The sequence below is a fragment of the Xanthobacter sediminis genome (assembly GCF_043195015.1).
Lineage (GTDB): Bacteria > Pseudomonadota > Alphaproteobacteria > Rhizobiales > Xanthobacteraceae > Xanthobacter.
On the sequence record NZ_JBAFWH010000004.1, the window covers coordinates 113,390 to 224,548 of the forward strand.

At 69.7% G+C, this 111,159-nt stretch carries 105 protein-coding genes and 1 tRNA gene (2 of these 106 only partly in view); 63 read left to right on the forward strand and 43 right to left on the reverse strand.

Going from position 1 to position 111,159, the window contains the following annotated elements:
- Positions 1 to 1,175, forward strand: the end of a protein-coding gene (gene ppc, locus V5F61_RS06515; RefSeq protein ID WP_393987846.1) for a phosphoenolpyruvate carboxylase. 1,618 nt of this gene lie to the left of the window's left edge; the window shows 1,175 of its 2,793 coding nt (coding positions 1,619-2,793); its start codon lies beyond the left edge, outside the window; it ends in the stop codon at positions 1,173 to 1,175.
- A 326-nt stretch (positions 1,176 to 1,501) separates the two neighbouring features.
- Complete coding sequence (locus V5F61_RS06520) at positions 1,502 to 2,521, forward strand: cytochrome-c peroxidase (RefSeq protein ID WP_393987960.1); 1,020 nt, start codon at positions 1,502 to 1,504, stop codon at positions 2,519 to 2,521.
- Between the two features lie 216 nt (positions 2,522 to 2,737).
- Here the strand turns inward: V5F61_RS06520 and hpt are convergent, their stop codons facing one another.
- On the reverse strand, positions 2,738 to 3,274 hold the full coding sequence (gene hpt, locus V5F61_RS06525) for a hypoxanthine phosphoribosyltransferase (protein WP_393987845.1): 537 nt from the start codon (positions 3,272 to 3,274) through the stop codon (positions 2,738 to 2,740).
- A 143-nt stretch (positions 3,275 to 3,417) separates the two neighbouring features.
- Here hpt and ftsE point away from each other — a divergent pair, with 143 nt between their 5' ends.
- The 5 genes from ftsE (at position 3,418) to V5F61_RS06550 (ending at position 7,202) form a co-directional block, all read left to right on the forward strand.
- Positions 3,418 to 4,077: a cell division ATP-binding protein FtsE gene (gene ftsE, locus V5F61_RS06530; protein ID WP_393987959.1), complete on the forward strand. Its 660-nt coding sequence runs from the start codon at positions 3,418 to 3,420 to the stop codon at positions 4,075 to 4,077.
- Entirely contained in the window at positions 4,064 to 5,044 is a 981-nt protein-coding gene (locus tag V5F61_RS06535; RefSeq protein WP_393987844.1) for a cell division protein FtsX, read from the forward strand. Before ftsE ends, V5F61_RS06535 begins: the two co-directional genes overlap by 14 nt.
- 70 nt (positions 5,045 to 5,114) lie before the next feature.
- Complete coding sequence (locus V5F61_RS06540) at positions 5,115 to 5,921, forward strand: YdcF family protein (RefSeq protein ID WP_393987843.1); 807 nt, start codon at positions 5,115 to 5,117, stop codon at positions 5,919 to 5,921.
- A 31-nt stretch (positions 5,922 to 5,952) separates the two neighbouring features.
- Positions 5,953 to 6,750: a lysophospholipid acyltransferase family protein gene (locus V5F61_RS06545; protein WP_393987842.1), complete on the forward strand. Its 798-nt coding sequence runs from the start codon at positions 5,953 to 5,955 to the stop codon at positions 6,748 to 6,750.
- Entirely contained in the window at positions 6,747 to 7,202 is a 456-nt protein-coding gene (locus tag V5F61_RS06550) for a hypothetical protein (RefSeq protein WP_393987841.1), read from the forward strand. Before V5F61_RS06545 ends, V5F61_RS06550 begins: the two co-directional genes overlap by 4 nt.
- Before the next feature lie 29 nt (positions 7,203 to 7,231).
- On the opposite strand, the gene V5F61_RS06555 is transcribed toward V5F61_RS06550, so the two are convergent.
- Positions 7,232 to 7,825, reverse strand: coding sequence for a gamma-glutamylcyclotransferase (locus V5F61_RS06555; protein ID WP_393987840.1), 594 nt, complete (start codon positions 7,823 to 7,825; stop codon positions 7,232 to 7,234).
- A 142-nt stretch (positions 7,826 to 7,967) separates the two neighbouring features.
- Between V5F61_RS06555 and V5F61_RS06560 the strand changes: the two genes are divergently transcribed.
- Entirely contained in the window at positions 7,968 to 9,023 is a 1,056-nt protein-coding gene (locus V5F61_RS06560) for a DUF2125 domain-containing protein (protein ID WP_393987839.1), read from the forward strand.
- Positions 9,024 to 9,258: 235 nt separating this feature from the next.
- On the opposite strand, the gene V5F61_RS06565 is transcribed toward V5F61_RS06560, so the two are convergent.
- Together V5F61_RS06565 and V5F61_RS06570 are read right to left on the reverse strand one after the other, a co-directional pair.
- Positions 9,259 to 10,392 (reverse strand): alpha-D-ribose 1-methylphosphonate 5-triphosphate diphosphatase, encoded by a 1,134-nt coding sequence (locus V5F61_RS06565; RefSeq protein ID WP_393987838.1) that lies wholly within the window; start codon positions 10,390 to 10,392, stop codon positions 9,259 to 9,261.
- 86 nt (positions 10,393 to 10,478) lie between these two features.
- Positions 10,479 to 12,101, reverse strand: a complete 1,623-nt coding sequence (locus V5F61_RS06570; protein ID WP_393987837.1) for a hypothetical protein — start codon at positions 12,099 to 12,101, stop codon at positions 10,479 to 10,481.
- A gap of 411 nt (positions 12,102 to 12,512) precedes the next feature.
- On the opposite strand from V5F61_RS06570, the gene argB reads away from it, so the two are divergent.
- A complete protein-coding gene (gene argB, locus V5F61_RS06575) occupies positions 12,513 to 13,418 on the forward strand; it encodes an acetylglutamate kinase (RefSeq protein WP_393987836.1) in 906 nt (301 codons plus the stop codon).
- 75 nt (positions 13,419 to 13,493) lie between these two features.
- Here argB and V5F61_RS06580 read toward each other — a convergent pair whose 3' ends face one another.
- Positions 13,494 to 14,024, reverse strand: a complete 531-nt coding sequence (locus tag V5F61_RS06580) for a GNAT family N-acetyltransferase (protein WP_393987835.1) — start codon at positions 14,022 to 14,024, stop codon at positions 13,494 to 13,496.
- 244 nt (positions 14,025 to 14,268) lie between these two features.
- The gene (locus V5F61_RS06585; protein WP_393987834.1) at positions 14,269 to 15,057 is read right to left on the reverse strand and encodes a Bax inhibitor-1/YccA family protein; all 789 of its coding nucleotides are present in this window, start codon (positions 15,055 to 15,057) and stop codon (positions 14,269 to 14,271) included.
- 368 nt (positions 15,058 to 15,425) lie between these two features.
- Between V5F61_RS06585 and V5F61_RS06590 the strand changes: the two genes are divergently transcribed.
- The gene (locus V5F61_RS06590) at positions 15,426 to 16,181 is read left to right on the forward strand and encodes a hypothetical protein (RefSeq protein ID WP_393987833.1); all 756 of its coding nucleotides are present in this window, start codon (positions 15,426 to 15,428) and stop codon (positions 16,179 to 16,181) included.
- Here the strand turns inward: V5F61_RS06590 and V5F61_RS06595 are convergent.
- Positions 16,169 to 17,131 carry a DMT family transporter gene (locus V5F61_RS06595; protein WP_393987832.1) on the reverse strand — a complete coding sequence of 321 codons (963 nt, stop codon included), beginning with the start codon at positions 17,129 to 17,131 and terminating at the stop codon, positions 16,169 to 16,171. The genes V5F61_RS06590 and V5F61_RS06595 overlap by 13 nt on opposite strands.
- Before the next feature lie 86 nt (positions 17,132 to 17,217).
- Here V5F61_RS06595 and V5F61_RS06600 point away from each other — a divergent pair, with 86 nt between their 5' ends.
- Entirely contained in the window at positions 17,218 to 18,108 is an 891-nt protein-coding gene (locus V5F61_RS06600; protein WP_393987831.1) for a LysR substrate-binding domain-containing protein, read from the forward strand.
- A 6-nt stretch (positions 18,109 to 18,114) separates the two neighbouring features.
- On the opposite strand, the gene V5F61_RS06605 is transcribed toward V5F61_RS06600, so the two are convergent.
- Positions 18,115 to 19,056 carry a glucokinase gene (locus V5F61_RS06605; protein ID WP_393987830.1) on the reverse strand — a complete coding sequence of 314 codons (942 nt, stop codon included), beginning with the start codon at positions 19,054 to 19,056 and terminating at the stop codon, positions 18,115 to 18,117.
- Positions 19,057 to 19,403: 347 nt separating this feature from the next.
- Between V5F61_RS06605 and V5F61_RS06610 the strand changes: the two genes are divergently transcribed.
- The 3 genes from V5F61_RS06610 to V5F61_RS06620 all read left to right on the forward strand — a co-directional run bounded on the left by V5F61_RS06610 (position 19,404) and on the right by V5F61_RS06620 (position 22,070).
- Positions 19,404 to 20,117 carry a Tim44/TimA family putative adaptor protein gene (locus V5F61_RS06610; RefSeq protein ID WP_393987958.1) on the forward strand — a complete coding sequence of 238 codons (714 nt, stop codon included), beginning with the start codon at positions 19,404 to 19,406 and terminating at the stop codon, positions 20,115 to 20,117.
- Positions 20,118 to 20,226: 109 nt separating this feature from the next.
- A complete protein-coding gene (gene mltA, locus V5F61_RS06615) occupies positions 20,227 to 21,468 on the forward strand; it encodes a murein transglycosylase A (protein ID WP_393987829.1) in 1,242 nt (413 codons plus the stop codon).
- Positions 21,465 to 22,070, forward strand: a complete 606-nt coding sequence (locus V5F61_RS06620; protein ID WP_393987828.1) for a Smr/MutS family protein — start codon at positions 21,465 to 21,467, stop codon at positions 22,068 to 22,070. Before mltA ends, V5F61_RS06620 begins: the two co-directional genes overlap by 4 nt.
- Before the next feature lie 293 nt (positions 22,071 to 22,363).
- Here V5F61_RS06620 and V5F61_RS06625 read toward each other — a convergent pair whose 3' ends face one another.
- The 7 genes from V5F61_RS06625 to proB form a co-directional block, all read right to left on the reverse strand.
- Positions 22,364 to 22,807 (reverse strand): tetratricopeptide repeat protein, encoded by a 444-nt coding sequence (locus tag V5F61_RS06625; protein WP_393987827.1) that lies wholly within the window; start codon positions 22,805 to 22,807, stop codon positions 22,364 to 22,366.
- 379 nt (positions 22,808 to 23,186) lie between these two features.
- Positions 23,187 to 23,312: a type B 50S ribosomal protein L36 gene (gene ykgO, locus V5F61_RS06630; protein WP_012114086.1), complete on the reverse strand. Its 126-nt coding sequence runs from the start codon at positions 23,310 to 23,312 to the stop codon at positions 23,187 to 23,189.
- A 135-nt stretch (positions 23,313 to 23,447) separates the two neighbouring features.
- Positions 23,448 to 23,930: a 23S rRNA (pseudouridine(1915)-N(3))-methyltransferase RlmH gene (rlmH, locus tag V5F61_RS06635; protein ID WP_393987826.1), complete on the reverse strand. Its 483-nt coding sequence runs from the start codon at positions 23,928 to 23,930 to the stop codon at positions 23,448 to 23,450.
- A 35-nt stretch (positions 23,931 to 23,965) separates the two neighbouring features.
- Positions 23,966 to 24,400, reverse strand: a complete 435-nt coding sequence (gene rsfS / locus V5F61_RS06640) for a ribosome silencing factor (protein WP_393987825.1) — start codon at positions 24,398 to 24,400, stop codon at positions 23,966 to 23,968.
- A 108-nt stretch (positions 24,401 to 24,508) separates the two neighbouring features.
- On the reverse strand, positions 24,509 to 25,117 hold the full coding sequence (locus tag V5F61_RS06645) for a nicotinate-nucleotide adenylyltransferase (protein ID WP_393987957.1): 609 nt from the start codon (positions 25,115 to 25,117) through the stop codon (positions 24,509 to 24,511).
- Between the two features lie 138 nt (positions 25,118 to 25,255).
- Complete coding sequence (locus V5F61_RS06650) at positions 25,256 to 26,554, reverse strand: glutamate-5-semialdehyde dehydrogenase (RefSeq protein ID WP_393987956.1); 1,299 nt, start codon at positions 26,552 to 26,554, stop codon at positions 25,256 to 25,258.
- A 210-nt stretch (positions 26,555 to 26,764) separates the two neighbouring features.
- Positions 26,765 to 27,907, reverse strand: coding sequence for a glutamate 5-kinase (gene proB, locus V5F61_RS06655; RefSeq protein ID WP_393987824.1), 1,143 nt, complete (start codon positions 27,905 to 27,907; stop codon positions 26,765 to 26,767).
- Positions 27,908 to 28,127: 220 nt separating this feature from the next.
- Here proB and pdeM point away from each other — a divergent pair, with 220 nt between their 5' ends.
- Positions 28,128 to 28,826 carry a ligase-associated DNA damage response endonuclease PdeM gene (gene pdeM / locus V5F61_RS06660; RefSeq protein WP_393987823.1) on the forward strand — a complete coding sequence of 233 codons (699 nt, stop codon included), beginning with the start codon at positions 28,128 to 28,130 and terminating at the stop codon, positions 28,824 to 28,826.
- 47 nt (positions 28,827 to 28,873) lie between these two features.
- On the opposite strand, the gene V5F61_RS06665 is transcribed toward pdeM, so the two are convergent.
- Entirely contained in the window at positions 28,874 to 29,416 is a 543-nt protein-coding gene (locus V5F61_RS06665; RefSeq protein WP_393987822.1) for a DUF1036 domain-containing protein, read from the reverse strand.
- 231 nt (positions 29,417 to 29,647) lie between these two features.
- Between V5F61_RS06665 and V5F61_RS06670 the strand changes: the two genes are divergently transcribed.
- On the forward strand, positions 29,648 to 29,914 hold the full coding sequence (locus V5F61_RS06670) for a DUF2312 domain-containing protein (protein WP_393987821.1): 267 nt from the start codon (positions 29,648 to 29,650) through the stop codon (positions 29,912 to 29,914).
- Between the two features lie 276 nt (positions 29,915 to 30,190).
- On the opposite strand, the gene V5F61_RS06675 is transcribed toward V5F61_RS06670, so the two are convergent.
- The 3 genes from V5F61_RS06675 to V5F61_RS06685 all read right to left on the reverse strand — a co-directional run bounded on the left by V5F61_RS06675 (position 30,191) and on the right by V5F61_RS06685 (position 35,206).
- Positions 30,191 to 31,657, reverse strand: coding sequence for a DUF882 domain-containing protein (locus V5F61_RS06675; protein ID WP_393987820.1), 1,467 nt, complete (start codon positions 31,655 to 31,657; stop codon positions 30,191 to 30,193).
- A gap of 440 nt (positions 31,658 to 32,097) precedes the next feature.
- Positions 32,098 to 34,329, reverse strand: coding sequence for a L,D-transpeptidase scaffold domain-containing protein (locus tag V5F61_RS06680; protein ID WP_393987819.1), 2,232 nt, complete (start codon positions 34,327 to 34,329; stop codon positions 32,098 to 32,100).
- 97 nt (positions 34,330 to 34,426) lie between these two features.
- Positions 34,427 to 35,206 (reverse strand): response regulator, encoded by a 780-nt coding sequence (locus tag V5F61_RS06685; RefSeq protein WP_393987818.1) that lies wholly within the window; start codon positions 35,204 to 35,206, stop codon positions 34,427 to 34,429.
- 200 nt (positions 35,207 to 35,406) lie between these two features.
- On the opposite strand from V5F61_RS06685, the gene V5F61_RS06690 reads away from it, so the two are divergent.
- From V5F61_RS06690 to V5F61_RS06725, 8 genes are all read left to right on the forward strand, one after another.
- Positions 35,407 to 37,308, forward strand: a complete 1,902-nt coding sequence (locus V5F61_RS06690; protein ID WP_393987817.1) for a M3 family oligoendopeptidase — start codon at positions 35,407 to 35,409, stop codon at positions 37,306 to 37,308.
- 123 nt (positions 37,309 to 37,431) lie between these two features.
- Entirely contained in the window at positions 37,432 to 38,802 is a 1,371-nt protein-coding gene (locus tag V5F61_RS06695) for a murein hydrolase activator EnvC family protein (protein WP_393987816.1), read from the forward strand.
- Positions 38,799 to 40,145: a S41 family peptidase gene (locus V5F61_RS06700; protein ID WP_393987955.1), complete on the forward strand. Its 1,347-nt coding sequence runs from the start codon at positions 38,799 to 38,801 to the stop codon at positions 40,143 to 40,145. The genes V5F61_RS06695 and V5F61_RS06700 overlap by 4 nt, the downstream gene beginning before the upstream one ends.
- 467 nt (positions 40,146 to 40,612) lie before the next feature.
- Positions 40,613 to 41,173, forward strand: a complete 561-nt coding sequence (locus tag V5F61_RS06705) for a F0F1 ATP synthase subunit delta (protein WP_393987815.1) — start codon at positions 40,613 to 40,615, stop codon at positions 41,171 to 41,173.
- Positions 41,173 to 42,702: a F0F1 ATP synthase subunit alpha gene (atpA, locus tag V5F61_RS06710; RefSeq protein ID WP_393987814.1), complete on the forward strand. Its 1,530-nt coding sequence runs from the start codon at positions 41,173 to 41,175 to the stop codon at positions 42,700 to 42,702. Before V5F61_RS06705 ends, atpA begins: the two co-directional genes overlap by 1 nt.
- 39 nt (positions 42,703 to 42,741) lie before the next feature.
- The gene (locus tag V5F61_RS06715) at positions 42,742 to 43,617 is read left to right on the forward strand and encodes a F0F1 ATP synthase subunit gamma (RefSeq protein ID WP_393987813.1); all 876 of its coding nucleotides are present in this window, start codon (positions 42,742 to 42,744) and stop codon (positions 43,615 to 43,617) included.
- A gap of 34 nt (positions 43,618 to 43,651) precedes the next feature.
- A complete protein-coding gene (gene atpD, locus V5F61_RS06720; RefSeq protein WP_393987812.1) occupies positions 43,652 to 45,088 on the forward strand; it encodes a F0F1 ATP synthase subunit beta in 1,437 nt (478 codons plus the stop codon).
- Positions 45,089 to 45,258: 170 nt separating this feature from the next.
- Positions 45,259 to 45,678, forward strand: coding sequence for a F0F1 ATP synthase subunit epsilon (locus V5F61_RS06725; protein ID WP_393987811.1), 420 nt, complete (start codon positions 45,259 to 45,261; stop codon positions 45,676 to 45,678).
- A 464-nt stretch (positions 45,679 to 46,142) separates the two neighbouring features.
- On the opposite strand, the gene V5F61_RS06730 is transcribed toward V5F61_RS06725, so the two are convergent.
- The 3 genes from V5F61_RS06730 to V5F61_RS06740 all read right to left on the reverse strand — a co-directional run bounded on the left by V5F61_RS06730 (position 46,143) and on the right by V5F61_RS06740 (position 49,495).
- Positions 46,143 to 47,624: a CoA transferase gene (locus tag V5F61_RS06730; RefSeq protein ID WP_393987810.1), complete on the reverse strand. Its 1,482-nt coding sequence runs from the start codon at positions 47,622 to 47,624 to the stop codon at positions 46,143 to 46,145.
- Between the two features lie 81 nt (positions 47,625 to 47,705).
- A complete protein-coding gene (locus V5F61_RS06735) occupies positions 47,706 to 49,202 on the reverse strand; it encodes a sodium:solute symporter family transporter (RefSeq protein WP_393987809.1) in 1,497 nt (498 codons plus the stop codon).
- Positions 49,199 to 49,495 (reverse strand): DUF485 domain-containing protein, encoded by a 297-nt coding sequence (locus tag V5F61_RS06740; RefSeq protein ID WP_393987808.1) that lies wholly within the window; start codon positions 49,493 to 49,495, stop codon positions 49,199 to 49,201. The genes V5F61_RS06735 and V5F61_RS06740 overlap by 4 nt, the downstream gene beginning before the upstream one ends.
- A gap of 257 nt (positions 49,496 to 49,752) precedes the next feature.
- Between V5F61_RS06740 and V5F61_RS06745 the strand changes: the two genes are divergently transcribed.
- Both V5F61_RS06745 and V5F61_RS06750 read left to right on the forward strand, forming a co-directional pair.
- Positions 49,753 to 50,646, forward strand: a complete 894-nt coding sequence (locus V5F61_RS06745; protein ID WP_393987807.1) for a LysR family transcriptional regulator — start codon at positions 49,753 to 49,755, stop codon at positions 50,644 to 50,646.
- A gap of 215 nt (positions 50,647 to 50,861) precedes the next feature.
- On the forward strand, positions 50,862 to 51,329 hold the full coding sequence (locus tag V5F61_RS06750) for a hypothetical protein (protein ID WP_393987806.1): 468 nt from the start codon (positions 50,862 to 50,864) through the stop codon (positions 51,327 to 51,329).
- Between the two features lie 150 nt (positions 51,330 to 51,479).
- Here V5F61_RS06750 and V5F61_RS06755 read toward each other — a convergent pair whose 3' ends face one another.
- Positions 51,480 to 52,484, reverse strand: a complete 1,005-nt coding sequence (locus V5F61_RS06755; RefSeq protein WP_393987805.1) for a quinone oxidoreductase family protein — start codon at positions 52,482 to 52,484, stop codon at positions 51,480 to 51,482.
- Positions 52,485 to 52,583: 99 nt separating this feature from the next.
- On the opposite strand from V5F61_RS06755, the gene V5F61_RS06760 reads away from it, so the two are divergent.
- Positions 52,584 to 53,441: a LysR family transcriptional regulator gene (locus V5F61_RS06760; protein WP_393987804.1), complete on the forward strand. Its 858-nt coding sequence runs from the start codon at positions 52,584 to 52,586 to the stop codon at positions 53,439 to 53,441.
- Between the two features lie 191 nt (positions 53,442 to 53,632).
- Here V5F61_RS06760 and V5F61_RS06765 read toward each other — a convergent pair.
- Positions 53,633 to 53,707 (reverse strand) — tRNA-Thr (locus tag V5F61_RS06765).
- Between the two features lie 291 nt (positions 53,708 to 53,998).
- Between V5F61_RS06765 and V5F61_RS06770 the strand changes: the two genes are divergently transcribed.
- The 4 genes from V5F61_RS06770 to V5F61_RS06785 all read left to right on the forward strand — a co-directional run bounded on the left by V5F61_RS06770 (position 53,999) and on the right by V5F61_RS06785 (position 59,039).
- Complete coding sequence (locus tag V5F61_RS06770; protein ID WP_393987803.1) at positions 53,999 to 55,165, forward strand: ABC transporter ATP-binding protein; 1,167 nt, start codon at positions 53,999 to 54,001, stop codon at positions 55,163 to 55,165.
- Between the two features lie 11 nt (positions 55,166 to 55,176).
- Positions 55,177 to 56,094: an ABC transporter permease subunit gene (locus V5F61_RS06775; protein ID WP_393987802.1), complete on the forward strand. Its 918-nt coding sequence runs from the start codon at positions 55,177 to 55,179 to the stop codon at positions 56,092 to 56,094.
- A complete protein-coding gene (locus tag V5F61_RS06780; protein ID WP_393987801.1) occupies positions 56,091 to 56,909 on the forward strand; it encodes an ABC transporter permease in 819 nt (272 codons plus the stop codon). The genes V5F61_RS06775 and V5F61_RS06780 overlap by 4 nt, the downstream gene beginning before the upstream one ends.
- 183 nt (positions 56,910 to 57,092) lie before the next feature.
- Entirely contained in the window at positions 57,093 to 59,039 is a 1,947-nt protein-coding gene (locus tag V5F61_RS06785; RefSeq protein ID WP_393987954.1) for an acyltransferase family protein, read from the forward strand.
- Here V5F61_RS06785 and V5F61_RS06790 read toward each other — a convergent pair.
- Positions 59,017 to 59,385, reverse strand: a complete 369-nt coding sequence (locus V5F61_RS06790) for an ArsR/SmtB family transcription factor (RefSeq protein WP_393987800.1) — start codon at positions 59,383 to 59,385, stop codon at positions 59,017 to 59,019. The two genes, V5F61_RS06785 and V5F61_RS06790, sit on opposite strands and share 23 nt — an antisense overlap.
- A 167-nt stretch (positions 59,386 to 59,552) precedes the next feature.
- On the opposite strand from V5F61_RS06790, the gene V5F61_RS06795 reads away from it, so the two are divergent.
- The 4 genes from V5F61_RS06795 (at position 59,553) to V5F61_RS06810 (ending at position 61,257) form a co-directional block, all read left to right on the forward strand.
- Positions 59,553 to 59,897, forward strand: coding sequence for a carboxymuconolactone decarboxylase family protein (locus tag V5F61_RS06795; RefSeq protein ID WP_393987799.1), 345 nt, complete (start codon positions 59,553 to 59,555; stop codon positions 59,895 to 59,897).
- A 134-nt stretch (positions 59,898 to 60,031) separates the two neighbouring features.
- The gene (locus tag V5F61_RS06800) at positions 60,032 to 60,679 is read left to right on the forward strand and encodes a pyridoxamine 5'-phosphate oxidase family protein (RefSeq protein ID WP_393987798.1); all 648 of its coding nucleotides are present in this window, start codon (positions 60,032 to 60,034) and stop codon (positions 60,677 to 60,679) included.
- Positions 60,680 to 60,747: 68 nt separating this feature from the next.
- On the forward strand, positions 60,748 to 60,933 hold the full coding sequence (locus V5F61_RS06805; RefSeq protein WP_393987797.1) for a hypothetical protein: 186 nt from the start codon (positions 60,748 to 60,750) through the stop codon (positions 60,931 to 60,933).
- A 27-nt stretch (positions 60,934 to 60,960) separates the two neighbouring features.
- Positions 60,961 to 61,257: a PadR family transcriptional regulator gene (locus tag V5F61_RS06810; protein ID WP_393987796.1), complete on the forward strand. Its 297-nt coding sequence runs from the start codon at positions 60,961 to 60,963 to the stop codon at positions 61,255 to 61,257.
- A 94-nt stretch (positions 61,258 to 61,351) separates the two neighbouring features.
- Here V5F61_RS06810 and V5F61_RS06815 read toward each other — a convergent pair whose 3' ends face one another.
- On the reverse strand, positions 61,352 to 62,164 hold the full coding sequence (locus V5F61_RS06815; protein WP_393987795.1) for a ferredoxin--NADP reductase: 813 nt from the start codon (positions 62,162 to 62,164) through the stop codon (positions 61,352 to 61,354).
- A 24-nt stretch (positions 62,165 to 62,188) separates the two neighbouring features.
- Entirely contained in the window at positions 62,189 to 62,524 is a 336-nt protein-coding gene (gene fdxA / locus V5F61_RS06820) for a ferredoxin FdxA (RefSeq protein WP_393987794.1), read from the reverse strand.
- Between the two features lie 129 nt (positions 62,525 to 62,653).
- Between fdxA and V5F61_RS06825 the strand changes: the two genes are divergently transcribed.
- The 9 genes from V5F61_RS06825 (at position 62,654) to V5F61_RS06865 (ending at position 71,796) form a co-directional block, all read left to right on the forward strand.
- Entirely contained in the window at positions 62,654 to 62,965 is a 312-nt protein-coding gene (locus V5F61_RS06825) for a gamma-butyrobetaine hydroxylase-like domain-containing protein (RefSeq protein ID WP_393987793.1), read from the forward strand.
- 100 nt (positions 62,966 to 63,065) lie between these two features.
- A complete protein-coding gene (locus V5F61_RS06830; RefSeq protein WP_393987792.1) occupies positions 63,066 to 64,805 on the forward strand; it encodes a fumarate reductase/succinate dehydrogenase flavoprotein subunit in 1,740 nt (579 codons plus the stop codon).
- A 39-nt stretch (positions 64,806 to 64,844) separates the two neighbouring features.
- A complete protein-coding gene (locus V5F61_RS06835) occupies positions 64,845 to 65,078 on the forward strand; it encodes a 4Fe-4S dicluster domain-containing protein (RefSeq protein ID WP_393987791.1) in 234 nt (77 codons plus the stop codon).
- An 8-nt stretch (positions 65,079 to 65,086) separates the two neighbouring features.
- The gene (locus V5F61_RS06840; protein ID WP_393987790.1) at positions 65,087 to 66,040 is read left to right on the forward strand and encodes a HEAT repeat domain-containing protein; all 954 of its coding nucleotides are present in this window, start codon (positions 65,087 to 65,089) and stop codon (positions 66,038 to 66,040) included.
- Positions 66,041 to 66,421: 381 nt separating this feature from the next.
- On the forward strand, positions 66,422 to 67,204 hold the full coding sequence (locus V5F61_RS06845; RefSeq protein ID WP_393987789.1) for a GntR family transcriptional regulator: 783 nt from the start codon (positions 66,422 to 66,424) through the stop codon (positions 67,202 to 67,204).
- Positions 67,205 to 67,682: 478 nt separating this feature from the next.
- A complete protein-coding gene (locus tag V5F61_RS06850) occupies positions 67,683 to 69,035 on the forward strand; it encodes an ABC transporter substrate-binding protein (protein WP_393987788.1) in 1,353 nt (450 codons plus the stop codon).
- A gap of 94 nt (positions 69,036 to 69,129) precedes the next feature.
- Positions 69,130 to 70,083 carry an ABC transporter permease gene (locus tag V5F61_RS06855; protein WP_393987787.1) on the forward strand — a complete coding sequence of 318 codons (954 nt, stop codon included), beginning with the start codon at positions 69,130 to 69,132 and terminating at the stop codon, positions 70,081 to 70,083.
- Positions 70,084 to 70,181: 98 nt separating this feature from the next.
- On the forward strand, positions 70,182 to 71,033 hold the full coding sequence (locus V5F61_RS06860) for an ABC transporter ATP-binding protein (protein WP_393987786.1): 852 nt from the start codon (positions 70,182 to 70,184) through the stop codon (positions 71,031 to 71,033).
- A gap of 16 nt (positions 71,034 to 71,049) precedes the next feature.
- The gene (locus V5F61_RS06865) at positions 71,050 to 71,796 is read left to right on the forward strand and encodes a Crp/Fnr family transcriptional regulator (protein WP_393987953.1); all 747 of its coding nucleotides are present in this window, start codon (positions 71,050 to 71,052) and stop codon (positions 71,794 to 71,796) included.
- A gap of 124 nt (positions 71,797 to 71,920) precedes the next feature.
- On the opposite strand, the gene V5F61_RS06870 is transcribed toward V5F61_RS06865, so the two are convergent.
- Together V5F61_RS06870 and V5F61_RS06875 are read right to left on the reverse strand one after the other, a co-directional pair.
- Positions 71,921 to 73,492, reverse strand: coding sequence for a DHA2 family efflux MFS transporter permease subunit (locus tag V5F61_RS06870; RefSeq protein ID WP_393987785.1), 1,572 nt, complete (start codon positions 73,490 to 73,492; stop codon positions 71,921 to 71,923).
- A 23-nt stretch (positions 73,493 to 73,515) separates the two neighbouring features.
- Positions 73,516 to 74,700 carry an HlyD family secretion protein gene (locus tag V5F61_RS06875; protein ID WP_393987784.1) on the reverse strand — a complete coding sequence of 395 codons (1,185 nt, stop codon included), beginning with the start codon at positions 74,698 to 74,700 and terminating at the stop codon, positions 73,516 to 73,518.
- Between the two features lie 142 nt (positions 74,701 to 74,842).
- Here V5F61_RS06875 and V5F61_RS06880 point away from each other — a divergent pair, with 142 nt between their 5' ends.
- On the forward strand, positions 74,843 to 75,505 hold the full coding sequence (locus V5F61_RS06880) for a TetR/AcrR family transcriptional regulator (RefSeq protein WP_393987783.1): 663 nt from the start codon (positions 74,843 to 74,845) through the stop codon (positions 75,503 to 75,505).
- Between the two features lie 25 nt (positions 75,506 to 75,530).
- Here the strand turns inward: V5F61_RS06880 and msrA are convergent, their stop codons facing one another.
- Both msrA and V5F61_RS06890 read right to left on the reverse strand, forming a co-directional pair.
- The gene (msrA, locus tag V5F61_RS06885; protein ID WP_393987782.1) at positions 75,531 to 76,187 is read right to left on the reverse strand and encodes a peptide-methionine (S)-S-oxide reductase MsrA; all 657 of its coding nucleotides are present in this window, start codon (positions 76,185 to 76,187) and stop codon (positions 75,531 to 75,533) included.
- A gap of 157 nt (positions 76,188 to 76,344) precedes the next feature.
- A complete protein-coding gene (locus V5F61_RS06890; RefSeq protein WP_393987781.1) occupies positions 76,345 to 76,659 on the reverse strand; it encodes a hypothetical protein in 315 nt (104 codons plus the stop codon).
- Between the two features lie 249 nt (positions 76,660 to 76,908).
- Here V5F61_RS06890 and V5F61_RS06895 point away from each other — a divergent pair, with 249 nt between their 5' ends.
- The 4 genes from V5F61_RS06895 to V5F61_RS06910 all read left to right on the forward strand — a co-directional run bounded on the left by V5F61_RS06895 (position 76,909) and on the right by V5F61_RS06910 (position 79,764).
- Positions 76,909 to 77,418, forward strand: a complete 510-nt coding sequence (locus V5F61_RS06895) for a GNAT family N-acetyltransferase (protein WP_393987780.1) — start codon at positions 76,909 to 76,911, stop codon at positions 77,416 to 77,418.
- 52 nt (positions 77,419 to 77,470) lie between these two features.
- On the forward strand, positions 77,471 to 77,998 hold the full coding sequence (ppa, locus tag V5F61_RS06900) for an inorganic diphosphatase (protein ID WP_393987779.1): 528 nt from the start codon (positions 77,471 to 77,473) through the stop codon (positions 77,996 to 77,998).
- Between the two features lie 139 nt (positions 77,999 to 78,137).
- Positions 78,138 to 78,941, forward strand: a complete 804-nt coding sequence (locus V5F61_RS06905; protein WP_393987778.1) for an SDR family NAD(P)-dependent oxidoreductase — start codon at positions 78,138 to 78,140, stop codon at positions 78,939 to 78,941.
- Between the two features lie 235 nt (positions 78,942 to 79,176).
- Positions 79,177 to 79,764 (forward strand): MarR family winged helix-turn-helix transcriptional regulator, encoded by a 588-nt coding sequence (locus V5F61_RS06910; RefSeq protein WP_393987777.1) that lies wholly within the window; start codon positions 79,177 to 79,179, stop codon positions 79,762 to 79,764.
- 6 nt (positions 79,765 to 79,770) lie between these two features.
- On the opposite strand, the gene fae is transcribed toward V5F61_RS06910, so the two are convergent.
- Both fae and V5F61_RS06920 read right to left on the reverse strand, forming a co-directional pair.
- A complete protein-coding gene (fae, locus tag V5F61_RS06915; RefSeq protein ID WP_393987776.1) occupies positions 79,771 to 80,280 on the reverse strand; it encodes a formaldehyde-activating enzyme in 510 nt (169 codons plus the stop codon).
- 81 nt (positions 80,281 to 80,361) lie between these two features.
- On the reverse strand, positions 80,362 to 81,627 hold the full coding sequence (locus V5F61_RS06920; protein WP_393987775.1) for a glycoside hydrolase family 2 TIM barrel-domain containing protein: 1,266 nt from the start codon (positions 81,625 to 81,627) through the stop codon (positions 80,362 to 80,364).
- A 342-nt stretch (positions 81,628 to 81,969) separates the two neighbouring features.
- Between V5F61_RS06920 and V5F61_RS06925 the strand changes: the two genes are divergently transcribed.
- From V5F61_RS06925 to V5F61_RS06940, 4 genes are all read left to right on the forward strand, one after another.
- Entirely contained in the window at positions 81,970 to 82,890 is a 921-nt protein-coding gene (locus V5F61_RS06925) for a metallophosphoesterase family protein (protein WP_393987774.1), read from the forward strand.
- A 114-nt stretch (positions 82,891 to 83,004) separates the two neighbouring features.
- Complete coding sequence (locus tag V5F61_RS06930) at positions 83,005 to 83,577, forward strand: Spy/CpxP family protein refolding chaperone (protein WP_393987773.1); 573 nt, start codon at positions 83,005 to 83,007, stop codon at positions 83,575 to 83,577.
- A gap of 239 nt (positions 83,578 to 83,816) precedes the next feature.
- Entirely contained in the window at positions 83,817 to 85,070 is a 1,254-nt protein-coding gene (locus tag V5F61_RS06935; protein ID WP_393987772.1) for an MFS transporter, read from the forward strand.
- A gap of 158 nt (positions 85,071 to 85,228) precedes the next feature.
- Positions 85,229 to 85,696: a hypothetical protein gene (locus tag V5F61_RS06940; protein WP_393987771.1), complete on the forward strand. Its 468-nt coding sequence runs from the start codon at positions 85,229 to 85,231 to the stop codon at positions 85,694 to 85,696.
- Positions 85,697 to 85,870: 174 nt separating this feature from the next.
- Here V5F61_RS06940 and V5F61_RS06945 read toward each other — a convergent pair whose 3' ends face one another.
- The 3 genes from V5F61_RS06945 to V5F61_RS06955 all read right to left on the reverse strand — a co-directional run bounded on the left by V5F61_RS06945 (position 85,871) and on the right by V5F61_RS06955 (position 92,002).
- Positions 85,871 to 86,821: a LysR family transcriptional regulator gene (locus V5F61_RS06945; protein WP_393987770.1), complete on the reverse strand. Its 951-nt coding sequence runs from the start codon at positions 86,819 to 86,821 to the stop codon at positions 85,871 to 85,873.
- Between the two features lie 76 nt (positions 86,822 to 86,897).
- Positions 86,898 to 89,507, reverse strand: a complete 2,610-nt coding sequence (locus V5F61_RS06950; protein WP_393987769.1) for a DUF2339 domain-containing protein — start codon at positions 89,505 to 89,507, stop codon at positions 86,898 to 86,900.
- Between the two features lie 740 nt (positions 89,508 to 90,247).
- On the reverse strand, positions 90,248 to 92,002 hold the full coding sequence (locus V5F61_RS06955; RefSeq protein WP_393987768.1) for a tetratricopeptide repeat protein: 1,755 nt from the start codon (positions 92,000 to 92,002) through the stop codon (positions 90,248 to 90,250).
- Positions 92,003 to 92,227: 225 nt separating this feature from the next.
- Here V5F61_RS06955 and V5F61_RS06960 point away from each other — a divergent pair, with 225 nt between their 5' ends.
- Together V5F61_RS06960 and V5F61_RS06965 are read left to right on the forward strand one after the other, a co-directional pair.
- Positions 92,228 to 93,097, forward strand: coding sequence for a 4-(cytidine 5'-diphospho)-2-C-methyl-D-erythritol kinase (locus V5F61_RS06960; protein WP_393987767.1), 870 nt, complete (start codon positions 92,228 to 92,230; stop codon positions 93,095 to 93,097).
- A gap of 183 nt (positions 93,098 to 93,280) precedes the next feature.
- Positions 93,281 to 93,604, forward strand: coding sequence for a YnfA family protein (locus V5F61_RS06965; RefSeq protein ID WP_393987766.1), 324 nt, complete (start codon positions 93,281 to 93,283; stop codon positions 93,602 to 93,604).
- 112 nt (positions 93,605 to 93,716) lie between these two features.
- On the opposite strand, the gene V5F61_RS06970 is transcribed toward V5F61_RS06965, so the two are convergent.
- Positions 93,717 to 94,724, reverse strand: a complete 1,008-nt coding sequence (locus V5F61_RS06970; protein ID WP_393987765.1) for a polyprenyl synthetase family protein — start codon at positions 94,722 to 94,724, stop codon at positions 93,717 to 93,719.
- 118 nt (positions 94,725 to 94,842) lie between these two features.
- Here V5F61_RS06970 and V5F61_RS06975 point away from each other — a divergent pair, with 118 nt between their 5' ends.
- The 4 genes from V5F61_RS06975 to V5F61_RS06990 all read left to right on the forward strand — a co-directional run bounded on the left by V5F61_RS06975 (position 94,843) and on the right by V5F61_RS06990 (position 98,684).
- Entirely contained in the window at positions 94,843 to 95,070 is a 228-nt protein-coding gene (locus tag V5F61_RS06975; RefSeq protein WP_393987764.1) for a putative signal transducing protein, read from the forward strand.
- 7 nt (positions 95,071 to 95,077) lie between these two features.
- The gene (locus V5F61_RS06980) at positions 95,078 to 95,833 is read left to right on the forward strand and encodes a tRNA1(Val) (adenine(37)-N6)-methyltransferase (RefSeq protein WP_393987763.1); all 756 of its coding nucleotides are present in this window, start codon (positions 95,078 to 95,080) and stop codon (positions 95,831 to 95,833) included.
- A gap of 158 nt (positions 95,834 to 95,991) precedes the next feature.
- Entirely contained in the window at positions 95,992 to 96,861 is an 870-nt protein-coding gene (locus V5F61_RS06985) for a S49 family peptidase (RefSeq protein ID WP_393987762.1), read from the forward strand.
- 155 nt (positions 96,862 to 97,016) lie between these two features.
- On the forward strand, positions 97,017 to 98,684 hold the full coding sequence (locus V5F61_RS06990) for an NAD+ synthase (protein ID WP_393987761.1): 1,668 nt from the start codon (positions 97,017 to 97,019) through the stop codon (positions 98,682 to 98,684).
- A 422-nt stretch (positions 98,685 to 99,106) separates the two neighbouring features.
- On the opposite strand, the gene V5F61_RS06995 is transcribed toward V5F61_RS06990, so the two are convergent.
- Positions 99,107 to 99,412, reverse strand: a complete 306-nt coding sequence (locus V5F61_RS06995) for a YARHG domain-containing protein (protein ID WP_393987760.1) — start codon at positions 99,410 to 99,412, stop codon at positions 99,107 to 99,109.
- Positions 99,413 to 99,521: 109 nt separating this feature from the next.
- Here V5F61_RS06995 and hyi point away from each other — a divergent pair, with 109 nt between their 5' ends.
- From hyi to V5F61_RS07010, 3 genes are all read left to right on the forward strand, one after another.
- Positions 99,522 to 100,301 carry a hydroxypyruvate isomerase gene (gene hyi, locus V5F61_RS07000; RefSeq protein ID WP_393987759.1) on the forward strand — a complete coding sequence of 260 codons (780 nt, stop codon included), beginning with the start codon at positions 99,522 to 99,524 and terminating at the stop codon, positions 100,299 to 100,301.
- Between the two features lie 147 nt (positions 100,302 to 100,448).
- The gene (gene pyk / locus V5F61_RS07005; RefSeq protein ID WP_393987758.1) at positions 100,449 to 101,969 is read left to right on the forward strand and encodes a pyruvate kinase; all 1,521 of its coding nucleotides are present in this window, start codon (positions 100,449 to 100,451) and stop codon (positions 101,967 to 101,969) included.
- 214 nt (positions 101,970 to 102,183) lie between these two features.
- Positions 102,184 to 102,708, forward strand: coding sequence for a CYTH domain-containing protein (locus V5F61_RS07010; protein ID WP_394104019.1), 525 nt, complete (start codon positions 102,184 to 102,186; stop codon positions 102,706 to 102,708).
- A 4-nt stretch (positions 102,709 to 102,712) separates the two neighbouring features.
- On the opposite strand, the gene V5F61_RS07015 is transcribed toward V5F61_RS07010, so the two are convergent.
- Positions 102,713 to 103,588 (reverse strand): uracil-DNA glycosylase, encoded by an 876-nt coding sequence (locus tag V5F61_RS07015; RefSeq protein ID WP_393987756.1) that lies wholly within the window; start codon positions 103,586 to 103,588, stop codon positions 102,713 to 102,715.
- 234 nt (positions 103,589 to 103,822) lie between these two features.
- Between V5F61_RS07015 and V5F61_RS07020 the strand changes: the two genes are divergently transcribed.
- Complete coding sequence (locus V5F61_RS07020) at positions 103,823 to 105,496, forward strand: electron transfer flavoprotein-ubiquinone oxidoreductase (protein WP_393987755.1); 1,674 nt, start codon at positions 103,823 to 103,825, stop codon at positions 105,494 to 105,496.
- A 209-nt stretch (positions 105,497 to 105,705) separates the two neighbouring features.
- Here V5F61_RS07020 and V5F61_RS07025 read toward each other — a convergent pair whose 3' ends face one another.
- From V5F61_RS07025 to V5F61_RS07040, 4 genes are all read right to left on the reverse strand, one after another.
- Positions 105,706 to 106,563 carry an FkbM family methyltransferase gene (locus V5F61_RS07025; RefSeq protein ID WP_393987754.1) on the reverse strand — a complete coding sequence of 286 codons (858 nt, stop codon included), beginning with the start codon at positions 106,561 to 106,563 and terminating at the stop codon, positions 105,706 to 105,708.
- 399 nt (positions 106,564 to 106,962) lie between these two features.
- The gene (locus V5F61_RS07030; RefSeq protein ID WP_393987753.1) at positions 106,963 to 108,672 is read right to left on the reverse strand and encodes a carbamoyltransferase C-terminal domain-containing protein; all 1,710 of its coding nucleotides are present in this window, start codon (positions 108,670 to 108,672) and stop codon (positions 106,963 to 106,965) included.
- A 301-nt stretch (positions 108,673 to 108,973) separates the two neighbouring features.
- The gene (locus V5F61_RS07035; protein ID WP_393987752.1) at positions 108,974 to 110,344 is read right to left on the reverse strand and encodes a hypothetical protein; all 1,371 of its coding nucleotides are present in this window, start codon (positions 110,342 to 110,344) and stop codon (positions 108,974 to 108,976) included.
- Positions 110,341 to 111,159, reverse strand: the 3' portion of a protein-coding gene (locus V5F61_RS07040; protein ID WP_393987751.1) for a WecB/TagA/CpsF family glycosyltransferase. 27 nt of this gene lie beyond the right edge of the window; only the last 819 of its 846 coding nucleotides appear in the window; the start codon falls outside the window, past its right edge — the gene reads right to left on this strand; it ends in the stop codon at positions 110,341 to 110,343. The genes V5F61_RS07035 and V5F61_RS07040 overlap by 4 nt, the downstream gene beginning before the upstream one ends.

The following is a 111,159-nucleotide window of genomic DNA, read 5'->3' on the forward strand; positions in this document are numbered from 1 at the left end:
CCCTGTTCGAGACCATCGACGACCTGAAGGCCTGCGCCGGCGTGATGGACCGGGCCCTCGCGCTCCCCGCCTATGCGCGGCTGGTGGCAAGCCGGGGCGGCGAGCAGGAGGTGATGCTCGGCTATTCGGACAGCAACAAGGACGGCGGCTTCGTCACCTCCGGCTGGGAGCTGTACAAGGCGGAGATCGGGCTCGTCGGCGTGTTCCGGGCCCGTGGCGTGCGGCTGCGGCTGTTCCACGGGCGCGGCGGCTCGGTGGGGCGCGGCGGCGGGCCGAGCTACGACGCCATCCTCGCCCAGCCGGGCGGGGCGGTGGACGGACGCATTCGCATCACCGAGCAGGGCGAGATCATCTCCTCCAAATATTCCCACCCGGAGGTGGGCCGGCGCAACCTGGAGATCCTGGTGGCGGCGACCCTGGAGGCCTCCCTGCTCCAGCCTCAGGAGAGCGCGCCGCGGGCGGAGTTCCTGGATGCCATGGCCGAGATCTCGGATGCCGCGTTCCGCGCCTATCGCGGCCTCGTCTACGAGACCGAGGGGTTCGAGGATTATTTCTGGTCGTCCACCGTCATTTCCGAGATCGCCACCCTGAACATCGGCTCGCGCCCGGCCTCGCGGGCGGGAACGCGGGCCATCACCGCGCTTCGGGCCATTCCCTGGGTGTTCTCGTGGGCGCAATGCCGGCTGATGCTGCCGGGCTGGTATGGCTTCGGCACGGCGGTGGAAGCCTTCCTCGCCCGCCGCGGCGATGCGGGGTTCCCGCTTCTTGAGGCCATGTACAAGGAGTGGCCGTTCTTCCGCACCCAGCTCTCCAACATGGACATGGTGCTCTCCAAGAGCTCCCTGGCGGTGGCCTCGCGCTATGCGGAGCTGGTGGCGGACGCGCGCCTCAGGGCGGAGATCTTCGGCCGCATCGGCGCCGAGCACGCACGCACGGTGGGGCATCTCAACGCCATCATGGGCCAGGGCCGGCTGCTGGAGGGCAACCCCGCCCTCGACCGCTCCATCCGCGCCCGTTTTCCCTATCTCGATCCGCTCAACCATTTGCAGATCGAGTTCCTGAAGCTCCACCGGCGGCAGGCGACGGTGGGGGACGAGGCCGCGCGCGAGGAAGTGCTGCACGGCATCCAGCTCTCCATCAACGGCATCTCCGCCGGCCTGCGTAATTCCGGCTGAGGGCGGGCGACCACGCATCCGGGACATGACTTCAGAGCAAACTATCGCTTCTCACGTAGCGATAGATGAGATCTTTCAGAATATGATTCTGAATCCGGTCCATCTTATTGCACGGGAAGGGGATCATATGCTTTGCATGCACGATCGATCTGCCGGAAAAAACGCCTCTCCGACTTCCATTTCAAGTGAGGTGCTAGCATTCGTCGCAGTCTGGAATTGATATAAGTCAACCGAGTTGCGAACGCTTCTCTCTAGCCTCCGCGGTATCATCATGCGGGGAGGTGACGATGAGACGAATGCTCCTGGCCGGCCTGGCGGCGGGCCTCATGGCAGGTGCGCCGGCGATGCCGGCCGCTGCGGCCGACAACCTGCGCACCCAGGCGCTCGAGGTGTTCAAGCCCTTGCCCTCCACCGTTCCGGCGGTGAAGGGCAACAAGATCACGCCCCAGAAGATCGAGCTGGGCAAGGAGCTGTTCTTCGATCCGCGGCTGTCGGCTTCGGGCGTGTTCAGCTGCAATTCGTGCCACAACCTCGCCACCGGCGGCGACGACAACCTGGAAACCTCCATCGGCCACGGCTGGCAGCGCGGCCCGCGCAACTCGCCCACCGTGTTCAACTCTGTGCTGAACGAGGCCCAGTTCTGGGACGGCCGCGCGGAAGACCTGAAGGCCCAGGCCAAAGGCCCCATCCAGGCCAGCGTCGAGATGGCCAACACGCCCGACAACGTGGTGAAGACGCTGAAGAGCATGCCGCCCTACGTGGAGGCCTTCAAGACCGCCTTCCCCGGTGAGCAGGACCCGGTGACCTTCGACAACATGGCCAAGGCCATCGAGGCCTACGAGGCCACCCTCATCACCCCCGCGCCCTTCGACGCCTGGCTGAACGGCGACGACGACGCGCTGACCGCCGACCAGAAGAAGGGCCTCGCCCTGTTCATGGACAAGGGTTGCTCGGCCTGCCACTCGGGCGTCAACGTGGGCGGCCACGGCTACTACCCGTTCGGCGTGGTGGAGAAGCCCGGTGCCGACATCCTGCCGCCCAACGACAAGGGCCGCTTCGCCGTGACCAAGACGGCGGACGATGAATATGTCTACCGCGCCGCCCCGCTGCGCAACGTGGCGGTCACCCGGCCCTATTTCCACTCCGGCAAGGTGTGGGACCTCGGCCAGGCGGTGGCCATCATGGGCAGCTCGCAGCTCGGCGAGGAACTGAACGACGGCGACGTGAAGCTGATCGTGTCCTTCCTCGGCTCTCTCACCGGCAAGGTGCCGCAGGTGGTGCTGCCGGTGCTCCCGCCCGAGACCGACGCCACGCCGCACCCCACCGCCGAGGTGGTGAAGCCCTGAGGCCACGGGGGCCCGTGAGACAGGCTCACGGGCCTTCGGCGAAGCCCGCGCGGCCCTTGAGCAAAGCCCATTCGGTGCCGCTCAAGGGGCCGGGCCGGTGACATGGGCCGATGCGGCAGGGATCGTCGGCCGGCGTGGAGCGGAGGGCTCGCGCCGGCCATGACGAGGGGACGTCCGCGAGGCAGTCGCGGGCGTCCCTGGCGTTTCGGGGGGCGCTCAGGCGAGGCCGACGATGTGGCCGATGAAGGGCAGTTGGCGGAAGGCGTGCGCCACGTCCATGCCGTAGCCCACCACGAACAGGTCCGGGCAGGTGAAGCCCACGAAATCGGGGTGCACCTGCACCGCCCGCTTGCCGGGCTTCTCCAGCAGCACGCACACCAGCACCCGCCGGGCACCGCGCGCCATCAGCAGGTCCTTCGCGAAGGCCAGCGTGCGGCCGGATTCCAGGATGTCGTCGATCAGCAGCACGTCGCGGCCGCGCACGTCGGAGCGCACGTCGGAGAGGATGTCTACCTGCCCGCAGGAGACCGTGGCCTCGCGGTAGGAGGAGAGCTGCATGAATTCCACCTCCGGTGTGATCCCCGAGGCGTGCAGCGCCCGCAGCAGGTCGGCGGAGAACATGAAGGCGCCGTTCATCACCACTACGGCGAGCAGGTTGTTCGGCTCCTCCCCCGCGATCTCGCCCGCCAGGGCGCTCACGCGGGCCAGGATGCGGCTTTCATCGAACAGCACGGAGATATTCGGCAGGGGCATGGGTCCTCGCTCAACTCGCCGGAGCATGGACCGGATGCCCGCGCCCGTCCAGAGCTGGGCCGGCGCGAGGTGGGCGGGGCGGCCCGCATCGTTTATGGTTACGGATCAACGCAAGCGGACGATTCGGAGGAAGGGTGGAACATCTGGTCCGATTCGAGAATGTCGGTCTGCGATACGGGATGGGGGCGGAAGTGCTGAAGGATGTCTCCTTCGGCATCGCGCCCAGTTCATTCCAGTTCCTCACCGGCCCCTCGGGCGCGGGCAAGACCACCCTGATGCGCCTGCTGTTCCTCTCGCTGAAGCCGACGCGCGGGCTCATCACCCTGTTCGGCCGCGACGTCTCCTCCCTCGATCCGGACGAGGTGGCGGTGCTGCGCCGGCGCATCGGCATCGTGTTCCAGGATTTCCGCCTGCTCGACCACCTCACCACCTACGAGAACGTGGCGCTGCCGCTGCGCGTGCTGGGGCGGGAGGAGGCGAGCTACCGTGCGGAGGTCACCGAGCTGCTCGGCTGGGTGGGCCTCGGCGACCGCATGGACGTGCTGCCGCCGGTGCTTTCGGGCGGCGAGAAGCAGCGGGCCGCCATTGCCCGTGCCCTCATCGGCCGGCCCGAGTTCCTGCTTGCCGACGAGCCCACCGGCAATGTGGACCCCACCCTGGCGCGCCGCCTGCTGCGCCTCTTCATCGAGCTCAACCGCACCGGAACGTCTGTGCTGCTGGCCACCCATGACATCGCGCTCATGGACCAGTACGACGCCCGGCGCCTCGTGATCGCGGACGGTCGCCTCTATGTCTACGACTGAAGCCGCCCCTGTCGCGCCCAACGGCTCCAAGGGCTCCGGCGCCGCGCCCGAGGAGGCGGCCCGGCCCGCGCGGCCCCGGTCGCAGTCCTCCATCGTGCCGGGCGCCACCATCGCCGGCCACACCCTGGTGGCGGTGGTGGCCATCATGACGTTCCTCGCCTCGCTCACCATCGGCGCGGTGCTTGCCGTGCGCACCACCGCCGGTCAGTGGCGCGCCGACGTGACCCGCGAGGTGACCATCCAGATCCGCGCCGGCGAGCCCAAGGCCACCGACGCCCAGGTGCAGCTCGCGGCCGAGATCGCCCGCGCCACCCCCGGCATCGCCGAGACCCACATTCTTTCCGCCGAGGAGACGGGCCGGCTGCTGGAGCCCTGGCTCGGCTCCGGGCTCGACCTCGGCGACCTGCCGGTGCCGCGCGTGGTGGTGTTGAAGCTCGACGGCGCGACGCCCGTGGATTTCGCCAAGCTCCGCCGCACCTTGAGCGACCGCATCCCCACCGCCACGCTCGACGACCACCGCCTGTGGTCGCGCCGCCTCGGCGCCATGGCCGAGGGGGTGATGCTCACCGGCCTCGTGCTGCTGGCGCTGGTGGGGCTCGCCACCGTGCTCTCGGTGGTGTTCGCCACGCGCGCGGCGGTGGCCACCAACCGCGCGGTGGTGGAGGTGCTGCATTTCGTGGGCGCGCGCGACGGCTTCATCGCCGCCCAGTTCCAGCGCCACTTCCTGAAGATCGGGGCGCAGGGCGGGCTGCTCGGCGGCGGGGCGGCGGCGGCCGTGTTCGGCGCCATCGTGGCGGCGCCGCGCTTTTCCCTGGCGGGTGATCCGGAGGACCCGAGCTTCCTTGCCTGGCTCGACCCCGGCTTGTGGGGCTTCGCGGGCATCGGCTGCGCGGTGGCGGTGGTGGCATTCGCCACCGCTTTCACCTCGCGCGTCACCGTTTACCGAACCTTGAGGACGATCCAGTGAAATTCACGGCCTTTCCGGGTCGTGATGGAGCCTCCTCGGGGCCGCCGCATTCGGCCCGCATGGTTTGACGATGAGCACGACGAGCGAATTCACGCTGCCGGCCGGTCCCCCCGCCCGCGCGCTGCGCCGGGAGCGGGGGGAAACCGCCGCGGGCCAGCCGGAGGAGCGGCGGCCGGATGCGGCGCCGGCCACCCGTCCGCCGGTTCGCGGCCGGCGCGCCCTGTGGCGCAGGCTCGCCAAGGGCGTGCTGCTGCTGGCGGGGCTGTGCGTGCTGGCAGTGCTTTCGGGCTTCCTCGCCTTCCTCACCCAGATCGCCGCGCGCGAGCCGGTGCAGGTGCGCCCGGCCGATGCCATCGTGGTGCTCACCGGCGGCGCCTCCCGCATCGCCGACGCGGTGAACCTGCTGGCGGAAGGGCGGGGCCGGCGGCTGCTCATCACCGGCGTCAATCCCATCACCTCGCCCGGCGAACTCAGCCGCACCCTGCCGGACGGCGAGGCTCTCATTTCCTGCTGCATCGACCTCGGCCACCGGGCGCTGAACACCCGCGGCAATGCCATCGAGGCGGCCGAATGGGCGCGCAGCCAGCACTTCCGTTCGCTGGTGGTGGTCACCTCGGCATGGCACATGCCGCGCGCCCTGGTGGAGCTGAACCATTCCCTGCCCGATGTGGACCTCGTGGCCTATCCGGTGGTGACCTCCCGCATGGAGACCGAGCGCTGGTGGCGCGATCCCGCCACCTTGAAGCTGCTCTTCAAGGAATATCTGAAGTACATGATGGCGCGGGCGCAGATCCGCCCGGTGCAGCCGGTGGCCGAGACGATCGGCCCTGACGCGCCGCGCCCGCGTGTCTCCGCCGAGGCGCGCGTCGCGCATTGAACCGATCGGCGGGGAGGGAGCTTCCGAGGTGGTGACGGCGCTGCGTTCGCTCGTGTTCCAGGTCGCGTTCTATGCGGTGACGGCGGTCTATTCGCTCGCCTTCCTGCCGCTGCTTCTGCTGCCGCGCCGCACCCACTGGAAATGGGCCGTGCTCGGCTGGGCCAGGACCATCATCTTCCTGCTGCGCGTCATCTGCGGCACGCGGATGGAGGTCTCGGGCCGTGAGAACATCCCCGAGGGGCCGCTCCTGATCGCCTCCAAGCACCAGTCGGCCTGGGAGACGCTGGCATTGCTGCCGCAGTTCTCAGATGCCGCCTTCGTGCTGAAGAAGGAGCTCATGCGCATTCCGGTCCTGGGCTGGCACCTTTCCAAGGCGCGGATGATCCCGGTGGATCGCAGCGGCGGCATGGGTGCGCTGAAGGCCATGACCCGCTTCGCCCGCGGCGAGGTGGAGGCCGGCCGGCAGATCCTCATTTTTCCCGAAGGCACCCGCCGCCCGCCCGGCGCGCCGCCGGACTACAAGTTCGGCGTGGCGCACCTTTACGGGGCGCTGGGGGTGCCGTGCCTGCCGGTGGCGCTCAATTCGGGCCTCTACTGGCCGCGCCGCGCCCTCACCAAGCGGGCCGGCACCATCCGCGTGGACATCCTGGCGGCGATCCCGCCGGGCCTGGGGCGCGCGGCATTCATGAGCCGGCTGGAAGCGGATATCGAGGGCGCCAGCAACCTCCTGCTTGCACAGGGCCTGGAGGAGCTGGGCGCGCGGGCGCCCAAGGGAGTGCTTCCCCCGTCCGCGCCGTCCCCGTTGTCCACCTCTGTGGAAAACTCTTGATCGCGATTCTGGGCTGTTCTAGTTTCGTTCCCATGAACGCGACTGATTCGCTCCTCATTCCCTTGACCGACGCCGGTTGCCTCACCGGTCTGAAGCACGGCGTGCTCGGTGCGCGCTACCGCTTCTGGCGCGATGGAGACGGCGTGCGGCACGTGTTTTCGGTGTATCCGGCCGACGCCGCGCCCGACTATCCGGATGCCGTCGCCATCGTCGCCCGCCGCACGCCCGCCGGCTCGCTCGCCATGTGGGCGGGGCCGAGCGGGGCGGAGGCACAGCGCATGGCCGAGCGGCTCGATGCCGACGAAATCCACATCCATGTGTTGGGCGAAGAGCCCGCGCCGGGCCTGCGGCGTCTGCTGGCTCCGGCGCCTGCGTTGCCCGTGGTGCAGCGCCCCGCGCGGCTGCCGGTGGTGGTGCGCCCCTGCGCGCTTCAGAGCCGACACGCGGCCTGACGCTGCCGCGTGAGGCTCCGTGCGGGCGCTCAGCCGGGGCCGGTATCCTTTGCCGCCTGCTCCTTGAGCCCGCCGTGCTCGCGCCGCAGATGGCCGGCGATCCAGGTAAGGCCGGGATCGGCGAGGCCCAGGTCGTCGAGCGCGCCGACGGTCGCGAGCACGTAGTCCGCGTTGGGGCCGGACTTACCGTGGGAGCGCTGGACCAGAGCAAGTTGCTGCTGAAGGTCCAGCCCGCCCGCATATTGCGCATGGGCGCGATTGACGAGGTAGGCCACCGCTGGCGCATTCCGCCGGCTCCCGTCCAGAAGCTGAACCCGCCGCACGCATTCCCGGTAGACGCCGGAAATCTGCTCCCGTTCCGTGAGATAAGCGTAGGTCTGCGCCCAGTCCTGCGCCGCCACCCGATAGGCGATGCCCCGGCACGAGCCGCCGAGCTCCAGCCCCAGCACCAGGCCCGGCGCCTCCGGCGTGCCGCGGTGATGGAAGGAATAGACGCACAGCGCGCGATGAGCGCCGATAAGGCGCGCCTCGCACCGCTCCGCGAAGGAGAAGCCCGGGTTCCACATCAGGGAGCCGTAGGCAAAGACCCAATGGTCGTGGCCGGCGCCAATTTCCTCGCTCATGATCGAAGCGCGCGCCCTCGGCGTTGACAGATGCACTCGGCCGTCGCCTAACAGCGGCGAAGCGCCGCCGCAAGCGTGCCGGCGTCGATTCGTCCCGCACCCGATCCGCCCCCGCTAGGGAAACCCAGGGAAAAGGCCGCGCATGACCAGCTCCGAAAAGCCTTCCAGGCGCTCCCGCCCGTGGTTCGTGATCGTGCTCGTGGCGCTTGTCGTGCTGCTGGCGGTGGCCTGGAGCGGGGCATGGGTCTATGCCGCCAACCGCGCCGAACGGGAGATCGACGCCTGGGTGGACCGGGAGGCGCGGCTCGGTCGCGTATGGTCCTGCGGCGAGCGGCGGCTCGGCGGCTTCCCGTTCCGCTTCGAGCTGACGTGCCAAGCGCCGAACCTTGAGGTCAAGGGCAGTGAACCCGTCCGCGTGACCGCGACGGCCGCCCACGCCGTGGCGCAGGTCTGGGCGCCGAACCACATCGTGGCCGAGTTCGTTCCGCCGGCGCGGGTGGAGGAGGGGACGACGCAACGGGCCTACACCGCCACCTGGAGCCTGCTGCAGATGAGCGGCGTGGGTGATCTCGGGGGGCAGCCGCAGCGCTTCTCGCTGCTGGCCCGCGACCCGCGGGTGGAGGAGCCGGCCGACGGTTCCGGGCGCGCGCTGCTCTCGGCGCGGCTCGCGGAATTCCATGTGCGCCGGGTGCCGGGCGCAGCGGGGCCGGACGGGCTGGACTATGCCGCTGGCATCACCGGCGGGGAGAGCGCCGTGCTTGCGGCGGCCGGCAGCGCCGGGCCGGTGGACGTGGCCCTGCAGGGACTGGTCACCGCGGCCGCGGACCTGCGGCCCATGCCCTTCGCGCAGCGCCTCAAGGCCTGGGCGGCGGCCGGTGGGGCGGCACGGCTCGACCGCCTCACCATCACCACGCCGCAGATGGCGGCGTCTGCGCGCGGAGATCTCGCCCTTGATCCCCAGGGGCGCCTCAACGGCACGCTGGATCTCGGTTTCGCCGGCCTCAACGACCTCGTGAAGCAGCTCGACCGCGCCGGCGTGGTCCCTCGTGAGCTCTCTCCCGTGGTGGGCGCGCTGGCGATGGTGGGCAAGCCGGCCATCGTGGAGGGGCGCCAGGGCGTGAATTTCGCGCTGGGCTTCAAGTCCGGCACCCTGCGGCTCGGCGGCTTCCCGGTCGGCATGGTGCCGCCGGCCTTTTGATGCCAATGGCTCCGGCCATCGATCGGCGCCCAGTGGGTTCCGCTCAGAAGTCATTCCGCATAAGCGCTGCGCGGGCTTCATCCGAGATCCGTGAGGCCGGCTCACGGGCCCCGGGGATCAAAGCGTCTTCAAGCGAAACGGAGACCGCTTCGCTTGAAGAATTGCGCCAATGTGAATACCGAGAGCGGCCTCCGCAGGTCGGTGCGAGGGGAAATGTCTTGTGCCGGAGCGGCTGTCAGAACACCCGTTCGCCGGCCGCGAGCACGCGACGCACCACGGGCGTATCCTCCACCATGCGGAACAGGAGGAGATCCGCCCGCAGGCCCGGCGCAAGGCGTCCGCGATCATCGAGCCCGGCCATGCGGGCGGGGGCGTGCGTCACGAGGCCGAGGGCCTGTGGCAGGGAGAGGCCCTGGCGCAGGTGCAGCACCACGGCGGCCTGCAGCAGGCTCGCGGGCACATAATCGGAAGCGAGGGCGTCGAGCAGCCCCTCGGCGGCGAGGTCCTTCATGGCGACGCCGTTGGAGTGGGAGCCGCCGCGCACCACGTTGGGCGCGCCGCCAATGGTGGAAAGGCCGGCCGCATGGGCCGCGCGGGCCGCGGCCACGGTGGTTGGAAACTCGCTGATGGTGCAGCCCGCTGCCCGCGCCAGCTCTACGTGCTCGGGCGTGGTGTCGTCGTGGCTCGCGCGCACCATGTGCTTCTCGCGCAGCATGGCGACGAGCGGGTCGTGGTTTTCCGCCACTGCCGCCCGGCCGCGGGCGGAGCGGGTCTCGATCTCCTCCTCCGCTTCGGAGGCGGTCTTGCCGATGCCGAGGAGGAAGGTGCGCAGGCTTTCCACGTTGCGCCACTGCCGGGCGCCGGGCGTGTGGTCCATGATGGACGCGAGGTTCACCCGTGTCCGCTCCAGCGCCGGCGCCACCAGCTCCAGCAGGCCGGGGTCCGTCATCTCGCAGCGCAGGTGGATGCGGTGGTCGGCGCGGAACAGGCCGGCGTTCTCCTCCACCGCGTCGAGCATGAGGGTGAAGAGGTCGCGCCGTTCCGCCTTCGCCTGGTCGAAGCCGCCGGCGCAGATGGCGTCGAATACCGTGGTGATACCGCTCGCCACCACCTGTCCGTCGTGGGCGAGGGCGGCGGCCCGCCGGTCCGGCCAGAACACCTTGGGGCGCGGCACGAAGTGGCCTTCCAGCGCGTCGGTGTGCAGGTCGATGAGGCCGGGGCAGAGGATGTCGCCCTCGCAGTCCACCGCCAGCGGCAGGTGCGAGCGGCCTTCCTCCACGGCGGCGATGGCGCCGCCGCGCACCACCAGCGTGCCCTCGATGACGGTGTCGTCGAGAACGATGCGGGCGTTGGTGAGGACGGATTCCATGTCGGCTCCGATGGATGCGGCGGGAAAGTGCCCGCCCTTGCATATGCGCATGACCGGGGCATGACGCCGGCGGCGTTGCCTCGGCTTCAGTTGCTGGCGGCGGCGGGCGGGGTCGCCGGCTTCGGCGGGATGACCTGGTAGAGCTGGAAGCGCTCACCCTCGAAGATCAGCTTCAGCCGGTCGGGATCGGGATCGGGCGCGCCGCGCTCGGTGAACAGCACGTAGACATAGTCGAAGTGCTGGGGCCACAGGTCCCAGTAGCGGGGGCCGTCGGCGGTGGGCTCCTCCTCGGTGAGCACGAGCTGCTCGATCTGGGGCGGCGTGCCGTCCTCGGTGTCCACGTGATCGCGGTACGGCAGGTTTGCGCGGAGGATCTGCTTGCCCTTCACGGTGAAGGCGGTGGTGACGAGGCTGGACCGCTCGATGATGGCGAGGCACGCCGCGTGCACGAGGCCGAGGTCGCGCGGGTCATTGCCGCCCTGGATGTCGGCGTAGGCCACCAGCACCCGCGAGCCGGGGTGGATGAGGCTGATGGACTTCTGGAAATTGGTGGTCCACTGGCTCAGCCGGTCCCACACCAGCTGCACCTCCGCCACGCGCACCGCCAGCAGCACGATGAGCACCACCACGAAGCCGCGCTGGGCGAGGCGATGGCGCAGATCCACCTGGATGGTGGCCAGCACCAGGAAGGCGATGGCGATGGGGAAGCGCTGGTCCGCCATGTAGGTGGCGAACACCACGCGCGGCATGGCGAGATAGACCGCGCCCGCCACCACCAGCAGGGGCACCAGCAGGGGGTGCGTGCGCAGCAGCCGGTGCTGGATGGCCCAGGCCGCCGCCAGTACCACCACCGCCGAGAGCACGAACGCCACGATGTCGTAATAGACGTTGATGACGAATTCGACGCCCTGCAGCTTGCCCTGCGGCTCCCAGATGTTCTGGCTCGACAGGCCCCAGGTGGGGCTGGCGATGAGCATGGGGATGATGATGGCGAACGGCAGCCCCGAGGCGACGAAATCCACCAGCCGGGGCACCAGCGGCGTGCCGCGGCGCCCGAACAGCCGCGCCAGCTCGAACGAGAGGATGCCCACGGCATAAACGCCGGCCGCGAACAGGTGGCAGAAGAACAGCGCCACCACGAAGGCGGCGGACACCATGAAGCGTAGCGGCCAGGGCCGCTCGCGCAGGAGGCTCCAGAACGCCAGGGCGAACAAAGCGAGCCCGATGCCGAAATAATAGTTCATCACGCCGATGAGGAAGATGCTGTTGTACAGCAGCGGGAAGGCCAGCAGCGGCAGCGCTGACCAGCTTCCGAACAGGGCGCGGTGAAGCGTCAGCGTGCCGCCCGTGATGAGGGCGAAGCACATGAGCGTGTAGATTTCGCCGGCCACGTAGATGTTGGTGACGCGGTCGATGACCGGTACCACCATATCCATCATCAGGTTGGGCAGGATCGACCAGTCCAGCGAATAGAAGCGCGCGAGATCCTTGTCATGGGACAGGGACGCGATGATGTGCATCCGCGCCAGGTGGTTCACATAGTCCGACAAGGGCGGGATGGGGTGGGTGAGGATCGGGATCGCGGCGAGGGCCAGGCACACCACGAAGAGCACCGCGATAAGCGGGCGCGACAGGTCGTGCGCGCGGCGGGGCGGCAGGCGGAGCGCGGGCTGGGGCGCCTTCGGAGGCAGGTGCGGCTGGGCGGACATGGGTGAACTCTGCCTGGGGATGCCCGCTCGGGAGCGCGCATGCTTGGGTTTGGGAGACGCGGTGGCGGCCGTTGCGAATGCGGTCTTCGGGCCCCTCCGTCGTCGGCACGTCTTGCGCGCGTGCCTGCTTCGGACGGGTGGGGCCCCGGCGCCCGCCGGGCGGTCGAGGCTCGTGGCGGTGAAACACTTTGCCAGCGTGCTCTTCGCACCCCGATTGTGGTGCGCAGGAGGCCCTTTATCATCACGTTTTCGCGATCGGTGAAATGCCTTTTTGGTCGGATGTCAACACCCGCCCGCGCCCTTCCCCGGTGGCGGCGAACGGGCTATGACGGCGCCGTTCGAGGGAGGCGGCGCGCCTGCGTGGTGCTTCCCCCCAAGCCCCTCGGGCCGACCCGCTTGAGCGAGATCTCCATGACCGAGACCGTCCTGTCCCCCATCGCGGAAGCACAGCTCCAGGCCGAAGTGCTGGCGAAGGCGCTGCCGCACATGCAGCGTTATGATGATACCGTCATCGTGGTGAAGTACGGCGGCCACGCCATGGGCGACGAGGACGTGGCGCGCCACTTCGCGCGCGACATCGTGCTGCTGGAGCAGGCGGGCGTGAACCCCGTGGTGGTCCATGGCGGCGGCCCGCAGATCGGCGCCATGCTGCAGAAGCTCGGCATCAAGTCCGAATTCGCCGCCGGCCTGCGCATCACCGACAAGGCCACGGTGGAAATCGTCGAGATGGTGCTCGCCGGCGCCATCAACAAGCAGATCGTGGGCTTCATCAACGAGGCCGGCGGCAAGGCGATCGGCCTGTGCGGCAAGGACGGCAACATGGTGCGCGCCCGCAAGGCGAGCCGTGTGGTGGTCGATCCCGACAGCAAGATCGAGCAGGTGGTGGACCTCGGCTTCGTCGGCGAGCCCGACACTGTCGACACCATGGTGCTGGACCAGATCCTGGGACGCGACCTGGTGCCGGTGCTGGCGCCGGTGGCGGCCGCGGTGGATGGCGGCACCTACAATGTCAACGCCGACACCTTCGCCGGTGCCATCGCCGGTGCGCTCGGCGCCAAACGCCTGCTGATGCTCACCGACGTGCCCGGCGTGCTCGACCGGAACAAGCAGCTCATCCCGCGGCTCACCATCGCCGAGGCGCATGCCCTCATCGCGGACGGCACCATCTCCGGCGGCATGATCCCCAAGGTGGAAACCTGCATCTACGCCCTGGAGAAGGGCGTCGAGGGTGTCGTCATCCTCGACGGCAAGGTGCCTCACGCGGTGCTGGTGGAACTGCTCACCGACCACGGCGCGGGCACCCTCATCACCCGCTGACGGCGTTCCCCGCGGCGAGGGGCATCCCTCGCCGCGGGTTTGCTTATCCGCCGTGGCGTATGTGGCCCGCGCGGCTCAGCGGCTCGGCAGCGTGTCGGCTCCGGGGCCGAGGGCGCGCTGCATCAGCACAGTGTCGATCCAGCGGCCGAGCTTGAAGCCGGTGTTCGGCAGGGTTCCGATGGGCGCGAAGCCGCAGGCGCGGTGCAGCGCGATGGACCCCGTATTGCCGCTGTCGCCGATCACCGCCACCATCTGCCGGAAGTCGCGCGCCTCGCATTCGACGATCAGCGCCTGCAGCAGGGACTTGCCGATGCCCCGGCCGTGCATGCGATCGTCCACGTACAGCGAATTTTCCACCGTGTTCCAGTAAGCGACGCGCGGCCGGAAGGCGCTGGCATAGGCATAGCCCACCACGTGGCCCTCCTCCTCCCGCACCAGGAAGGGGTATCCCGCATCGACGATGGCCTGCTGGCGGCGGGCCATCTCCGCGGGGCCGGGTGGGTCGATCTCGAAGGAGGCGGTGCCGGCGATGACGGCGGCATCGTAGATGGCGGCGATGGCGGGGCTGTCTTCGGGGGTCGCGGGGCGGATCGGCATGGTCTTCATTCCACTGGCTGCGCATGACGCCGGGGGCCTGGACGCGCCGGAGGCTCCGGCGCGGTTCCCACCCCCTGCCGCCCGCGTCGTTGGAGCTTTCCTCCGCCGCGGGCACGCTGCTCTTATACCACCAGCTCGGCTTTTCCACCGCCTCCGCGCCGGGGCCTCCGCCTCTCTCGCTTCTGCCGCGCAGGCAAAAGAAAACCCCGGCCGAAGCCGGGGTTTCCATGAGATCCGTCGGTAAAATACCGCGTCAGTTGCTGTTGCGGTTGCCGAAGAGCTGGAGCAGCATCATGAACAGGTTGATGAAGTCCAAGTAGAGGGTGAGCGCGCCCATGATGGCCTTCTTGCCCATCACCGCCACGTCATCGCCCTCGAAATACATCTCCTTGATGCGCTGGGTGTCGTAGGCGGTGAGGCCCGCGAACACCAGAACGCCGACCACGGACACGATGAACTGCAGCATCGAGGAGCCGAGGAAGATATTCACCAGCGAGGCGATGATGATGCCGAACAGGCCCATCATCAGGAAGGTGCCCATCCCGGAGAGGTCCTTCTGCGTGGTGTAGCCGTAGAGGCTCAGCGCGCCGAAGGAAGCCGCGGTGATGAAGAACACCCGCACGATGCTCTCGTGGGTGTAGACGAGGAAGATGGTGGAGAGCGAGACGCCCACCAGGGCCGCATAGACCCAGAAGGTGATCTGCGCCGCAGAGACGCTCATGCGCTCCACGCGGAAGCTGAGGAAGAACACCGCCGCCAGCGGGGCCAGCATCACCACCCACTTCAGCGGGCTCACGAACAGCGTGTAGCCGAGCTGGGTCAGCATGATGCCGCCGGCAACCCGCCCGGCCGCGAGGCTCGGGTCCGTGGTGACGGACAGCATGTAGATGCCGAGCGCGGCCGCGCCCGTGATGGCGAGGCCGAGCGCCATGTAATTGTACACGCTGAGCATGTACGAACGCAGCCCCTGGTCGATCGCGGCCTGCGAGCGTGCCACCGACGGGTTCCAACGCCCGGCGACGTTGCGATCATAATCGGACATCGTCGTTCCCCTTCAAGAAACTCTTAAACCCCTTTGCCGGCGCGCAAACACACCGCTGGGTTCGTGCGTCAATATGGTGGGTTCCGTATAGGGCGGCAAGACGAATGAAGATGAAATTTACGCAAGGTCACTCTAGGTCAGCTTGGTGATCGAGACCTAATGCCGCTGCCGTCCGGATGCGACTTCCGCTATGGTCGCGCAGGGTCAGGGCAACCGGCATGAGGCATCGGCGGGGCAGGGCGGGCGGCGCGGGGACGCGGACGCAGGAGTGTGCGCGGGGTGGAGGTGGGTTCCCTGGTCCACAACCTCTGCGAGCTTTTTATCTCGGAGCAATCCCAGGCCTCGCGCTGCTTCCGGTCATCGTCTCAATGGCTGGCGAGGCGCGGGCCGGCGCGTGGACGCTCGAAGGCGGACGCGGGCAGGCGATCGTGCAGAGCGCGGCGGTCCATTCCTCCTCCGAGTTCGGTCCCTCCTCCCACCTCTACGATAGCCGCCCCTACGACAAGGTGGAGGTGGCGCTGGTGCTCGAATACGGCCTCACTGACTGGCTGACCCTGATCGCGGCGCCGCAGTTCCTGTCCGTCTCCCTGGGCGACCCCGATCCCTCCTCCTATGACGGTCTCGGCTATACGGATGCCGGCGCGCGCGTACGGCTCTGGCGACAGGACAATCTGGTGGTCTCGGCGCAGGTGACGGGGCGCTTCTCCGGCACCGGAAATGCGCAGAGCGCGGCGGCGGTGGGCTATGAGGACCCGGAGCTGGACCTGCGCCTGCTTGCGGGGCTCTCCTTCACCTTGTGGGACCGGCCAGCCTATCTCGACGCTCAGCTCGCCCAGCGCATGCGCTTCGGCGATCCGCCGGACGAGGTGCACCTGGACCTGACCCTGGGCGTGCACCTCGCGGAGCGCTGGCAGGCGCTGGTACAGTCCTTCAACGTGGTTTCGGAAGGGGCGGGCGAGGGGCCCTACTTCGATGCCTCCTACGAATATTACAAGGTCCAGCTCGGCGCGGCCTATGACTGGAGCGCGGCGATGACGCTGCAGGCAGCTTTGGTGACCACCTGGTTCGCCCGCAACGCGCCGCAGGAAAATGGCCTGGTGCTCAGCGCCCTCTATCGCTTCTGAGGCGGCCGCTCGCCGGCGGTGACGAGGCGGATGCCGAGCGCGATGGGCACGATGCCCAGGAGATCGAGCGGCGGCACGCTCTCGCCCAGCAGCAGCCAGCCGAACAGCAGCCCCAGCGGCGGCATCAGGAAGTGCAGGGCGCTGGCGCGGGTGGCGCTGGAGCGGTTCAGGATGAACAGCCACAGGCTGAAGGCCCCCACCGAGGCGCCGAGGGTGAGGTAGAGGAAAGAGACCGCCAGCGACGGCGTGAGGTGGATGCGCGCGGGGTCTTCCAGCGCCAGCGCGAACGGCACCAGCACCAGCCCGCCGGCCAGCGCCTGCACGCCGCTGCCCAGCACCAGGGTGCCTGCCGGCAGCCGCGCGCGCTTGTAGGCGAGGGTGCCGGCGGTGAGCGCCACCAGCGCCGCGAGCACGAACAGCGCCCCCACCGGGTCCTCGTGTCCGCCGCCGAGGCGCGAGCGCAGCACCAGCGCCACCCCGGCGAAGCCCAGGAGCAGGCCGGCGAGCTTGCGCCCCGTCATCCCCTCGCCCAGCAGCGGGGCGGCGGCGAGGGCGGTGAGCAGAGGCGTCGCGCTCACCACCACTGCGGTGAAGCCGGACGAGACGGTGGTCATGCCCCAGTAGGAGAAGCCGAGATAGGCCGCGTTGTTGAGTACGCCGATGCCGGCGAACAGCGCGAGCGCGCGCCAGCCCACCCGCCTGAGGGCGCCCATGGCCGCGCAGGCGGCCAGCAGAACGCCTCCCGCCAGCAGGAAGCGGGCAGAAAGAAGCAGCAGCGGCGGGCAATCGGCCAGCGCGGTCTTGGCGGCGGCGAAAGCCGAGCTCCAGATAAGGCAGAACAGCACGATCAGCACCAGCGTGCCGTCGATGGTGAAGCCGGGGGCGAGGGAGAAGGAGAGGGGCCGGTTCATGGCGGGCTCGCGGATGGTGCTGGCCTTCAGCAATCGCATGGCGGGCATCCATTGAGAAATTCGATGTTTTGATGTTGAGTATCGGAAACCTGAATGCTTTGCGTCTCTAGGCGCGGGAGCGCGGCATGTTCGATCTCGACCTTCTCAAGGCCTTCGTGAGCGTGGTGGATGCCGGCGGCTTCACCCGCGCCGGCGAGCGGGTGCACCGCACCCAGTCCACCGTGAGCCAGCAGATCCGCCGGCTGGAGGAGCAGGCGGGCCGCGAGCTGCTGGTGCGCGGGCCGCGGGCGGTGAGCCTCACCGCCGAGGGGGAGCGGCTGCTGGCCTATGCCCGGCGCATCCTGGCCCTGAGCGCGGAGGCGCGGGCCGCCCTCGCGGATGGCGGGGCGGGGGTGGTGCGACTCGGAATCCCCGAGGACTTCGCCCTCGCGGCGCTGACCGGCCTCGTCGCCGATTTCGCCCGCCGCCACCCGGCGGTGCGCCTCGCCGTGCGCTGCGCGCTGAGCTGCGAGCTGGCGGCCGACCTGGAACGAGGAGACCTCGATATCGCCCTCATGAAGCGCGACGGCGCGGGGGCCGGGGGAGCGGCCGGCCGGGCAGCCGCGCGCGCGAGCTGGCCGGAGCGGCTGGTGTGGGTGGGCGGGCCGGCTGGCCCGGCCGACCCTGCGGGGCTCGATCCGCTGCCGCTGGTGGCCTTTCCCCAGGGCTGCCTCTACCGCAACCGGGCGGTCCACGCGCTGGAACAGGCCGGGCGCGACTGGCGCATCGCCTATGAGAGCCCGAACCTCATCGGCGTCTCCGCGGCGCTGGCCGGGGGACTCGGCATCGCGGTGCTGGAACAGCGGGCGGTGGCGCCCGGCCAGCGGGTGCTCGACGCATCCGCCGGCCTGCCGGCCATCGCGCCCACGCAGCTTGCCCTGTGCGTTGCCCCGCGTGCGCCGGACCCTGTGGAGGCGCTGGCGGATGCCGTGGCCGTCTTCTGTGATCGCGAGGCGGGGATGCGCGACGCGGCCTGAGCGCCCTCAGCCCTCCAGAAGCAGCCGGCGGCCGAGCCGGGCCGCGCCCAGCAGACCCGGCGCCGCATGGGTCACCACCTGCACCGGCACCTGGGCAAGGCGCTCGCCATAGGGCGGATGATCCTCGAAGGCGGCGCGGAACGGGCTGTCGGCGAACAGGGGGGCGAGGCCGCGTCCGAGCCCCCCGCCCACATAGACGCCGCCCAGCGCCTCGAACGCGAGCGCGAGGTCGCCGAGCACCCGCCCCAGCACGCGCAGGAACAGGGCGCAGGTTTCCTTCTCGCTCGGCTGGCCGCCCAGGGCTGCTTTCACGATGGCGTGGGCGGAGAGGCGCTCGCCGGTGAGGATGCGGTGCATGCGCACGAGCCCACCGCCGGAAAGCACGTGCTCCACCGCCACCGGCCCCATGTCGCGCACCATGTGGGCGATGAGCCGGGCCTCGTCGGTGGTCACGGCGCCGAAGCGCATGTGCCCGGCCTCGCTCGGCAGCACGTCGTGGCCGCCCTCGCGGGTGAGGATCAGCGCGGTTCCAAAGCCCGTGCCCGGCCCGCACACCAGCCGCGGCCGCCCCGCCGCGGCCCGCCCTACGCCCACCGCCAGCAGATCGTCCCGCCCGAGCTGTGGCACCGCATGGGCGAAGGCCACGAAATCGTTGAGCACCTCCACACGTTCGAGGCCGAGCGCCGTGCCCAGCCCGGCACGGGAGAAGCGCCACTCCCGGTTGGTGAGGCGGACCTCGTCGCCGTCCACGGGCCCGGCCACCGCCAGCACCGCTCCCACCGGCGCTTCCCCGGATACGGCGGACAGATAGGTGCCTACGAGATCCTGCACCGAGGTGTAGGAATCATTCGTTTCCAGGCGCACGTCGAAGGGCACGCCGTCGGCGCCGCTGCGCGCGATGCGGGTGGTGGAGCCGCCGATGTCTGCGATGAGGACGGTGGGGGCCATGGGCGGGGTCCGCTTCGTGAAGGGGCGCGCAATCTAGAGCATTTTCTCGCGCCCGGTATGGTCTTGCGCGGGGTGCGGCGATGGAGCCCCCCGCGGTCTCTTTTCAGCCTTCAATCTCGCGGAGAAGGACGCGGGCGACAAGGTGGCGCCGTGGCCCCGCCTGCCGTAAGGTGCAGCAAATATGTGCGCCATCGGCCCCAAGGGGCTGGCGGGAAGGGCGGTGCTGCGTACATAAAGCGGCGAGGCTCCTTCCGCGATGCGGCGACATCGGGCGGGTGGAACTCGCGATCGAGGCAACCAGGCGTGGCGGCAGTGCCGCTGCGCCGCAGGCATGGCGAAACGCAGTGATCGATATCTACACGATCATCTTCCTGGCCCTGGCCGTGTTCATCTTCGTGCGGCTGCGCAGCGTGCTGGGCCAGCGCACCGGGCGTGAACGGCCGCCTTACGATCCCTATTCCCGCGACACCGCGCGCCCGCCACAGCCGGCGCCCGACAACGTTGTGCCCCTGCCTGAGCGCAACACCGTCAACCCCGGCGTGCCGCAGCCCGTGGGCGAGGACGAGGCACCCAAGTATCGGTGGGAGGGCGTGGCGCCCGAGGGCAGCCCGGCGGCGGCCGCCCTGGATGCGATCGCGCGCATCGAGCCCGACTTCGACGCGAAGCACTTCCTCTCCGGCGCCAAGGCCGCCTACGAGATGATCGTGACCGCGTTCGCCAACGGTGACCGGCGGACCTTGAAGGACCTGCTCTCCAAGGAGGTCTACGACAATTTCGCCGCCGCCATCACCGAGCGCGAGGGCCGGGGCGAGACCATGGAATCGCGCTTCGTCGCCATTTCCCGTGCTGATCTGGAGCAGGCGGTGGCGCAGGGCGCGACGGCGCAGCTCACGGTGCGCTTCGTCTCCCAGCTCATCTCCGTCACCCGCGGGCGGGACGGTGGCGTGGTGGACGGCAGCCCGGACACGGTGGCGGACGTGACGGACGTGTGGACCTTCGCCCGCGAGCTGGGCACCCGCAATCCCAACTGGAAGCTCGTGGCCACCGAAGCGGCGCAGTGAGGCGGCGATCGTGGCGGCATCGAAGGAACGGCAGCGGACATCGGACGGGGCCGGGCGGCCGGCCCGACGCATGCGGGCTCGCTTATGTCGGGCGATTGCCGTCGCGGCGGTGGCCAGCCTCGGTCTCTCCGCCAGTGCTAGCGCCGCGCCGACGCTGATCGTGGCCGCCCCGGTGGAGCCCGCGGCGACGCCGGCCATTCCCGGCGCCCGGCTGATGCCGGTTCGCTTTTCCGATCTCAAGGGCTGGAAGGACGACGACCTCGCCGCGGCCTTCCGCGCCTTCCGCGCGAGCTGCGGCGCCCTGCGCGCGCCGCCTGCGCCCGGCGCGCTGCCTTCGGCCGACACTCTGGCCCGCGGCCTGCTCGCCGCCTGCGGCGCGGCAGATGCCCTCGGCCTGGATAACCCCTCGCGCGAGGTGGCGCGGCTGTTCTTCGAGCTCAATTTCCGCCCCTACCGCCTGGTGCCGGATACACATCCGGATGCCTTCCTCACCGGCTATTACGAGCCGGAGGTGGACGGCGCGCTGGAGCCGGGCGGCGGGTTCGATGTGCCGGTCTATGGCCGGCCGCCGGATCTCGTGATGACCGCGGGGGTTGTGGCCAATGGCGGCGGCGCGATGCGCGTTGAGAACGGCCGAGAGGTGCCCTATTACGACCGCGCCGAGATCGAGGACGGCGCCCTGAAGGGGCGCGGGCTGGAGATCGCCTACCTCAAGGACCCGGTGGATCTCTTCTTCATGCAGATCCAGGGGTCGGGCCGGGTGCGGCTGCCGGACGGACGGGTGCTGCGCCTCAATTACGACGGCTACAACGGGCGGCCCTATACGCCCGTGGGCAAGCTGCTGATCCAGCGCGGGCTGGTGTCGCGGGACGAGATGTCCATGGAGCGCATCCGCGCCTTCATGGAGCAGTACCCCGACGCCGGGCGGGAACTGCGCCGCGAGAATCGATCCTTCGTCTTCTTCAAGGCTCTTGAACTCTCGGCCGACGAGGGTGCCATGGGCGCTCAGGGCGTGTCGCTCACGGCGGGGCGATCGCTGGCTGTGGACCGGCGGCTGCACACGTTCGGCTCCCCCTTCTTCGTGGAGGCGGTGCTGCCCCTGTCCGCGCCCCGCGCGGCCGACGCCTTCCGGCGGCTGATGATCGCCCAGGACACCGGCTCCGCCATCGTCGGGCCGGGGCGGGCCGACCTGTTCTTCGGCGCGGGTGCGGAGGCGGGCGCGGTGGCCGGGCGGATCCGCCATCGGGCGCAGCTCGCCTTGCTGGTGCCGCGCTTCGCCGAGCCGGACCCGCCGACCGGGAGCGTGCCGGAGGAAAAGGCAGCAGGGGCGGCCGAAGCCGGCCGGCCATGAGCCGGAGGGGGCGCCGCCGGCTGCTGAGCGCGGAAGAGCGGGCGCTCTGGGCGCTCGTGGTGCGCGAGGTGAAGCCCCTGAAGCCGGAGCCCCATCCGCATTCCTCGGAGGAGGGGGCTGCCCCGCCTCCGGCCACGGTGGGGGCGGAGAACGCTTCGGCGGCGGCATCCGCCGCCCGCTCCAGATCCGCATCTCCGCCGGCGGCTCCGGCCAAGGTGCCGCCGCCGAAGCCGCCGCTCCCCCTTGCGCCATTGGAGCCGAAGGCACGCCGCCGGCTCGGGCGCGGCGCGGAGGTGGACGCACGCATCGACCTGCACGGCCTTACCCAGGTGCTGGCGCACCGGCGGCTGCGGTTGTTCCTCATGGAGGCGCAGGCGCTGGGCCATGGGGTGGTGCTGGTCATCACCGGCAAGGGCGACCCGGAATCCATCGGCGGCGGGCATTTCGGGGAGGGCAGGGGCGTGCTGCGGCGGGCTGTGCCACACTGGCTGGCGGAGCCGGATCTGCGCAACGTGGTCCTGGGCTTCGAGGCCGCATCCCGGCGCCATGGCGGCGAGGGAGCCCTTTACGTGCGCATCCGCAGGCGGCGCGGCGTGGACTGATGCCGGCCCGCCTCAGGCGCGACTGTCGCTCCCTGATCGCGGGCTTTCGCTGGTCACGGGCGCCGCTCCCGCGGCCGCAAAACAGGCCGGCTTTGCGAAATGTCCCGGGCGAGCAGAGACCGATTGCCGGAATTCAAGGTGGAGCAATGCGTTAGAGCCGCCCGGGTGGGGCTCGACCTGCCGGGGGTATCCCCGGCGCCTCATGCTCGCGCCGGCTCGTGGCAATCACTTCAGATGATTGGGCTTAAGCACTTCCTTCACGCGAACCCGTATCCACTTCGCGTGAAAATGCTCTAGATCTCCCGCCCCTCGACGGTAAGGACGAGCTGGCCCTCAAGCTCCTTTGCGCCCTCGAAGCGGGGGTTGACCTCCAGCGCCTTGCGCGTGGCCTCCAGCGCCCTCTTGTCGTCGCCGATGTCGCGCAGGATCAGGGCGAGGCCGTAGAGCATGGGAAAGTGCCGGGGCTCGCGGGCGAGCACTTCGCGGATGTCGGCCAGGGCCGGCCCGTAGTCGTCGCGCATGTAGTAGATGGTCGCGCGCTTGGAGAGCGCGCCGATGTCGTCCGGGTCGATGTCGATCGCCTGGCCGAGGATCTTCAGCGCGAGGTCATACTGCTTGGCTTCCAGCGCCACGCTGGCGCGCGCCATCAGCAGATCGACGCTGGTGCTGTCGGTGGTGTTGAAGAGGCGGTCGAGCCGGTCCGCGATGACCTTGGCGCTGCGCTCGTCCGGTGCCACTTTCAGGGCCGCGAAAAGCCCTTCGAGCTGGGTGCGCTTGTCCTTCGGCGCCTTGCGCGGGGAATGGGGCGCCGCGCCATCGGGTCCGGCCGGTGCGGCTTCACGGGAGGCAGGCGGAGGCCCGGAATCTTCTGCGGGGCTCAGGGCCGATGCGGGCCCGTGGCCACATGCCAGCATCGCCAACGCCGCGGCCCATGCGATAGGCCGCCGGAAGCGGGGGGATGCAGAAGAAAGACTTCGTGCGGGCGGCGTAAGGACGGCACTCATGGAGAAAGTGTCCGACGTGACGCCCGTTTCGTCAACGGCGCCGCGGCGCGCGGGCCACGGCCACCTTTCACGTTCCGGCGAAGGCTCGCCGGAACGCATCGGCGCGAGCGCCTCAGCCCTGGCGGGCCTTGTAGCGCTTCTGGGTCTTGTTGATGATGTAGACGCGGCCCTTGCGGCGCACGAGACGGTTGTCCCGGTGGCGACCGAGCAGCGACTTGAGGGAATTGCGGATCTTCATGACACTCGCCTTCGGGCCGACCGCGGCGCGCATGCCGCGCGGCTCGTCGACACTCTGCTGATGGATTGAGCCGGCGTGATAAGCGGCGGCGCGGCCGATGTCAATGCGTCCGGCCGCTTTGCCGGGTCATCGCCCTCACGCACGATGATAGGGGTGGCCGGCGAGAATGGTCACCGCGCGGTAGATCTGCTCGGCCAGCATCACCCGCACCAATTGGTGGGGAAAGGTGGCGGCGCCATAGGCCACAAGCCGCCCGGCGCGGGCGCGCACGCTTTCCGAAAGGCCATCGGCACCGCCGATGATGCAGGCGAGCGCCGGCGTCCCGCCGTCGCGCAGGGCGCCGAGGTGGGCGGCGAAATCCTCGCTGGAAAGGTTTCGGCCACGCGGATCGAGGACCACCAGCCCGGCTCCGGCCGGCAGGGCGGCGAGAATCGCCGCGCCCTCTTCGGCCATGCGGTCTTCCGCGCGGCGGGCGGACGATTCGGCGATCTCCACCATGTCCACGGCGGTGAAGCCCAGCGCGCGCCCGGCGGCGCGGGCGCGTTCCAGGTAGCGGGCGACGAGATCGCGCTCGGCCCCGGCCTTCAGCCGGCCGACGCACAGGAGAACGAGGCGCACGTGCGTTCAGCCCGGAAACGGTCGCCGCCGCGCCTTCAGGAGCGCGGCGTGCCCGACCACATCTTCTCGATGTTGTAGAAGGCGCGGACCTCCGGCTGGAAGACGTGGACGATCACGTCGTTCGCGTCGATCAGCACCCAGTCGCAGGCCGGCTGGCCTTCCACGCGCACATGCTTGATTCCGGCTTCCTTCAGCGCCTCCAGAAGGTGCTCGGCGATGGCGCCCACATGCCGCTGCGAGCGGCCGGAGGCGATCACCATGAAGTCGGCGATGGAGGTTTTCCCGCGCAGGTCGATGGAGACGATGTCCTCGGACTTGTCGTCATCCAGCTTGGCCTGGACGAGGGCGAGAATCTCCTCGGGCTGGAGAAGACCGTCGGAGATCGTGTCGGGCGGCGTCATCTGGTCGTTCGCCTCGGGGCTGGTCGCCAGAACGGCCGCCTGGACCGTGGCCTCTTGGGCCGAAGCCATTGTGGACAGGGGTCCATATCCTCTCATGTCGAAGGCGCCGGGCTCCTTGCCACAGGCGCGAGCATCAGAATGTCGGAAAATCAACGAATTTTCAAGGGCGGCGCGGCATCAGCTCGCGCCGGGCGCGCCGCTGAGGCGCCGTGCGGCGCGGATTCCCGTTGAAGACACGGGGGATTTCAGCCCGTGAAGGAACACCCAGGCGGGCGGGGCGAGGTCTGCCAGCACCGCGGCGTCGCTCTCCTCGATGCGCCAGCGCTCCAGCGCGCGGGCGGCCGGGGCGGCGGTGGCGGCGAGCGACTGGCCCATGCGGTCCACCACCGCCACCGGCACCCGGTCGGCGATGGCGCGCCAGCGCTGCCAGCGGTGGAACTGCGCGAGGTTGTCCGCCCCCATGATCCACACGAACCGCACCTTCGGCATCCGGTGCGTCAGCGCCGCGATGGTGTCATAGGTGTAGCGCACGCCGAGCGCGGCCTCGCAGCCGGTGACATCGATGCGCGGATGGTGCGCGACACGCCGCGCCAGCGCCACACGTTCCTCAAGGGACGGCAGCTCGCGGTTGTCCTTCAGCGGGTTGCCGGGCGTCACCAGCCACCACACGCGGTCGAGCTGCAGGCGCCTGAGCGCCAGCAGGCTCGCCGCCCGGTGCGCGCCGTGGGCGGGATTGAAGCTGCCGCCGAGCAGGCCGACGCGCAGCCCCGGCGCCGCGAGCGGGATTCGCCGCGCGTCGCGGGCGCATGGCGTCTCGCCCGCTGCCCCGCCGGCGCGGCACGGCGGCACGGCGGCGCTGGCCTCCAGGAAGGGAGCACTCGCCGAGGCGCGGCTCACGGGCGGCTCCCGTTGCTCAGGCTGCGCTCACGGGCGGGTCTGGCCGGAGCCGTGGATGCGGTACTTGAAGGAGGTGAGCTGCTCGGCCCCCACCGGCCCGCGCGCGTGCATGCGGCCGGTGGCGATACCGATCTCGGCGCCGAAGCCGAACTCGCCGCCGTCGGCGAACTGGGTGGAGGCGTTGTGCAGCACGATGGCCGAATCGACCTCCGCCAGGAAGCGTTCCGCCGCCGCCGGGTCCTGGGTCACGATGCAGTCGGTGTGGTGGGAACCGTGCCGCTCGATGTGGGCGATGGCGGCGTCGAGCCCGTCCACCACCTTCACCGCCAGGATGGCATCGAGATATTCGGTGTCCCAGTCGCTCTCGGCGGCGGCGTCCACGCGGGGGTCCACCGCCTGCACCGCCGCGTCGCCGCGCACGGCGCAGCCGGCGTCGAGCAGCATCTCCACCAGGGGCTTGAGGTGGGTGCCGGCCACCGCGCGGTCCACCAGCAGCGTCTCGGCGGCGCCGCAGATGCCGGTGCGGCGCATCTTGGCGTTCAGCACCACGGTCTTGGCCATGTCGAGGTCGGCCGCCTTGTCCACGAACACGTGCACGATGCCGTCGAGGTGGGAGAAGACGGGCACGCGGGCGTCGGACTGCACCCGCGCCACCAGGCTCTTGCCGCCGCGCGGCACGATCACGTCCACCGTGCCGCCGAGCCCGGCCAGCATGTGGCCGACGGCGGCCCGGTCGGAGGTGTTCACGAACTGCACCGTGTCCTCCGGCAGGCCGGCGGAGGCGAGCCCGGCCACGAACGCCGCGTGGATGGCGCCAGAGGAGGCGAGGCTGTCGGAGCCGCCGCGCAGGATGACGGCATTGCCGGCCCGCACGCAGAGCGCGGCAGCGTCGGCCGTCACGTTGGGCCGGCTCTCGTAGATGACGCCGATGACGCCGAGCGGCGTGCGCACGCGCTCGATCAGCATGCCGTTGGGCCGGGTCCAGCTCTCGGTCACCTTGCCCACGGGGTCGGGCAGGGCGGCCACGGCCTCAATGCCCTCGGCCATGGCGGCGATGCGCTCGGGTGTCAGGGTCAGGCGGTCAAGGAAGGAGCCGGTCATGCCCTCGGCCTTGGCGCGGGCGACATCGCCGGCATTGGCGGCGAGGATGTCGGCGCTCGCGGCGCGCACGGCGGCGGCGGCGGCGTTGAGGGCGCGGGTCTTGGTCTCGGCGTCCGCGAGGGCGAGGGCGCGGGCGGCGGCGCGGGCGCGCTTGCCCATCTCCAGCATGGCCGCCTCCAGCTCCGCCGGCGGCAGCGCCCGCTCCGCGGAAGCGGCGGCGTTCATGCGTGCGGCGGAGGCGGTGGCCATGGCATCACTCTCTAAGGATCAAAGGGGTTTCGAGCGCGCCAGCGGGCGCGCCGGTCACGATCTGTAGCACGCCGGCCGCGAAAATCGACACCCGCAGCGCGGCGAACTCAATGTGCCTGCATTCCAGATGGGCCTTGCCCGGCGCCTGCGCCAGCGGGCGGCCCGCTCCGGCCGCTCACGAGGCCGTCACTCTACGCCGAGGGCCATGTCGTCCCGGTGCACCATCTCCGAGCGGCCGGAAACGCCCAGCAGCTCCTCGATCTCGGCCGTGGAGCAGCCCATGATGCGGTTCGCGGTCTGCGAATCATAGGCGACGAGGCCGCGCCCCACCTCCGCGCCGTCCGGCCCGCGCAGCACCACCGCGTCGCCCCGGTCGAAGGCGCCCTCGATGCGCTTCACCCCGGCGGGCAGCAGGCTCGCCCCGCGCCGCAGGGCGGCGACCGCCCCGTCGTCCAGGTGGAGCGTGCCGTGGGGTTCGAGCGCGCCGGCGATCCAGCTCTTGCGCGCGCGCACGGGATTGGCCGAGGTGAGGAACCAGGTGCAGCGCCCGCCCTCGCGGATGCGCTTGAGCGGGTTCTTCACGTGGCCGGTGGCGATCACCATGTGGGTGCCGGCGGAGGTGGCGATCTTGCCGGCCTCGATCTTGGTGCGCATGCCTCCGCGCGAAAGCTCGGAGCCCGCCGCCCCGGCCATGGCCTCGATCTCGGCGGTGATGCGCGGCACCACCGGGATGTGTTGGGCGGCCGGGTCCTTGGCCGGCGGGGCGGTGTAGAGCCCGTCGATGTCGGACAGCAGCACCAGCAAATCGGCGCTCGCCATGGTGGCGACGCGCGCGGCGAGCCGGTCATTGTCGCCGTAGCGGATCTCGGAAGTGGCGACGGTGTCGTTCTCGTTGATGATGGGCACGGCGCGCAGGTCCATCAAGCGCGCCAGGGTCGAGCGGGCGTTGAGGTAGCGCCGGCGCTCCTCGGTATCGCCAAGGGTCAGCAGCACCTGGCCGGCGTTGATGTCCTCGTGGGCGAGGGCCTCGGCCCAAGTGCGGGCGAGGGCGATCTGGCCCACGGCGGCGGCGGCCTGGCTGTCCTCCAGCTTCAGCGGCCCGGCCGGCAGGCGCAGCACCGTGCGGCCGAGGGCGATGGCGCCGGAGGAGACCACCATCACGTCGCAGCCGCGCCGGTGCAGGGTGCCGATGTCCTCCACCAGCGAGACCAGCCATGGCAGGCGCACCCGGCCCCGGTCGCGGTCCACCAGCAAGGCGGAGCCCACCTTGATGACGATGCGGCGGAAATCGGTGAGGGCGGGCGGCGTGGCGTGGTCCAGGGAGGCCATGGTGCGGAAACCGGAAAGGCGCCGGGGCGGGCGGGGCCGCATCCGCCGGCGCGGGGGACAGCGCCGCGCAGGGCGGACCCTGGGGCGGGGCACCTCATGTGCCTGCGGCAGGGCATAGGCCATCGGGTCGGAGGAATTCAAGTCCGCCCGGTGGTTCGTTCCCCGCTGGCCTTGCCCCGCCGGCCTTGCCTGCGCGCTCGCCTCCTGCACAATCGCGTCCATGCTCGCGCGCGCCGAATCGGCCCTTCCTTCCCTCACCGCCATCGGCCTCTCCGGGGCCGAGCTGCTGCTCGATCCCTCCGGCGCCGCCTTGTGGGTGGAGGAGCGGCTGCTGATGGTGGCGGACATGCACCTGGAGAAGGGGTCCGCCTTTGCCCGGCGCGGCCAGATGCTGCCGCCCTTCGACACCGCGGACACCGTCGCCCGCCTGGAACACCTTGTGGCCCGCCACCGCCCGCGCACCCTCGTGGCGCTCGGCGACAGCCTGCACGACCGGTGGGCGGACGCGCGGCTCGACGCCGGCATCCGCGCGCGGTTGCGGGCGCTCGCGGCGGCGGTGGATGTGGTTTGGATCGCCGGCAACCATGATCCCGCGCCGCACGGGCTCGGGGGTGCCTGCCTGGAGATGCTGGCCCTTGGCCCGCTGCGCCTGCGCCATGAGCCGAAGGAGGGTGCCGCCGCCGGCGAGGTGTGCGGCCACCTGCACCCGGCGGCGCGGGTGGCGGCGCGCGGGCGCTCCATGCGGCGGCGCTGCTTCGTGACGGATGGCGCCCGGCTGCTCATGCCCGCCTTCGGCGCCTATGCCGGGGGGCTGGATGTGCGGGAGCCGGCCATTTCCAGCCTGTTCGCCCGGCCGTTCGAGGCGCATCTGCTGGGTGCGGAGCGCACCTTCCGCATTCCGCTGGAGCGGGCGGGATAGGGCATCTGCGGCTGGCAGAGGCTCTTCAGGTGGCCGGCGGGCAGGGCCTATTGGGGCTTCGGGCGGAAGTTCGGCGGCGCGGGCGGCGGAAGCGGAGGGTGCGCCTGGGCCTGGGCCGGGCGCGACTGCCCGCCCTCGGTGAGCTGCACGGTCCAGGATTTCTGCTCCTGGGTGTCCACCTCGAAGAAGCCGGTGCGCTCGAAGCCGCGGGCGAGGCAATCCTCCGCGCCGCGGATGGTGAATTCCTTTTCCCGCGTGCACATGGGCGACTTGCCCGACCATTCGCCGCCCTGGTCGTAGTCCACCGCATAGAGATAGTAGAAGCGGGCGACCAGATCGCCGCGCAGCAGCGTCTCGCAGCTGTTGGCGGCAACGTTCCACCAGCCCTCGGTGGCCCAGGTGTCGCCGTCCTTGTAGCCCACGGCGACGCCGACGCGGCTCTGGGTGCGGTTGCACAGGCGGAAATCGGCGTGGGCAAGGGCGGGGGCGAGCGCGAGGCCAAGCACCAGCGCGAGGCCGAAAAGGGACGCCGATCGCGCCGTGCGGGCGCGGCCGGTCCGGCTCGGCCCGGTGCGGTCAGGATCCGTCATGCGGTCGGGACAGCGAAACATGGAGCAGGCTGTGTGCCTTTCATCGCGCGATCCGTCAATGGCCGGCGGGGGCGGAGCGGTCTTGTCGCCGCCGATCACGGCAGCATGGCGGCGTTTTTGCGGCGGGGCGCAGGGGCCCGGCGCGCGGCGTGGAAAGCGGGGATCGATCCTTGACGCGGGCCGCTTGGGGGCCTCTATCATCCGCCCGATCAGATTGAGGAGACCTGCCAGGTGGCGGAAGAAGACGTGTCGGATGCCCCCGCGGGCTTTGCCAAGGAACAGCTCAAGTCCTTCGTCGAGCGCATCGAGCGCTTGGAGGAGGAGAAGAAGGCGATTTCCGACGACATCAAGGACGTGTTCGCCGAGGCCAAGGCCAACGGCTTCGACGTGAAGGCCCTGCGCGCCATCCTGAAGCTGCGCAAGGAAGACGCGGACGAACGCAAGGAACTCGACGCCATCGTCGAGCTCTACTGCCAGGCGCTCGGCATCTTCCTCTGAAGGTGCGCGCTTCAGGTGCGGGCGTGCCCTGCCCCCGGCGTCTCAGGACGGCCGGGGCGCACGCGCATGGGAATGCCGCTGGCGCGCGTCTCGCCGCCTGAGCCCTCATGCCGTGAGGGCGCGCCGTTCCGGATAGCCTGCGCCGGGCCGGTTCGCGAAAGCCGGGCGCCCGCCGGGCGACCCCGTCTCATGCAGAAGGCTCGCGAGCTGTCCCCGAACGCCGGTTGACCGAATCCCGCCCGGCTCCGGTCGAGGGCCGGGGCCGAGGGGGCATTCTCACATGCGCTGGTTGAGGGCGTAGGCCGGGGCGCGGAAGACGAAGGTGGGCACGTCCGCCACCGCGGTGCCGCTGAAGCTCGACTTCAGGCCGAAGCTCGCGTCCCGCGAGAAGGCCATGGCCACGGCCTGGGTGGGCGGCGCCATGAAGGCGGTGAAGACCCGCAGCTCCGGCGGCCGCAGGTAAAGCTCGCTCGACAGGCTCGGCGACAGGAACAGGCGCCCGAAGGCGACGGCCTGCACCGCGCGGGCGCGCTCGCGCGGACGCCGGGCGGTCGAGATCTCAGCCGCGGCGGGCGCGCGGGCGGCAATGGGCGCCGGGCCGAAGACGTCGCCGGCGGCGGCATAGCCCAGGGCCTCGGGGCCGGGGCGATCGGTGCCGCGGGTGATGACGGCGGGCAGGGGGGCTGCGGCCATCTGCTGGCCGCGGGCCTGGGCTTCCGCCGGGCGGCGCTGGGGTAGGGGCGCGAGCAGCGCGGCGCTGGCCACCTGCTGGGTGGCGATGGCGCCGGCCATGGCCTCCGCCGGCCGCGCCTGCGGCAGCGGGGCGGCCTGGGCGACGCGGGGAGCGGGCGCGGCGGCGCGCTCGGCCGGGGCGGGGGCCTCGCTGGCCTCCTCGGCGGAGGCCTGGGCCACGCTGGTTTCGGCCGGCCCCTCCTCGTCCTCCGCGTCCTTCTTGCCGAAGAAGCCCGAGAAGAAGTTCTTCATGCCCCGCCCGGAATCGGCGGAGGCGACGGCGACCCCGGCATTGGAGCCGCGGGCGCGGATCTCGGCCAGCGCTTCGGCATAATGGGCGAGTGGCCTGCCATCGGTGGGCACGTGCACGGTCTTGCCGTCGGGGAACACGCGGGCGAGCTGGTCGTGGGTCATGCGCGGCCAGTGGCGCACGTTGCCGGTGTCCATGTGCACGAAGGGCGAGCCGGAGGTGGGGTAGAAGCCCACGCCGCCGCGCTGCAGCCGCAGGCCCGCCACCCGGAGGTCCACCAGCTTCACGCCGGGAATGTAGAAGTCCATGGCCTTGCCCAGCATGTGCTGGGAGAACTTGGCGACGCCCCGGCTGCGCGAACGCAGCATGGCATTCGTTTCCGGCGAGCGGTAAGCGCTCACGATCTGGATGGTCGAGGTGGCGTCGGTCTCGCGGTAGACCTCCCAGACGATGTCGAAGAGGTGGGGGTCCATCTTGGTGGGCTTGTCGTTGCGCCAGTCGCGCAGGAACCAGTTCAGCTTCTCGAGGGTTTCCGCGTCATAGCGCCCGTCCTTCTTGAAGGTGAAGGTGCCCGTCTCGCCGCGATGGCTGTGGTGCAGCGTGAGGGTGCGCGTGTCGCCGTTGGCGATGGCGTTCTGGAGCGAGGTGGAGCCGAAGACCAGGAGCGCGATGCCGATGGCGGAGGCGCGGAGCGCCCGCGCGCCGCGGCGCAGGGGTCGGGTGAGGACCGAGGGGACGGTCGAAGCGGAAGTCCTGGCCAATGTCGCGAACCCGGGGCTCTGGTTTCGAAGACGCCGCGGCGAACCGCGACGCTAACGGAGTCTTGCCGGGTTAGGTTAAGGGTGAATTGACACCCGCTCCTTCCCACGCTCGGCACGCGCTTCGGTCACGCCGTCGTGACCACGTCTGTCCCGCTTTGGCTAGAGGCGGAACATGGCGAAAACGTGCTGGAAGCTGGCGCGTGGCTGTGGCGGGAGTACCATAGGCAAGCAAGGCTGGCTGTTGGAGGCCTTCTTGCAGTGCGGCATGTTGGCGCAATTCCGCGGCGTCGCTAGGCTGGCAGGCCTAGCGCCACTTTCTGTTACACATTGCTTTTTCTGGATAAAATCAATTTCCGCCGGTGATCTTGCGAAATAGCCTGCGCGGCAAAATCCGCGCCGCCGCATTTTGCTGCGGCGCGGGAGGGTCCCCTGCGACCGAATCACCGCCGCGGCGTGACCCCGCTCTCGGCGATGCGCCGCTTTGCGGCGTCGAGGCCGAGCCGCGATTTCACCTCGGCATTGATGCCGTAGATGTCCTCGTGGGTCTCCAGCCGGCCCGTATCGTTCACGAAGGTGGTGAAATAGACCACGTGCACCGGAATGCGCTGCTTCAGGGTCACGTAGCGTTCCTTGCCGCCGAACATCTTGCCGATGCGCTCTGCGGTCCAGCTCTCGCCGGGCAGGCCGATGTTGAACAGCACCTCGCCGAACTCCAGCGGGTCCTGCACGCGCATGCAGCCGTGGCTGAAGGCCCGCTGCTCACGCGCGAACAGCGCCTTGGAGGGCGTGTCGTGCAGGTAGACCGAGTGGTCGTTGGGGAACATGAACTTGATGCGGCCGAGCGCGTTCCGCTCGCCGGGGGACTGGCGGAAGGTGTAGCCGCCCGAGCCGTTGCGCACCACCTCGATGCCGCGCCGCGACAGGGCCTCGGGGTCGGAGCGCAGGAGGGGCATCATCTCGTTGCGGGCGATGGAGGGCGGGATGTTCCAGGCCGGGTTCACCACCGCATAGCGCATGTCCTGGCTGAGCAGGGGGGTAGGCGTGTCCTTCTTGCCCACCACGATGCGGGTCTCGTGGACGACCTTCTCGCCCTCGTGGATGCGGGCAAGGTATTCGGGGATGTTCACCCACACGTAATAGGCGCCGAGGTCGCGCGGCAGCCAGCGCCAGCGCTCCATGTTGGCAATGATGTCGGCCTTCGCCTCCAGGCTCGGCGCGGCGGCGACGCCCCGGTTGAGCGCCGCCACCGTGGTGGCACCCAACACGCCCGTGGGCTTCAGTCGCACGGTGTCCTGGAAGGCCTTCACGGCGCTGACGAGGGCGTCGTCATAGGTGAGGTCGCCCGGCATGCCGGAAAGGCCGAGGCGGGCGCGCAGCGCGGGCACGCGCGGATCGCTGTCGCCGGGCTTCAGCAGGCCACCGGCGGGAATGGCGACCTGGGTCGTGGTGCGCGGCCGCTCAGTTTCCGCCAGCTTCGCCTTCAGCGCCTTGTAGCCGGCGTGGGGCGGGTTGAAGGCGGCGAGGGTGGCGTTGACGTCCCTCGCCTCGGAGAGGGACGCGAGCACCGCGGCGGGGTCGGGGATCTCGCGGGTGGGGGTCACCAGCGCGGAGATGCGGCTCGGCTCGAAGCGGCCCGCCTGGGCATGGCGGGCATAGGTGAGCGCGGCTACCGCGAGGCGCAGCTCGGTGGCGGCGAGGGCGGTGGCATCGGCGCCGCGCGGCGGGGGCGCGACCGCATAGTCGGCGGGGTCGAGCCCGTCCTCGCCGGCCGCGGCGAAGCGGGCGAGCGCGGCTGCGCCGCGCGCGTTCACGCCCCGCTCGTCCACGAACACCGGCAGGCCCAGGCGGGCGCCATAGAAGGCGGCGAGGGCCTCGGTTTCCTTCTTGGTGGCGCCGAGGCCGGAGGGCTCCGCGAGCTGCATGGCCACCGCCTCCGCCACCGGTGCCAGCGGGCCCGAGGGTGCGGCGGCGACCGCCGGCGTGCCGGCGGGGACCTGCGCGGAGCCGGCAGTCGCCGGGCCGGACGAGCCGGGGGCCGGGGCGCCCTGCGCTGTGGCCGGTGCTGCGGGAGCGGGGGAGGACGGGGCTGATTCGGCGGCGCGCGGCGCGACAGGCGGAGTCGCAGGCTGAAGATGCGCGGGCGTGCTCGCCTGGCTTGCCGTCGGGGCGAGGGGGGCGGCGTCACGCGCCTGGGTCGGAGCCGCCGGCGCGTTGGCGGTTTCCGGGCGCGCGGGGGAAGGCGAAGAGGAAAGGGGCGCCACCGGCGTCGCCACCGCGCGGGCCGGCGGCGTGCTTTCGCCGTTGCCGGCGGCGTCGATGCCGCCAGCGACCGGACGGGCCGGGGCATGCTCGCCGCTGCCGGCCGCATCCACGCCACCGGTGCTGGCGGCCGCGGTGCGCCGGGGTGGGTCGGCGGTGCCCATGCCGGCGTTGGTCGTCACCGGCGCGGCCGGGCGCGGGCCGTTCAGCAGAGCACGGGCGGAGGCGGCCGCGGGGGACATGGCCTGCGGCACATCGGCGGGTCCCGCCTGCGCCGCCGGAAGCCAGGAGAGGGCGAGCGCAAGGCCGGCGAGGCTCACGCCCAGAGTATGGGCGAGCCGGCGTTCCCGTGCCCGGCCCCGCATCGCACGCTGGCGTGCCGTTCGCGTCTCCACGTGCTCCTCGACCGCCATGGTCATCTCCTCGCCGCTGGCCCTCGTCATCTGGTGCCGTGCTGTAGATATCCGTTCAACTCACAACCGCGCGCCGCGCGGCGTTTTCGTGAGCTTGTCACTCAGCGGCAACAAACAGGGCTGCAATAGGTTCCATATTGGGGGGTGGCCGGGTGCCGTCATGGGCGGCGAGCCCGAGCCGTGAAAGCTTGCGATAAAGGGTCGAGCGGCCGATGCCGAGCCGGCGCGCCACCTCCGTGAGCCGGCCGCCGTAATGGGCGCAGGCGAAGCGGATCGCCTTCTCCTCGATCTCCTCCAGCGGCCGCACATGGCCGCCGCGATCCACCCACGGCGCGGGCGGCATTGCCGGCATCACCGCGAGGGGCGGCGCCTCAGGCTGCTCTCCCACCAGATGGAGGACGGGACGGCGGCCGTGGCCGGTCTCGGCCGGGGTGATTCGGGCCGCGTCGGCGGAAGCTTCCGCCTTGTCGGGCATCGGCTTCTCCGGCATCGGCTCCCCGGCTGCCGGCGTGTTGGCGAGGGCCATTGCATTGGCGAGCGCAACCTGCAGGCGCAGCGCGCCGGCCGGCTTCACCACGAAATCCCGCGCGCCGGCGCGGATGGCGGAGGCGGCTGTGTCGATGCCCTCGGCGGTCACCGCCGCCACCACCGGCAGGCGGATGCCGCGCGCCTTCATGGCGCCGAGCACGCCCATGCCGTCGAGCTCCGGCAGCACCAGATCGAGCAGCACCACGTCGAACGCCATGCGTTCCATGAGGGCCAGCGCCTCGTCGCCGTCGCGGGCGAGGGCGGTGTCGTAGCCCAGGAGGTGCACGGCCGATTCGATGCGGCGCGCTTCCACAGGGTCGTCTTCGACCAGCAGCAGCAAGGGTTTCATGGGATTCCGGCGTGGTGCGAACATACCCAGCTTGGGCGCGTTTGGTTAAGCAAGTCTGAGTCTCACGCTTTCGTGCACCCTTCCGCGGCCGGTGCGCCGGCTTGCGGCGGCGGCGCATTGAGGTGATCGTGTGCGCCACGCTATGAGGGCGTCGCGGGGGTGCCCCGTCATTCCGCCCGCCCGATCCCGCCGGAGGTTCCATGTCGCTTCATCGCCGCCCCGCAGACCTGCCGTTCCCCGCCGCTGCGCCCTTCGGCGCCGCTTCCGGCGCGGCGCATCCGGCCGTGGTCCGCGCGGCGTCCGCCGGCGCCGCCGCCGTGTCCGAGCCACTGCCCGAGTGGAACCTCTCAGATCTCTATTCCGGCATGGACGCGCCGGAGCTGGAGGCCGACCTCATCAAGGCGGACATCGAATGCAAGGCATTCGAGGATGCCTTCAAGGGCAAGCTCGCCGGCATCCTCGCCGACCCTGACGCGGGCGCGACGCTGGGCGCCGCGGTGCGGCGCTACGAGGAGATCGACGACCTGCTCGGCCGCATCGCCTCCTATGGCAGCCTCGTCTATGCGGGCGACACCTCCGATGCCGCGCGCGCCAAGTTCTACGGCGACATCCAGGAGCGGCTCACCGACGCCTCCACCCACCTCCTGTTCTTCACGCTGGAGCTGAACCGGCTCGACGACGCGGCCCTGGAGGGCGCCATGGCGGCCCCCGCGCTCGGCCACTACCGGCCGTGGATCGAGGACCTGCGCAAGGACAAGCCCTACCAGCTCGACGACAAGGTGGAGCAGCTCTTCCACGAGAAGGCGACCACCTCCCGCTCCGCCTGGAGCCGGCTGTTCGACGAGACCATCTCCTCGCTGCGCTTCTCGGTGAACGGGCAGGATCTCGCCATCGAGCCCACCCTGAACCAGATGCAGGACCCCAAGGAGGAGGTGCGCCGCGCCGCCGGCCTCGCGCTCGCGGACACCTTCTCCAGGAACGTGCGGCTGTTCTCGCTCATCACCAACACGCTGGCGAAGGACAAGGAGATCTCCGACCGCTGGCGCAGCTTCCCCGATGTCGCCTCTTCCCGCCATCTGGCCAACCGGGTGGAGCAGGAGGTGGTGGATGCCATGGTGGCGGCGATCCGCGCCGCCTATCCGCGCCTCTCCCACCGCTACTACGCGCTGAAGGCCCGCTGGTTCGGCAAGGACAAGCTGGAGTTCTGGGACCGCAACGCGCCCCTCCCCAAGGTCGTCACCCGCGACATCGGCTGGGGCGAGGCGAAGGATACGGTGCTCTCTGCCTACGGTGCCTTCTCGCCCCGCATGGCCGAGATCGCCGGGGTCTTCTTCGACAAGGACTGGATCGACGCGCCGACCCGGCCGGGCAAGTCGCCGGGGGCGTTCGCGCACCCCACCGTGCCTTCGGCCCATCCGTTCGTGCTGCTCAACTACCAGGGCAAGCCGCGGGACGTGATGACCCTTGCCCATGAGCTCGGCCACGGGGTGCACCAGGTGCTCGCCGCCCGCCAGGGCGCGCTCATGGCGCCGACCCCGCTGACCCTGGCCGAGACCGCCTCGGTGTTCGGCGAGATGCTCACATTCCGCCGCCTGCTGGACAAGGCCGAGACCGCCCAGGCCCGCAAGATCATGCTAGCCCAGAAGGTGGAGGACATGATCAACACGGTGGTGCGCCAGACCGCCTTCTACACCTTCGAGCGCCACGTCCACACCGAGCGCCGCAAGGGCGAGCTGACCTCCGAGGCGCTGGGCGAGATCTGGATGAAGGTGCAGGGCGAGAGCCTCGGCCCGGCCATCAACCTGGGCGCGGGCTACGAGACCTTCTGGACCTACATCCCGCACTTCATCCATTCGCCCTTCTACGTCTATGCCTATGCCTTCGGCGACTGCCTCGTGAACTCGCTCTACGCGGTCTACGAGAAGGCGGCGGACGGCTTCGCCGACCGCTACCTGCAGATGCTGGCGGCCGGTGGAACCAAGCACCATTCCGAGCTGCTCGCCCCGTTCGGCCTCGACGCGCGGGACCCCGCCTTCTGGCAGACCGGCCTCTCGCTCATCGACCGGATGATCACCGAGCTGGAAGGCATGGAAGCCGCCTGACAGGGGTTTCCCCCCGAGGGCATCCGCTGGCTTTCGCCGCGGGCGCCCTCGGGGCTGGATTTCGGGCGCCGCGGACCGGCGCCCTTTACGTCTCCTCAACCCCGTCGCCTTAAGCATTGATTCATGATGCTGCGACCCGGCCCGCTCCTGTGCGCCCTCGCCATCGGCCTTGCGGGGCTGGTGGTGCCGGCGCGCGGGCAGGATCCGGCCGGGACGCCGTCGCCCCAGCTTCCCGCGCGCCCGCCGCCCGGCGCGCCGCTGCCCCCCATTCCGCCCGCCCGCGCGGCCAGGGGCATCGACACCGATGCCCTCAAGGCGGATGTGAAAAGCGGGGAGGATTTCCAGAAGCGCATCGCCGCCGAGCTGGAGGCCGCCAAGGGTGACCGCGCCAAGCTCAATGCCCTTCTCATCGAGACCGCCGGCCGCTCGCGAACGGTGGAGCAGCAGCTCATCGACGTGGAAGGCCGCATCGCGGCGCTCGATACGTCGGCCTCGGCGCTCTCGGCCTCGCTTGCCAAGCGGCGGGACGTGCTGGCGGAGGTGCTGGCCGCGCTGCTGCGCATGGGCCGCAATCCGCCGCCGGCGCTGCTGATGCGCCCCGACGACGCCCTCGACGCGGTGCGCTCGGCCATCCTGCTGGGCGCGCTGCTGCCGGAAATGCGGGTGGAGGCGGAAACGCTGGCGGCCGACCTCTCCGAGCTGGTGCGCGTGCGCGGCGAGCTCACGGCGGCGCGCGAGAGCCTCGGCCAGCTGCGTGCTGCCCTGGAGCAGGACAGGAAGCGCCTCGCCGCCTTGGTGGGCGAGCGCCAGCGCCGCCAGGCGGAGGAGCACCCCCTGCCGCAAGGTGAGAAGGCGCAGGCCGATTCGCTGGCGCGAACGGCCCCCGACGTGCACGATCTCGTGAGCCGCCTGGAGACGGAGGTGCCGCCCGCCGCCCGCGCCGCCGATGCCGCGCGCGCGACGCCGGAGCCGCCCGCCGGCGCGAAGCCCGATCTCGCCGCCCTCCAGAACCCCGCGCGCATCGCCCCCGCGGTGCCCTTCATCGAGGCCAAGGGCTTGCTGCCATTGCCGGTGGCGGGGGTGCGCCTGCGCGATTTCGGGGCGGCGGACGACGTGGGCGCGGCTGCCAAGGGCCTCACCATCGCCACCCGCGCCGGGGCTCCCGTGACCGCTCCGGCAGACGGCTGGGTGGTCTATGCGGGCCCGTTCCGCAGTTACGGCCAACTCTTGATCATCAACGCGGGCGGCGGATACCATATCTTGATGGCGGGCATGGAGAAGATCACCGTGGAACTCGGCCAGTTCGTCCTCGCGGGTGAGCCGGTGGCGGTCATGGGTGGTCTGGCGCGTCCGGGCGCGGGAGCGCCCGGGGGCGCCCCCCTTGGCACGGCCTCGGGACAGCCCCAATTGTATGTTGAATTCCGCAAGGACGGAGTCTCGATCGATCCCGCCCCCTGGTGGGCGGTAACGGAAAGTCGGAAGGTGCGCGGATAATGCGTCGGACATCCCTTTTTCTTTTCGGCGTCGCGGCCGGCGCCCTGGTGGCCGTCGCCGCGGTGCAGCCGCGCGCCATCCTCGGCACGGCGGCCGAGGCGGCGTCTTCGGACACCTACCGTCAGCTCAACCTCTTCGGTGACGTGTTCGAGCGCGTGCGCTCGGACTACGTGGAGAAGCCGGAGGACGCGAAGCTGATCGAGTCGGCCATCAACGGCATGCTGCAGTCGCTCGATCCCCACTCCTCCTACATGGACGCGAAGAACCATCGCGACATGCAGGTGCAGACCAAGGGCGAATTCGGCGGCCTCGGCATCGAGGTGACCATGGAGGACGGCCTGGTGAAGGTGGTCGCCCCCATGGAGGACACCCCCGCGGCCAAGGCCGGCGTGCTGGCGGGCGACCTCATCACCAAGCTCAACGGCGATGCGGTGCAGGGCCTGAGCCTGAACGAGGCCGTGGACAAGATGCGCGGCGCGGTGGGCACGCCCATCACCCTGACCATCGTGCGCAAGGGCGTCGATAAGCCGCTCGACCTGAAGGTCACGCGCGACACCATCAAGATCAAGGTGGTGCGCTCGCGGGTGGAGAATGGCGATATCGCCTACATTCGCGTCAACTCCTTCAACGAGCAGACCTATGACGGCCTGAAGAAGGCCATTGACGACCTGACCGCCGAGATCGGCCCGGACAAGATCAAGGGCTACATCATCGACCTGCGGAACAATCCGGGTGGCCTCCTGGACCAGGCGATCGCGGTGTCCGACGCCTTCCTCGACCGCGGCGAGATCGTTTCCACGCGCGGCCGCAACCCGGAGGAGACGCAGCGCTTCAACGCGCGCGGCGGCGACCTCACCAAGGGCAAGCCGGTGATCGTGCTGGTGAACGGCGGCTCGGCCTCGGCCTCCGAGATCGTGGCCGGCGCGCTGCAGGACCAGAAGCGGGCGACCGTGCTCGGCTCGCGCACCTTCGGCAAGGGCTCGGTGCAGACCATCATCCCGCTCGGCCAGAACGGGGCGCTGCGCCTGACCACCGCGCGCTACTACACGCCTTCGGGCCGCTCCATCCAGGCCAAGGGCATCGAGCCCGACATCGTCCTGGTGCAGGACATGCCCGAGGACGTGAAGGCCAAGCTCGGTGCCTCCGGTGATCCCACCCGCGGCGAGGCCTCGCTCAAGGGGCATCTCAAGAACGGCGAGGACGAGCAGGCGGGTTCGCCTTCCTACGTGCCGCCGGATCCGAAGGATGACACCCAGCTCAAGCTGGCCGTGGAACTGATGGAAGGCACCGTGAAGAACGCCGCCTTCCCCGCGAGTTCCAATAAGACCACCCAGGCGAACTGAGCCTTCGGCCCCATCGGGACTGCCGAAAATTCATGCAGAACAGCGCCTCCGCTCAATCTTTGCGCGGGGGCGTTTTCTTAAATCCCCGGCCGCTGCATTCATGCAACGGTTGTGACGCGTGCGACCTTGCGGGTTCTGAGCCGCCTTTGGGCTTTTCCTGCAATCATGCGGCTTCCGGCGGTGCCGGGCGCTGCTTTTACGCAAGGGCATGGCGCCTGCGAGCGCCCGTTGCCACAGCCCGCGGTACCCCCGCGACGGCAATGAGATGCTCCCGGTGCGGCAATGCGGCCTAGGTGCCATCCTTCGGTCATGTTGCCGCCCAGATCGGCCTGTGTTAGGCAACCCGGGATTTCGAGGGTGGGGTTTCGCCCGCTGGCGGGGTCACATCATAATATTCCCAACAGATCAAGGGTTTGGGTCATAGCCGGGGCGAGCGTGCCCGGGGGGCGGCTGCAAATCCGAGAGAGGTGCGGGTGGCGGATACGATCGTGTCAGGCATGGCGGGGCGCTACGCGACCGCGCTGTTCGAACTGGCGGATGAAGCCGGCGCCATTGATTCCGTGAAAGCGGATCTCGATCGCCTGTCGGCCCTCATTGCCGAAAGTGCGGATCTGGCGCGGCTGGTGAAGAGTCCTGTCTTCACGGCCGATGTGCAGCTTTCCGCTATCACCGCGATTCTGGAAAGGGCCGAGATCAGCGGTCTCGCGGGTAACTTCGTGAAGCTGGTGGCGCAGAATCGCCGCCTGTTCGCGCTCCCGCAGATGATCGCCGACTTCGGCGCCCTGGTGGCCGCCAAGCGCGGCGAGACCACGGCCCAGGTGACGGTGGCGCAGCCCCTGAGCGACGCGCATCTCGCGGAGCTGAAGGAAGCGCTGGCCAGCAAGACCGGCAAGGACGTGCAGCTCGACGTCACCGTCGACCCGTCCATCCTCGGTGGTCTCATCGTGAAGCTCGGCTCCCGCATGGTCGATGCTTCGCTGAAGACCAAACTCAATTCTATCCGGCATGCGATGAAAGAGGTCCGCTGATGGACATTCGAGCCGCTGAAATTTCTGCCATCCTCAAGGAGCAGATCCAGAACTTCGGCCAGGAAGCCGAGGTGTCCGAGGTCGGGCAGGTTCTCTCCGTCGGCGACGGCATCGCCCGCGTCTACGGCCTCGACAACGTCCAGGCGGGCGAGATGGTCGAGTTCGAGAACGGCACGCGCGGCATGGCGCTGAACCTCGAGCTCGACAACGTCGGCATCGTGATCTTCGGTTCCGACCGCGAGATCAAGGAAGGCCAGACCGTCAAGCGCACCGGCGCCATCGTGGACGCTCCCGTCGGCAAGGGCCTGCTCGGGCGCGTCGTGGACGCCCTCGGCAACCCGATCGACGGCAAGGGCCCCATCGAGTACACCGAGCGTCGCCGCGTCGACGTGAAGGCTCCGGGCATCATTCCGCGCAAGTCCGTGCATGAGCCCATGCAGACCGGTCTCAAGGCCATCGACGCCCTGATCCCGATCGGCCGCGGCCAGCGCGAGCTCATCATCGGCGACCGCCAGACCGGCAAGACCGCCGTCGCGCTCGATTCGATCCTGAACCAGAAGCCCATCAACCAGGGCAACGACGAGAAGGCCAAGCTCTACTGCGTCTATGTCGCGGTGGGTCAGAAGCGCTCCACCGTCGCTCAGTTCGTGAAGGTGCTGGAGGAGCAGGGCGCGCTCGAGTATTCGATCGTCGTCGCCGCCACCGCCTCCGACGCGGCTCCCATGCAGTTCCTGGCGCCGTTCACCGGCACCGCCATGGGCGAGTTCTTCCGTGACAACGGCATGCACGCGCTCATCATCCACGACGATCTGTCCAAGCAGGCCGTGGCCTACCGCCAGATGTCGCTGCTGCTGCGCCGTCCGCCCGGCCGTGAGGCTTATCCCGGCGACGTGTTCTACCTGCACTCCCGCCTGCTGGAGCGCGCGGCCAAGCTGAACGACGCCAACGGCGCCGGTTCGCTCACCGCCCTCCCGGTCATCGAGACTCAGGCCAACGACGTGTCGGCCTACATCCCGACCAACGTGATTTCCATCACCGACGGTCAGATCTTCCTCGAGTCCGACCTGTTCTACCAGGGCATCCGCCCGGCGGTGAACGTTGGCCTGTCGGTGTCGCGCGTGGGCTCCTCGGCCCAGATCAAGGCGATGAAGCAGGTGGCGGGCAAGATCAAGGGTGAGTTGGCCCAGTACCGCGAGCTCGCGGCCTTCGCGCAGTTCGGCTCGGACCTTGACGCCTCCACCCAGAAGCTGCTGAACCGCGGCGCCCGCCTCACCGAGCTGCTCAAGCAGAGCCAGTTCTCGCCCCTCAAGGTCGAGGAGCAGGTGGCGGTGATCTTCGCCGGCACCAACGGCTACCTGGATCCGCTGCCGGTCTCGAAGGTGCGTGAGTTCGAGCAGGGGCTGCTGCTGGCGCTGCGCTCGCAGAATCCCGAGATCCTCGAGGCCATCCGCACCTCCAAGGAGCTGTCCAAGGATACCGCCGAGAAGCTGACGAAGGCCCTCGACGCCTTCGCCAAGAGCTTCGCCTGAGCGGCGCTCCCTGTTCCTCGAACCTGACGGACGGGCGCGATGGCGAGTCTGAAGGACCTTAGAAACCGCATCGCCTCTGTGAAGGCGACGCAGAAGATCACCAAGGCGATGCAGATGGTCGCCGCGGCGAAGCTGCGTCGCGCCCAGCAGGCGGCGGAAGCGGCCCGGCCCTATGCCGAGCGCATGGAAACGGTGCTGGGCAATCTTGCCGTCGGCATCGTCGGCAATTCCCAGGCGCCGGTGCTGCTCGCCGGCACCGGCCGGAACGAGACGCATCTGCTCCTGGTCTGCACCGGGGAGCGCGGCCTGTGCGGCGCCTTCAACAGCTCCATCGTGCGCCTGGCGCGCGAAAGGGCACAGGCGCTGATCGCGGAAGGCAAAGAGGTCAAGATCCTCTGTGTCGGCCGCAAGGGCGCCGAGCAGCTGCGCCGCGTCTATCCCGATCGCATCCTCGAGGTGGTGGACCTGCGCGCCGTGCGCACCATCGGCTTCAAGGAGGCGCACGGGATCGCGGCCAAGGTGCTTGGCCTGCTCGATGACGGTGCGTTCGACGTCTGCACGCTCTTTTATTCGAATTTCAAGAGCGTGATCCAGCAGGTGCCGACCGCCCAGCAGCTCATCCCCGCGACCTTCCCCGAGCGCGACACCAGCGATGCGGGGCCGGTCTATGAATACGAGCCGACGGAAGAGGAGATCCTCGCGGACCTCCTGCCGCGCAATATCGCCGTGCAGATCTTCCGCGCGCTGCTGGAGAATCAGGCGTCCTTCTACGGCGCGCAGATGAGCGCCATGGACAACGCCACCCGCAATGCGGGCGACATGATCAAGAAGCAGACGCTCACCTACAACCGCACCCGCCAGGCCATGATCACGAAGGAACTCATCGAGATCATCTCTGGCGCCGAGGCCGTCTGACGCCTCGCGACCGAAGATACGAAGGACGACGAAAATGGCGAAAAAGGTCGGACGCATCACCCAGGTCATCGGCGCCGTCGTGGACGTGCAGTTCGACGACCACCTGCCGGCGATCCTCAACGCGCTGGAGACCACCAACCAGGGCAACCGCCTGGTTCTCGAGGTGGCGCAGCATCTCGGCGAGAACACCGTGCGTGCCATCGCCATGGACGCTACCGAGGGTCTCGTGCGCGGCGCCGTCGTGGAAGACAGCGGCGAGCCGATCCAGGTGCCCGTCGGTGACGGCACCCTGGGCCGCATCATGAACGTCATCGGCGAGCCGGTGGACGAGGTCGGTCCCATCTCCTTCGAGCAGAAGCGCGGCATTCACCAGCCGGCGCCGTCCTACGCCGAGCAGGCGACCGAGGCGGAGATCCTGGTCACCGGCATCAAGGTGGTGGATCTGCTCGCGCCCTACGCCAAGGGCGGCAAGATCGGCCTGTTTGGCGGCGCCGGCGTGGGCAAGACCGTGCTCATCATGGAGCTCATCAACAACGTGGCGAAGGCGCACGGCGGCTATTCCGTGTTCGCCGGCGTGGGTGAGCGGACCCGCGAGGGCAACGACCTTTACCACGAGATGATCGAGTCCAACGTGAACAAGGACCCCAAGGAGCATGGCGGCTCCGCGGCCGGCTCCAAGTGCGCGCTGGTGTATGGCCAGATGAACGAGCCTCCGGGCGCCCGCGCCCGCGTCGCGCTCACCGGCCTCACCGTCGCCGAGCACTTCCGCGACCAGGGGCAGGACGTGCTGTTCTTCGTGGACAACATCTTCCGCTTCACTCAGGCGGGTTCCGAGGTGTCGGCCCTTCTCGGCCGTATTCCGTCGGCGGTGGGCTACCAGCCGACGCTGGCCACCGACATGGGCGCCCTGCAGGAGCGCATCACGACCACCACCAAGGGCTCGATCACCTCGGTGCAGGCCATCTACGTGCCCGCCGACGATCTGACCGACCCGGCGCCGGCCGCCTCCTTCACCCATCTGGACGCGACCACCGTGCTCTCGCGTTCCATCGCGGAGAAGGGCATCTATCCGGCGGTGGACCCGCTGGACTCCACCTCGCGCATGCTGTCCCCCGCCATCCTCGGCGAGGAGCACTACAACACCGCCCGCCAGGTGCAGCAGACCCTGCAGCGCTACAAGGCGCTCCAGGACATCATCGCCATCCTTGGCATGGACGAGCTGTCTGAAGAGGACAAGCTGACGGTGGCGCGCGCCCGCAAGATCGAGCGCTTCCTGTCCCAGCCCTTCCACGTTGCGGAAGTGTTCACCGGTTCGCCCGGCAAGCTGGTGGACCTGAAGGACACCATCGCCGGCTTCAAGGGCCTGGTGGAAGGCAAGTACGACTACCTGCCCGAGCAGGCCTTCTACATGGTGGGTTCCATGGAAGAGGCGATCGAGAAGGGCAAGAAGCTGGCCGCCGAGGCGGCGTGATCGGTATTCGCTGACGATGGTCATCCGCGCAAAACGCGGGTGACCGCGACTTGTATGACGAGAAGCCGGGCGCGGCTTCAGGGCGCATCCCGCGCCTTTTCTACGGAAGGCGCGGGCTCATGAGCCCCTCCGGCGCGGATGCGGCGGAGACAAGGGAACCGGAGACGAAGATGGCGAGCTTATCGTTTGAACTGGTTTCGCCCGAGCGGCTGGTGTTCTCCGGCGCCGTGAGCGAGGTGATCGTGCCGGGCGCCGAAGGCGAGTTCGGCGTGCTTGCGGGCCATGCGCCCTATATCGGCACGCTGAAGCCGGGCATCCTCACCATCAAAGGAGAGGGTGCGCCGAAGCGCTTTTTCGTGCGCGGAGGCTTTGCCGAGGTGAATCTGGCCGGCCTCACCGTTCTCGCGGAAGAGGCGAAGCCGGTGGAGGAGATCGACCCCGCCACCCTGCGCCAGCAGATCCAGGACGCGAAGGAAGACGTTTCCGACGCCAAGAGTGACGACGCGCGCCAGCGTGCCGAGCGTCATCTGGCGGACCTGGAGCAGGTGGCCGATGCTCTTGAGCGCGGCTTTGGAGCCGCGGCGCACTGATTTCAGTCCGTGAGGCTATGAAAAAGGCCGGGCTTTGTGCCCGGCCTTTTTGCGTGAAGGAAAAAGGAGCCGTCCCGAGGCGGTCGGCGCCTCGCGGTGACGTCCGCGGGGGGCGCGGACCGCGATGCAATGGCGCCCCGGGGTTCGCAGGTGAACGCGTCTGTTCGCGCGGCGTGAACGGGCGATCGTTCTGCAAGTCGCGGCCGCAGGGAACCGCAGCGCGGGGCATTGCCCGGGCGCGTTCAGAGGAGCGGCCCCCCAGCAGGGACCTGCTCGCGCCGGCTTGGGGCGAGGCGCAGGGGCAAGGGGCGGAGCGCATGTCCGATGGTCGGGGGAAAGACGCGTCGGTAGCAGGCAGCACAGTGCGTTCTTCCGGCGAAACCGACTGCGCTTTGCGTAAACAAGCGCGACCTAGCCGCAGCTAACGGCCAGGTCGGCGTGGTGTGGCCGCGGATGTGCCTTTGTCAGCCGGCGGCGCGCAAGCCGGTTGTGGAGGCGCCCCCGCGCGGCAGCCACTCCGGCCGGTCGCTGCCCAGGCGCGGGGTGGCGCGAAGCCAGCGGCACGGCGTCTGCGACATGCGCAGGACGGGGGCAAGCGTTTTCAGGTCGCCATAGCAGGTGCCGTCGACACGGACGGAAAGTGCCTCGAACTCCTCCGCCGTCAGGCGGCCGGGGGCGGCCTCGAAGTCCCGGACCAGACCCTCGCGCTGAAGCAGCATGGCGGACTGGCAGAGGGAGACCTGCACCCGGTAGCTGCCGCCTTCCCGCGCGCGGCGGGCGAGGGCGAGCATGGCACCGAACGCGCCGAGAAAGCCGGTGAGGAAATCGCACATGAACACCGGGGTCAGCTCCGGCGCGCCGGAGCCGATAGCCTCTCCCTGGGTGTGGCAGATGCCGGTGACGGCCTGGGCCACCTGGTCCCACCCCGCCCGTGCGCCGAAGGGCCCGCCCGAGCCGAAGCAGTTGACGGAAACGTGGACCAGGCCGGGCCGGAGCGCCATCAGCTGCTCAGCGCCGAACCCGTGGGCGGCGAGCCGCTGCGGGCGATAGCCGTCGATGAACACGTCGGCGGCGCGGACGAGCTCGCGCAGGCGGGCCGCCTCCTCCGGGCGATTGAAGTTGAGGAAGGAGCTGCGCTTGCCGTGGCTGGTGTCGCGCACGAAGGCGGGCACCTGGGGCAGCTCGGGCGCCGTCACCATCAGCACGTCGGCGCCGTGCTCGGCAAGGCTGAGGCCGGCGGTGGGGCCGGCGAGAATGCGCGTGAGATCGAGTACGCGCAGCCCGGCCATGGGCGCGTCGCCCTCCGGCAGCGGCTCCGGCTCGCCCTCCGCCACCTTTGTGATCTCCACCACCGGCCGGGCGGCGAGATAGGCGCCGTGGGGATGGGCGAGCCATTCCTGCGGCGTGCGCACCTTGCCGCCGCAGGCCCGGGCGCGGGCGAGGGCGTCCTCCAGCGCATCGGCCTTCCAGCGGCCCACGGCGTCCTTCACGCCTTCGACCGAGCTTTCGCTGGCGAGCACGTCGAGCACCCGCCGCTCAAGGTGGGGCAGGTTGGTGTGGGGCAGCACATGGCCGCCGTCGGCGGTGGGCCACGGCTGGGTGAGCGCCACCATGTGCTTCATGGCGGGGGAGGCGGGAATGGGGTGGTAGCCACCGTCATCCCCCTTGAGCAGCGTTTCCTCGCCCCCCGAGAGGGAGGTGGCGGCAGCGGCGCGGGCGTCGACGGCGATCTTCTGGCGCCGGCCGGTGCGCAGCTCCCACAGGTCGTTGGCGGCGACGCCGCGGGCAGCCAGAACCGCGGCCGAGACCTCGCCGATACGGAACGGCGTGCGGAAGAAGGGATCGGCACCGGTCAGCGTCACCTCGTCGTCGGGGAGGGGCGCGCCGGCACGGATGGCCATGAGTTCGTGAAAGGCGTTGGAGGCGGTGCGGCGGTCTTCGGTCATGATTCTCTTGCCTTCGGTGGGGTACGGCGCGGGCGGCGGCCGTCCGCGCGCGAGTGTGGGAAGCTGGCCTGGCGAGCGCGGTCAGGCGGCTGCCGGCAGGGCCGCGGGGCGCCCGGCGCGGGAGACGAGCCAGCAGGTGAGGAAGGCCAGCGGCATGGAGATCAGGGTGGGCGGATCGAGCGCGACCACCGGCGTGGCGAAGCCGAACACCTTCACCCACATGGAAGGGCCGAGCACGGTGAGCGCCAGCGCCGCCACCAGCCCCACGCTGCCGCCGGCGATGGCGCCGCGGGTGGTGAGCCCCCGCCAGTAGATGGACAGCAGCAGCACCGGGAAGGTGGACGAGCAGGCGATGGCGAAGGCCAGGGAGATCATGTAGGCGACATTCTGCCCCTCGAACGCGATGCCGAGGGCAATGGCCACCAGCCCCAGCACCACGGTGGCGATGCGGGAGATGCGCAGCTCCTGCCGGTCGTCCACGTGCCCCTTCAGCACCACCCGCGCATAAAGGTCGTGGCTGACGGAGGAGGCGCCGGCCAGCGTGAGCCCCGCCACCACGGCGAGGATGGTGGCGAAGGCCACTGCCGAGACCAGGCCCAGCATCACGTTGCCGCCCAGGATGCGGGAAAGGTGGATGGCCACCATGTTGACGCCGCCGATAACCTTGCCGTCGGCGCCCAGCGCGGTGGCCTCGCCGGAGAGGATGAGGATGGCGCCGAAGCCGAACACGGCGGTGGCGGCATAGAAGGTGGATATGAAGGCGGTGCCCCACACCACGGAATTCCGCGCCGCGCGGGCATCGGGCACCGTGAAGAAGCGCATGAGGATGTGCGGCAGGCCGGCGGTGCCGAACATGAGCGCCAGCGCCAGGGAGAGCGCCGAGAACGGCGCGCGTGCCGCGGATGCGGGGGCGAGGATGGCTTCGCCCTTCGGGTGCGCGGCGGCGGCGCCCTTCAGGATGGCGGAGAGATCGAAGCCGAAGCGCTGCAGCACCAGGAAGGCGATGAGCGCGCCGCCCGCCAGCATCAGGCAGGCCTTCACGATCTGCACCCAGGTGGTGGCCATCATGCCGCCGAACATGACGTAGCAGATCATCAGCGCCCCCACGAGCGCCACCGCCGCCTTGAAGCCGATGCCGAACAGCAGCTCGATGAGCGCGCCGGCGCCGACGATCTGGGCAATGAGGTAGAAGGCGATCACCACCAGGGACGCGACCGCCCCGAAGATGCGCATGGGCGTCTCGTCGAGATTCAGGCTTACCACGTCCGAGAAGGTGAACTTGCCGAGCCGCCGCAGCCGTTCCGCCAGCAGGAACACCACGATGGGCATGCCGGTGGAGTAGCCGATGGCATAGATGTAACCGTCGAAGCCGCCGGTGAAGATGAGGCCCGTGAGCCCCAGGAAGGCGCCGGCGGAGAGCGCGTCGCCGGCGAGCGCGAGGCCGTTCTGCAGGCTCGTGACATTGCCGCCGGCGGCGTAGAAGTCGTTGGTGCCCTTGGTGTTGCGGGCCGCCCACCAGGTGATGGCGAGGGACAGCAGCACGATGGCGAGGAAGCAGGCGATGGCGACGGTGTTCATCGCGCCACCCCTTCCGCCGGGCGGGCGTCCCGCGCTTCGAACAGGGCGCGCTCGCGGCGGTTCGCCGCCACCGCATAGCCGACGGTGAGCGCGAAGCCGAGGGCGATGACGCCAAGCCCGGCGACGAAGGCCCAGGTGATGGCCCCGCCGGGCGTGACGGGCGCCGCCAGCAGCGCCGGGGCGAAGGCTGCGAGCGCGGTGAAGGCGAGGTAGGCGAGGGCGAGGATGGCGGTGGCGCCGAGGCCGAGCCCCGCGCCATCGTCGCGGCGCTGCCGTCTGGTCGATGAGGTCATGTGGTTTTTCCCTTCTGGATGGCGGATTTCCGCCGGCTGGGCGCCGGGGTTGGGAGTGGTCTCCGGCCCTGGTCGCCTCAATTTTGAGCAGGAATGAACCTGATGACTTTCGAGGCTAATGGCGTGTTTGACATTCTTGAAATGGTTTGATCTGATCTCAACCATCTGAAAATGAGATGGCCGTGCCCGTGCTCCGGCGCGTGGCGGGTCCGGCAGTGTGCGCCGCTGGCGCGCCTCTCCTGCAACGGTGCGGAACCATGAACAGCGCGGATCTGGATTTCTTCCTCGCGGTGAGCCGCGAGGCCTCCATCGGCGGGGCGGCGGCCCGGCTCAACACTGCCCAGTCCAACGTGACGAACCGCATCAAGAAGCTGGAGGCGGATCTCGGGGTCATCCTGTTCGAGCGGCACTCGCGCGGGGTGAAGCTCACCGGTGCCGGGGAGCGGCTGCTGCCGTTCGCCTCTGAGGTGGGCCGCCTGCTGGGGGAGGCGCGGCGCGCGGTGGCCGCATCCGATGTTCCCGGCGGCCCGCTGCTGATCGGCGCCATGGAGACCACCATGGCGCTGCGTCTCAGCGACCGGCTCGTGACCTTCTCGCGCCGCTGCCCGGAGGTGGATCTCACCCTGCGCACCGGCACCACCGCCGAGCTGGTGGAGCAGGTGCTGCGCCAGGAACTGGAGGGCGCCTATGTGTGCGGGCCGCTGGCGCACCCGCGCCTCGTCGCGCGCAGCGCCTTCCTGGAGGAGCTGGCCGTAGTGGCGGGGCCGGATGTGGCTTCCCTCGACCTCATCGCCGAGCGGGGGCACGCCAACATCTATGTGTTCCGCCGGGGTTGCTCCTACCGCCAGCGGCTGGAGCAGCTGCTGGCGCGGCGCGGCATCGCGGTGGCGCGCACGCTGGAATATGGCAGCCTCGATGCCATCCTCGCCTGCGTCTCCGCCGGCATGGGGGTGACCCTGCTGCCCCTCGACCTGCTGAAGGCCCACGGCGGTGCGCACCCCTTCCGGGTGCTGCGCCTGCCCCGTGAGGAGGCGCGGGTGGAGACCCTCTTCATCCGCCGCGCGCAGGTCTATGTCTCGCCGGCGCTCTCTGCATTCCTCGAGGCCATGGAGGCGCCGGCCCTGGCTGGGATGGCGGAGGCTGGCGAATAGCGCCATGCCGCGCCCACGGCGCGCAGTCGCGCAGGGACGGCCCCGGATGGCGCGTCGCGATTGCCGGTCGCGGTCAGAAATAGACGGCCCGGAATGACCTCGCCGGGGGAAGGCGGCTTGGCGGAGCGGTCTTCGCACCCCTATCTTCCGCGCGGGCGGCGAGGGATGGCCAATTCAGGCGCCGCCGACCAGGGGCCGGGGGTATGATCCGGACATTGACGATCGCGGTTGCGTTCACCCTCGGGCTGGCTTCGGCGGCGGCCGCGCAGGGTGCGAAGGTCTTCGGCCAGGGCTTCGACAACTGGGTTTTCACCCAGACGCCCGAGGCGGACGGCCTCATCAACTGCCGTGCCACGCGCAAGGCCGGCGGCCGGGAGGACATCGTGGCGATGCGCACCAGCGGACAGCCTTATGTGAGCGTCTCGGCCGCCGGGCGAAAGGGCAAGTACCGGGAATCGATCATCGAATCCGCCGGCAGCAGCTGGACCGTCACGGCTGAGGCCAATGGCGTGCGCCTGTGGTTCACCCCTCTTTCCGCGAATGCGGTCGAGGAAATCATGCTGCGCGGCAGCTACGCATTCTTCCTGGGCGGAACCGAGGATCGGGAGAAGGTCAACCTCGGCGCGAAATCGGCCGCCGCGTGGGCGCGCGTGAAGGAATGCGTGGCCGCGAGCCGCCGCTGAGGCGTGCGCCGGCGGGGGAGCGTTCCGGCGGTCGGCGGGACCGCTCTCACGCCTCGCCCGGAGGCCGGGCGCCGCGGGAATGTGAGGTGGCGGGTTTCCCTTCCCCTCACATTCCGGCCCGGGGCGAGCAGCCTTTGCGGCATCGCGCCCTCAGGGAATCAACAGCAGCGACCCCACCGTCTCGCCGCGCTCCAGCAGGGCATGCGCCTCTGCGGCATGGGCGAGGGGCAATTCAGCGCCGATGGTGACGGGAAGCCCGCGCGCGATTTCAGCGAACAGCTCCGATGCCGCCTGGCGGTAGGCCGCGACGTCATTGGCGTAGGCGAACACGCTCGGCCGGCTGAGCGCCAGCGAACGGCGCGGCCCGAGCGCCGCAAGGGGAATCTCGGGCAGTGTGCCGCACGCCTGGCCGATGCTGGCGACCGTCCCGAAGGGCCGCACCGCGTCGAGCGTGCGCAGCAGGGTTTGCCCGCCGATGCCGTCGAAGGCCGCGTCCACCCCGCGGCCGCCGGTCAGGCGCAGGACCTCTTCGGCGAAATCCTGCTCCTTGTAGAGAATGACGTGGTCGGCGCCGCGGGCGCGCGCGAGGTCGGCCTTGGCGGGGGAGCCGGCCGTGCCGATCACCCGCGCGCCCAGCCGCCTGGCCCAGGCGGTCAGGATGAGGCCGAGCCCGCCGGCCGCCGCGTGCACCAGGAGCGTCGTTTCGGCGCCCACGGGGAAAACGTGGCGCAGCAGCATGTGCGCGGTCACGCCCCGCAGCATGGCCGCGGCGGCGGTGCGATCGTCGATGCCGTCGGGAATGGCGACGAGGCGGGTGGCGGGAATGTTGCGCTCCAGGGCGTATCCGCCCGCGGGGAGGCCCGCATAGGCCACCCGCGCGCCTGCCGTGAAGGTGGTGACGCCGGGGCCAATCGCCTCCACCACGCCGGCCCCCTCCACCCCCAGCACCGCCGGCAGGGCGCCGACAGGGTAGAGGCCGGTGCGATGGTAGATGTCCACGAAATTGACGCCGATTGCCGTATGGCGGATGCGCACTTCCCCGGCGCCGGGGGCGACGAGGGCGGGGGTGGCCGCGCGCAAGCCGTCGATGCCGCCGGCGGCGGTGAGTGTGATGGCGAAGGTGGTTTCGGGCCGTGTGGCGGCGTGGAACGTCATGGGGTGCCTCCTGTGAGTACGGCGACCCTAGGCATGCTCCCCATGTGCGGGAATTCGGAATATAAGCACAGTATCTGGGGATTTTTGCGCGGACGAGGCATGCTGGACTGGGACGACCTGCGCTTCTTCGTTGCGCTTGCCCGCTGCGGGAGCCTTTCCGAGGTGGCGCGCCGCCTCGGCGCCGACCACTCGACCGTCGCACGCCGCATCACGGGGCTGGAGACGGCCCTTTCGCTGAAACTGTTCGACCGGCTGCCGCGCGGCTATGCCCTCACCCCCGAGGGAGAGCGGCTTCTGGAGCGCGCCAGCGCCGTCGAGCAGGCGGTGCACGGGGTGGAACGTCTCGCCAGTGGCGTGGGGGCGGCGATCGCGGGGCGGGTGCGCATCAGCGCCCCGCCCGCGCTGGCCAGCCATTGGCTGGTGCCGCGGCTCGCGCCGCTCCTGGCGCGGCATCCCGGATTGGAATTGGACGTCTCGGGGACGGCGGCGCCCGCGCACCTCTCCCGTCATGAGGCGGATCTTGCCCTGCGCCTGTCGCGCCCGCAAGAGAAGGGGCTGGTGGCGCGCCGCCTCGGCCGCCTCGCCTATGGCCTTTATGGCGCGCGCGCCTATGTGGAGGCGACCCCCGAGGCGGAGCGCGCCTTCCTGGGCTATGACGAGGAGCTGGCCGGCTCGCCCCAGCAGGCCTGGCTGGAGGCCCTCGCACGGGGGCGGCCCATCGTCTTCATGAGCAACGACCTTTCCAGCCTCATTTCGGCGGCGCGCTCGGGGATGGGGCTTGCGGCGATGCCCCATGTTCTGGCGCGCGCGGCGGGGGATCTCGTCTGCGTCGTCGACGATGGCGGAGTGGAACGCGAGCTGTGGCTGCTGGTGCACCCCGACCTGCGGCGCGCGGCGCGGGTGCGGGCGGTGATGGACCACATCATTGCCATGTGTCGCGAACTGAAGCCGGACTGAAAGGGGCGGGGCCGAACCGCTTGTCGGTCGCGGGCTTTCCATCGCGGTGGGCGGGATCGGGCCGCGCCCCACGCCGGCGGCCACAGCTCCCAGCGTCCCGGAATCGACGATTAGTCGGGCAACCGCAGCCCGCGGTGTTTTCGCGCTGCACCGCGCTGTTTCCGTTCGATTTCAGGAAGCGTTGAATTTGCTGGTGCTGCGAGAGAGGATTGAACTCTCGACCTCTCCCTTACCAAGGGAGTGCTCTACCACTGAGCTACCGCAGCGTCCGGTTCGAAGGGAGATGAGGAAATGTCAGCCCCGCCTCGAACAGCGACGAAACATTGTTCGTCGTCAGGCGGCTTCATCTGCCACATGGGGTCGGGGTGTGCAAGGGCATTTCGGCATCTTTTCCCGCGCCATGCAGGAAAGGGGGAGTTATAAACAGGCTCGTCCGCGCACGGGCGCCATGCCTGCCGGTTGCGCGGTGCAAGCTGCTTTTTTGCGCGTGCTCACCGCTTGAGCGTTTCCGCGTCCCTCTGTAGCCTTCGGTGGGAGAGGCCATTGCGGGGGACAGTATGGCTGCGGAAAAGCCGCGCAATCAAACCATCGGTGCCGTCCGGCGGACTTTCCAGCCCTGGGCCGACCCCGAAAGAAAGCCGCTGATCCGCTTCGAGAACATCGTGAAGCGATTCGGCGATTTCACAGCCGTCGACAATGTCAGCCTCGACATCTACGAGCGCGAGTTCTTCGCCCTCCTCGGTCCTTCCGGCTGCGGCAAGACCACCTTGATGCGCATGCTGGCGGGCTTCGAGGAGCCGACCGAAGGGCGCCTCACGCTTGCGGGAGAGGACATCTCCGGCATTCCGCCCTACCGGCGGCCCGTGAACATGATGTTCCAGTCCTACGCGCTGTTCCCGCACATGAACGTGATGGACAACATCGCCTTCGGCCTGAAGCAGGACAAGATGCCGAAGGCCGACATCGCGGCCCGCGTCGAGGAGATGCTCAAGCTCACCAAGCTCGAGAAGTTCGCCAAGCGGAAGCCGCACCAGCTCTCCGGCGGCCAGCGCCAGCGGGTTGCGCTCGCCCGCTCGCTGGCCAAGCGCCCCAAGGTGCTGCTGCTCGACGAGCCGCTCGGCGCGCTCGACAAGAAGCTGCGCGAGGAAACCCAGTTCGAGCTCATGGACCTGCAGATGGACCTGGGCATGACCTTCCTGATCGTCACCCACGACCAGGAAGAGGCCATGACCGTGGCCGACCGCATCGCCGTGATGAACCACGGCGTGCTGATGCAGGTGGCCCCGCCGGCGGAGATCTATGAGCAGCCCGCCACCCGCTATGTGGCGGATTTCATCGGCGAGGTGAACCTGGTGGAGGGCAAGGTCCTCTCCGCCTCCGCCGAGGAGCTGCGCCTGTCCTCGCCCATCACGCCCCATCCGCTGCACGTGACGCAGGGGGCGGATGTGAAGCCGGGCGACGAGGCTTGCATCGCCATCCGCCCGGAGAAGCTGCGCATCTCCCTGGAGCCGCCCGCCGACACCTCGGAGAACTGCTTCGAGGGCGAGATCTGGGACATCGGCTACCTCGGCGATCTCTCCATCTACCATGTGGAGCTCGCCTGCGGGCAGCGCATCAAGGTCTCGCAGCCGAACCTCTCGCGCATGGTGCAGCGGCCCATCACCTGGGACGACAAGGTGTGGGTGACGTTCGCGCCCCATGCCGGCGTCGTGCTCACCCGCTAAAGGAGGCGTCCATGGCGATGGCGGGCGAGAAGGGGCGCGGGCGGTATCTGGTGCTCGCGGTGCCCTATCTGTGGCTCCTGGCGCTGTTCCTGGCGCCGTTCCTCATCGTGTTCAAGATCTCGCTGTCGCAGGATGCGGTGGCGCAGCCGCCCTACACGCCGCTGCTGGATCTCTCGCAGGGCTGGGCCGGCTTCACCGCGTTCCTGTCCCAGCTCTCCCTCGACAACTACCTGTATGTGCTCGATTTTTCGAACGAGTTCATCCAGGCCTACGGCTCCTCGCTGGTCATCGCCTCCATCTCCACGGTGCTGCTGCTGCTGGTGGGCTACCCCATCGCCTACGGCATGGCGCGCGCGCCGCGCTCCATGCAGCCCACGCTGCTGATGCTGGTGATCCTGCCGTTCTGGACCTCGTTCCTGATCCGCGTCTACGCCTGGATCGGCATCCTCTCGCCCGAGGGGCTGCTGAACCAGGGCCTGATGGCGCTGGGGCTCATCGACACGCCGCTGGAGATCCTCAACACCGACACCGCGGTCTATATCGGCATCGTCTATTCCTACCTGCCGTTCATGGTGCTGCCGCTCTACTCGGCGTTGGAAAAGCTCGACCTGACGCTGCTGGAGGCCGCCGCCGACCTCGGCTGCCCGCCCACCAAGGCGTTCTGGACCATCACCTTCCCGCTCTCGCTTCCGGGCGTGGCGGCGGGCGCGCTGCTCTGCTTCATTCCGGCGGTGGGCGAGTTCGTGATCCCCGACCTGCTCGGCGGCTCCGACACGATGATGATCGGCAAGTCGCTGTGGACCGAGTTCACCGTGAACCGCTCGTGGACCGTCTCCTCGGCGGTGGCGGTGCTGCTGCTGCTGGTGCTGGTGGTGCCCATCGTCATCTACCAGAACATCCAGCAGCGCGAGCTGGAGGCCGGAAAATGAAGAAGGGCCTCACCTGGTTCAACGTGACGTCCATCGCCCTGGGCTTCGCGTTCCTCTACATCCCCATCCTGCTCTTGGTCATCTACTCCTTCAACGCCTCGCGCCTCGTCACCGTGTGGGCGGGCTTCTCCACCCAGTGGTACTGGGCGCTGCTGGAGAACGAGCAGCTCATCGATGCCGCGTGGGTCACGCTGCGCATCGCCTTCTTCTCCTCGCTGGTCTCCACCGTGCTCGGCACCATGGCGGCGCTGGCGCTCACCCGCTACGGGCGCTTTGCCGGGCGCACCCTGTTCTCGGGCATGATCTACGCGCCCCTGGTCATGCCCGAGGTCATCACAGGCCTCTCGCTGCTGCTGTTGTTCGTGGCGGTGGACTTCGATCGCGGCTTCTGGACGGTGCTGCTGGCGCACATCACCTTCACCATGTGCTTCGTGGCGGTGGTGGTGCAATCGCGCCTCGTCACCTTCGACCGGACCCTGGAGGAGGCGGCGCTCGATCTCGGCTGCCCGCCGATGAAGACCTTCTTCGCCATCACCCTGCCGCTGATCCTGCCGGCGGTGGTCTCCGGCTTCATGCTGGCCTTCACCCTCTCCCTCGACGACCTCGTGATCGCGAGCTTCACGACCGGGCCCGGCGCCACCACCCTGCCCATGCGCATCTATTCCCAGGTGCGCCTTGGCGTGACGCCGGAGATCAACGCCGTCTGCACCATCCTCATCGCCATTGTCACGGTGGTGGTTATCATCGCCTCGCTCGTCACCAAGCGGGCGGAGAACCTGCGCCAGGCCGAGGAGCGGGCGGCCATGCAGGGCTGATCCGCTTCGCCAGCCGCCTTCCCGCCCGGCTTGATCGGGCGGGGTGCTCTTTGCCATAAGCTCGCCTTTCTCCGGCGCGGCGCGCCCGCGCCTGTTTCCGTGGCAGGTGGCGGGCCGCACCGGAGCGGCGTCCGGGCCCCAGGCCGGGGCGGATGGCCCTGGGGACGGATCTGGACCTCCTTGATGAGATATCGTGCGGACATCAGCGGCCTTCGCGCGCTGGCGGTGATTCCCGTCGTGTTGTTCCACGCGAATCCGGTCCTCGCCCCCGGCGGCTATGTGGGCGTGGACGTCTTCTTCGTCATTTCCGGCTATCTCATCACCTCGGTGATCGCGGCGGAGCTCGACAAGGGCGGCTTCAGCCTCGCCCGCTTCTATGACCGGCGCGTGCGGCGCATCCTGCCCGCCTATGTGGCCATGGCGCTCGCGACCACGCTGGTGGCGCTGGTGTTGCTGCCGCCGGCCCTGCTCATCGGCTACGGGGAGCAGCTGAAGGCGGCCTCCACCTTCCTCGCCAACCGTTATTTTCTCTCGGTGGCCTCCTATTTCGGCCCGGTGGCCGAGGAGCAGCCGCTGCTGCACACCTGGTCGCTCTCCATTGAGGAGCAGTTCTACCTGTTCTGGCCGCTGCTGCTGGCGGGGCTCGCCCATCCGCGGCTGAAGCGGCTGCGGCCGGTGGTGGTGTATGCCCTCATCGCCGCCTCCCTGTTCCTCGCCACCCGCAATGCGGTGCTGCGGCCGGGCCCGGCCTTCTACAATTTCGCCGGGCGGGCCTGGGAACTGCTTCTGGGCGCGACGCTGGCCCTCGGCCTGCTGCCGCGCCTCAGGCGGCCCCTGGTGGCGGAGATCCTCGCCGCAGCCGGCGTCGTCATGATCCTCGCCGCGGTGGCGCTGTTCGACCGCCACACGGTGTTTCCCGGCGCGAGCGCGCTGGTGCCCACGCTGGGCGCGCTGTTCGTGCTGTGGGCGGGGGCGGAAGGCCGCGTCACCGCCGCCGGGCGGGTGCTAGCGCTGGCGCCGCTGGCCTTCGTGGGGCTCATCTCCTATTCGCTCTACCTGTGGCACTGGCCCATCCTGGTGTTCCTGCGCCTCCAGAACGGGCCCCATCTCTCGCCGGTGCAGGTGGCGGGCGCGGTGGCGGCGGCGGTGGCGCTGGCCACGCTCTCGTGGCGCTTCGTGGAGAATCCGTTCCGCCGCGCCGGCTTCACCACCCTGCGCACAGAGCTGAGGAGCATCGCGCTCGGGCTGGGCGTGCTGGCGGTGCTGGTGGCGACGGGCTTCGTGCTGGTGCTGGCCCAGGGCCTGCCCGCCCGCGCCCCGGCGCGGGCGCTGGAGGCGGAGAGGGCGGTGGCCGACGTGTGGCGCGGCACCAAGGCATGCCTGCTCGGCCCCAACCAGACCGTGCCGCCGGCCGGCTGCCGCTTCGGTGATCCGGCGGCGGGCGCGCCGCAGATCGCGCTATGGGGCGATTCCCTTGCCAACCACCACGGCCCGGCCCTGGACGAGCTGGCGCGCCAGATGGGCTTCGGCCTCGTGCAGGTGACCAAGGCCGGCTGCGCGCCGCGCCGGCCCGAGGACGCGGCGAACGCGCCGCGCACCAAGGAGGGCGGCGTCTGCAACGCCTTCCGCGGCGCCTCGCTGAAGTCGATCCTGGATGATCCCGCCATCCGCATCGTGGTGATCGGCGGCAATTGGGGCGCCGAGGGGCGGCTCGACGACGACCTCGCCTCCCTCGCCGCGGTGGTGGGGGAGATCACGGCCACGGGCCGGGGCGTGGTGCTGGTGGCGCCGGCGGTGGCCTTCGCGAGTGGCGGCGGGCATTGCGTCGCCCGGCGGCGGTTCATGGGGCAGGATGACGAGGGCTGCGGCCTGCCGGCGGCGGAGGCCGAGGCGGGCCCCCGCCGGGTGGAGGGCGCCTTCGCGGCCATGGCCGCAAACCCGCTGGTGCGCGTCGTGCTGCCGCGCCTGCGCTTCTGCGATGCCGTCGCCTGCCGCCCGCTGGTGGACGGCAAGGTGGCCATGACCGACGGCGGCCACCTGAACGTGACCGGTTCCCTCGCCCTGCGGAACGATATCGGCGCCGCACTGGAGGGGCTCCTGCCCGCCGTCAGCGCGGATCGTCCCCGTTGAGGGCGCAGAAGTTGGCGTAGATGGCGGCCATCACCTGGGTCACCACCGGGTTGCAGATGGAATAATAGAGCCGCCGGTGCTCGCGCCGGAAGGTGACGATGCCTTCGCTCTTCAGCTTCGCCAGGTGCTGGGACATGGAGGTCTGGGAGATGCCGGTGGCGTCCGAAAGCTCCGAGACGCTCTTCTCCCCCGCGGTGAGCTGGCACAGGATGCGCAGGCGGCGCGGATTGGCGAGGCCGCTGAGAAACTGCGCGGCCGCCTCCGAGCGGTCGTCCGCGAAGGTGCGGGGGCCGTCGTCTCCGGCGGTGTCCCTCCGGCCGTCGCCGGTTTCCGCGCCCCTGGTCATGCCGCCTCCGTCATCTGCCGCCCCGGCTGTGCTCATCGCCGGGGCACCGTGCTTCCCCGCCCTTGTCTCCCCCCTCTTGCCCGCCGTCCTCGGTCCGCGCGAAGAGGTAGGCATTGACGCATCATAATATGATGATATTAGAAAATCATAATATGAAGGGGTCGCCGATGAGCAAGGACTACAAGGCGCTGATTGCCGATATCTCGCGTTACACCGCCGAGCTGCGGAAGGAAACGCCGGATGCGATGGCGGGCTTCTACAGCCTCGCCAAGGCCGCCAGCGCCGAGGGCGCGCTCGACAAGAAGACCAAGGAGCTCATCGCCCTCGCCATCGGCGTCACCCAGCGCTGCGACGGCTGCATCGGCTTCCACACCAAGGCCCTGAAGGATCTGGGCGCGACCCGCACCGAGGTGGCCGAGATGCTCTCCATGTGCGTGTACATGGGCGGCGGCCCGGCGCTGATGTACGCCGCCGACGCCCTGCGCGCCTTCGACCAGTTCAGCGCCGACTGAGCGGCGTTTTCCAGCGCCGGCGCGCGCCAGTTCCGCAAGTGACGAAAGGCCCATGAGCCAAGCTCATGGGCCTTTGCTATGAGGTATCCGAGGCCGCTTCATGCGCCGTCTTTGCCGAGGAGGCGAGTTACCCCATGTCCGACGCCCCGAGCGAACGCACCCGCGTCAAGCGCTACCACCACCTGGCCGATTATGCGCCGCAGACCATCCACGCCATCCTCGACGCCATGCCGGTGTGCAGCGTGGCCTATGTGCACGAGGGCCGGCCGGTGGTGACGCCCACCCTGCAGTGGCGCGACGGCGACCGCATCTATTGGCACGGCTCGGCGGCGAGCCGCATGATCCGCGCCACGGCGGGGCAGGAGGTATGCGTCACCGTCTCGCTGATCGACGGCCTCGTGCTCGCCCGCTCGGCCTACAATTACAACATCAACCACCGTTCGGTGATGATCTTCGGACAGGCCGAGATGGTCACCGATCCGGAGGAGAAGAGAGCCCAGCTCCAGCGCTTCGTGGACGGCCTCATCCCCGGCCAGTGGGACCGCCTGCGCCCGGTGAAGGACAAGGAGCTGAAGGCCACCACCGTGCTCTCTTTGCCCATCACCGAGGCCTCCGCCAAGGTGCGCACCGGCCAGCCGGAGGACGAGGCGGAGGATTATGACTTTCCTGTCTGGGCCGGGGTGGTGCCGGTGCGCACGGTGGTGGACCCGCCGGTGCCCGACCCCAGGAACCTGCCGGGCGTGGAGATGCCGCCCGAGGTGCGCGCGTTCAAGATCGGCTGAGGGACGGGCGGCGCTTGCATGTCGGCAGGCGCTGGTCGTCTATATGACCGGATATTACGGGGCACGGCATGGCCGGGGCGTTCGAACAGGTGCAGGTCCAGTTCCAGAGCCGGACCGGCAATTGGAGCACGGTGATGACGGTGGAGAATCTGCCGGAGAACATCACCAATGCCATGCGCACGGTTGCGCGGGTCAATCCCGGCTGCCGGGTGCGGGCGGTCGATGGCCGTGGCCGGGTGCTGGACCTTCTGTAGCGGGGCGGCGGCGCCCCTGGCGCGCGGGTGGAGCATCAGGAGCTTCTGTCCGGTCTCGTCCGGCTGCACATTCTGCACCATGCGGTGGAGGGCGAGGTCTACCGGCGGTGGATGATCGCGGAGCTGGCGCGCCACGGCTACCACCTCAGCCCTGGCACGCTCTATCCCATGCTGCATACTATGGAGCGCAGGGGCGACCTCACCGCCCGCACGGAGCGCCCCGTCCGCCGGCTCTGCAGCGCCACCCCCATGGGGCGCGAGGCGCTGGACCTCGCGCGGCGCAAGGTGCGCGGGCTGTTCCGCGAGATGCTGCCGGAGGATTGAGAGGCCCGAGGCGAAAAAGGGCCGCGCCCCGGCGGGACGCGACCCTCGCGGCACGCTTCGCCGTGTTCACGTGGCGTCGTCCATTTGGCCCCGTTCACTCGGCGAAGGCGCGTTCCGTGACGAAGGCGCCGGGCGCGGCGTTCGCGCCCTCGGTGAAGCCGGCGGCGAGCAGCAGGTCGCGGGTGTCGCGCAGCATGGCCATGGAGCCGCAGATCATGCCCCGGTCCACCGCGGGGTCTAGGGGCGGCACGCCGAGATCGGCGAAGAGCTTACCGCTGCCCATGAGGTCGGTGATGCGGCCGGTGCGGGCATAGTCCTCGCGCGTCACGCTGGCGTAATGGCGCAGCTTGCCGGCGGCGTATTCGCCCACCAGCGGATCGGACAGCGCCTCCTCGACGATGTCGAAGCCGTATTTCAGCTCCGCCACCTCGCGGCAGGTGTGGGTGAGGATGACCTCGTCGAACTTCTCGTAGGTTTCGGGCTCGCGGATGAGGCTCGCGAACGGGGCGATGCCGGTGCCGGTGGAGAACATGTACAGCCGCCGGCCGGGGGTGAGGGCGTCCAGCACCAGCGTGCCGGTGGCCTTCTTGCGCATCAGGATGCCGTCTCCGGGGCGGACCATCTGCAGGCGGGAGGTCAGCGGCCCGTCCGGCACCTTGATGGAGAAGAATTCCAGTTCTTCGGCCCAGGCGGGGCTGGCGATGGAATAGGCGCGGTAGAGCGGCTTGCCCTGCGCCAGCAGGCCGATCATGGCGAACTCGCCGGAGCGGAAGCGGAAGCTCGAAGGCCGCGTGGTGCGGAAGCGGAACAGGCGGTCCGTGTAATGGGTCACGCTGGTGACGGTCTCGATGAAGATGCCGTCCGGGGCTTTCTTGGTGAGGTCTTCGGCGGAGAGGGGCAGGGTCATGGCTGTGTCCGTTGGCGGGAGGGGTCAGCGGGCCTCGGCGGCCTTGTCGCTCAGGAGGGGCAGCTTGTCCGGGCGGCCGTTCCAGTCCTCGGCGTCGTCGAGGGGCTCGATGCGCTCGGCGATGGCGGGCCAGAGCGCCGCATATCTGCGGTTGATCTCCAGCCAGGGCTCCGCGCCGTCCGCGCTGTCGGCGATGATGGCGTCGGCCGGGCATTCCGGCTCGCACACGCCGCAGTCAATGCACTCTTCCGGATTGATGACGAGCATGTTCTCGCCCTCGTGGAAGCAGTCCACCGGGCAGACCTCCACGCAGTCGGTGTATTTGCAGCGGATGCAGTTCTCGGTGACGACGAAGGCCATGATCGCGTCCTGAAAAGATGAGGATGGCCTTCGCTTAGGCCCAAGCGGGGGCGGGGTCTGTCAAGTTGTTGCTATCGGGCGGCCGCGCGGGGGTGGTGATCTTCATCGACCCTGTGAGGAGTCCCTTCCATGACCACGCCCAATCCCAACCCCCCGGTGGAGATCCGCCTTTCCGCGGACAAGCGCCGCCTCACCCTCGTGTGGGAGGACGGCGCGGTGGAGGCGCTCGGCGCCCCCGAGCTGCGGGCCCGCTCCCAGTCCGCCGGGGCGAAGCGCCTGCGCGTCATCGGGCTCGATGCGCCGGTGCGCTCCGACATCACCGTGACCGGCGTGAGCCTGCTCGGCGGCTACGGCCTCAACCTCTCCTTCTCTGACGGGCACGACCGCGGCATCTACCCCTGGGCGCTGCTGAGGGAGATGGCGCAAGAACATTGGCAGTGAAGGGGAAGCTCCTCTTCCGCGGGCCAATGCAATTCCTTGACCGACACGTGAGCCTGGAACGGTTCAATTTCCCCCCGACACGGACTTGAAGGAGGCTCGCGTGGACGAGATCACGGCCGGACTTTCGGAAATCGACTGCGATGTGCTGGTCATCGGCGGCGGCACCGCCGGCCCCATGGCGGCCTACAAGGCCAAGATGAAGAACCCCGATGCCAAGGTGGTGCTGCTGGAAAAGGCCAATGTGAAGCGTTCCGGCGCCATCTCCATGGGCATGGACGGGCTCAACAACGCGGTTATTCCCGGTCACTCGACGCCTGAGCAGTATACGAAGGAAATCACCATCGCCAACGACGGTATCGTCGACCAGGCGGCGGTGCTGAAATATGCCGAGAACTGCTTCGAGATGATCCAGGAGCTGGACCGCTTCGGCATCCGCTTCCAGAAGGACGAGAACGGCGACTACGACGTCAAGAAGGTGCACCACATGGGCACCTACGTGCTGCCCATGCCCAATGGCGAGACGGTGAAGAAGGCGCTCTACCGCCAGCTCCGCCGCGCCCGCATCCTCATTTCCAACCGCTACATGGCCACCCGCCTCCTCACCGGGAAGTCGGGCCGCATCGCCGGCGCGGTCGCGGTGAATACCCGTACCGCCGAGTTCCTGGTGGTGCGCGCCAAGACCGTCATCATGAGCATGGGCGCCGCCGGCCGGCTGGGCCTGCCCACCTCCGGCTATCTGTTCGGAACTTATGAGAACGCCGCCAATTCCGGCGAGGGCTATGCCATGGCGTATCACGCCGGGGCCAAGCTCGCGAATCTCGAATGCTTCCAGATCAATCCACTCATCAAGGATTACAACGGCCCCGCCTGCGCCTATGTGGCCGGCCCGTTCGGCGGATACACCGCCAATGCCAACGGTGAGCGCTTCATCGAGTGCGATTACTGGTCCGGCCAGATGATGCAGGAGTTCTACAAGGAGCTGCAGTCGGGCAACGGGCCGGTGTTCCTGCGCCTCAACCACCTCAAAAAGGAGACCGCCGACCACATCGAGCAGATCCTGCACACGGTGGAGCGTCCCTCGCGCGGGCGGTTCCATGAGCAGCGCGGCACCCGCTATTCGGAAACCATGATCGAGATGCACATCTCGGAGATCGGCTTCTGCTCGGGCCACTCGGCTTCCGGCGTATTCGTGGACGAGTTCGCCCGCACCACGGTGCCCGGCCTCTACGCCGCCGGCGACATGGCGAGCGTGCCGCACAATTACATGCTGGGCGCCTTCACCAACGGCGCCATCGCCGGCGAAGACGCCATCGACTTCTGCAAGGACGTGGATCTCGACGCCTACGACCGCGCCGACGTGCTGGCCGAGCAGGAGCGCGTGCTGGCGCCCACCCGGCGCGAGGATGGCATTCCGCCCAACCAGATCGAGTACAAGGTGCGGCGCCTCGTGAACGATTACCTGCAGCCGCCGAAGGTGACCAAGAAATACGAGCTGGCGCAGCAGCGCTTCGCCGAGGTGCGCGCGGACATGGAGGGGGCCATGATGGCCCGCGACGCCCACGAGCTGATGCGTGCCATGGAGGTCTCCTCCATCCTCGACTGCGCGGACATGGCCGCCTGCGCCTCGCTCTACCGCACCGAGAGCCGCTGGGGCCTTTACCACTGGCGCACCGATTACCCCGAGCACAACGACGCGGACTGGAAGTGCCATGTCCTGCTGGGCAAGCAGGAAGACGGCTCCATGGGCTGCGAGAAGCGCGCGATCCAGCCCTACATCGTCCCCATCTCCGACGACGAGAAGGACGCCTACTACAAGCAGCGCATCACCGCCAAAGCATGAACGACCGTGTGATCTGAAGTCGAGAAAAGGAACTGCCCCATGCCTTTGGCCAATACTTCCACCACGGTGCCGGTCGTCGTCGATGAGGACAAGTGCATCGCCGACAAGGGCTGCACCGTGTGCGTCGACGTATGCCCGCTCGACGTGCTGCGCATCTCCGAGCTGACCGGCAAGGCCTATATGAAGTTCGACGAGTGCTGGTACTGCATGCCCTGCGAGGCCGATTGCCCTACCGGCGCCGTCACCGTCAACATTCCCTACCTGCTCAAGTGAGGCGCGCCATGACGTTCGAGCCCTTCGAGGCGTTCAGCGACCTCGACGACCTTGCCGAGAAGCTGCGCGACGCTGACCCGGGCGTGCGCCGGGTGGCGGTGATGGAGCTGGCCGATACGGCCGAGCCGGAGGCGGTGGCGCTGATCGGCTCCGCTCTGCGCGACGTGGTGCCGGAGGTGCGCCTCCAGGCCGCCATCGCCCTCGGCGAGTTTGACGGCCGCGAGACGGCGGAGATGCTCGTGATCGGCCTCGTGGACAAGGACCACCGCGTCGCCCGCGCCGCCGCCGACAGCCTCGCCGAGCTGAAGGACCCGGCGGCGGCCGATCCCATCTTCCCCCTCATCGCCCACGGGGACGCGTTCGTGCGCGCGGGCGCCCTGCGCGGCATCAAGGAGCTGCGCCGGCCGGATGCGCTGCCGCTGGCCCTGCGGGCGCTCGACGATGCCGACCCGCGCGTGCGGGTGGAGGCGCTCGGCGTGGTCGGCTACCTGAAGGTGGAGGAGACGTTGCCGGCGCTCATCGCCTGCTCGCGCGATGCCCATGCCGAGGTGCGCCGCACGGCGGTGGGGGCGCTCGGCTTCTCGCGCTCGGCCCATGCGGCGGAAGCGCTGATCCGCGCGCTCGGCGATGCCGACTGGTCGGTGCGCGAGGTGGCGGCGGAGATCCTGGGCAAGGGCCGCTTCGCCCGCGCCGTGGCGCCGCTGATCGCCGCCTTCGACGACCCGGAATGGCAGGTGCGGGTGAAGATCGTGCGCGCCCTCGGCCTGCTCAAGGCGGCGGAGGCTGTGCCGCTGATCGCCGGCTGCCTGGAAGACGGCATCAGCAACCTGCGCAAGGAGGCGGCCGCCGCCCTGGGCGAGATCGCGGCGCCCGCCGCCCGGCCCTTCCTGGAGCGCTTTGTCGATGACCCCGACCCCGATGTCCGAAAGAACGTGCGCTGGGCGCTCGGTCGGATAGAATAGTTCTCGATGGAGGCCGGCGCGGCGGCGGCCCGCGCGCCGGCCTGCCGCCCGGCAGGATGCGATGCCGAAGGCCCGTGAGCTTTTTTCATTGGCTTTTGGTGAGGCCCGCGCGGCGTATGAGCGAACCTGCTTGGCGCCGGCGCCACCTGGCACCCGTCAAGGAGCGGGCGGATGGTATGACGCCCCCGCGGGGCAAGGATCGGGAGGCTCGCCATTCCGCCCACCGGACCGAAGATACCATTGAGCGCCGGGCCTTCGTCGCGCATAGCCGTCTCCCCCTCCGCCACGCCTTGCGCGGAGGCTGACCCCGCCAGGATCGGCACGCCCAGAATCGCGGCGTCCAAGGTCGCTGGCTCCAAGATTGCGGCGTCCAAGGCGCCAATGTCTGGGCCGTCCGGTGCCGAGAGCGCCGGTTCCGAGCCCTCCGCCCCCAAGCCCTCCGCTCCCAAGCCACGCGTACCGAAATACCTTGAACTCAAGGAATGGCTGCTGCGGGGCGTGCTGGAGGGTCGCTTCCGGCCCGGCGACGCCTTGCCCAGCGAGAAGGAGTTGGCGCAGCGGTTCGCCGTCAGCCGCATCACCGTGCGCCAGGCGCTGGACCTGCTGCGCGAGGGCGGGCTCGTCACCGCGCACCAGGGCAAAGGCTATTTCGTCCGCGCCATCAGCGCCATGCAGGATCTCGGCCGCCTCCAGGGCTTCGGCGAGATGATGGAGCCGCTCGGCATCGCCACCCGCTCGGAGGTGCTGGGCGCGGCGGTGGTGGAGGCCCCGGCGGCGGTGGCGCGCGCCTTCGGCACCCGGCGCGGCGAGGAGGTGGTGCGCATCGAGCGCCTGCGGATCGCCGCCAGCGTCACCATGTCGGTGGACCTCAGCTATTTCCCGCTCGACGTGGGTCACCCGCTGCTCGGCCTCGACCTCCAGCGCGTGGACATCTTCAAGCTCATCGAGACGGATCTCGGCATCGAGATCGGCTTCGCCGACATCACCATGAGCGTGGTGGAGGCCGATGCCGAGCTGTGCACCCACCTGCCGCTGAAGCCGGGCGCGCCGGTGATCCACATCGAGCGGCTGACCCATGCCATGGACGGGCGCCCCATCGATTTCGAGAACCTCTACGCGCCCGCCGGCAACCATCGCTTCAAGGCCCGCATTCCGCGCTGGTGAGCCACCGCCGGGGCGGCTCTAATAAAACAATTAAATTTATCGAATCAATTGACAATATGATGACGCCCACCCATGCTTTCCGGGTCGGGCGTGCCGGTGGCGCGTCGGGGCCGTGGCCCCCGCTGAGGCGCTCCACTTCCCGATTCTCTTGCATGTGCCTGCGCTTGTCCGCTCCGCCCCGGGGCGGGCCGCGCAGTCCCGCGACTGCGGACGGGAGGGGGCGGACCGATCCGGCGAACTTGTATTATCGGAGGCGGGCATGGCCTGCTCAAGCGGACACCAACTGCGCCATGCTTGAGCAGCGGGCAGCGATGAAACGATGGGCATTCACCCAGCGTCATTGCCGGGCGTATCCTCCTTTGGCCTTGTTTTCTGGATCTTTTCCAACCCAAGCGCCGGCATGCACGACGCCGATGGCACGCCTGTTGCGCCTCTTGGGAGGCGTTTTAGGACAAGTGCAGCTTTCGAGGGATCAGACATGCGACATCATTCGATGCTCTTTGGCGTAGCCCTCGCGGCGCTCATGAGCGCCCCCGCGCTCGCCGAGACGATCGAGATCGGCATCGGCCACCAGAGCACCGTGACCAACACCGTTCCCGGCGGCATCATCCTCGAGAAGCTGGGTCTTCTCGAAAAGCACCTGCCCCATGACGGCAAGTACAAGGATGCCGACTACAAGATCGTGTTCCAGGACTACACGTCCGGTCCGCCCATCACCAACCAGATGCTGGCCGGCAAGCTCGCCTTCGGCGTGATGGGCGACTATCCGCTGATCGTGAATGGCGCCAAGTTTCAGGCCGCCGGCAATGCGGAAACCCGCTTCATCGCCGTCACCGGCTATAACCTGAAGGGCACCGGCAACGGCATCGTGGTGCCCGTGAAGTCGGACGTCTACGAGCTCAGCCAGCTCAAGGGCAAGACCATCTCCACCCCGGTCGGCAGCGCCTCCTGGGGCATGACGCTGAAGGCCCTGCGCGACGCCAAGATCTTCGAGGACGTGAAGATCCAGAACCAGGCCCCGCCGGTGGGCGTCGCCGCCATCGCTCAGGACAAGATCGACGCCCACGCCGACTTCTGCCCCTGGTCGGAGGTGATGGAGTTCCGCGGCACCGGCCGCAAGATCTTTGACGGCAGCGAGGCGGACGTTCCCACCTTCCACGGCACGGTGGTGCTGAAGGACTTCGCCGAGAAGTATCCGGAACTGGTCCAGGCCTATATCGAGGCCGCCATGGAGGCCCAGGACTGGATCGCCAAGGACCCGGTGCAGGCCGCCATCAAGGTTTCCGAATGGACCGGCATCGAGAAGGAGGTGCTCTACCTCTATTTCAGCCAGGGCGGCATCTCCACCTTCGAGGCCTCGATCAAGCCGCAGTGGGTGGACGCGCTGAAGTATGACCACGCGCTGCTGGCCAAGGAAACCGGCCTCACCCCCCTCGATTTCGACCGCTGGGTGGACCCCACCTATGTGAAGGCCGCCTACAAGGCCCGCGGCAGGGACTATGACGCAGCGGTGAAGGAGGTGGTCTCCTCCCAGCCCGGCGCTCCCGGCCTCAAGCCCGCGGAGATCTGGATCGACGGCGCCGGCGTCACCAGGCTCGACAGCGTGAAGGCCCTGACCGAGGCCGCCAGAAAGGCCAAGGCCGACGGCAAGAGTGTGCTCGCCACCTATGTCTACGATCATGCGAGCGGCCTCAAGCTGTTCGGCAAGGTGGCCTTCTTCGTGGAGGGCAAGGACGGCGGCCTCACCGCCTTCATGAAGAAGGGCGACGCCGAGGCCTTCGCCAAGGGCTCCGGCGGCAAGGTGGTGGGCTGGGAAGCCATCGCCTCGTGAGCTGCGGCGCGGCGCGGCCTGCCCGCGCCGCGTTCCGGGCTCCCGTTTTTTCAGAACTTTCGCCCCGCAATTTCGCTTCAGGACTTGTCGTTCCATGCAAAACGCTTTGAAACACGAGGTGGCTTACGCCGTGCCGGTGTCCGTTTCCCTCGAAAACGCCCCGGCGGCGCCCCGCGCGGGGGCGGCGGGGCAGGGCGCGCGCGAGGCCGCGGGCGGCGGCCGGCCGCGGCGCGTGGGGCCGGTCCGGGCCGGGGTGAACGCCATCCTGGCCTGGTTCCAGGCCAAGGCCTACGGCCTCGTGGTGGGCACCATCGGCCTCGCCATCGGCATCGGCCTGTGGCACGTGCTCAGCGTCAACAAGGTCAATTTCTTTATTAATTTCTCGAATGTGCCGCGGCCCGGCCTGGTGTTCGCGGCCTTCATGAAGCACCTGTTCGATCCGGTCTTCTACGTGCACATCGAGGTCTCCGTGCTGCGCATCGCCGCCGGCTTCGTCACCGCGGCGGTCATCGGCATCGCGCTGGGCACGCTGATGGGGCGCTCGAAGTTCGGGGCGGCGCTGTTCGCGCCCTATATCGAGATCATGCGGCCGATCCCGGCGGTGGCCTGGATTCCGCTCGCCATCCTGATGTGGCCCACCGACGAGGCCTCCATCGCCTTCATCACCTTCCTGGGCGCGTTGTTCCCCATCGTCATCAACACCATGCAGGGGGTGGAGCAGACCCCGGCGGTGCTGGTGCGGGCGGCCAAGTCGCTCGGCGCCTCGCAGCTCCAGATCTTCTGGAACGTCATCCTGCCGGCGGCGCTGCCCAGCATCGTCACGGGCCTCGCGGTGGGCATGGGGGTGAGCTGGTTCTCGCTGCTGGCGGGCGAGATCATCTCCGGCCAGTACGGCATCGGCTACTTCACCTGGAACGCTTATTCGCTGGTGGACTACCCGGACATCATCGTCGGCATGCTGGTGACGGGCGCGCTCGGCACCATTTCCACTGCCCTGGTGCGGGTGGCAGCGCGGCCGTTCCTGAAGTGGCAGCGCCGCGCGCGCTGATCGCGCCCCGTTTCCGCATCGACGCGCTTTCGAGCGAGCCGGCACCGGCCTTGCTCGAAAGCGCCCCAGCCACCGCAACAGCATCCGGAGCCAGGACCATGGAAGAAGTCGTCTCCTTCAGCGATCGTCTCGCCGGCATTGGCGGGCGGCGCTCCAGCGTGGGGCGTGGCCGCATCCGCGTGGACGGTGTCGCCATCACCTTCGGCCAGGGCCGCAAGATGCACCAGGCGGTGATGGAAACCAGCCTCGACATCAAGCCCGGCGAGTTCGTGTGCATCCTCGGCCCCTCGGGCTGCGGCAAGTCCACGCTGCTCTCCTCCATCGCCGGCTACGTGCGCCCCTCCACCGGCGAGGTGATCGTGGACGACGAGCCGGTGCGCGGGCCGGGGCCCGAGCGCGGCATGGTGTTCCAGCAGTATTCGCTGTTTCCCTGGAAGACCATCCGCGAGAACATCGTGTTCGGCCCCAAGGTGGCCGGGCGCCCGGCACAGGAACTGAAGACCATCGGCGACACCTTCCTGGAGATGGTGGGCCTCGCCCGGTTCGCGAACGCATATCCGGCCGAGCTTTCCGGCGGCATGCAGCAGCGCGTGGGCATCGCGCGGGCGCTGGCCAATTCGCCGAGCGTGCTGCTGATGGACGAGCCCTTCGGCGCCCTCGACGCCCAGACCCGGCTGATGATGCAGGAGAGCCTGCTGGAGATCTGGAGCGCCTTCGGCATCACCGTGGTGTTCGTGACCCACGACGTGGACGAGGCCATCTTCCTCGCCGACCGCATCGTCATCATGAGCGCCAGCCCCGGCTCGGTGATCGCCGACCTCAAGGTGACCCTGCCGCGCCCCCGCAACCAGGACATGGCCACCACCGATGCCTTCATGGAGCTGAAGCGCACCTGCCATGAGCGCATCCGGGCCGAAAGCCTCAGGGCGTTCGCCCAGCAGAGCCAGTGAGAGCACGGTGAGCGACATGGAGCGCCGCATCGGCGCACTCCGGCAGAGCGAGGCCTCCCTTTCTGCTGTCTTTCTCAGCGAGGAGCCGACCGATCTCAACGCCGGCGCGGACTTCCTCCAGCGCCTGACGCCCGGCGAGATCGCCGAGCTGCGCGCGGCCGGCGCGCCGCGCACGGTGTCCGCCGGCGAGAGCCTGTTCCGCCAGGGCGACACCCATGCCGGTATCTGGCTCATCGAGCGCGGCACGGTACGCACCTTCTACGTGAGCCCCACCGGCCGCGAGATCACCCTCGCTTTGTGGACCCCCGGCCATTTCGTGGGCGGGCCGGAGGTGTTCGGCGGCGGCAGCCACGTGTGGTCCGCCGACGTGCACGATGATGCCGAGGTGCTCTACCTCACCGGCGCCAAGATCCGCATGCTGGCGGAGACCATGCCCCGCTTCGCCATCTGCCTCATCGAGGGGCTGGTGGCGAAGGGCAAGTGCTATTCCGCTCTGGTGCAGATGCTCGGCACCCGCTCGGTGACGGAGCGCCTGGCGCAATTGCTGGTGATCTTCGCGGACACTTCCAGCCGGCGGGAGGGCAATCGCCTCGTCATCGAGCGCAAGCTCACCCACGACCAGCTCGCCGCCATCGTCGGCGCCACCCGCCAGTGGGTGACCATGACCCTCGACAAGTTCCAGAAGCGCGGCCTCATCTCGGTGAGCCGCCAGTGCATCGTGGTGGAGAATTACGACCTGTTGTGCGCGGAGGTGCGGGCCTGAGGCACTGATACCATCGGCTCCGGTCTTCGACCGGCACCGCGTGGGTTCGCTCAAGCGCCGCGCGGGCTCGGCAAAGCTCCATGAGCCAAGCTCAAGGATCCCTGCTAGGTCCGCTCTGCCAGCCTCAGTGCCCGCCACTCCCGCCCGTGCCGGGCTTGGGCCGGCGCATCAGGGGCGCGGCCGCCACCAGGCACAGGAACAGCACGGTGAGCAAAGCGAACACGTCCGCGAAGGCCATCACCAAAGCCTGCTGGCGCACCAGCAAAGCGAGCTGCTTCAACGCCGCGTCCGTGGCGTTGGAGCCGAGGGCGGAGAAGGTGGCGGTGAGTCCGTCGAGTCGCTCGACGGCGGCGGCGCTGCCCCATTGCACGCTCTCGTGCAGGCGCGCGAGGTGCAGGTCCCAGCGGTGGTTCAGCACGGTGTTGATGAGCGCGAGGCCCACCGCGCCGCCGAGGTTGCGCGTGAGGTTGAACAGGCCCGAGGCGTTCTTCAGCTGGTCCGGCGGCAGGGTGCCCAGGGAGATGTTGTTGATGGGGATCATCGCCAGCATCAGGGAGGTGCCGCGCAGGACCTGCGGGATGACCAGCTCCCAGAAGTCCCAGTCCTTGGTGATGAAGGTGATCCACCAGGTGCCGAGCGCGAACCCGGCGAAGGCGATGCCCATCATGACGCGCGGGTCGAGCCTGGTCATCAGCCGCCCGGCGATGGGGGCGGTGAGGAACATGGCGACGCCGGTGACGAACATGGTCTCGCCGATCTGCAACGCCGAATAGCCCCGCACCCGGCCGAGGAAGATGGGGTAGAGATAGGTGAGCCCGTAGAGCCCGATGCCCAGCACGAAGCTGAAGGCCGAGCCGATGGCGAAGTTGCGGTTCACGAAGGCCTTGATGTCCACCACCGGGTGGGAGGCCATCAGCACCCGCGCGAAGAAGGCCACCGACGACACCGCGCACACGATGGCGAAGACGAGGATGGAATTGTCCTCGAACCAGTCGTTGGTGGGGCCTTCCTCCAGCACGTATTCGAGGCTGCCGAGGAAGCCGGCCATGAACAGCAGGCCCCACCAGTCGAAGCGGTCGAGCAGGGAGAAGTCCGGCTCGTCGAAGTCCACCAGGGTGACGGTGAGGAGGATGACGAAGATGCCCGGCACCACGTTCACCAGGAACAGCCAGTGCCAGGAGAACAGATCGGTGAGATAGCCGCCCACGGTGGGGCCGATGGTGGGCGCCAGCGTCGCCACGAGGCCGATCATGGGCGCGACGATGGGCTGCTTCTCGCGCGGGAACACCGAATAGGCCGCCGCGAACACGGTGGGGATCATGCCGCCGCCCAGAAAGCCCTGCAGCGCGCGGTAAAGGATCATCTGCTCGATGGAGGTGGCCGTCGCGCACATGAAGCTCATCACCGTGAAGCCGGCGGCGGAGGCGGCGAACAGCCAGCGGGTGGAGAGCGCCCGCGACAGGAAGCCCGAGAGCGGGATCATCACCACCTCGGCAATGAGGTAGCTGGTCTGCACCCAGGAGATCTCGTCCGACGAGGCGGCGAGCCCCGCCTGGATCTCGGCCAGCGAGGCCGAGACGATCTGGATGTCCAGGATCGCCATGAACATGCCGAACACCATGGAGAGGAAGGCGACCATGCGCCTCGTCTCCATGCCGTGGCCCGCCGCGGGGGCGGCGTGGGTGGTGGCGGACATCCCTTTCCTCCCGTCCGGCAGGCTCAGGGCTGCCCGGGCGCGCCGGCGCGGGTGTCCACCACGGCGGTGACCGACATGCCGGGCCGCAGCCTGTGGCCCTCCAGGGTGTGGGCGTCGAGGGCGATACGCACGGGAATGCGCTGCACGATCTTGGTGAAGTTGCCGGTGGCGTTCTCCGGCGGCAGCAGCGAGAACACCGCGCCCGAGGCCGGCGAAACGCTGGCGACGCGTCCCGTCAGGTCGCGATCGGGGTAGGCGTCCACATAGATGCGTGCGCTCTGGCCCGGATGGATGCGGTCGAGCTGGGTCTCCTTGAAGTTGGCGTCCACATAGACCGCGTCGAGGGGCACGATGGCGGCGAGGCGCGTGCCCGGCTGCACCAGTTGGCCCACCTGCGCGGCGCGGTTGCCCACCACTCCGTCGATGGGCGCGCGGACCACGGTGAAGTCGAGGTCGCGCTGGGCCTGGTCGCGCGCGGTGCGGTATTCCGCCAGCACGCGCTCGGCCTCCGTGCGCTGGGCCTTCAGCACCGAGAGCGCCGCCTCGGCGGAGGCGACCGCCGCCTTGGCGGAGAGCACGCTGGCGGCGGCCTTGTCGCGGTCGGCGCGGGCGTTGTCGAGCACCGAACGGCTCGCGAAATTGGAGCTGGCGAGCTTGTCCTGGCGCTCGAACTCCAGGGTGGCGCGCTGCTGCTCGGCCTCGGCCGACGAAAGCTGGGCCTTGGCCTGGGCGATGGCCGCCTCCGCCGCCTTGCCCTGCTCGTCGAAGCGGGTGAGGGCGGCTTCCTGGGTGGCGATCTTGTCGGCGGCGGCCTGCACGGCGAGGCGATAGTCGCCGTCGTCGATGCGGGCGATTACATCGCCGGCCTTCACCCACTGGTTGGCCTCGACGTCGACGCTCTTCACGTATCCGCCCACTTTGGCGGCGAGCACGGAGGTGTCGGCGCTCACATAAGCGTCGTCGGTGGAGACCTCGAAGCGCCCCACCTGCCACCAGCGGACACCGTACCAGCCGCCACCCGCCACCAGCAGGGCGAGCACCGCGCCGAGCACCAGCCGCTTGCGCGACCTCTTGGGCGGGGCAGCCTGCGGGCCGGCGGCCGGCGCCTGGGCGGCGGGGGCCTCGGCCGGGCGGGCCTTCAACACGGTGACACCGGGCGCCGGCACCGCTTCACGGTCGGCCGCATCAAGCCTCGTTGTCTGGGACACGGCGTCTCTCCGAGTCGGGAAATTGAAACTGAACCGTTCAGTTCTGGTTGGGAATGGGATACACTGTACTAAACCGTTTAGTCAATTTCTTTGACAGGATGCCCGCCTGCCCCTAAGCAGGATGACGGGCAGGAAGGTGGACATGAACCACATCAGCATGGGCGAGGCGCATGCCTCCGCCGTCGCGCGCACGGGCGCCGAGCCGGAGAGCGGCAAGCGCCGCACCATCATCGACGGCGCGCGCAAGGTCTTCTTCGAAAAAGGCTTCGACGGCGCCAGCATGGACGAGATCGCCCGCACCAGCGGCATCTCGAAGGCGACCATCTATTCCTATTTCGCCGGCAAGGTGGAGCTGTTCCAGGCCCTGGTGGAGGTGGACCGCCGCAAGTCGGCCGAGCGCCTGTTCGAATACGACCCCGCCGACCCCGATGTGGAGAGCCTGCTCCAGCGCATCGGCGAGAGCTTTATGACCATGATGGTCTCGCCCGAGCACATCAGGCTGATCCGCATGGTGATCGGCGCGGCCGAGCAGTTTCCCGCCATCGGCCGCACCTTCTTCGAGGCCGGCCCCTGCCAGGGCGGGCGGCGCCTCGCCGACCTGCTGGCGCGCCAGACCGAACTCGGCCGCCTGAAGGTGCAGGATTATGAGCTGGCGGCGTTCCAGTTCTTCAACCTGTGCCAGGGCAATCTGGTGAAGGGCCTGATGTTCGGTACCAACCGGCCGCCCACGGCCGAGGAGATCCGCGCCACGGTGGCGGCCGGCGTCTGGGTCTTCCTCGCTGGCTACGGTGTGAAGCCGGCGTGAGCGCCTCCCGCCGGCCGCCGCCGCGCTATTGCGCCGCGACCCCGGTGCCGATGGGACACGCCACGCCGGTGCCGCCGAGCCCGCAATAGCCGCCGGGATTCTTCGCCAGATACTGCTGGTGGTACTCCTCGGCGAAGTAGAAGGTCTCGATCGCCGCGACCTCGGTGGTGACGGAGCCGAAACCACGTGCGGCGAGGGCGGCCGCGTAGGCGGCCTTGGCCGCTTCCGCCGGCGCTTTCTGGTCCTGCGCCGTCAGGTAGATGCCGGAGCGATACTGCGTGCCCACGTCGTTGCCCTGCCGCATGCCCTGGGTGGGGTCGTGGGCCTCGAAGAACAGCTTCAGCAGCGCCTCGTAGGTCACGACCGCCGGGTCGTACACCACCAGCACCGCCTCGGTGTGGCCGGTGAAGCCGGAGCAGACCTCCTCATAGGTCGGGTTGGGCGTGAGCCCGCCCACGTAGCCCACGGCGGTCACATACACGCCTGGCTGCTGCCAGAACTTGCGCTCCGCACCCCAGAAGCAGCCGAGGGCGAATACGGCGGTGCGCAGTCCGGCCGGGTAGGGGCCCTTCAGCGGATGGCCGTTGACGGTGTGCGTGCGTGCGGTGGGAAGGGCGGTGGCCCGGCCAGGCAGGGCTTCCGCTGCCGTGGGCAGGTCGAGGGGCTTCCTCAGGTAGAACATGGCGAGGCTCCCATGCACGGCCGTTCCGCCCGGAGTTTCCGGCCGGTGCGCCGCGCTCTATGTCGTGAGCTCCAATATGGGGGCAACGCGGACCGAGCGCGAGTGATGCCGGGCCTGGGGCGCCTCACCCTTTCGTGCGCTGAGGCCCGTCCCGTGCTCAGCCCGCCTGGAAGCGCGAGCGCTCCCGCTGCCGGCCGAGGCCGAGCAGCACCAGCCCCACCAGCACCAGCAGCACCGAGGCCGGCAGCGACAAGGCGGGCACCATCACCTGCGGCCACAGCCAGGGCGCCGCGACGGCGGCCTGCGTCTGCGCCAGCTCCAGGTTCTGCGGGGCGAGGACGGACCAGGCGTCCCCCGCCGAGGTGAAGACCAGCCGCGAGGCGGCGATGGAGCGCGTGCCGTCGACGATGAGGGCCACGAACCCGCCGGCCACCAGCCAGAAGCCGACGAAGCGGAGAAGGAACCGGAGCATGCGCACGGGGCGGCCAGACCTCAGAACGAGTGGAAACGAAGGCGATGGAACGAACGGACCGCCGCGGGCGGCGGCCGGATGCTAGAGCAAGTGCACCGGAAGTGTGTAGCGGTTTTGCGTCCGGAGGTGTTTCAGGGCGTCCGCTCGGGCGCGGGAGGGGCCGGCGCGGCGGCATGGCGGAAATGACGTTCCCGTGCGCGGATCGGCAAGGCTCTTGAAGGATGGGGCGAGGTTTGCTTCCATTCAGCCATGAGCACGCTCGTGATCGAAATCCGCAGAGCGACGCCCGCCGATGCCCTGGCCATTTCGGCGGTCCACGACGCGGCTTGGCGCGCCACCTACCGGGGGCTCATTCCCGGGCTGGAGCTGGAGCGCATGGTGGAGCGGCGCGGCCCCGCCTGGTGGCAGGCGGCCATCGCCCGCGGCAGCCGGCTCAACGTGCTGAAGGTGGGCGACGAGCTTGCCGGCTACGTGAATTACGGCGGCAACCGCGCCAAGGCGCTGCCCTATGGCGGGGAAATCTACGAGATCTACCTGCATCCCCAGTTCCAGGGGCTCGGCTTCGGCCAGCGGCTGTTCGCCTCCGCGCGCAGCGATCTCGCCCTGGCGCGGCTCGGCGGGCTGGTGGTATGGGCCCTCGCCGAGAACGAGGCCGCGGTGGGCTTCTACACCGCCTTGGGAGGGCAACCGGTCGCATCGTCGAGCGAGCGGTTCGGCACGAAAACGCTGGACAAGATCGCCTACGCTTGGCAGCGGTAGCGCCCGCGCGGGGTCGCCCCCGCGCGACACCAAGCTGGAAGCGAGACAAGCCATGCGCATCGAAGCCATCCCGACTGGGAAGAAGGCCCCGGAGGAAGTCAACGTCATCATCGAGGTGCCGATCGGCGGCGAGCCGATCAAGTACGAGATGGACAAGGAGTCTGGCGCTCTGTTCGTGGATCGCTTCCTTTATACCTCCATGCGCTATCCGGGGAACTACGGCTTCATTCCCCACACCCTTTCCGGCGACGGCGATCCGGCCGACGTTCTCGTCTGCAACACCCGCGCCCTGGTGCCGGGCTCGGTGATCGCGGTGCGCCCGGTGGGCGTGCTGGTGATGGAGGACGAGGGCGGCCAGGACGAGAAGATCGTCGCCGTGCCCGTCTCCAAGCTCACCAAGCGCTATGAGAAGGTGGCCGAATACACCGACCTGCCCGAGATCGTGCTCAAGCAGATCGAGCATTTCTTCGAGCACTACAAGGATCTCGAGCCCAACAAGTGGGTGAAGGTGATCCGCTGGGGCGACAAGGCGGAAGCCCAGAAGATGATCGTCGAGGCGATCGAGCGCGCCAAGGCCTGAGCCGAGGCCTGATCGCGGCCCTGCGAAAGGGCCTCTCCGGGGCGCCGCAGGCGCCCCGCTTGCCCTTCTCTTCCATCGCACGGCATTGACAGCGGCGGAGAATGGACCCATCGGCCTTCCCAACAAAGGGAGGAAGGCCATGTCAGAGCATCCGAGTTCCGCGCCCGTGGTGGTGGTCACGGGGGGCGCCAGCGGCATCGGCGCCGCGTGCGTGCGCCGCTTCGCCCGGGAGGGTGCGCGCGTCGCGGTGCTGGACCGGGCGCCGGAGGCGGCCGAAGCTCTCGCCGCCGAGGTGGGCGGGCGCGCCTTTTTCGCCGATGTGGGCGATGCCGATGGCCTCGCGGCCTGCGCCGCCGAGGTGGAGGCGCAGCTCGGGCCGGTGGCGGTGCTGGTGAACAGCGCCGGCGTGCTCCAGCCGCCCGAGCGGCCCCATGACCTGCCCCTCTCGCGGTGGGACGAGGTGATCCGCATCGACCAGCGCGGCACCTATGTGGCGTCCCTCGCCTTCGCGCGTGCCATGCTGGCGCGGCGGCGCGGGGCCATCGTCAACATCGCCTCCATCACCGGCCTGCGCGCGGTGCCGCTGCACGCCTACGGGCCCGCCAAGGCGGCGGTGATCGCCCTCACCGAATGCCTGGCTGCCGAGTGGGGCCCGGCCGGCGTGCGGGTCAATGCGGTCTCGCCCGGCTACACCCTCACCCCGGCTCTGCGCGCGGCGGTGGCGCGCGGCGAGCGCGACGTCTCAGCCCTGGAAGGGAATGCGGCGCTGCAGCGGCTGGTAGAGCCGGAGGAGGTGGCGGGAGCGGTGGCCTTCCTGGCGGGGGAGGGCGCCTCGGCCATCACCGGCGTGAACCTGCCGGTGGATTGCGGATGGCTGGTGGCGACCCCCTGGAACACCTATGGCGGCCTGCGCATGCCGGTGGACGAGGGCCCCGCGGACTGAGCAGCGCCGCGTGGGCGGAGCAATAGGCGGCGCCCGCGCCGTACCGGGCGGCGGCTCCGCCTGCGCCTGACGCCGGGGCATTCTACCGAAAGGTCATTGGCCTTGACCGGAGGGTGGATGGTATACAACCGGGGCCGATGCTATCATATAGCTATCAAATAAAGCTATTATCCGGGTTGGAAGTGCATGCGTCGGCGCTCCGGTGCCCACGCGGGCGCCGGTGGAGAGCCGTTCCATGTCTCTGAAGCCTGCCAAGGGGCGAAAGCCATTGCCGCTGACGGTCTCCCGCCCCGCCCTCCTGGTGGAGCGCTCCGACGTCGCGTTCCGCGACCTCCTGCATGACATGCTGGCCTTCGCCGCGGTCATCGAGGAGGTGCGGGACCGGCTCGGCGCGCTGATCGGCCTGTCGGGCACCCAGTATACTCTCCTCACCTCCATCGCGCGGCTCAACGAGCACACGCCGAACCTCGGGGTGAACCAGGTGGCCGAGCACCTGCACCTGTCGGGGGCTTTCGTCACGCTGGAGGTGAACAAGCTGGTGAGCGCCGGGCTGGTGACCAAGTCCGTCAATCCGGACGACCGGCGGCGGGTGGTGCTCGCGGTGACGCCCGAGGCGGAACGCCGGCTCACGGAGCTGATACGGGTCCAGGTGCCGGCCAACGATTCCCTGTTCGAGCCGCTGTCGGCGCAGGAGTTCAAGACCCTGCGCGGCATCATCGCCAAGCTCGCCGCGCCGGGCGACCGGGCGCTGCAGCTCATCGCCTATCTCGCGCCCACGGGACGGCTGGACGAGGTGCCCCGGGACGTGCGCCCGCCGGTGTGAAACCGTTCAGCGGGCGGCGAAGGGGTGCTGGGCGCTCGCGGCCCTGGCCACCGCCTCCTGCGGGCGGGGCGTGCCGGTCACGGCACGGCGGATGGCCTCGCGCGTGGCTTCGTAGTTGAAGGACTGGATCCGCGCGTCGTCGCTGGCGTCCCAATGGATGAACACACCGACGCAGATGAAGACGTCGTCCGCCTCCGCGATCGGGATGATGCCCTCGGCCACGCTGTCGGTGACGGCCATGGCCACGGCGTGCTGCGCGGGCCCGAACATCTGCACCGCCTGGCGCGCGTCCTTGATGGTCACCTTGTTGAACAGCACGGTGGCGGGCTTGGCGAGCAGGTTCGGCTCCATCACCGCGAGCAGAGCGGTGAAGCCGTCCTTGTTGTTGGTGAGGGCGTTCACGAAGGCATATTCGGCCGACGAGCCGCGCGGCCCCATGATGAGGTCGATGTGGGCCACCTCGTTGCCGTCGCCCACCAGGGCCTCGCCCACCAGCAGCCTGTCGATCTTCGCCATCAGATGCTCTCCGCAACGGATTCTGGCGCGCGCCCCTCCGGCGGGGCGCGGCGCGGGGAAAGGGGGCTTGGGCGCTGAACGTCAGCGCACGTAGATGGGCAGGTTGGCGGTGGCGGCGGCGCCGCGCCCGTCGCGCACGGTCACGAACACGCGGTAGGCGCCGGGCGGCAGCGGGCCGATGCGCGCGGCGTTGGGCTGAGGCTCGTGCACGGCATCGGGAAAGCTGGGCGGCACCGGCTGCGGGTCGCCGCCCAAGCCGGGGGCGGTGCTTTCCGCCATCACCTGCCATTCCACCTTCAGCGGGTCTCCGTCGGGATCGGTGGTCGCCACCCGCGCCACGGTGGTGCCGTTGCGGGGCAGCACCGCCGGCCCGTCGAGCCGGAACGAGAGGATGCGGGGGGCGTGGTTGTCGCCACCGGGCGGGTTGCCGTCCCACTGGTCGGCCATCACCTCCACCGTCTCGGTCCATTCGCCGGTGGGCAGCAGCAGGGAGTACCAGGTGGGCGTCACCTCCTGCTTCTGGCCCCACAGGAACACGATGGTGCCGATGCCGGCATGGTTCGCGGCCGTCAGGTATCGCCGCATCAGGTCCGCCTTCTGGGACGAGGTGGGCTCCATGCGCGCGCCCCACGAGGTCTTGGCCGCCTCCCAGTGGCCGAGGGCGCCCATCTCCGTGAGCACCACCGGGCCGGTCCAGCCCTGCATGCGGGCGCGGGTGGCGGAAGTGAGCAGCCCGTCGCCGTAGCCGTTGACGCCGAGCACGTCGATGGAGGGGGCCAGCTCCTTGATCTGGCGGGCCTTGTCGGTGCCGAGCTCGGCCACCACCGCGAGGGTGGGGTGGCTGGGGTCGAGGGTCTTCACCAGCCGCGCCGCCTCCTCGATGGCGGGCCACACGGTGGCCTGCGCCTCGGCGGGCGGCAGCTCCACCTCCACCTCGTTGCCGACCCCCCACATGAGCAGGGCCGGGTGGTTGCGGTAGCGTTCCACCATGTGGCGCAGGGATTCGAGCTGCGCCTCCACCGCCTGCCGGTTGCGGTAGTCGAAGCCGAGGCGGGGGTGGCCCATCCAGAAGCCGACGATGACCTTGAGCCCCGCGCGCTGGGCGGCATCGAGGATCTCGCCGGGCTCCTGGCCGTAGGTGCGCACCACGTTGGCGCCGAGGGCCTTCAGCTCGGGCAGGCGGGTTTCCCCGGCGGCGCCGTTGGGCACGAACGGGCGTCCGTCCACCAGGATGTCGCTGCCGCGCACGGAAACCTGCGAGGCCCCGGCCGCCGCAGGGGGCAGCGCGAGGATCACAGAGGCAAGGGCGGTGCGGGCGATGAGGGCGGAAAAGCGTGGGGCACGCACGTTGCTGAAATGCTCCTGGCCGGCGCCCCGGAAAAGGGGCGTGAACGAATAGCGCGGCGTGCCGCAGCGCACCACAATTGCGCTCCAGCATTCTTGCCGGCGCGGTCGCAGGCAACAGATTTCTTTCGGCGGCGCGGCAAGGGCGGCACGAGCGCCCCGGCCCGCGGGTTGCGCCGCACGCGGGATGCTCTAAAGGAGAGGCCGCGCCGCCCCGGCGCCTCTCGGCCCTCCGCGCGCCGGGCGGAGCACCGGGGCCACGACATCCACGGGGCGTTCCCATGCGGGGCGCTCTCCAGCGGGGCCCCCCTCGCCGCGCCGCTCAATGCCGGAGGCCGTGACGCCGTGTTCGTGCTCGCCCACCTGTCCGATCCCCATCTCGGCCCCATTCCCGAGGCACGCCTGTCCGAGCTTATGGGCAAGCGCTTCTTCGGCATGATGAACTGGATCGGCGCGCGGCGGCGCAACTTCGGCGCCTCCACCCTCGGGCCGCTGGCGGACGACCTGCTGGCCCAGCGGCCGGACCACATCTGCGTCACCGGCGACCTCGTCAACGTGAGCCTGCCGGCGGAATTCGACACCGGTGCCACCTTCCTTTCCTCCCTCGGCGCGCCCGACGCGGTGAGCGTGGTGCCCGGCAACCATGACACCTATGTGCGCTCCGCCATGCACTACCACCTGGAGCACTGGGCGCCCTTCCTCTCCGGCGACGACACCCACCCTCACACCCCCGTGGACGTGGATGCGTTTCCTTATGTGCGGCGTCGCGGGCCGGTGGCGGTGGTGGGCGTGTCCACGGCGGTGCCGACGGCGGTGTTCCTGGCGAGCGGGGAGGTGGGCCGGGCCCAGCTCGGCCGCCTGCGGGCCCTGCTCGCCGCGCTGCGGACGGAGGGGCTGTTCAGGGCGGTGATGATCCACCATCCGCCGGTGGGCGCACGCCCCTTCCACCGCGACCTGAAGGATGCGCCGGCCCTGCGCGCCGTGCTGGCGGAGGTGGGTGCCGAGCTGGTGATGCACGGCCACGACCACCGCGCCTCCCTCGGCCGCATCGATCGGGCCGATGGCGGCTCCATCCCCGTGGTGGGCGTGCCTTCCGCTTCCGCGGGGCCAAACGACGAGCGCGGCGCGGGCGCCTATGCGCTCTATCGCGTCTCCGGCCGGCCGGATGCATGGCGCTGCGAGATGGAGCGGCGCGGATACGCCCCGGCCGACCCTGCCGTCGCCACCCGTGAGACGCAGGTGCTCTGGCCGCGCCCCGCCGCCTGAGCGGGCTCCGCGCCGGCGCCGCCATCCCCCTGCCGCAGGAATGAATTACCGAACTTTAAGTTGAGGCGCCGGGTGGCCCGGCCCATGGTGCCGCCATCCTTTAAGGAGGATGTGATGAAGAAAGTCGTTATCGCCGCCGCCACCGCCGCGCTCATCGCCGGGTCGGCGATCGCCCATGCCGCCGGCCCGGCCGACGCGACCCCGCCTCAGGGCACGCCCCCCGCCGCCGCGCAGGCGGCCAGCCCCGCGCCGGGCGCTGCCGGCATGTCGTCGAAGCGCGCCGCCGCCTTCGATGCCCACCTCGCCGACCTCAAGTCCAGCCTGAAGCTGACCGCCGACCAGGAGAAGCTCTGGCCCGCGTTCGAGACGACGCTGCGCAAGGTGGCCCAGGATCGCACGGCCCACATGGCGGAGCGCCGTGCCGAGCGGCAGGCCGCCCGCGAATCCGGCCAGCGCCCCGCCCGTCCGGACATGGTGACGCGCGTGCGCACCGCCGCCGACCGCATGGCCGCCGTCTCCGCCGAGCTGCGCCAGGTGGCCGATGCGCTGGACCCGCTCTACAAGAGCTTCGACGCCAGCCAGAAGAGGACCTTCGAGACGACCGCCCGCAAGGATCTGCGCAGCTTCTTCGGCATGCCCCATCCGCGCGGCGAGCGCTCCGGCCGCGGCGGCTCCGACCGCGGCTGAGGCCCACGCCGGCCCTGTCGCCGCCCCGTCCCCTTTCCCGCTCACGGGGGAGGGGCGGGGGCGGTTTCCGCCGGTCCGGGCGGAGTGGGAGCCGGCTATGGTGTGGAAGCTCCTGAGCCTTCCATGAAGGAAGCTCATGGATTGCTTTTCCATTATTGATTTTTCACAGCGCCGGAATGGGCTTTAACATGACCTGAAGACGCGACTCCGTTTTGCCGGTCGCGCGGAAAGAACGGGTCATGTCTGCCTCCAGCTCGTCCACCTCTGCGGCCCCCGCGCCGGGCCGGCACCTGCCGGCGCTCCTCATCATCGTGGCCGGCTGCGCCATCGCCATGCTCACCTTCGGGCCGCGCTCGGTGTTCGGCCTGTTCCTGGTGCCCATGTCGCGGGAGTTCGGCTGGGGCCGCGACGTGTTCGGGCTCGCGGTCGCCATCCAGAACCTGCTGTGGGGCCTGGGCTCGCCCTTCGCCGGTGCCATCGCCGACCGCTTCGGCACCGTGAGGGTGCTGTGGGGCGGCGCGCTCGTCTATGGGGCGGGGCTGGTGCTGATGGCCTATTCCGGCACCCCCGGCACGCTGCAGCTCACGGCCGGCGTGCTGGTGGGCTTCGGCCTTTCCGCGGCCTCCTTCAATCTGGTGCTGGCGGCGTTCGGCAAGCTGCTGCCGGACCGGATGAAGGCGCTGGGCTTCGGCGCTGCCACGGCCGCCGGCTCGTTTGGCCAGTTCCTGTTCCCGCCGCTCGCCACCGGCCTCATCCAGGCAGTGGGCTGGCAGGAGACGCTGATCGTGTTCGGCGTCTCGCTGCTGCTGGTGATGCCCTTCTCCCTCGCCCTCGCCACCCGTGGCACGGCGCGGGCCGGCAGCCATGCCGCGGCGCCCCAGCAAAGCGTGGGCGCCGCCCTCTCCGAGGCATTCCGGCACCCGAGCTACGTGATGCTGGTGCTGGGCTTCTTCACCTGCGGCTTCCAGCTCGCCTTCGTCACCGTGCACATGCCGGCGTTCCTGGTGGACCGTGGTATGAGCCTTTCGGTGGGCGCGGTGACGCTGGCGCTGATCGGCCTATTCAACATGGCAGGTTCCCTCGCCGCCGGCTACCTCACCAACCGTGTCTCGCGCAAGTGGCTGCTGGCGTGGATCTATGCCGGGCGCGGGGTGGCCATCGCGCTGTTCGTGCTGCTGCCGGTGACGCCGCTGAGCTGCTACCTGTTCGGGGCGGTGCTGGGGCTCCTGTGGCTTTCCACGGTGCCGCCCACGTCGAGCCTCGTGATGCTCATGTTCGGCACGCGCTACATGGCCATGCTGTACGGCTTCGCCTTCTTCTCCCACCAGGTCGGGGGTTTCCTCGGCGTCTATCTCGGCGGCGAGCTCTACGAGGCGACCGGCTCCTACAACCTGGTGTGGTGGCTCTCGGTGGCGCTGTCCTTCGCATCGGCCGCCATCAACCTGCCGATCCGCGAGGAGCCGGTGAAGCGGCCGGTGGTGGTCGCTTTATGAACGCAGGGTTAAAACGGCGCGTCCCGGCGGTCACGTCACCGGGAAAAATGGCTCTCCCGCGCCGTTTTCGGGGCCGCCATGCAGAGCTCTCTCTTGACAGTGCGGGGGGCGGTCTGCGCAAGCTGAAGCTCGAAACTCAGACATTTCGCGAACGAGCCATGCGCAGCACACTTTTTGCGGCTGTCGGCTTCGCCACCATCGTGACGGGGCCGGCGATGACGACCTCAGTCCGGGCAGAGGAACAGCTCAGCGCCGAGCAGGCGCGGGCGTTCGTGGTCGGGCGCGAGTTCTCCTTCTCCTGCTTCGAGGGCTCCAAGGGCTCCGGGCGGGTCTACGCGGACGGCTCCGTGGCCGGCATCATCACGCTGAAGGAGGCGCCGGCGCGCTTCGTGCGCCTGCCGGCAAACACGCTGCGCGTGCGCAGCGGCGCCGTGTGCGGCTATGTGAAGGGCATGAGCTTCGAGCCCTGCTTCGACGTGGTGAAGACGGGGCCGGCCAGCTTCCGCGGCACGCTCGCGGGCGTGCAGACCATGTGGTGTGATTTCCAGCGCGCCGGCAAGGATCGCCCGCAGATGGCCGCCCGCCGCTCCCGCGCGCGTTCCGCCCAGGAAGCCTCAGCCGAATAGAAGCCTCCGCCGGTCAACCGGGCTATGCGGCCCCGCTGGCCCGCGCGGGCGCTTCCACGGTCTGGCCCTGCCTCGGAGTGATTCCCGCGGGCGCCGGCTCGCAAAAATCACCCTCACTGTTGAGATCGCGTGCTTTCTTCACGCGAGCCGGTGTCCGCTGCGCTTGAAAGCGCCCTAGCTTTCCGTGGCCTCGCTGCGCGCGGCCGGCTCGGCGGTCTCATCCACGTCCCCCGCGATGCGCGCGCGCAGGCGGTGGAGCTCGTGCCCCACATGGTCCATGAACACGCGCACCCGCGCGGTGGCCTTGATGTCCGGATGGGTCACCAGCCACAGGCCGGAGGCCATCTCGGGCTCCGGGCCCATGTAGCGCCGCAGACCCGGTGTGCGGGCGGCGATGAAGCAGGGCAGCACCGTGAGGCCGATGCCCGCCGCCGCCGCCTCCGCGAGGCCGAGCACCGAATTGACCCGGTACACCACGCGCTCCTCGCCCACCCGCTCGCGCAGCCATTTGGCCGGCTTGATGTGGCCGAGCGCTTCTGAGAAGCCGATCCAGTCGTGATGCCGCAGGGTGCCGGGCTCCAGCCGCCCGCCGGGCACCATGTCCGGCCGGGCGTAGACGCCCCAGCCGATGCCGGCGATGCGCCGGCCCACCAGCGCGTCGCCGGGCCGGTCGCTGGCGCGGATGGCCACGTCCGCGTCGCGCTTGGACAGGCTGAGCGAGGAATTGGTGATCACCACCTCCAGCCGGATCTCCGGAAAGGCGGCCCGGAAGCTGGCGAACACCGGGGTGAGCATGTGGATGAGCACGGAATCGTTGGTGGTCACGCGCAATTCGCCGGAGGGCCGCAGGTCCTGCCCGGTGATGCGCCGCTCCACCGCCGCCACTTCCTCGCCCATGCGCTCGGCAAGGCGCACCATTTCCTCGCCCGTCGGGGTGGGCACGTAGCCGGCGCGGGCGCGGTCGAACAGGCGGGTGCCGATCTGCGCCTCCAGCGCGCCGAGGCGGCGGAAGACGGTGGAATGGTTGACCGCCAGGAGCTCCGCCGCGCCGGCGAGCGAGCCGCTTTCGGCGATGGCGCGCACGAGGCGGAAGTCGTCCCACGCGATCATTTCAGTTGCACCCATGCAGGTATCTTTGGTTCTCCATCACTATTTCATTGCGCGAAGGAAAGCGCGAGCCCCGTGGGGCTCGGTTTCGCGCTCACTCCGGCTCCGGCGTGCGTCGGCGTGCCAGTAGCCGCTGGTAGAGCCAGCCCATGGCCACCAGCACCAGCCCGAGGCCGATGAAGGAGAGTGCGCGCAGCACCCCCTCCAGGTCCGCCATGTCGGACACGAACACCTTGAGCACGGTCACGACCATCACCGCCGCCGAGGCGAGGCGCAGGCTGCGCGAGCCGCGCCACAGGCCGAGGCCGAGCAGCACGATGCCGAAGGCGAGCCAGGTGGCCGAATAGGCGTACCACTCCATGGCGCCGATGTGCTCCGCCGCCAGCACCGGGCCCTGGAACAGGCGGGCCACCTGGGTGGTGAGGTAGGCGAGGGTGAGGACCACGGCGAGGCCCGATGCCGCGAGGCGCAGGCGTCGCCGCGCGGGCGAGAGGCCTTCCGCGTAGAGCAGCGCCATCGCGGCTGGCAGGGCGTAGGCCGCCAGGAGATCGTTGAAAACGAGCCCGCCCACGCCCTCTCCGGTGGCGAACGGATTGTCGGTGGTCAGCGCCATGAGGGCGCACACTGCGGCGAGCAGGGCCACCAGATCGGAGAACAGTCGGTAGAGGGCCCGTCCCGTCACCGCGGCGAGGCGGGAAAGGCCCACCGCATAGGCACCGTAGAGGGCGGCCAAAAGGCCGGTCTCGAACAGGCGCGTGCCGGCGCGGTCGAGATCGCCGCCATGGGCGAGATGGCGCACCTCCAGCGCGGCCAGCAGCACCGCGAACACCAGGGCGAGCCCCTCCAGCACCCGCCGGCTCCAGTCGTCGCCGCCGGGGGCGAGGAGGCGGGCGGCCGCGGCGAAGGCGAGCGCGGGCACGCCATAGCCCCACAACAGCCAGTTGAGCACGGGCGTGGTGCCGAGGTCCGCGCCCGCGATCGAGGGCTCCCACCCCACGCGGGCGAGCACCAGCAGGCCGAGCCCCGCCGAAAGCTGGCGCAGGCCCGGAAGCGGGCGGTGGGTGGAGACCCAGGCGACGCCCAGGGCAACGAGCGCAAGCCCCGCCGTCAGCCATCCCTTCTCCAGCGCGAAGGCGAGGGCGAGCGCGAGGGCGGCTACGGCGCCGGTGGCGAAGGCGGCGGCCGCCGCCGGCCGGCGCAGGCGGGCGAGCCATTCGGCCGCCGGGGTGAACGCGGCGGCGAGCGCCAACGCCAGGGCGGCCAAGGGCACGCTGCGCTCGAAGCCGGCGAGGCGGCCGTAGGCGGCGGCCAGGAGCAGCACCGGCCCTGCCGCGCCGGCCGCGCCCCAGCCGAGGGCGAAGAGGCCGCTCCGCGCCCGCCATGCGCCTGCAAGGCCGGCTGCGGCGAGCAGCGGGCCCATGCAGAAGCCGTAGAGTACGATGCCAGTCGGGAAAGCCGGCGCCGGAGGAACGCTCCATCCCGCGAGGACGGCCGGTGCAATGAGCGCCACAGCCACCGCGGCGAAGGTGGCGGCTTCCGCCCGCCAGGCCAGGAGGAGGGCGCCGAGGGTGGTTGCGATGAACACAGCGAGCGGCCCCGCCGCGACCTCGCCCGAGATTGCCGCAAAGGCGGCGACCGCCAGCGCCAGCGCAGCGCCGAGGGTGGCGACCGGGTCCGGCCGCCCGGCATCCGCCGGGCCCAGGAGATGGCCGGGCGTGAGCAGCGCGGCGGTGGCCGCGAGCAGCGCCAGCGCCAGGGCGCCGGCCGCCGGAACGGCCTGCGGCACCTCGAACAGCAGCAGGGCGAGGCCCCAGGCCCCCATGCCCGCCACCGCCAGCACCGCGAACCAGCGCCAGGCCCGCAGGCGCGCCACCGCGGCGGCGGCGGCCCCCACCACCATGATGAGCAGCGCCACGCCCCATGCGTCAGGCGCTTCGGATGTGACGAGGAAGGGGGTCACCGCCGCGCCGGCGAAGCCGAGGGCGGCCAGCGCCGGCCCGTGCAGCAGGGCGGCGAGCATGCCGGCGATCGCCGTCAGGCCCAGGAGGATGAAGGCGGGGGCTGGCGGGAGCAGGTGATAGAGCTCATAGGCGGCATAGAGGCTGCCGAAGGCGGTCATGATGCCGACGGCGGTGAGCAGGGCCGGGACCTGCGGCACGCCGGAAAGGACGCCCGTGGACGGGGCGCCGCCGTCGACATCCTGCCGCCGGTCGAGACGCCGCAGCGCCTCCCCGCCCGCGAGCAGCGCCGCCGCCAGGGCGAGGCCGAGCGCGACGCGCCCGCCCGGCCCCACGAGGTTCTGCTCTACCGCGAAGCGCACCAGAAAGACGCCGCCGAGGGCCAGCGCGAGGCCGCCCACCCACACCGCCCAGCGCGCGCCGATGCGCTCCTCTAGGCCGCCCAGATTTTCCCGAACGCGGCCGATGCGCCGCAGGCCGGCAGCCCAGGGCGGGGAGCGGGGTGCCGCCGGTTCCGGGGCGGCACTCCCGTCTTCGGGATGCGCCACCGGTGGGCGGGCGTCGGCCTGGAAGGGTGCGGGGGAGCGAACGGCACTGGCCACGCCCGCGAGAGCCGCTTCGAGCTGCGCGACGCGTGCTTCCAGCAGCCGCAGGCGGCCTCGCTGCCGCAGGGCCAGCACCAGTCCCACGAGGGACATGACCGGGAAGGCCAGCAGAACCACCACCAGCCACGCCAATTCATCCATCTGTTCACCCTGTCGGCGCGGGCCCCTCCGCGCGCCGCGCCCCGCTGCGTCATCGCCGGCAGGCTATCGTGCCGTCCGCCGGCGCGCCAGGAGGCGGCGCCTTTCAGGGAGGTGAGCACGGCTGCGGGACGCGGGGCGCCAGCGGGCGCGCCGCGCGCTTTCCCGTTCGCATGCCAGCTGGGCGAGGCCGGGCGGCGGCCTCTGCGCGGCCCCGCCGCTCCGGCGCGTCATTGTCACGTCGGTGGGCGCGTGCGCCGCGGCGGGTAAGCGCGAAGCCCCCGTTTCGTGATGCAGCCACGCCCGCCGCGGAAGGGGGGATAAATGGCCAAAAGCCCCAGAGCTTTTCTCGGGCCCTCGATCAAGCCTGCCTGCGTTGGCCAAGGAGCGGGTCCGATGGCATGGGCCGCCTTCCCCCGGGGGACCGCTGTCTTGCTTCGGCCAGTCGGTGCCGGACGCGCGATCAAGGCGCCCGCCCACACAGCCCGCACCTGCATGGGGTGGCGTGCACAAAACGAGGTCCTTGGCGGGGGGCCTCATACGAAAGGCCCCGCGGGCTTTTCCCACGGGGCCTTCGGCTCAAATCGGGATGCATTTGGGCGAAGCGTATCCGGCGCCGGCCAAGGACCAGAGCGGGTGGCCTCATACAAGGACCCGTGAGCTTGCCGCACGGGTCTTTGGTCGAACTCGCGCGGCGCCTGAGCGAACCCACCTGGCGCTGGCCAGGAACCGGCGCCTCAGGCTCAGTCGGCCTTCTTCTGCTCTTCGGCCTTGCGCACGGGGGCGGGCTGGTCGACCGCGTCGAGGCCGCCGTCGATCTTCTTGACGATCTTGGCGAGATCCTCGGGCTCGGGCTTCAGGTCGCGGGCGTGGTTCCACTGGAAGCCGGCCTCCAGGCGGCGGCCCACCTTCCAGTAGGCATCGCCCAGGTGGTCGTTGATGACCGGGTCCTGGGGCATCAGCTCCACCGCGCGCTCCAGCTCGCCCACGGCTTCGTCATAGCGGCCGAGGCGATAATAGGCCCAGCCCAGGCTGTCCACGATGGGGCCGTCGTCGGGGCGCAGGGACACGGCCTTGCGGATCATGTCCAGGCCGGCATCCAGGTTGATGCCCTGGTCCACCCAGGAATAGCCGAGGTAGTTCAGAACCTGCGGCTGGTCCGGGTTCAGCTCCAGCGCCTTCTTCAGGTCCGCCTCTGCGGCCGGCCAGTTCTTGCTGCGCTCGTTGCAGATGCCACGGAAGTAGAACAGCGCCCAGTTGCCCTTGCCGGGGTTAGGGATGAGGTCGATGGCCTTGCTGTAGCTGGCCGCGCACTCCGGGAACATCTTGCGCGCCTGCTGCAGGCGGCCGAGCGCCACGATGGCCTCCAGGTCCTTCGGGTCGGCGGCGATGAGGTCTTCCAGGTGCTTGCGCGCCTCGGCGTGCTTGTCGATGGCGTCGAGGTTGATGGCGAGCTGCACCTCGGCATTGCGGCGCAGGGGCGAGCTGGCGGGCACCTTCCCGTAAATCTGGATCGCCTTTTCCGGCTGCTTGAGCTGCTCGTAGAGGTCGGCCAGCGTAAGGCCGGCGAAGGGATGCTCGGGGTCGAGCCAGTGGGCGAGCTGGAGGTAGACGAGGGCGAGGTCCTCGCCCCCCTGCCGGCCCAGGGTGGAACCGAGGCCGTAGAGCACCTCGGCGGCGCCCTGCTGGGGCGTGGTCACCATCGGCGGCAGGGCCTTGCCTGCCTTCAGCTCCTTCAGCTCCGCCAGCACCAGGGGGTGGTTGGGCATGGCCTTCTCGAACTCGCCCAGGGCCGCCGCGCCCGCGGCCGGGGTCTCGTTGCGCGAGAGCCAGCGGGCATAGGCGTCGGCGGTGCGCAGGGAGCCGGGATCGAGCTTCACCGCCTCGGCGAGGCGCTTGCCCGCTTCCTTCCTGCTGCCGGCGGCATCGAGGATGAGGCCCGCCTGGAGCGCCTTCATGGGCGCGTACCAGTCCGGCCCCTGGAGGCGGTCGATCAGCTCCACCGCGCCCTTGGCGTTGCCGGAGCCATAGAAGGTCCAGGCCGCGAGCAGGGTGGCCGTGAGGTCGCCGATGGGGCCGCGCACGGAGAGGGAGAGATTGGTGCGGGCGGTCTGGTACTGGCTCTTCTTGATGGCCTTCACCGCCAGCGCCAGCCGGGCGATGCGATGGGTGCGGTCCACCTTCACCAGCCGCTCGGCCAGCTTCATGGCCTCGTCCATCTGCCCGTCGGCGAGGGTGGCGTAGAAGGTGCGCTCCACCACCTCGTCATTGCGCGAATCGAGCCGCAGCAGGTTGCGCAGATAGGTCACGGCGGCGTCGCTGTCGCGCTCGGAGCTGGCGAAGCGGGCGGCGAGGTAGCTTCCGGAGACGGAGGGATCCACATCGGCGGGCAGGCCTGCGGGCGTCTCCGCGCGCGCCGCGGCGGGCAGGGCAAGGTGCAGCACCGCGGCAAGCCCGGCAGCCAGGGCCACGGAATTGGAAAGGCGGGGAATCTTCACCGATCGAGAATCCTGAAGAGCCTGTGCGGCCGTTGCAACGCGCCATACAAGCGCGGCGAGATGGCGGGAGGATGGCCGCTTTCCCCGCGCGCCGCAAGCTTGCGCGGCGTCAGGCGGCGGAGATGGCACACTTCTTGGCCAATCTCCCAGTCTGCTCCAGGGCTTGCATGTGCTTCTCGGGGACCCTTCTTGCGGGCCCTTCCGCGGCGCGGCATAAGGAGCGCCATGCAGCCGCTCCTCGCCAGGGCCCCGGCCAAGATCAACCTGACCCTGCGGGTCATGGGCCGGCGTGCCGATGGATACCACGACCTCGTCAGCCTCGTGGCGTTCGCGGGGGCGGGCGATCTCCTCTCCCTCGTGCCGGATATGCCGCTCTCGCTCACGGTCGCGGGACCGACGGCTGTCGATACTGGGCCCGATGCCGATAATCTGGTGCTGAAGGCCACGGCGGCTTTTGCGCGCGAGGCGCCGGGTGCGCGGCTCGGCGCATTCCGGCTGGTGAAGCGCCTGCCGGTGGCGGCCGGGGTCGGCGGCGGCTCCTCCGATGCGGCGGCGGCGCTGCGCCTGCTCGCCCGCCTCAACGGCGTTGATCTCGATGATCCACGCCTGCGCGCCGCGGCGCGGGCCACCGGCGCCGACGTGACCGTGTGCCTCGACCCCCGCGCGCGCATCATGCGCGGCGTGGGGCACGAGCTGTCGGAGCCGCTGGCCCTGCCGCTCCTGCCGGCGGTGCTGGTGAACTGCCGTGTCGCGGTGCCTACGGCGGACGTGTTCCGCACCCTCGGCTTGCGCGCGGGGGAGGCCTTGCCGGGGCCGGAGCATCCCATGTCCTGCCCGCCGGAGGCGGCGGTGCTGCGGGCTGTGCTCGCGGGCCTGCCCAATGATCTCGAGCCCCCGGCGCGGGTGGTGGCGCCGCAGATCCAGGGCGTGATGGAGCGCCTCGCGGAAGCGCCGGAAGCGCGGCTGGTGCGCATGTCCGGCTCGGGCGCCACCGTGTTCGCGCTCGTGGACACCTGCCGGGACGCGGCGGGGCTGGCGCGGCGGATCGCGGCGGCCCACCCCGGCTGGTGGGTCCGGCCCACCGTGCTGCGCTGAGAGGGCGGCAACGCCGGACGGGCGTTGCGGCATTGATGCCGTGCCAGCCTGCGGAAGTCCCGGCGAGGCGCGGCCCTCGGCCCTGCGCGCTGAGGTACGAAAAAACCTTGAGATCGTGAGGGCCGCGCGCTTTCCTGTCCTCCGAAGAGGCGCCCGGCGCGCCGCCGACAAGGTGAGGATCAGATGACGCTGCCGGCTTTCCTGTTCGCCGCCCTCGGGGAAATCGCCGGCTGCTTCGCCTTCTGGCATGTGGTGCGCCTCGGCGGCTCGCCGCTGTGGCTGCTGGCTGGGGTCGCCAGCCTCGCCGCCTTCGCCTACGCCCTCACCTTCGTGGATGCGGAGGCCGCCGGGCGCGCATTCGCGGCCTATGGCGGCATCTACATCCTGTCGTCCCTGGCCTGGATGTGGGCGGTGGAGGGCGTGCGGCCGGACCGCTGGGACGCGGCCGGTGCGCTCCTGTGCCTCGCCGGCGCGGCGGTGATCGTGTTCGGCCCGCGCGGGGCCTGAGCACCGGCGCCTTGCCTCATGCCAAAGGCCCGCGAGCTTTTCCTCACGGGCCTTTCCTCACAGGCTCTTGGCTAAGCCCGCGCGGCCCCGGTCGAGGGCCGGGCCGATGGCGTCAGTGGGCGCGGGCGAGGCAGAAGTCCACGGCCTGCGCCAAAGCGAACTTGGCCGGGCTCGCCGGGAACAGCGCCAGCGCATCCTTGGCCATGGCGCCGTAGTGGCGGGCGCGCTCCACCGTGTCAGCGAGCGCCCGGTGCTTCACCAGCAGGCCGATGGCGTGCTGGAGATCGGCGTCGGTGACCTCGCCGTGCTCCAGGCACTTCTGCCAGAAGGCGCGCTCGCCTTCGTCGCCGCGGCGGAAGGCGAGCAGCACCGGCAGGGTGATCTTGCCCTCGCGGAAGTCGTCGCCCACGTTCTTGCCGAGCTTGGTCTGGTTGCCGCCGTAGTCGAGCGCGTCGTCCACGAGCTGGAAGGCGATGCCGAGGTTCATGCCATACGAGCGGCAGGCGGCCTGTTCCGCCTTCGCGCGCTGGCCGAGCACGGCGCCCACCTCGCAGGCGGCCGCGAACAGCTCCGCCGTCTTGCCGCGGATGACGGCAAGGTAGTCGTCCTCGGAGGTGTGGGTGTTCTTGGCGGCGGCGAGCTGCATCACCTCGCCCTCGGCGATGACGCTGGCGGCGTTGGAGAGGATGTCCAGGCAGGTGAGGGAGCCCACCTCCACCATCATCTTGAAGGCCTGGCCGAGCAGGAAGTCGCCCACCAGCACGCTGGCCTCGTTGCCCCACAGCTTGCGGGCCGCGAGCTTGCCCCGGCGCATGTCGCTCTCGTCCACCACGTCGTCGTGGAGGAGGGTGGCCGTGTGCATGAATTCCACCGAGGCGGCGAGCTTGATGTGCCCGTCCCCCTCGTAGTCGCACAAGGCGGCGCAGGCGAGCGTGAGCATGGGCCGCAGCCGCTTGCCGCCGGAGGAGATGAGGTGGTTCGCCACCTCGGGGATCATCGCCACGTCGGAGCCCGTGCGCGCCAGGATGGCGGCGTTCACGCGTTCCATGTCCGCCTTCACGAGGCGCACCAGGGCCTCGATGGACGGCTCGTTGGGCTCGAACGGAAGAACGATGGCCAAGAAATGCCCCCGCTTGTCATTCTTTCGGGCGCACCATAGGGATGCCCACGGGCCCGGCGCAAGTGGTTCTCAACGATGCCGCCTTTTGGTACCGGCGCGGGCATGGGAGTGTGCGGCCATGCAGGAGCTGGTGCGGACCAACGACTTGGTGCTGCTCGGCGCCATCGGCGCCCTGCTGGACGCGGCGCGAATCGGCCATTTGGTCGCGGATGCGCATACCAGCGCACTGGAAGGCTCCATCGGCATCCTGCCGCGCCGCCTGCTGGTGCCGGACGACGACGCCCCGCGCGCCCGGCGCCTGCTGGCGGAGGCGGGCTTCGCCGACGCCCTGCGCGATCCGGCCTGAGGGTATCGTGGACGCGCCCTTCGCCCTCACCACCGATGCCATCCTCGGCGGCCGCGTCACGCTCCAGCAGCCCGCCCGCGGCCACCGGGTGGGGCATGACGCGGTGCTGCTGGCGGCGCTGGCGCCGGCGGAATGCCGCGTCATGGTGGATCTGGGCGCCGGGGTCGGTGGGGCGGGCCTCGCCTTCCTGGCGCGGGTGCCGCCGGCGCATGGCACCCTGGTGGAGATCGACCCCGACCTCGCGGCCCTGGCCCAGCGGAACGCGCAGGCGAACGGCCTTTCCGACCGCTGCCGGGTGGCGGCGGCCGACGTGCTCGCCCTCGGCCGTTCCTCGGGACCGATGGTGCCGGAGGCCGGGGCGGCGGACCTGGTGCTCATGAACCCGCCCTTCAATGCCGCCCAGGCCCACCAGCCCTCGCCCCATGGCGGGCGCGCCCGCGCCCATGTGGCGGAAGAGGGGCTGCTGCGGGCCTGGGTCACGGCCGCCTATCGCTGCCTCGCGCCGGGCGGCGTGCTGTGTGCCATCCTGCGGCCGGAGGACATCGCGGCGCTGCTGGAGGCCCTTTCCGGCCGCTTCGGGGCGGCGGAGCTGCTGCCGGTGCACCCGCGTCCCGATGCGCCTGCCGTGCGCCTGCTGGCGCGGGCGGTGAAGGGCCGGCGCACGCCGCCGCGCCTGCTGCCGGGCCTCATGCTGGCCGATGGGGCGGGGACGCCCACCCCGGCCGCGCAGGCGGTGCTGCGGGATGCCGTGCCCCTGGGCTGAGCCCACCCCAGGCCAGCACCCTGGCTGAAGACTCCCGTGACCGAAGGCGTTCACTGGCCGATCGGGTTACGGGCTGCTCCAGCCCCCACGTCGTTCCCGGCGGGGCCGGGGCGCTGCGCCGCCTTGAGGCCGTCGCGCGGGCGGCTTACATCTCGGGCATGGCCGATGCTCTCTCCTTCCTTCCGCGCCGCGTGCGCGCCCTCCTGCCCAAGCGCTGGCGCAAGGATGCGCCGGTGGTGCCCGTGGTGCGCCTGTCCGGCGCCATCGGCATGGCTTCGCCCTTCTCGGCGTCGCTCACCCTCGCCGGCTGCGCCAAGGCGCTGGAGAAGGCATTCGCGATGAAGGACGCGCCGGCGGTGGCGCTGCTCATCAATTCGCCCGGCGGCTCGCCGGTGCAGTCTCATCTCATCTTCAAGCGCATCCGCGCTCTGGCGGAGGAGAAGGAGAAGCACGTCTTCGCCTTCGTGGAGGATGTGGCGGCCTCCGGCGGCTACATGATCGCCTGCGCGGCCGACGAGATCTTCGCCGATCCCTGCTCGGTGGTGGGCTCCATCGGCGTGGTGAGCGCCGGCTTCGGCTTCGACAAGGCCATCGCCCGCCTGGGCATCGAGCGGCGCGTCTATACCGCGGGTGAGCGGAAGGTGACCCTCGACCCCTTCCGGCCCGAGCAGGCCGAGGATGTGGAGCGGCTCGACGGCCTCTTGAGGGAGCTGCACGTGGTGTTTGCCGATCTCGTGCGGTCGCGGCGGGGCGCCACGCTGGCGGCGGACGACGCCTTCCTGTTCTCGGGCGAGTTCTGGCTCGCCACCCAGGCCCTCGGCCACGGCTTGCTCGACGGGCTGGGCGATGTGCGCTCCACCCTGCGCGCCCGCTATGGCGAGGGGGTGGAGACGCCGCTGGTGGAGGGGCCCAAGCCCTTCTTCCCGCGCCGCCCCGGCGGCTTCGCCGGCGCTCTCGCCCGCGAGGCGGCGGCCGGTGCCGTCGCCGTCGCCGAGGAGCGCGCCCTGTGGGCCCGCTTCGGCCTTTAGAGCGCTTTCGAGTGAAGTGGACACCGGTTCGCGTGAAGAAAACGCGTCAACTCGAGGATCTGGAGAATTTCTCCGATTCGATGAAACGGAGAAATTCTCCAGGACGCCTTCGCTTTCCCTTTCCCGCCGCCTCGCGGCACGGTCGATGAGCCCCCATGACGATGCCCTCCGATACGCTGTTCATCGCCGTCGCCCAGCTCAACCCCACAGTGGGCGACGTTTCCGGCAACCTGGAGCTGGCGCGCCGCACCCGCGATGCCGCGCGGCTCTCGGGCGCCGACCTCGTGGTGTTCTCCGAGCTGTTCATCGCTGGCTATCCGCCCGAGGACCTGGTGCTGAAGCCCGCGTTCCAGGCCGCCTGTCGCAGGGCCATCGAGGAGCTGGCGGCCGAGACGGCGGAGGGGCCCGCCCTCCTCATCGGCGCGCCCTGGGTGGAGGGCGGCAAGCTCTACAATTCGGTGCTGCTGCTGGAGCAGGGCGCCGTCGCCGCCGTGCGCCACAAGGTGGACCTGCCCAATTACGGCGTGTTCGACGAGAAGCGCGTGTTCTCCGCCGGCCCCATGCCCGGGCCGATCCCCTTCAAGGGCGTGCGGCTCGGCGTGCCCGTCTGCGAGGACATCTGGGGCCCGGACGTGGTGGAGTGCCTCGTCGAGACCGGGGCCGAGATCCTGGTGGTGTCCAATGGCTCGCCCTATCGCCGCACCGTCTACGAGGAGCGCGAGAACGTGGCGGTGGCCCGCGTGGTGGAGAGCCGCCTGCCCCTGCTCTACGTGAACCAGGTGGGCGGGCAGGACGAGCTGGTGTTCGACGGCGCCTCCTTCGCCCTCAATGCCGATCGCTTCCTCGCCCTCCAGTTCCCGAGCTTCGAGGAGCGGGTGCGGGTGACCCGCTGGCAGCGCCTGCCCACCGGCTGGGCCTGCACCGAGGGCGGCATCGTGGACCGGGTGGAGGAGGACGAGGCGGATTATTCCGCCTGCGTGCTGGGCCTGAAGGACTACGTGGAGAAGAACCGCTTCCCCGGCGTGGTGCTGGGGCTCTCCGGTGGCATCGACAGCGCGCTGTGCGCGGCCATGGCGGTGGATGCGCTGGGCTCCGAGCGGGTGCACTGCATCATGCTGCCCTATCGCTACACCTCGGACGAGAGCCTTGCCGATGCCGCCGCCGTGGCCGAGGCGCTGGGCGTGCGTTACGACATCCTGCCCATCGCCACTGCGGTGGAGGGACTGGAGGCGGTGCTGAAGCCCGTGTTCGCCGGCCGCGCGCGGGACGTGACGGAGGAGAACCTTCAGTCGCGGGCGCGGGGCACGCTGCTCATGTCGGTGTCCAACAAGTTCGGCGGCATGGTGGTGACCACGGGCAACAAGTCGGAGATGTCCACCGGCTACGCCACCCTCTATGGCGACATGAACGGCGGCTACAACCCCATCAAGGACCTGTACAAGACCGAGGTGTTCCGCCTCTCGCGCCTGCGCAACCGCTGGAAGCCGGCCTGGGCCGCCGGGCCGGAGGGCGCCGTCATGCCCGCGCACGTCATCGACAAGCCGCCCACCGCCGAGCTGCGCGAGAACCAGAAGGACGAGGATTCCCTGCCGCCCTACACCACTTTGGATGCCATCTTGTTCCGATTGGTGGAATTGGAGGCCCCGGTGGCGAGCGTGATCGCGGAGGGGTTCGACCCGGCGGTGGTGAAGCGCGTGGAGCGGCTGCTCGCCGTCGCGGAATACAAGCGCCGGCAGGCGGCGCCGGGCGTGAAGGTGACACCGCGCAATTTCGGCCGCGACCGGCGCTATCCCATCACCAACCGCTTCCGCGACGAGGGCTGACGGCGGGGTTGCGGTTCCCCTCGACCGGGGGCTGAGCCGTCGGGATCAGCCTGACGACCCGCGGGGGAAGGTCGTCAGGCTGAACGCGATTGCGAACGTCCGGTCCTCTTTCGCGCCTTCTTCATGACACGGATTCTTCACGCGCAACATCCCCAAATTGGATTGCCAATCTACCCATTTCGGGTGTCTATCACTGGCATGCGGTGCAATTTTACCAGATAGGTTACGTTACCTGGGTTGTGGTGCCAATATGGAATGTGGTGCGCGTGGGAGAGGGCTCTGGCCGTGCCGGAATGGAGCAGGCGTCCGGCCGCCGCGTGCCCGGCGCCGGTTTCGTTCTGCATTGCCGGTGTCGGCCGGCACGAAGCCGAACGGCGAAGAAACGCCGGGTGCGTCCTCGGAAAGGGGTCGAGAGCGCCTGTCTACCTGCAGCCCTTGCGGGCCTCCCAGTATTGCACCTGGTCCACATAGCGCTGCTGCGCGGGGGTGAGCTTGCCGTAGGGCGGATAGCAGCGCTCGCCGAAGGTGGCGATGGCGTCGGCGGTTTTGAAGCAGTGGCCCTGCTCGGCGTAGACGGCGTTGCGCTGGTACCACAGGGCGCGGCACGAAAGCTCGCTCAGCGCCTGGGCCGCCGCCGGCTGCGGCGCGAGCGAGAGGGCGGCCGGAGTGCCGGCCGCGAGCATGAGGAGAAGCGCGGAGCCAAGGCCGCGCGCGGTGTTGCGAAGCATCGTCACCCCCGTTTTGCGCCGCTATCCTGCCGGCCTCGCCGTTTCGTTGCGGCATGCGATGCTACCCCGGGACCGTGACGGCCGGGAAGGGCCTTGAGGGAGAGCGCAGGTGCCGAAATTCGCAGCCAACCTGAGCCTGCTGTGGACCGAGCTGGAATTCGCCGATCGCTTTGCCCGTGCGCGGGCGGCGGGCTTCCGCGCGGTGGAGTGCCAGTTTCCCTACGCCCTGGAGAAGGAGCGGCTGGCCGACCTCCTCGCCGCCAACGGACTGACGCTGGTGATGCATAACCTGCCAGCCGGTGACTGGGCCGCGGGCGAACGCGGCATTGCCTGCATTCCCGGTCGGGAGGGGGAGTTCGAGGACGGGGTGGGCCGCGCCCTCGACCATGCGCGGGCGACCGGCGCGCGCATGCTGAACTGCCTCGCGGGCCGCGTGCCCGAAGGCGTTTCCGCCATCGCCGCGCGGGACGCGCTGGCGCGAAACCTGCGGTTCGCGGCGGAGGCGCTGGGCCGGGAGGGGCTCGACCTGCTGGTGGAACCCATCAACACCCGCGACATGCCGGGCTTCGCCCTCTCCCGCTCGCGCGAGACGCTCGACCTGCTGGAGGCCGTGGGCGCGCCCAATGCCTTCCTGCAATACGATGTCTACCACATGCAGGTGATGGAGGGGGACCTCACCCACACCCTCTCCCGCCACATGGACCGCATCCGCCACATCCAGATCGCCGATGCGCCGGGGCGGGGCGAGCCCGGCACCGGGGAGATCCATTTCCCGTTCGTGCTCGCCGCCATCGACGTGGCCGGCTACGAGGGCTGGATCGGCTGCGAGTACCGCCCCCGCGCGGGCACCGACGCCGGCCTCGGCTGGCTCGCACCCTATCTGGGGTGATCGGGGTCTCCCCACCGGCCGGACGCGGCAGCCTCGCTGTCCCTTATGCGACTTTATGCGGAGACGCGGCTGTCGCATGATGGCGCTAAGCGAGAATTGCCGCGCGCCAATCCCGAGGGCCAACCCCGGAACCGGAGGAACACCCGCATGCCCCACAAGCGAGCGCCCGTGCGGCGCGAGCGCGCCACCAAGATCGTGGCGACCGTCGGCCCCGCATCCCATGCGCCGGAGAAGCTGGAAGCCCTGTTCCGGGCCGGCGTGGACGTGTTCCGGCTGAATTTCAGCCACGGCACCCAGGCCGACCACGGCGCGGTGCTGGAGCGCATCCGCCGGCTGGAGAAGGACGAGGGCCGGCCCATCGGCGTCATCGCCGACGTGCAGGGGCCGAAGCTGCGCGTCGGCCGCTTCAAGGAGGGCTCCGTCTCCTTCGCGCCCGGCGACATCCTCCATTTCGACGCCGACACCGATCGGCCGGGGGAGGGACGCCGCGTGCCCATTCCCCATCCCGACATCCTGGAGGCGCTGCCGGTGGGCGCCACCGTGCTGTGCGACGACGGCAAGGTGCGCCTGAAGGTGGTGGAGAAGGGGCCGGGCTATCTGGAGGCCAGGGTGGTGGCCGGCACGCGCCTGTCCAACACCAAGGGCTTCAACATCCCCGATGTGGTGCTGCCGCTTTCCCCGCTGACCGAGAAGGACCGGCTCGACCTCGAGTTCGCCTGCGCGGCCGGGGTGGAGTGGATCGCCCTCTCGTTCGTGCAGAAGCCGCAGGACATCCACGAGGCGCGCGCCCTCATCAAGGGCCGCGCGGCGGTGATGCTGAAGATGGAGAAGCCCTCGGCGGTGGAGCACCTGACCGAGCTGGTGGAGCTTTCCGACGCCATCATGGTGGCGCGCGGCGACCTGGGCGTGGAGATCTCGCTCGCGGAGGTGCCGGCCCTGCAGCGCCGCATGATCGCCGAGGCGCGCCGCTTCGGCCGCCCGGTCATCGTCGCCACCCAGATGCTGGAATCCATGATTCAGGCCCCGGTGCCCACCCGCGCCGAGGTCTCCGACGTGGCGACCGCCGTCTACGAGGGGGCGGACGCGGTGATGCTCTCCGCCGAGACCGCCGCCGGCCAGTATCCGGTGGAGGCGGTGACGGTGATGGACGAGGTGATCCGCCACGTGGAGTGCGACCCCGGCTATCGCAAGGTGCTCGGCGCCTCTGAGGCGGATTTCGGCAGCGCCATCGGCGACGCTGTCATCAAGGCGAGCTACCAGGCAGCGGTGGCGGTGGGGGCCTGCGCCCTGGTCGCCTTTACGCTCTCGGGCACCACGGGTCTGCGCGCCGCGCGCGAGCGGCCACAATTGCCCATCCTGGGCCTCACGCCCAGGATCGGCACCGCGCGGCGGCTGGCGCTCTCCTACGGCGTGCACGCGGTGCACATGAAGGAGGACATCCACTCCTTCGGCGAGATGGTGGACACGGCGGTGCGCACCACGGTGGAGCATGGCCTGGGGCGGCCGGGAGACCGGCTCGCCATCTGCGCCGGCGTGCCCTTCGCCCAGCCCGGGAGCACCAACATCATGCGCATCACCACCATCGGCGCCGATGATCCGCCGTCCCGCTACGACGTGGATGCGGCGGTGGGCGCCGCGGCGCGGACGGACACGGCGCGCGCCGGCTAAGGTGTATTCATGCGGGAATAACAAGTAACCCCCCGCCCATTGCGGGCGGGGGGTTGGCATTCTTTGGCTGGGAAAAGTATTTGTGCGCGAGCTGTTCCGCATGCGTGGTATCGCCGCAACGCATATCAGGGTAACGCCTGGAATTGCTTCGAGAAAAATGCTTCCGGTTATAAGATTTGCCGGCTTATAATTTTAAGAGGGGTGGACGTCGTGCGTGCTGCGGCGCATCTTCAACCTGTTCCAACTCTCGCGTTGCGTCATTATGGCTGTCGAAGTCGAGCGAAAGTTCCTCGTGGTTTCAGAGGCTTGGCGAGAGGGCGCGGAGTCCTGCCCCATTCGCCAGGGCTATCTCTGCCTCGGCGCGGACACCACCGTGCGCATCCGCGTGGCGGGCCCGCGCGCCTTCATCACGGTCAAGAGCAAGACCGAGGGCATCTCGCGCGCGGAGTTTGAATACGAGATCCCCCTCCATGATGCCGAGGTCATGCTTCGGGACCTGTGCGACGGGCCGCTGATCGAGAAGACCCGCTATTCCCTCATGCACGCCGGCAAGCTCTGGACCGTGGATGTGTTCGGCGCCGACAACGCCGGCCTCGTGGTGGCGGAGGTGGAGCTCACCCATCCCGAGGAGCGGGTGGCGCTGCCGCCCTGGGTGGGGGAGGAAGTGACCTCCGATCCCCGCTATCGCAACTCCGCCTTGGTGAGCGCGCCGCTGGGCGACGCCCGCTGCGAGATCTGACGGCTCAGGCTTTTTCCGCGCCGGGCTTGCCCAGCGCCGCCTCTATGGCGAGCAGGTCACGCCAGGCGAGACGCTTGCCGATGGGCGTGCGCAGCAGATAGGCCGGATGGAAGGTCGCGACCGCGCGGATCGCGCGCGTACCGGTCTCGTACTCCATGAAGCGGCCGCGCAGCCGGGTGATGCCCTCCGTGGTGCCGAACAGCGCCTGCGCCGACTGGCCGCCCAGGCACACCAGCAGCTCCGGGTTCGCCAGCTCGATCTGGCGGGCGATGAAGGGCCGGCAGATGGCCGTTTCCTGCGGCGTCGGCGCCCGGTTTCCCGGCGGCCGCCAGGGGATGATGTTGGCGATATAGGCGCTCGAACGGTCGAGGCCGATGGCCCCCAGCATCAGGTCCAGCAGGCGTCCGGCGCGGCCTACGAAGGGCAGGCCCTGCTGGTCCTCGTCACGCCCCGGCGCCTCGCCCACGAACATCACCCGCGCGCCCGGGTTGCCGTCCGCGAACACGAGCCGGCTCGCGGTGCGCTTCAGCGCGCAGCCCTCGAACCCCTCCATGAGCGCGCGCAGCTCCTCCAGGCTGGCAGCGCCGCGGGCCGCCTCGCGCGCGGCCATCACCGCCTCGTCGGGCGAATGCGGGGCGACCACGGGCGGGCGGGACGCGCCCTGGGCGTGCGGCTGGGCGCGGGACGGGGCGGCGCGGGCCGCGGGCAGGGCAAACTCCTGCGATCCGCCGTCCAGCTCCTGCGGCGCGGCGCGCGCATGCTGCTCGGCCGCGCTTTCGGCGAAGCGGTCCACCGGCGCCTCGCCGAGGGCCACGTCCACCCCGGCTTCCAGATGGAAGGCGAGAAGGTCGGACCAGTCGTGGGGCGGGTGATCGTTCATCGAAGTCCGGGCCGGGCGCGGCGGCGCGCCTCACGCGTTCTGCAGGGCGAACCTATGGCACGCCGGCACCCGCGGGTGAAGCAGCGTATTGCTGCATGTGCGTCCACGGACATGGGGACAACCGGCGGGTCGGTCAAGTCGTCGCACCTTGTGGCCATCTCGCGAATTGTCAGGACGGCCCAACCGTGGAAGAACTCCAACGAAAGCACGATGACGTAAGCGGGAGCTTAGGGGATGAGCGCGGCCGAACTGCCTGAACGCGAAGGCATGGACTACGACGTGGTGGTGGTGGGCGGTGGGCCCGCCGGTCTTGCCACGGCCATTCGCTTGAAGCAGCAGGCGGCCGAACGCGGCACCGAGATCTCGGTGGTGGTGGTGGAGAAGGGCTCCGAGGTGGGGGCCCACATCCTCTCCGGCGCGGTGGTGGACCCCTCGGGTCTCGACCAGCTCCTGCCCGGCTGGCGCGAGGAGGAGGACCGCCCCCTCGTCACCCAGGTGAACGACGACCACTTCTACCTGCTCGGCCCGGCCGGCGGCGTGAAGCTGCCCAACTTCGCCATGCCCCCGCTGATGAACAACCACGGCAACTTCATCGGCTCGCTCGGCAATGTGGCGCGCTACCTCGCCCGCAAGGCGGAGGAGCTGGAGGTGGAGATTTATCCCGGCTTCGCCGCCAACGAGCTGCTGTTCGACGAGAAGGGCGCGGTGCGCGGCGTCGCCACCGGCGACATGGGCGTGGGCAAGGACGGCGAGCCCAAAGCCGAGTTCACCCGCGGCATGGAGCTGCGCGGCCGCTACACCGTGTTCGCCGAGGGCGCGCGCGGCCAGCTCTCCAAGCAGCTCATCGCCAAGTTCGGCCTCGGCGAGGGCCGCGAGCCGCAGAAGTTCGGCATCGGCCTCAAGGAGCTGTGGAAGGTCAAGCCGGAGAAGCACAAGCCCGGCACCGTACAGCACGCCTTCGGCTGGCCGCTCGATTCCAAGACCGGCGGCGGCGCCTTCCTCTACCACATGGAGGATGAGCAGGTGATGGTGGGCTTCGTGGTCCACCTGAACTACCAGAACCCCTGGCTCTCCCCGTTCGAGGAATTCCAGCGCTTCAAGACCCACCCCATCTTCAAGGATACGTTCGAGGGCGCCAAGCGCATCTCCTACGGCGCCCGCGCCATCACCGAGGGCGGCTGGCAGAGCGTGCCGAAGCTGTCCTTCCCCGGCGGCGTGCTGGTGGGCTGCGCGGCCGGCTTCGTGAACGTGCCGCGCATCAAGGGCAGCCACAACGCGGTGCTCTCCGGCATCCTCGCGGCCGATCACCTGGTGGAGGCGCTGGCCGCCGGCCGCAGCCATGACGAGCTTTCGAGCTACGAGGACGCCTGGCGCGGCTCGGCCGTGGGCGATGACCTGAAGAAGGTCCGCAACGTGAAGCCCCTGTGGTCCAAGCTCGGCACCTACATCGGCATCCCGCTGGCGGGGCTCGACATGTGGGCCAACACCCTCGGGTTCTCGCTGTTCGGCACGCTGAAGCACGGCAAGGCGGACTACGCCACCCTGAAGCCCGCCGCCAAGTGCAAGAAGATCGCCTATCCCAAGCCCGACGGCGTGCTCACCTTCGACAAGCTGTCCTCGGTGTTCATCTCCAACACCAACCACGAGGAGGACCAGCCGGTTCACCTCAAGGTGGCGGACATGGCGCTGCAGAAGTCGTCCGAACTCGGCGTCTACGGCGGCCCGTCCAACCGCTACTGCCCGGCCGGCGTGTACGAGTGGGTGGAGGAGGGCGGCGAGGGTCCGCGTTTCCAGATCAACGCGCAGAACTGCGTGCACTGCAAGACCTGCGACATCAAGGACCCGAACCAGAACATCACCTGGACCGCGCCCGAAGGCGGCGGCGGGCCGAACTATCCCAACATGTGATGGCGGGGCCTGTGAGCGTTGCGCATGGGCCCTTTGCCGGTCCCCTGTGCGCCATCGTGCAAGACTCGCCCGATGCCTGCGTGGGGCAGAACGGCATGAGTTGATCCGGTTGGCGCCGGGTTGGCGCACCTCATGGCACGCAAGGAAAAAGGCCGGTGGGTTTCACGCCCACCGGCCTTTTTGTCATGCTTTGCCTGTGGGGTGCCGGATCAGGCCACCTGGTTGCGGCTCTCGGGGTGGCAGGCAATGATGTTGCAGAACTCGGTCGGGCGCGTCGTGAGCGCGGTGAGCCGGCCTTCCCAGTCGAGGCGGAAGAAGCGATAGCCGAGGCCCGCCAGCGTGTTCCAGGGGGCGGCCGGGTCGCCGCCGCTGGAGAGCAGGGCCGGGCAGTTCATCTCGAAGATAATGACTGGGTGCCAGGTGGAGATGGTCTTGAGGCCGCCGGCGAGCACCCGCTGCTCGGCGCCTTCCACGTCGATCTTGATGCTGTCCACCCGCGGCAGCGCGAGGTCGGCCACCAGCGCGTCGAGGGTGGTGATCTCCACTTCCTCCGCCTCGGTGGCGGCGCCGTCGTTGACGAGGGAGAATGCCTGCGGGTCGTCGCCCACGGGATTGTGGAACAGGGAGGCCCGGCCGGCGGCGTCGGCGAGGCCCTTGCGCACCAGGGTCACGTTCTTGAAGTCATTGAGCGTGGCGTTGTGGACCAGCAGGTCGCCCGCCTCCTTGCCTGGCTCCACCGAGACGATGCGGCTCGCGCGCGGGGCCATCTTCAGGGAGAACAGGCCCACATTGGCGCCCACGTCCACGAACACGTCGCCCTTGGCGACGAAGCGGTCGAGATATCTCAGCTCCGGTTCCACCTGGTCGCGCAGCAGGAATACCGAGACGGTGGTGTAGCGCAGGTCCGCAGGCACCTGCATCACCGCGCCGCCGGGCACCAGGTGGAAGGTGGGCCGCTGGCCCAGCGCCACCAGCGTCGCGAGACGGGCGACGCGGGCCAGCACCGTCAGGGGCGCCTGCTTGAACGCTTGCTCGTTCAGAAGCTTCTTGATCCGCTTTAGCATCATCGCCCCTGCAATCTCATCCGGCTGGAAAATCGCGTTCGGTTGGCCCTTCCGGCCGGGGCCTCTGCGGTGACGACACCGGCATCGGCAGGGGAAGGGAAGCTTCGGTCCGGGCGTGTCCGCAGCCGCCCGGAAGGTAGACATGAGAATAGGCGGGGGATGTCAACAAGGCGTAGCGCGCCGCGTATCCCCGCCGCTTGCATGGCCGGCCGCCGCCCGATGGTCTCCAGCGTCCGGCTCCATGGCGTGCCGCAACGCCGGGGCACTTTCGTCCCTGGCGCCGCGCGGCGCCGGCGGGCGAGAAGGCCGCGGTGTCGCGGACCTTGTGTCGCGCCATTCGCGCGGGTGGCCCTGGGTTCGCGGCAACCCTGGATCGCGCATGGCGGATGCGTTCATGGACGCTCAGGCGCCCGGCTTCGTCACCAGGAAGGGCCCAACCGCGAGCCAGTTCAGGCCCGAGTTCAGGAGCACATGCACAGCATCGCGTGGACGGTGCACCAGCGGCAGGCCATGCAGGTTGAGCGAGGTGTTGAGCAGCCCGCCCACGCCGGACTGGGCCGCGAAGCGCTGGATGAGGTCCCAGTAGGCCGGGTTGGTCTCCTGCGTCACCACCTGCGGGCGGCAGGTGCGGTCGTAGGGGTGGGTGCCCGCCTTGAGCTGTTCCGCGCCGGCGCCGGTGGTGTCGAAGGAGAGGATCATGTAGGGCGCGGAGACATGCTTGGGATTGCGCAGGTAGATGTCCGCATATTCCGCGACCATGGATGCGGCGAACGGCATCCAGAAGTCGCGGCTCTTCACCATCTCGTTGATCTCGCGGATGACGTCCGGATTGCGCGGGTCCGCCAGGATCGCCCGGTTGCCGAGCGAGCGGGCGCCGAACTCCTCGCGACCGGCGAAGCGGCCCACCACATGGCCCTGCGCCAGCAGCCCGACCACCGCGTCGTTGATGTTGTCCGGGCGCGAGAGGACGATGTCGCCGCGCTCGGTCCATTCGGAGAGGTCGGCGCGGATCTCCTCGTCGGACCAGTCGGGGCCGAGATACATGGAGGCGAGGGCCGGCACGGCGCCTCCGCCCTCGCGCTCGGCACGGGCGAGGTAGGCGGCGCCGATGGCGTTGGTTTCATCGCCGCAGGAGGGGAAGACGAAGATGCTCTCCACCTCGTCCATTTCCATGATCCGCTTGTTGGCCTTCACGTTCATGAAGACGCCGCCGGAGAGGCAGAGCCGGCCGATGCCGGTCTCCGCCACCGCGCGGCGCACGAACTCGCAGAGGATTTCCTCAGTGAACAGCTGGACGCCGCCCATGATGTTGTCGAAGCGCTGCTCGAAGAAGAGCTTCTCCAGCACCGGCTGGATGTGCAGCGTGTGCGGCACGCCGGGGGCGCGGGACCACACCGGGCTGCGGTCGTCCACCCAGCGGAACAGGGTGTGCAGCCGGTCGGCGATCTTGCGGCAGCCGGACATGGCGGCATAGGGCGCCATGCCCATGATCTTGTATTCGTGCTCCAGCGGCACCATGCCGAGCATATAGGTGACCACCGCATAGAGCGTGCCGAATGAATCGGCGTAGGGCACCTCGTGCAGCAGCTTCAGCGTGTTGTTCTCGCCGATGCTGACGCTGGCGCACAGGCCGTCGCCGCCGCCGTCCACGGTGAGCACCAGCATCGGCTTGCTGCGGTCGGGCTGGCCGAAGTAGGCGGTGGCGGCGTGGCAGGCGTGGTGGCCATAGGTCTTGATGGCCTCGGGGCGGAAGCCCATGGCCACGTAGGCATCATGGCGCTGCTGGGCGCGCTGGCGCTCCACCGCCAGCCGCAGCGGCGTCTGGCCGATGGCGGTGCGCACCCGTCCCTGCCAATGGGCCGAGCGGCGGAACACGTCGATCCACCCGGCGCGGTCGAGCGGCACCGTCGGCAGGCCGGCGAGGGCGAGCACCGAGACGTCCTGCGGCTTCACGCCGGTCTCCCGCAACAGCCATTCGAGGCCCATGGCGGGAACGCCGTGGTAGTTCTTGACGCGCCGAAGGCGTTCTTCCTGAACGGCCGAGATCGTTCCATCCTGGGACAAAGCGGCAACCGCAGAATTGTGGGAATCGCTGACGCCGATGACGGTCACTTTCACACTCCGAAAGACAATGTGCGCCAAGCCGGAATGGCTTTGTCAATGGCAGGGGGAGTAAAGAGGGGTTCTACGGGAGGAAGGATGACGCTTTGGACACGGCTTTTGACAACAGCCTAGTTCGCCGAGCGTTAAAAAGCGATGTCCTTGTCGTCGCGTCAACTGTCTGGGCGCGCGTGTCGTCGGGTGTCCCGCGCGCCGTGGGCATCGCCCCGTTGGCCATGCGCTCGGCGCAGGCTCCCCTCGGTTTCGCAGCCGGTTTCTGCCCGCGCTCACCTGCCCGCGGGAGGGACGTGCCTCATGCCGCCTGTGGCCGGCCCAGCCACCGCCGGCGCGGACGCCCCGGCGGTGGGCGGAAGGCTGCCGGCACCGCGGGCTGCGAGGCGCTGGTGGCGTAGACGACGAGCGCCAGCGCGACACCGAGCTCGCCCGGCTGGAGCACCAGCGAGTAGACCGCGGAGGTCAAGAGCAGGTAGAGCACGTAATCGGACACGGCGAGCGCGAAGGGGTCACGCGCCGCCATGCCGCGCCGGGCGGTGAAGACGAAAGCCCATACGTGCACCATCAGCACCAGGATGGCGCCCGTCAGCCCATATTCGAACACCACGCCGAGCCAGCCCAGGTCCGAGATGAAGAACTGGCTGTAGCCGAAGATGTCGGCGAGCGTGACCGAGCCGAAGCGCGTGGTGGCACCCACGCCGAAGATCCAGCGCATGGTGTGGTCGCCGAGGTAGCGCACCGCGATCGCGCTTGAGTTCTGCCGCACCGAGAGCGAGCCGCCGAGGCTCTGTTCCATGCTGTCCCAGCCCGAGCCGCCGAACAGGCCGAGCTTGGCCGCCACCATCACCAGCATGGGCACCATCATGGCGATCCCGATGCCGATGGCGAACCGTCGCGCCCGGCCCGGCAGGGACATGACGATGCCGTATGCGGTGACCAGCACCGCCATCAGGATCGCGGTGCGCTGCTTGTAGGTGAGCACCTGGATCAGCAGGCACACCGGGATGAGGAACAGGCGGAAGGGCCGCCGCTCGATCACGAAGCTGCGGCCCAGGTAGAAGATGAAGATCATGCCGAAGAACATCGACATGTAGACGCGTCGGCCGCGGTCGGTGTCGTATTGCAGGAGCTTGCCGTTGATGGGGTCGGTTACGAACCAGGAGCGGGGCGCCAGCGTGTAGAGCAGCACCAGCAGCACGAAGGTGGCGATGCCGTAGGAGAGGCACACCGCGCGCACCCGCTCCGGCGGCAGCGCCATGAGGGAGAGCAGGCCGGCGAGCGCGAAATAATAGGTGAAGGGCCACGCCTTCACCGTGGTGGCGAGCGCGTCGAGGAGGCCGTTGCCGAGCTGGATGATGGAGATCAGCGGCGTGAAGCCCAGGAGATAGGCGAGCAGCAGCAGGAACAGGTTCCGCCCCGGCAGCCGCAGGCGGATAGCGCCGTAGAGGCTGAGCGGAAACATGAGGAACGGCCACGCCTTCGACAGGAAGTAGGGCGGTGGCAGCTCGTTCAGGTAATGGAACACCTGGGCGAAGAAGGGCAGGGCGAAGATGAGCGCGAGCGTCGCGGTCCTGGAGACGGAGGGCCCCCCGTAGGCGCGCGTGCGCACCCGCCGCCGCAGCGGCATTTCCACCTTCCGGGCCGGACGCGTGGGGCCCGCCACGCTCATGGCGTGCTGTCCGTGCCGTCCGGCTTCGCCATGCCATAGGCTGCGGGGTTCAGCCGGGCCTTGGCTGCGGCAAGGAAGACCGGCATGGAATCCACGAACACGCGCTTCACTTGAATCTTCGGGTCCTGCACCAGCCGGTGCAGCCACTCCACCCCCAGCCGGCGGTAGGCGAGCGGCGCGCGGGTGGAAAGGCCGGTGAGGAAGTTCAGCGAGTTGCCCACGCACAGGCCGGTGCCCACCGCCTTGCCGCTGCGCCAGACGAGGCGCGTGACATATTCGGAGCGCGGCGAGCCGGTGACGAAGAAGACATAGCGGGCCGGGTGGTCCAGCACGAAGGAAACGCAGCGCTCCACTTCCTCGGGCTTGTTGATGAAGCCCATGGGCGGCACATGCATCGCCACGTTGGTGAGGTGGTAGCGCGCCTTGAGGCGCTCCAGCATCTCATCCGAGCCGCCGATGATGGTGATGGCGTCGTCAGGCCGGATGTGGCGCTCGAACAGGGCGGTGGTGATGTCGGAGCCGGGCGCGCGGGGAATGTGGAGGCCGAACAGCTGGCGCGCCAGCGCCCGCGGCACCGCCCCATCCATGGTGTGCAGCCAGGCGTTCTCGTAGATCTCGATGAAGACCGGGTCCTTCAGCTCGTTGAGCCGGGTGAGGTTGGCCGCGTTGGGGGTCACCACATAGGCGAACGGGGCGCCCGGCGGCCGCGCGGCGATGAGGGCCGCCGCGCCTTCCGTGTCGAGGCACGCGAACGGCACGTTGAGGAAGGTGATGGTCTGCACGTCCGCCGGCAGGGCGACGGGCTGCGGCAAGGC

Excerpts from the sequence above, each read along its gene's own strand:
- V5F61_RS06520 (WP_393987960.1), top strand. The coding sequence starts at position 1,502 with ATGGCAGGTGCGCCGGCGATGCCGGCCGCTGCGGCCGACAACCTGCGC.
- hpt (WP_393987845.1), bottom strand. The coding sequence starts at position 3,274 with ATGCCCCTGCCGAATATCTCCGTGCTGTTCGATGAAAGCCGCATCCTG.
- V5F61_RS06535 (WP_393987844.1), top strand. The coding sequence starts at position 4,064 with ATGTCTACGACTGAAGCCGCCCCTGTCGCGCCCAACGGCTCCAAGGGC.
- V5F61_RS06540 (WP_393987843.1), top strand. The coding sequence starts at position 5,115 with ATGAGCACGACGAGCGAATTCACGCTGCCGGCCGGTCCCCCCGCCCGC.
- V5F61_RS06555 (WP_393987840.1), bottom strand. The coding sequence starts at position 7,825 with ATGAGCGAGGAAATTGGCGCCGGCCACGACCATTGGGTCTTTGCCTAC.
- V5F61_RS06560 (WP_393987839.1), top strand. The coding sequence starts at position 7,968 with ATGACCAGCTCCGAAAAGCCTTCCAGGCGCTCCCGCCCGTGGTTCGTG.
- V5F61_RS06565 (WP_393987838.1), bottom strand. The coding sequence starts at position 10,392 with ATGGAATCCGTCCTCACCAACGCCCGCATCGTTCTCGACGACACCGTC.
- V5F61_RS06570 (WP_393987837.1), bottom strand. The coding sequence starts at position 12,101 with ATGTCCGCCCAGCCGCACCTGCCTCCGAAGGCGCCCCAGCCCGCGCTC.
- argB (WP_393987836.1), top strand. The coding sequence starts at position 12,513 with ATGACCGAGACCGTCCTGTCCCCCATCGCGGAAGCACAGCTCCAGGCC.
- V5F61_RS06580 (WP_393987835.1), bottom strand. The coding sequence starts at position 14,024 with ATGAAGACCATGCCGATCCGCCCCGCGACCCCCGAAGACAGCCCCGCC.
- V5F61_RS06585 (WP_393987834.1), bottom strand. The coding sequence starts at position 15,057 with ATGTCCGATTATGATCGCAACGTCGCCGGGCGTTGGAACCCGTCGGTG.
- V5F61_RS06590 (WP_393987833.1), top strand. The coding sequence starts at position 15,426 with ATGGCTGGCGAGGCGCGGGCCGGCGCGTGGACGCTCGAAGGCGGACGC.
- V5F61_RS06595 (WP_393987832.1), bottom strand. The coding sequence starts at position 17,131 with ATGCGATTGCTGAAGGCCAGCACCATCCGCGAGCCCGCCATGAACCGG.
- V5F61_RS06600 (WP_393987831.1), top strand. The coding sequence starts at position 17,218 with ATGTTCGATCTCGACCTTCTCAAGGCCTTCGTGAGCGTGGTGGATGCC.
- V5F61_RS06605 (WP_393987830.1), bottom strand. The coding sequence starts at position 19,056 with ATGGCCCCCACCGTCCTCATCGCAGACATCGGCGGCTCCACCACCCGC.
- V5F61_RS06620 (WP_393987828.1), top strand. The coding sequence starts at position 21,465 with ATGAGCCGGAGGGGGCGCCGCCGGCTGCTGAGCGCGGAAGAGCGGGCG.
- ykgO (WP_012114086.1), bottom strand. The coding sequence starts at position 23,312 with ATGAAGATCCGCAATTCCCTCAAGTCGCTGCTCGGTCGCCACCGGGAC.
- rsfS (WP_393987825.1), bottom strand. The coding sequence starts at position 24,400 with ATGGCTTCGGCCCAAGAGGCCACGGTCCAGGCGGCCGTTCTGGCGACC.
- V5F61_RS06650 (WP_393987956.1), bottom strand. The coding sequence starts at position 26,554 with ATGAACGCCGCCGCTTCCGCGGAGCGGGCGCTGCCGCCGGCGGAGCTG.
- proB (WP_393987824.1), bottom strand. The coding sequence starts at position 27,907 with ATGGCCTCCCTGGACCACGCCACGCCGCCCGCCCTCACCGATTTCCGC.
- pdeM (WP_393987823.1), top strand. The coding sequence starts at position 28,128 with ATGCTCGCGCGCGCCGAATCGGCCCTTCCTTCCCTCACCGCCATCGGC.
- V5F61_RS06665 (WP_393987822.1), bottom strand. The coding sequence starts at position 29,416 with ATGACGGATCCTGACCGCACCGGGCCGAGCCGGACCGGCCGCGCCCGC.
- V5F61_RS06680 (WP_393987819.1), bottom strand. The coding sequence starts at position 34,329 with ATGGCGGTCGAGGAGCACGTGGAGACGCGAACGGCACGCCAGCGTGCG.
- V5F61_RS06685 (WP_393987818.1), bottom strand. The coding sequence starts at position 35,206 with ATGAAACCCTTGCTGCTGCTGGTCGAAGACGACCCTGTGGAAGCGCGC.
- V5F61_RS06690 (WP_393987817.1), top strand. The coding sequence starts at position 35,407 with ATGTCGCTTCATCGCCGCCCCGCAGACCTGCCGTTCCCCGCCGCTGCG.
- V5F61_RS06695 (WP_393987816.1), top strand. The coding sequence starts at position 37,432 with ATGATGCTGCGACCCGGCCCGCTCCTGTGCGCCCTCGCCATCGGCCTT.
- atpA (WP_393987814.1), top strand. The coding sequence starts at position 41,173 with ATGGACATTCGAGCCGCTGAAATTTCTGCCATCCTCAAGGAGCAGATC.
- V5F61_RS06715 (WP_393987813.1), top strand. The coding sequence starts at position 42,742 with ATGGCGAGTCTGAAGGACCTTAGAAACCGCATCGCCTCTGTGAAGGCG.
- atpD (WP_393987812.1), top strand. The coding sequence starts at position 43,652 with ATGGCGAAAAAGGTCGGACGCATCACCCAGGTCATCGGCGCCGTCGTG.
- V5F61_RS06725 (WP_393987811.1), top strand. The coding sequence starts at position 45,259 with ATGGCGAGCTTATCGTTTGAACTGGTTTCGCCCGAGCGGCTGGTGTTC.
- V5F61_RS06730 (WP_393987810.1), bottom strand. The coding sequence starts at position 47,624 with ATGACCGAAGACCGCCGCACCGCCTCCAACGCCTTTCACGAACTCATG.
- V5F61_RS06735 (WP_393987809.1), bottom strand. The coding sequence starts at position 49,202 with ATGAACACCGTCGCCATCGCCTGCTTCCTCGCCATCGTGCTGCTGTCC.
- V5F61_RS06740 (WP_393987808.1), bottom strand. The coding sequence starts at position 49,495 with ATGACCTCATCGACCAGACGGCAGCGCCGCGACGATGGCGCGGGGCTC.
- V5F61_RS06745 (WP_393987807.1), top strand. The coding sequence starts at position 49,753 with ATGAACAGCGCGGATCTGGATTTCTTCCTCGCGGTGAGCCGCGAGGCC.
- V5F61_RS06755 (WP_393987805.1), bottom strand. The coding sequence starts at position 52,484 with ATGACGTTCCACGCCGCCACACGGCCCGAAACCACCTTCGCCATCACA.
- V5F61_RS06760 (WP_393987804.1), top strand. The coding sequence starts at position 52,584 with ATGCTGGACTGGGACGACCTGCGCTTCTTCGTTGCGCTTGCCCGCTGC.
- V5F61_RS06770 (WP_393987803.1), top strand. The coding sequence starts at position 53,999 with ATGGCTGCGGAAAAGCCGCGCAATCAAACCATCGGTGCCGTCCGGCGG.
- V5F61_RS06775 (WP_393987802.1), top strand. The coding sequence starts at position 55,177 with ATGGCGATGGCGGGCGAGAAGGGGCGCGGGCGGTATCTGGTGCTCGCG.
- V5F61_RS06780 (WP_393987801.1), top strand. The coding sequence starts at position 56,091 with ATGAAGAAGGGCCTCACCTGGTTCAACGTGACGTCCATCGCCCTGGGC.
- V5F61_RS06785 (WP_393987954.1), top strand. The coding sequence starts at position 57,093 with ATGAGATATCGTGCGGACATCAGCGGCCTTCGCGCGCTGGCGGTGATT.
- V5F61_RS06790 (WP_393987800.1), bottom strand. The coding sequence starts at position 59,385 with ATGACCAGGGGCGCGGAAACCGGCGACGGCCGGAGGGACACCGCCGGA.
- V5F61_RS06795 (WP_393987799.1), top strand. The coding sequence starts at position 59,553 with ATGAGCAAGGACTACAAGGCGCTGATTGCCGATATCTCGCGTTACACC.
- V5F61_RS06800 (WP_393987798.1), top strand. The coding sequence starts at position 60,032 with ATGTCCGACGCCCCGAGCGAACGCACCCGCGTCAAGCGCTACCACCAC.
- V5F61_RS06805 (WP_393987797.1), top strand. The coding sequence starts at position 60,748 with ATGGCCGGGGCGTTCGAACAGGTGCAGGTCCAGTTCCAGAGCCGGACC.
- V5F61_RS06815 (WP_393987795.1), bottom strand. The coding sequence starts at position 62,164 with ATGACCCTGCCCCTCTCCGCCGAAGACCTCACCAAGAAAGCCCCGGAC.
- fdxA (WP_393987794.1), bottom strand. The coding sequence starts at position 62,524 with ATGGCCTTCGTCGTCACCGAGAACTGCATCCGCTGCAAATACACCGAC.
- V5F61_RS06825 (WP_393987793.1), top strand. The coding sequence starts at position 62,654 with ATGACCACGCCCAATCCCAACCCCCCGGTGGAGATCCGCCTTTCCGCG.
- V5F61_RS06835 (WP_393987791.1), top strand. The coding sequence starts at position 64,845 with ATGCCTTTGGCCAATACTTCCACCACGGTGCCGGTCGTCGTCGATGAG.
- V5F61_RS06840 (WP_393987790.1), top strand. The coding sequence starts at position 65,087 with ATGACGTTCGAGCCCTTCGAGGCGTTCAGCGACCTCGACGACCTTGCC.
- V5F61_RS06845 (WP_393987789.1), top strand. The coding sequence starts at position 66,422 with ATGTCTGGGCCGTCCGGTGCCGAGAGCGCCGGTTCCGAGCCCTCCGCC.
- V5F61_RS06850 (WP_393987788.1), top strand. The coding sequence starts at position 67,683 with ATGCGACATCATTCGATGCTCTTTGGCGTAGCCCTCGCGGCGCTCATG.
- V5F61_RS06855 (WP_393987787.1), top strand. The coding sequence starts at position 69,130 with ATGCAAAACGCTTTGAAACACGAGGTGGCTTACGCCGTGCCGGTGTCC.
- V5F61_RS06860 (WP_393987786.1), top strand. The coding sequence starts at position 70,182 with ATGGAAGAAGTCGTCTCCTTCAGCGATCGTCTCGCCGGCATTGGCGGG.
- V5F61_RS06865 (WP_393987953.1), top strand. The coding sequence starts at position 71,050 with ATGGAGCGCCGCATCGGCGCACTCCGGCAGAGCGAGGCCTCCCTTTCT.
- V5F61_RS06870 (WP_393987785.1), bottom strand. The coding sequence starts at position 73,492 with ATGTCCGCCACCACCCACGCCGCCCCCGCGGCGGGCCACGGCATGGAG.
- V5F61_RS06880 (WP_393987783.1), top strand. The coding sequence starts at position 74,843 with ATGAACCACATCAGCATGGGCGAGGCGCATGCCTCCGCCGTCGCGCGC.
- msrA (WP_393987782.1), bottom strand. The coding sequence starts at position 76,187 with ATGTTCTACCTGAGGAAGCCCCTCGACCTGCCCACGGCAGCGGAAGCC.
- V5F61_RS06890 (WP_393987781.1), bottom strand. The coding sequence starts at position 76,659 with ATGCTCCGGTTCCTTCTCCGCTTCGTCGGCTTCTGGCTGGTGGCCGGC.
- V5F61_RS06895 (WP_393987780.1), top strand. The coding sequence starts at position 76,909 with ATGAGCACGCTCGTGATCGAAATCCGCAGAGCGACGCCCGCCGATGCC.
- ppa (WP_393987779.1), top strand. The coding sequence starts at position 77,471 with ATGCGCATCGAAGCCATCCCGACTGGGAAGAAGGCCCCGGAGGAAGTC.
- V5F61_RS06905 (WP_393987778.1), top strand. The coding sequence starts at position 78,138 with ATGTCAGAGCATCCGAGTTCCGCGCCCGTGGTGGTGGTCACGGGGGGC.
- V5F61_RS06910 (WP_393987777.1), top strand. The coding sequence starts at position 79,177 with ATGTCTCTGAAGCCTGCCAAGGGGCGAAAGCCATTGCCGCTGACGGTC.
- fae (WP_393987776.1), bottom strand. The coding sequence starts at position 80,280 with ATGGCGAAGATCGACAGGCTGCTGGTGGGCGAGGCCCTGGTGGGCGAC.
- V5F61_RS06930 (WP_393987773.1), top strand. The coding sequence starts at position 83,005 with ATGAAGAAAGTCGTTATCGCCGCCGCCACCGCCGCGCTCATCGCCGGG.
- V5F61_RS06935 (WP_393987772.1), top strand. The coding sequence starts at position 83,817 with ATGTCTGCCTCCAGCTCGTCCACCTCTGCGGCCCCCGCGCCGGGCCGG.
- V5F61_RS06940 (WP_393987771.1), top strand. The coding sequence starts at position 85,229 with ATGCGCAGCACACTTTTTGCGGCTGTCGGCTTCGCCACCATCGTGACG.
- V5F61_RS06945 (WP_393987770.1), bottom strand. The coding sequence starts at position 86,821 with ATGGGTGCAACTGAAATGATCGCGTGGGACGACTTCCGCCTCGTGCGC.
- V5F61_RS06950 (WP_393987769.1), bottom strand. The coding sequence starts at position 89,507 with ATGGATGAATTGGCGTGGCTGGTGGTGGTTCTGCTGGCCTTCCCGGTC.
- V5F61_RS06960 (WP_393987767.1), top strand. The coding sequence starts at position 92,228 with ATGCAGCCGCTCCTCGCCAGGGCCCCGGCCAAGATCAACCTGACCCTG.
- V5F61_RS06965 (WP_393987766.1), top strand. The coding sequence starts at position 93,281 with ATGACGCTGCCGGCTTTCCTGTTCGCCGCCCTCGGGGAAATCGCCGGC.
- V5F61_RS06975 (WP_393987764.1), top strand. The coding sequence starts at position 94,843 with ATGCAGGAGCTGGTGCGGACCAACGACTTGGTGCTGCTCGGCGCCATC.
- V5F61_RS06985 (WP_393987762.1), top strand. The coding sequence starts at position 95,992 with ATGGCCGATGCTCTCTCCTTCCTTCCGCGCCGCGTGCGCGCCCTCCTG.
- V5F61_RS06990 (WP_393987761.1), top strand. The coding sequence starts at position 97,017 with ATGACGATGCCCTCCGATACGCTGTTCATCGCCGTCGCCCAGCTCAAC.
- V5F61_RS06995 (WP_393987760.1), bottom strand. The coding sequence starts at position 99,412 with ATGCTTCGCAACACCGCGCGCGGCCTTGGCTCCGCGCTTCTCCTCATG.
- pyk (WP_393987758.1), top strand. The coding sequence starts at position 100,449 with ATGCCCCACAAGCGAGCGCCCGTGCGGCGCGAGCGCGCCACCAAGATC.
- V5F61_RS07015 (WP_393987756.1), bottom strand. The coding sequence starts at position 103,588 with ATGAACGATCACCCGCCCCACGACTGGTCCGACCTTCTCGCCTTCCAT.
- V5F61_RS07020 (WP_393987755.1), top strand. The coding sequence starts at position 103,823 with ATGAGCGCGGCCGAACTGCCTGAACGCGAAGGCATGGACTACGACGTG.
- V5F61_RS07025 (WP_393987754.1), bottom strand. The coding sequence starts at position 106,563 with ATGATGCTAAAGCGGATCAAGAAGCTTCTGAACGAGCAAGCGTTCAAG.
- V5F61_RS07035 (WP_393987752.1), bottom strand. The coding sequence starts at position 110,344 with ATGAGCGTGGCGGGCCCCACGCGTCCGGCCCGGAAGGTGGAAATGCCG.